The 113,553-nt window shown below is 73.9% G+C and carries 106 protein-coding genes (1 of these 106 only partly in view); 46 read left to right on the top strand and 60 right to left on the bottom strand.

Going from position 1 to position 113,553, the window contains the following annotated elements:
* The 5 genes in view from hpnE to hpnH are tightly spaced (at most 2 nt apart) and all read left to right on the top strand, a layout consistent with a single transcriptional unit that may run on beyond the window.
* Positions 1–698 carry the 3' portion of a hydroxysqualene dehydroxylase HpnE gene (hpnE, locus tag ACIBTV_RS25130; RefSeq protein ID WP_396708670.1) on the top strand. 679 nt of this gene lie to the left of the window's left edge, so the window shows 698 of its 1,377 coding nt (coding positions 680–1,377); the start codon falls outside the window, past its left edge; its stop codon occupies positions 696–698.
* The gene (locus ACIBTV_RS25125) at positions 695–1,702 is read left to right on the top strand and encodes a polyprenyl synthetase family protein (protein WP_396708668.1); all 1,008 of its coding nucleotides are present in this window, start codon (positions 695–697) and stop codon (positions 1,700–1,702) included. Before hpnE ends, ACIBTV_RS25125 begins: the two co-directional genes overlap by 4 nt.
* The gene (gene shc / locus ACIBTV_RS25120; protein WP_396708666.1) at positions 1,702–3,675 is read left to right on the top strand and encodes a squalene--hopene cyclase; all 1,974 of its coding nucleotides are present in this window, start codon (positions 1,702–1,704) and stop codon (positions 3,673–3,675) included. The genes ACIBTV_RS25125 and shc overlap by 1 nt, the downstream gene beginning before the upstream one ends.
* Positions 3,672–5,234 (top strand): 4-hydroxy-3-methylbut-2-enyl diphosphate reductase, encoded by a 1,563-nt coding sequence (gene ispH, locus ACIBTV_RS25115; RefSeq protein WP_396708664.1) that lies wholly within the window; start codon positions 3,672–3,674, stop codon positions 5,232–5,234. The genes shc and ispH overlap by 4 nt, the downstream gene beginning before the upstream one ends.
* Positions 5,235–5,236: 2 nt before the next feature.
* On the top strand, positions 5,237–6,235 hold the full coding sequence (gene hpnH / locus ACIBTV_RS25110; protein WP_396708776.1) for an adenosyl-hopene transferase HpnH: 999 nt from the start codon (positions 5,237–5,239) through the stop codon (positions 6,233–6,235).
* Positions 6,236–6,407: 172 nt separating this feature from the next.
* Here the strand turns inward: hpnH and ACIBTV_RS25105 are convergent, their stop codons facing one another.
* The 3 genes from ACIBTV_RS25105 to ACIBTV_RS25095 form a co-directional block, all read right to left on the bottom strand.
* Entirely contained in the window at positions 6,408–9,491 is a 3,084-nt protein-coding gene (locus tag ACIBTV_RS25105; protein WP_396708662.1) for a S8 family serine peptidase, read from the bottom strand.
* Between the two features lie 274 nt (positions 9,492–9,765).
* Positions 9,766–10,515, bottom strand: coding sequence for an SDR family NAD(P)-dependent oxidoreductase (locus ACIBTV_RS25100; protein ID WP_396708660.1), 750 nt, complete (start codon positions 10,513–10,515; stop codon positions 9,766–9,768).
* Entirely contained in the window at positions 10,506–13,262 is a 2,757-nt protein-coding gene (locus tag ACIBTV_RS25095; protein WP_396708659.1) for a wax ester/triacylglycerol synthase domain-containing protein, read from the bottom strand. The genes ACIBTV_RS25100 and ACIBTV_RS25095 overlap by 10 nt, the downstream gene beginning before the upstream one ends.
* 107 nt (positions 13,263–13,369) lie before the next feature.
* On the opposite strand from ACIBTV_RS25095, the gene ACIBTV_RS25090 reads away from it, so the two are divergent.
* Both ACIBTV_RS25090 and ACIBTV_RS25085 read left to right on the top strand, forming a co-directional pair.
* Positions 13,370–14,236: a hypothetical protein gene (locus tag ACIBTV_RS25090; protein ID WP_396708657.1), complete on the top strand. Its 867-nt coding sequence runs from the start codon at positions 13,370–13,372 to the stop codon at positions 14,234–14,236.
* 288 nt (positions 14,237–14,524) lie between these two features.
* Positions 14,525–15,403 carry a DMT family transporter gene (locus tag ACIBTV_RS25085; protein ID WP_396708656.1) on the top strand — a complete coding sequence of 293 codons (879 nt, stop codon included), beginning with the start codon at positions 14,525–14,527 and terminating at the stop codon, positions 15,401–15,403.
* A gap of 53 nt (positions 15,404–15,456) precedes the next feature.
* Here the strand turns inward: ACIBTV_RS25085 and ACIBTV_RS25080 are convergent, their stop codons facing one another.
* The gene (locus tag ACIBTV_RS25080; RefSeq protein WP_396708654.1) at positions 15,457–16,164 is read right to left on the bottom strand and encodes a carbonic anhydrase; all 708 of its coding nucleotides are present in this window, start codon (positions 16,162–16,164) and stop codon (positions 15,457–15,459) included.
* A 137-nt stretch (positions 16,165–16,301) separates the two neighbouring features.
* Here ACIBTV_RS25080 and ACIBTV_RS25075 point away from each other — a divergent pair, with 137 nt between their 5' ends.
* Entirely contained in the window at positions 16,302–16,826 is a 525-nt protein-coding gene (locus ACIBTV_RS25075; RefSeq protein WP_396708652.1) for a molybdenum cofactor biosysynthesis protein, read from the top strand.
* Here ACIBTV_RS25075 and ACIBTV_RS25070 read toward each other — a convergent pair.
* A complete protein-coding gene (locus ACIBTV_RS25070) occupies positions 16,814–18,148 on the bottom strand; it encodes a carbohydrate-binding protein (RefSeq protein ID WP_396708650.1) in 1,335 nt (444 codons plus the stop codon). The genes ACIBTV_RS25075 and ACIBTV_RS25070 overlap by 13 nt on opposite strands.
* A gap of 128 nt (positions 18,149–18,276) precedes the next feature.
* On the opposite strand from ACIBTV_RS25070, the gene ACIBTV_RS25065 reads away from it, so the two are divergent.
* Positions 18,277–18,579 (top strand): GNAT family N-acetyltransferase, encoded by a 303-nt coding sequence (locus ACIBTV_RS25065; RefSeq protein WP_396708649.1) that lies wholly within the window; start codon positions 18,277–18,279, stop codon positions 18,577–18,579.
* A 45-nt stretch (positions 18,580–18,624) separates the two neighbouring features.
* Entirely contained in the window at positions 18,625–19,401 is a 777-nt protein-coding gene (locus tag ACIBTV_RS25060) for a nucleotidyltransferase domain-containing protein (RefSeq protein ID WP_396708647.1), read from the top strand.
* Between the two features lie 53 nt (positions 19,402–19,454).
* On the opposite strand, the gene dinB is transcribed toward ACIBTV_RS25060, so the two are convergent.
* The 7 genes from dinB to ACIBTV_RS25025 all read right to left on the bottom strand — a co-directional run bounded on the left by dinB (position 19,455) and on the right by ACIBTV_RS25025 (position 24,464).
* Positions 19,455–20,642 (bottom strand): DNA polymerase IV, encoded by a 1,188-nt coding sequence (gene dinB / locus ACIBTV_RS25055; RefSeq protein ID WP_396708645.1) that lies wholly within the window; start codon positions 20,640–20,642, stop codon positions 19,455–19,457.
* A gap of 117 nt (positions 20,643–20,759) precedes the next feature.
* A complete protein-coding gene (locus ACIBTV_RS25050) occupies positions 20,760–21,137 on the bottom strand; it encodes a hypothetical protein (RefSeq protein ID WP_396708643.1) in 378 nt (125 codons plus the stop codon).
* A 39-nt stretch (positions 21,138–21,176) separates the two neighbouring features.
* Positions 21,177–21,704, bottom strand: a complete 528-nt coding sequence (locus tag ACIBTV_RS25045; RefSeq protein WP_396708641.1) for a GNAT family N-acetyltransferase — start codon at positions 21,702–21,704, stop codon at positions 21,177–21,179.
* A gap of 60 nt (positions 21,705–21,764) precedes the next feature.
* The gene (locus ACIBTV_RS25040) at positions 21,765–21,935 is read right to left on the bottom strand and encodes a hypothetical protein (RefSeq protein WP_396708639.1); all 171 of its coding nucleotides are present in this window, start codon (positions 21,933–21,935) and stop codon (positions 21,765–21,767) included.
* 32 nt (positions 21,936–21,967) lie between these two features.
* A complete protein-coding gene (locus ACIBTV_RS25035; protein ID WP_396708637.1) occupies positions 21,968–22,381 on the bottom strand; it encodes a VOC family protein in 414 nt (137 codons plus the stop codon).
* A 123-nt stretch (positions 22,382–22,504) separates the two neighbouring features.
* Positions 22,505–23,638, bottom strand: coding sequence for a peptidoglycan-binding protein (locus ACIBTV_RS25030; RefSeq protein WP_396708635.1), 1,134 nt, complete (start codon positions 23,636–23,638; stop codon positions 22,505–22,507).
* Between the two features lie 133 nt (positions 23,639–23,771).
* The gene (locus ACIBTV_RS25025) at positions 23,772–24,464 is read right to left on the bottom strand and encodes an RraA family protein (protein ID WP_396708633.1); all 693 of its coding nucleotides are present in this window, start codon (positions 24,462–24,464) and stop codon (positions 23,772–23,774) included.
* 168 nt (positions 24,465–24,632) lie between these two features.
* Here ACIBTV_RS25025 and ACIBTV_RS25020 point away from each other — a divergent pair, with 168 nt between their 5' ends.
* Entirely contained in the window at positions 24,633–25,628 is a 996-nt protein-coding gene (locus tag ACIBTV_RS25020; RefSeq protein WP_396708631.1) for a hypothetical protein, read from the top strand.
* 208 nt (positions 25,629–25,836) lie between these two features.
* Positions 25,837–27,084: an MFS transporter gene (locus ACIBTV_RS25015; RefSeq protein ID WP_396708630.1), complete on the top strand. Its 1,248-nt coding sequence runs from the start codon at positions 25,837–25,839 to the stop codon at positions 27,082–27,084.
* Here the strand turns inward: ACIBTV_RS25015 and ACIBTV_RS25010 are convergent.
* Positions 27,051–27,440 (bottom strand): VOC family protein, encoded by a 390-nt coding sequence (locus ACIBTV_RS25010; RefSeq protein ID WP_396708628.1) that lies wholly within the window; start codon positions 27,438–27,440, stop codon positions 27,051–27,053. The two genes, ACIBTV_RS25015 and ACIBTV_RS25010, sit on opposite strands and share 34 nt — an antisense overlap.
* Before the next feature lie 121 nt (positions 27,441–27,561).
* Entirely contained in the window at positions 27,562–27,975 is a 414-nt protein-coding gene (locus ACIBTV_RS25005) for a YchJ family protein (protein WP_396708626.1), read from the bottom strand.
* A 127-nt stretch (positions 27,976–28,102) separates the two neighbouring features.
* On the opposite strand from ACIBTV_RS25005, the gene ACIBTV_RS25000 reads away from it, so the two are divergent.
* Entirely contained in the window at positions 28,103–28,813 is a 711-nt protein-coding gene (locus ACIBTV_RS25000; RefSeq protein ID WP_396708624.1) for an MBL fold metallo-hydrolase, read from the top strand.
* A gap of 14 nt (positions 28,814–28,827) precedes the next feature.
* Here the strand turns inward: ACIBTV_RS25000 and ACIBTV_RS24995 are convergent, their stop codons facing one another.
* The 3 genes from ACIBTV_RS24995 to ACIBTV_RS24985 form a co-directional block, all read right to left on the bottom strand.
* Positions 28,828–29,931, bottom strand: coding sequence for a magnesium and cobalt transport protein CorA (locus ACIBTV_RS24995; RefSeq protein ID WP_396708622.1), 1,104 nt, complete (start codon positions 29,929–29,931; stop codon positions 28,828–28,830).
* An 87-nt stretch (positions 29,932–30,018) separates the two neighbouring features.
* The gene (locus ACIBTV_RS24990) at positions 30,019–30,651 is read right to left on the bottom strand and encodes a class F sortase (RefSeq protein WP_396708774.1); all 633 of its coding nucleotides are present in this window, start codon (positions 30,649–30,651) and stop codon (positions 30,019–30,021) included.
* A gap of 89 nt (positions 30,652–30,740) precedes the next feature.
* Positions 30,741–31,238, bottom strand: coding sequence for a hypothetical protein (locus ACIBTV_RS24985; protein WP_396708621.1), 498 nt, complete (start codon positions 31,236–31,238; stop codon positions 30,741–30,743).
* A gap of 400 nt (positions 31,239–31,638) precedes the next feature.
* On the opposite strand from ACIBTV_RS24985, the gene ACIBTV_RS24980 reads away from it, so the two are divergent.
* Positions 31,639–32,871, top strand: a complete 1,233-nt coding sequence (locus ACIBTV_RS24980) for a lycopene cyclase family protein (RefSeq protein WP_396708619.1) — start codon at positions 31,639–31,641, stop codon at positions 32,869–32,871.
* Positions 32,872–32,949: 78 nt separating this feature from the next.
* On the top strand, positions 32,950–33,420 hold the full coding sequence (gene rnhA / locus ACIBTV_RS24975; RefSeq protein ID WP_396708618.1) for a ribonuclease HI: 471 nt from the start codon (positions 32,950–32,952) through the stop codon (positions 33,418–33,420).
* Between the two features lie 18 nt (positions 33,421–33,438).
* Here the strand turns inward: rnhA and ACIBTV_RS24970 are convergent, their stop codons facing one another.
* The 4 genes from ACIBTV_RS24970 to ACIBTV_RS24955 all read right to left on the bottom strand — a co-directional run bounded on the left by ACIBTV_RS24970 (position 33,439) and on the right by ACIBTV_RS24955 (position 35,855).
* Positions 33,439–33,675: a preprotein translocase YidC gene (locus ACIBTV_RS24970; protein WP_396708616.1), complete on the bottom strand. Its 237-nt coding sequence runs from the start codon at positions 33,673–33,675 to the stop codon at positions 33,439–33,441.
* A gap of 95 nt (positions 33,676–33,770) precedes the next feature.
* Positions 33,771–34,700: a pentapeptide repeat-containing protein gene (locus ACIBTV_RS24965; RefSeq protein ID WP_396708614.1), complete on the bottom strand. Its 930-nt coding sequence runs from the start codon at positions 34,698–34,700 to the stop codon at positions 33,771–33,773.
* 116 nt (positions 34,701–34,816) lie between these two features.
* Positions 34,817–35,014, bottom strand: a complete 198-nt coding sequence (locus ACIBTV_RS24960; protein WP_396708613.1) for a hypothetical protein — start codon at positions 35,012–35,014, stop codon at positions 34,817–34,819.
* A 25-nt stretch (positions 35,015–35,039) separates the two neighbouring features.
* Positions 35,040–35,855 carry an SDR family oxidoreductase gene (locus tag ACIBTV_RS24955; protein WP_396708611.1) on the bottom strand — a complete coding sequence of 272 codons (816 nt, stop codon included), beginning with the start codon at positions 35,853–35,855 and terminating at the stop codon, positions 35,040–35,042.
* A 79-nt stretch (positions 35,856–35,934) separates the two neighbouring features.
* On the opposite strand from ACIBTV_RS24955, the gene ACIBTV_RS24950 reads away from it, so the two are divergent.
* Entirely contained in the window at positions 35,935–37,353 is a 1,419-nt protein-coding gene (locus ACIBTV_RS24950; protein ID WP_396708610.1) for an RtcB family protein, read from the top strand.
* A gap of 43 nt (positions 37,354–37,396) precedes the next feature.
* Here ACIBTV_RS24950 and ACIBTV_RS24945 read toward each other — a convergent pair whose 3' ends face one another.
* Entirely contained in the window at positions 37,397–37,825 is a 429-nt protein-coding gene (locus tag ACIBTV_RS24945; RefSeq protein ID WP_396708608.1) for an archease, read from the bottom strand.
* A 59-nt stretch (positions 37,826–37,884) separates the two neighbouring features.
* Here ACIBTV_RS24945 and ACIBTV_RS24940 point away from each other — a divergent pair, with 59 nt between their 5' ends.
* Positions 37,885–38,484, top strand: coding sequence for an MBL fold metallo-hydrolase (locus tag ACIBTV_RS24940; protein WP_396708606.1), 600 nt, complete (start codon positions 37,885–37,887; stop codon positions 38,482–38,484).
* 159 nt (positions 38,485–38,643) lie between these two features.
* Here the strand turns inward: ACIBTV_RS24940 and ACIBTV_RS24935 are convergent, their stop codons facing one another.
* From ACIBTV_RS24935 to ACIBTV_RS24920, 4 genes are read right to left on the bottom strand one after another with little or no spacing between them, the layout of a single operon-like run.
* Positions 38,644–40,731: an alpha-galactosidase gene (locus ACIBTV_RS24935; RefSeq protein WP_396708604.1), complete on the bottom strand. Its 2,088-nt coding sequence runs from the start codon at positions 40,729–40,731 to the stop codon at positions 38,644–38,646.
* Positions 40,728–41,552, bottom strand: coding sequence for a carbohydrate ABC transporter permease (locus ACIBTV_RS24930; RefSeq protein WP_396708602.1), 825 nt, complete (start codon positions 41,550–41,552; stop codon positions 40,728–40,730). The genes ACIBTV_RS24935 and ACIBTV_RS24930 overlap by 4 nt, the downstream gene beginning before the upstream one ends.
* The gene (locus ACIBTV_RS24925; RefSeq protein ID WP_396708600.1) at positions 41,549–42,484 is read right to left on the bottom strand and encodes a carbohydrate ABC transporter permease; all 936 of its coding nucleotides are present in this window, start codon (positions 42,482–42,484) and stop codon (positions 41,549–41,551) included. The genes ACIBTV_RS24930 and ACIBTV_RS24925 overlap by 4 nt, the downstream gene beginning before the upstream one ends.
* A gap of 10 nt (positions 42,485–42,494) precedes the next feature.
* On the bottom strand, positions 42,495–43,790 hold the full coding sequence (locus tag ACIBTV_RS24920) for an ABC transporter substrate-binding protein (RefSeq protein ID WP_396708598.1): 1,296 nt from the start codon (positions 43,788–43,790) through the stop codon (positions 42,495–42,497).
* 146 nt (positions 43,791–43,936) lie between these two features.
* Between ACIBTV_RS24920 and ACIBTV_RS24915 the strand changes: the two genes are divergently transcribed.
* From ACIBTV_RS24915 to ACIBTV_RS24870, 10 genes are all read left to right on the top strand, one after another.
* Positions 43,937–44,695, top strand: a complete 759-nt coding sequence (locus tag ACIBTV_RS24915) for an SDR family NAD(P)-dependent oxidoreductase (RefSeq protein WP_396708596.1) — start codon at positions 43,937–43,939, stop codon at positions 44,693–44,695.
* 37 nt (positions 44,696–44,732) lie between these two features.
* Positions 44,733–45,470 carry a FadR/GntR family transcriptional regulator gene (locus tag ACIBTV_RS24910; protein WP_396708594.1) on the top strand — a complete coding sequence of 246 codons (738 nt, stop codon included), beginning with the start codon at positions 44,733–44,735 and terminating at the stop codon, positions 45,468–45,470.
* Positions 45,467–46,612, top strand: a complete 1,146-nt coding sequence (gene dgoD, locus ACIBTV_RS24905; protein ID WP_396708592.1) for a galactonate dehydratase — start codon at positions 45,467–45,469, stop codon at positions 46,610–46,612. The genes ACIBTV_RS24910 and dgoD overlap by 4 nt, the downstream gene beginning before the upstream one ends.
* Positions 46,613–46,644: 32 nt before the next feature.
* Positions 46,645–47,526, top strand: a complete 882-nt coding sequence (locus ACIBTV_RS24900; protein ID WP_396708590.1) for a hypothetical protein — start codon at positions 46,645–46,647, stop codon at positions 47,524–47,526.
* A complete protein-coding gene (locus ACIBTV_RS24895) occupies positions 47,523–48,143 on the top strand; it encodes a bifunctional 4-hydroxy-2-oxoglutarate aldolase/2-dehydro-3-deoxy-phosphogluconate aldolase (protein ID WP_396708588.1) in 621 nt (206 codons plus the stop codon). Before ACIBTV_RS24900 ends, ACIBTV_RS24895 begins: the two co-directional genes overlap by 4 nt.
* Positions 48,140–49,219 (top strand): sugar kinase, encoded by a 1,080-nt coding sequence (locus ACIBTV_RS24890; protein WP_396708586.1) that lies wholly within the window; start codon positions 48,140–48,142, stop codon positions 49,217–49,219. Before ACIBTV_RS24895 ends, ACIBTV_RS24890 begins: the two co-directional genes overlap by 4 nt.
* 14 nt (positions 49,220–49,233) lie before the next feature.
* On the top strand, positions 49,234–50,112 hold the full coding sequence (locus tag ACIBTV_RS24885) for an SMP-30/gluconolactonase/LRE family protein (RefSeq protein WP_396708584.1): 879 nt from the start codon (positions 49,234–49,236) through the stop codon (positions 50,110–50,112).
* Positions 50,113–50,219: 107 nt separating this feature from the next.
* The gene (locus ACIBTV_RS24880; protein ID WP_396708582.1) at positions 50,220–50,792 is read left to right on the top strand and encodes a nucleosidase; all 573 of its coding nucleotides are present in this window, start codon (positions 50,220–50,222) and stop codon (positions 50,790–50,792) included.
* A 3-nt stretch (positions 50,793–50,795) separates the two neighbouring features.
* Positions 50,796–51,638 (top strand): metallophosphoesterase family protein, encoded by an 843-nt coding sequence (locus ACIBTV_RS24875; RefSeq protein ID WP_396708580.1) that lies wholly within the window; start codon positions 50,796–50,798, stop codon positions 51,636–51,638.
* Positions 51,639–51,776: 138 nt separating this feature from the next.
* A complete protein-coding gene (locus ACIBTV_RS24870) occupies positions 51,777–52,667 on the top strand; it encodes a S1 family peptidase (RefSeq protein WP_396708578.1) in 891 nt (296 codons plus the stop codon).
* A 27-nt stretch (positions 52,668–52,694) separates the two neighbouring features.
* On the opposite strand, the gene ACIBTV_RS24865 is transcribed toward ACIBTV_RS24870, so the two are convergent.
* The 5 genes from ACIBTV_RS24865 to ACIBTV_RS24845 form a co-directional block, all read right to left on the bottom strand.
* Positions 52,695–53,270, bottom strand: coding sequence for a GNAT family N-acetyltransferase (locus tag ACIBTV_RS24865; protein ID WP_396708576.1), 576 nt, complete (start codon positions 53,268–53,270; stop codon positions 52,695–52,697).
* Positions 53,260–55,323: a penicillin acylase family protein gene (locus tag ACIBTV_RS24860; RefSeq protein WP_396708575.1), complete on the bottom strand. Its 2,064-nt coding sequence runs from the start codon at positions 55,321–55,323 to the stop codon at positions 53,260–53,262. Before ACIBTV_RS24860 ends, ACIBTV_RS24865 begins: the two co-directional genes overlap by 11 nt.
* Positions 55,320–56,108, bottom strand: a complete 789-nt coding sequence (locus ACIBTV_RS24855; protein WP_396708772.1) for an ABC transporter ATP-binding protein — start codon at positions 56,106–56,108, stop codon at positions 55,320–55,322. The genes ACIBTV_RS24860 and ACIBTV_RS24855 overlap by 4 nt, the downstream gene beginning before the upstream one ends.
* A 62-nt stretch (positions 56,109–56,170) precedes the next feature.
* Entirely contained in the window at positions 56,171–57,199 is a 1,029-nt protein-coding gene (locus tag ACIBTV_RS24850; RefSeq protein ID WP_396708573.1) for a FecCD family ABC transporter permease, read from the bottom strand.
* Positions 57,196–58,254 carry a FecCD family ABC transporter permease gene (locus ACIBTV_RS24845; protein WP_396708770.1) on the bottom strand — a complete coding sequence of 353 codons (1,059 nt, stop codon included), beginning with the start codon at positions 58,252–58,254 and terminating at the stop codon, positions 57,196–57,198. The genes ACIBTV_RS24850 and ACIBTV_RS24845 overlap by 4 nt, the downstream gene beginning before the upstream one ends.
* 112 nt (positions 58,255–58,366) lie before the next feature.
* Here ACIBTV_RS24845 and ACIBTV_RS24840 point away from each other — a divergent pair, with 112 nt between their 5' ends.
* The 5 genes from ACIBTV_RS24840 (at position 58,367) to ACIBTV_RS24820 (ending at position 64,798) form a co-directional block, all read left to right on the top strand.
* Complete coding sequence (locus ACIBTV_RS24840) at positions 58,367–59,398, top strand: ABC transporter substrate-binding protein (RefSeq protein ID WP_396708571.1); 1,032 nt, start codon at positions 58,367–58,369, stop codon at positions 59,396–59,398.
* A 109-nt stretch (positions 59,399–59,507) separates the two neighbouring features.
* The gene (locus ACIBTV_RS24835) at positions 59,508–61,043 is read left to right on the top strand and encodes a pyridoxal phosphate-dependent decarboxylase family protein (RefSeq protein ID WP_396708570.1); all 1,536 of its coding nucleotides are present in this window, start codon (positions 59,508–59,510) and stop codon (positions 61,041–61,043) included.
* A 34-nt stretch (positions 61,044–61,077) separates the two neighbouring features.
* Complete coding sequence (locus ACIBTV_RS24830) at positions 61,078–62,370, top strand: lysine N(6)-hydroxylase/L-ornithine N(5)-oxygenase family protein (RefSeq protein WP_396708568.1); 1,293 nt, start codon at positions 61,078–61,080, stop codon at positions 62,368–62,370.
* On the top strand, positions 62,367–62,987 hold the full coding sequence (locus tag ACIBTV_RS24825; protein WP_396708567.1) for a GNAT family N-acetyltransferase: 621 nt from the start codon (positions 62,367–62,369) through the stop codon (positions 62,985–62,987). The genes ACIBTV_RS24830 and ACIBTV_RS24825 overlap by 4 nt, the downstream gene beginning before the upstream one ends.
* On the top strand, positions 62,984–64,798 hold the full coding sequence (locus tag ACIBTV_RS24820) for an IucA/IucC family protein (protein WP_396708566.1): 1,815 nt from the start codon (positions 62,984–62,986) through the stop codon (positions 64,796–64,798). The genes ACIBTV_RS24825 and ACIBTV_RS24820 overlap by 4 nt, the downstream gene beginning before the upstream one ends.
* Positions 64,799–64,807: 9 nt before the next feature.
* Here ACIBTV_RS24820 and ACIBTV_RS24815 read toward each other — a convergent pair whose 3' ends face one another.
* Complete coding sequence (locus ACIBTV_RS24815; RefSeq protein ID WP_396708564.1) at positions 64,808–65,293, bottom strand: GNAT family N-acetyltransferase; 486 nt, start codon at positions 65,291–65,293, stop codon at positions 64,808–64,810.
* Positions 65,294–65,342: 49 nt separating this feature from the next.
* On the bottom strand, positions 65,343–66,347 hold the full coding sequence (locus ACIBTV_RS24810) for a phosphotransferase (RefSeq protein WP_396708562.1): 1,005 nt from the start codon (positions 66,345–66,347) through the stop codon (positions 65,343–65,345).
* A 132-nt stretch (positions 66,348–66,479) separates the two neighbouring features.
* On the opposite strand from ACIBTV_RS24810, the gene ACIBTV_RS24805 reads away from it, so the two are divergent.
* Both ACIBTV_RS24805 and ACIBTV_RS24800 read left to right on the top strand, forming a co-directional pair.
* A complete protein-coding gene (locus ACIBTV_RS24805) occupies positions 66,480–66,872 on the top strand; it encodes a hypothetical protein (RefSeq protein WP_396708560.1) in 393 nt (130 codons plus the stop codon).
* Positions 66,872–69,376 carry a DUF4132 domain-containing protein gene (locus ACIBTV_RS24800; RefSeq protein WP_396708558.1) on the top strand — a complete coding sequence of 835 codons (2,505 nt, stop codon included), beginning with the start codon at positions 66,872–66,874 and terminating at the stop codon, positions 69,374–69,376. The genes ACIBTV_RS24805 and ACIBTV_RS24800 overlap by 1 nt, the downstream gene beginning before the upstream one ends.
* A gap of 71 nt (positions 69,377–69,447) precedes the next feature.
* Here ACIBTV_RS24800 and ACIBTV_RS24795 read toward each other — a convergent pair whose 3' ends face one another.
* Positions 69,448–70,233, bottom strand: coding sequence for an RNA ligase family protein (locus ACIBTV_RS24795; RefSeq protein WP_396708556.1), 786 nt, complete (start codon positions 70,231–70,233; stop codon positions 69,448–69,450).
* Between the two features lie 203 nt (positions 70,234–70,436).
* Between ACIBTV_RS24795 and ACIBTV_RS24790 the strand changes: the two genes are divergently transcribed.
* Complete coding sequence (locus tag ACIBTV_RS24790) at positions 70,437–70,850, top strand: type II toxin-antitoxin system Phd/YefM family antitoxin (protein ID WP_396708554.1); 414 nt, start codon at positions 70,437–70,439, stop codon at positions 70,848–70,850.
* A 43-nt stretch (positions 70,851–70,893) separates the two neighbouring features.
* On the opposite strand, the gene ACIBTV_RS24785 is transcribed toward ACIBTV_RS24790, so the two are convergent.
* The 7 genes from ACIBTV_RS24785 to ACIBTV_RS24755 all read right to left on the bottom strand — a co-directional run bounded on the left by ACIBTV_RS24785 (position 70,894) and on the right by ACIBTV_RS24755 (position 77,511).
* Positions 70,894–71,961 carry an ABC transporter ATP-binding protein gene (locus tag ACIBTV_RS24785; RefSeq protein WP_396708552.1) on the bottom strand — a complete coding sequence of 356 codons (1,068 nt, stop codon included), beginning with the start codon at positions 71,959–71,961 and terminating at the stop codon, positions 70,894–70,896.
* A complete protein-coding gene (locus ACIBTV_RS24780; RefSeq protein ID WP_396708550.1) occupies positions 71,958–72,797 on the bottom strand; it encodes an ABC transporter permease in 840 nt (279 codons plus the stop codon). The genes ACIBTV_RS24785 and ACIBTV_RS24780 overlap by 4 nt, the downstream gene beginning before the upstream one ends.
* Positions 72,794–73,579, bottom strand: a complete 786-nt coding sequence (gene modA / locus ACIBTV_RS24775) for a molybdate ABC transporter substrate-binding protein (protein ID WP_396708548.1) — start codon at positions 73,577–73,579, stop codon at positions 72,794–72,796. Before modA ends, ACIBTV_RS24780 begins: the two co-directional genes overlap by 4 nt.
* A complete protein-coding gene (locus ACIBTV_RS24770; protein ID WP_396708546.1) occupies positions 73,576–73,989 on the bottom strand; it encodes a molybdopterin-binding protein in 414 nt (137 codons plus the stop codon). The genes modA and ACIBTV_RS24770 overlap by 4 nt, the downstream gene beginning before the upstream one ends.
* Positions 73,990–74,127: 138 nt before the next feature.
* Complete coding sequence (locus ACIBTV_RS24765) at positions 74,128–74,520, bottom strand: SCO5389 family protein (RefSeq protein ID WP_396708544.1); 393 nt, start codon at positions 74,518–74,520, stop codon at positions 74,128–74,130.
* A gap of 254 nt (positions 74,521–74,774) precedes the next feature.
* On the bottom strand, positions 74,775–75,266 hold the full coding sequence (smpB, locus tag ACIBTV_RS24760; protein ID WP_396708542.1) for an SsrA-binding protein SmpB: 492 nt from the start codon (positions 75,264–75,266) through the stop codon (positions 74,775–74,777).
* 22 nt (positions 75,267–75,288) lie between these two features.
* Entirely contained in the window at positions 75,289–77,511 is a 2,223-nt protein-coding gene (locus ACIBTV_RS24755) for a hypothetical protein (protein ID WP_396708540.1), read from the bottom strand.
* Positions 77,512–77,714: 203 nt separating this feature from the next.
* Between ACIBTV_RS24755 and ACIBTV_RS24750 the strand changes: the two genes are divergently transcribed.
* From ACIBTV_RS24750 to ACIBTV_RS24735, 4 genes are all read left to right on the top strand, one after another.
* Complete coding sequence (locus ACIBTV_RS24750) at positions 77,715–79,373, top strand: FAD-dependent oxidoreductase (RefSeq protein WP_396708768.1); 1,659 nt, start codon at positions 77,715–77,717, stop codon at positions 79,371–79,373.
* Entirely contained in the window at positions 79,370–80,812 is a 1,443-nt protein-coding gene (locus tag ACIBTV_RS24745; RefSeq protein WP_396708538.1) for an ATP-binding protein, read from the top strand. Before ACIBTV_RS24750 ends, ACIBTV_RS24745 begins: the two co-directional genes overlap by 4 nt.
* A 120-nt stretch (positions 80,813–80,932) precedes the next feature.
* Entirely contained in the window at positions 80,933–82,915 is a 1,983-nt protein-coding gene (locus tag ACIBTV_RS24740) for an ABC transporter ATP-binding protein (protein ID WP_396708766.1), read from the top strand.
* Between the two features lie 99 nt (positions 82,916–83,014).
* Positions 83,015–84,064, top strand: a complete 1,050-nt coding sequence (locus tag ACIBTV_RS24735; protein WP_396708536.1) for an aldo/keto reductase — start codon at positions 83,015–83,017, stop codon at positions 84,062–84,064.
* Between the two features lie 167 nt (positions 84,065–84,231).
* Here ACIBTV_RS24735 and ACIBTV_RS24730 read toward each other — a convergent pair whose 3' ends face one another.
* From ACIBTV_RS24730 to ACIBTV_RS24700, 7 genes are all read right to left on the bottom strand, one after another.
* A complete protein-coding gene (locus tag ACIBTV_RS24730; RefSeq protein ID WP_396708534.1) occupies positions 84,232–84,741 on the bottom strand; it encodes an NUDIX domain-containing protein in 510 nt (169 codons plus the stop codon).
* Positions 84,742–84,769: 28 nt separating this feature from the next.
* A complete protein-coding gene (locus ACIBTV_RS24725; RefSeq protein WP_396708532.1) occupies positions 84,770–85,327 on the bottom strand; it encodes an NADAR family protein in 558 nt (185 codons plus the stop codon).
* A gap of 112 nt (positions 85,328–85,439) precedes the next feature.
* A complete protein-coding gene (locus ACIBTV_RS24720) occupies positions 85,440–86,072 on the bottom strand; it encodes an SRPBCC family protein (RefSeq protein WP_396708530.1) in 633 nt (210 codons plus the stop codon).
* A complete protein-coding gene (locus ACIBTV_RS24715) occupies positions 86,069–86,440 on the bottom strand; it encodes an ArsR/SmtB family transcription factor (protein WP_396708528.1) in 372 nt (123 codons plus the stop codon). The genes ACIBTV_RS24720 and ACIBTV_RS24715 overlap by 4 nt, the downstream gene beginning before the upstream one ends.
* A gap of 27 nt (positions 86,441–86,467) precedes the next feature.
* Positions 86,468–88,564, bottom strand: coding sequence for a xanthine dehydrogenase family protein molybdopterin-binding subunit (locus tag ACIBTV_RS24710; protein WP_396708526.1), 2,097 nt, complete (start codon positions 88,562–88,564; stop codon positions 86,468–86,470).
* Positions 88,561–89,550: an FAD binding domain-containing protein gene (locus tag ACIBTV_RS24705; RefSeq protein WP_396708524.1), complete on the bottom strand. Its 990-nt coding sequence runs from the start codon at positions 89,548–89,550 to the stop codon at positions 88,561–88,563. The genes ACIBTV_RS24710 and ACIBTV_RS24705 overlap by 4 nt, the downstream gene beginning before the upstream one ends.
* Positions 89,547–90,044 (bottom strand): 2Fe-2S iron-sulfur cluster-binding protein, encoded by a 498-nt coding sequence (locus ACIBTV_RS24700; RefSeq protein WP_396708764.1) that lies wholly within the window; start codon positions 90,042–90,044, stop codon positions 89,547–89,549. The genes ACIBTV_RS24705 and ACIBTV_RS24700 overlap by 4 nt, the downstream gene beginning before the upstream one ends.
* 126 nt (positions 90,045–90,170) lie before the next feature.
* On the opposite strand from ACIBTV_RS24700, the gene ACIBTV_RS24695 reads away from it, so the two are divergent.
* Positions 90,171–90,803 (top strand): NTP transferase domain-containing protein, encoded by a 633-nt coding sequence (locus ACIBTV_RS24695; protein WP_396708522.1) that lies wholly within the window; start codon positions 90,171–90,173, stop codon positions 90,801–90,803.
* Positions 90,804–90,842: 39 nt separating this feature from the next.
* Here the strand turns inward: ACIBTV_RS24695 and ACIBTV_RS24690 are convergent, their stop codons facing one another.
* The 6 genes from ACIBTV_RS24690 to ACIBTV_RS24665 form a co-directional block, all read right to left on the bottom strand.
* Positions 90,843–92,075, bottom strand: coding sequence for a family 16 glycosylhydrolase (locus ACIBTV_RS24690; protein WP_396708520.1), 1,233 nt, complete (start codon positions 92,073–92,075; stop codon positions 90,843–90,845).
* 125 nt (positions 92,076–92,200) lie between these two features.
* Positions 92,201–92,857 (bottom strand): TMEM175 family protein, encoded by a 657-nt coding sequence (locus ACIBTV_RS24685; protein ID WP_396708518.1) that lies wholly within the window; start codon positions 92,855–92,857, stop codon positions 92,201–92,203.
* Positions 92,858–92,984: 127 nt separating this feature from the next.
* Complete coding sequence (locus ACIBTV_RS24680) at positions 92,985–94,361, bottom strand: GH1 family beta-glucosidase (protein WP_396708517.1); 1,377 nt, start codon at positions 94,359–94,361, stop codon at positions 92,985–92,987.
* 29 nt (positions 94,362–94,390) lie between these two features.
* Positions 94,391–95,230, bottom strand: coding sequence for a carbohydrate ABC transporter permease (locus ACIBTV_RS24675; RefSeq protein ID WP_396708515.1), 840 nt, complete (start codon positions 95,228–95,230; stop codon positions 94,391–94,393).
* Positions 95,223–96,215 carry a carbohydrate ABC transporter permease gene (locus ACIBTV_RS24670; protein ID WP_396708513.1) on the bottom strand — a complete coding sequence of 331 codons (993 nt, stop codon included), beginning with the start codon at positions 96,213–96,215 and terminating at the stop codon, positions 95,223–95,225. The genes ACIBTV_RS24675 and ACIBTV_RS24670 overlap by 8 nt, the downstream gene beginning before the upstream one ends.
* 73 nt (positions 96,216–96,288) lie before the next feature.
* On the bottom strand, positions 96,289–97,590 hold the full coding sequence (locus ACIBTV_RS24665) for an ABC transporter substrate-binding protein (protein WP_396708511.1): 1,302 nt from the start codon (positions 97,588–97,590) through the stop codon (positions 96,289–96,291).
* A 238-nt stretch (positions 97,591–97,828) separates the two neighbouring features.
* Between ACIBTV_RS24665 and ACIBTV_RS24660 the strand changes: the two genes are divergently transcribed.
* Both ACIBTV_RS24660 and ACIBTV_RS24655 read left to right on the top strand, forming a co-directional pair.
* Positions 97,829–99,028, top strand: a complete 1,200-nt coding sequence (locus ACIBTV_RS24660) for an ROK family protein (protein WP_396708509.1) — start codon at positions 97,829–97,831, stop codon at positions 99,026–99,028.
* Between the two features lie 259 nt (positions 99,029–99,287).
* Entirely contained in the window at positions 99,288–101,918 is a 2,631-nt protein-coding gene (locus ACIBTV_RS24655) for a discoidin domain-containing protein (protein WP_396708507.1), read from the top strand.
* Between the two features lie 46 nt (positions 101,919–101,964).
* On the opposite strand, the gene ACIBTV_RS24650 is transcribed toward ACIBTV_RS24655, so the two are convergent.
* The 4 genes from ACIBTV_RS24650 to ACIBTV_RS24635 all read right to left on the bottom strand — a co-directional run bounded on the left by ACIBTV_RS24650 (position 101,965) and on the right by ACIBTV_RS24635 (position 106,752).
* Complete coding sequence (locus ACIBTV_RS24650) at positions 101,965–104,013, bottom strand: glycogen debranching N-terminal domain-containing protein (protein WP_396708506.1); 2,049 nt, start codon at positions 104,011–104,013, stop codon at positions 101,965–101,967.
* On the bottom strand, positions 104,010–104,384 hold the full coding sequence (locus ACIBTV_RS24645) for an SCP2 sterol-binding domain-containing protein (protein WP_396708505.1): 375 nt from the start codon (positions 104,382–104,384) through the stop codon (positions 104,010–104,012). The genes ACIBTV_RS24650 and ACIBTV_RS24645 overlap by 4 nt, the downstream gene beginning before the upstream one ends.
* An 18-nt stretch (positions 104,385–104,402) precedes the next feature.
* A complete protein-coding gene (locus tag ACIBTV_RS24640) occupies positions 104,403–106,187 on the bottom strand; it encodes an N-acetylglutaminylglutamine amidotransferase (protein WP_396708503.1) in 1,785 nt (594 codons plus the stop codon).
* Between the two features lie 142 nt (positions 106,188–106,329).
* Entirely contained in the window at positions 106,330–106,752 is a 423-nt protein-coding gene (locus tag ACIBTV_RS24635) for a MarR family winged helix-turn-helix transcriptional regulator (RefSeq protein ID WP_396708501.1), read from the bottom strand.
* A gap of 124 nt (positions 106,753–106,876) precedes the next feature.
* On the opposite strand from ACIBTV_RS24635, the gene ACIBTV_RS24630 reads away from it, so the two are divergent.
* The gene (locus tag ACIBTV_RS24630; RefSeq protein ID WP_396708499.1) at positions 106,877–108,628 is read left to right on the top strand and encodes an ABC transporter ATP-binding protein; all 1,752 of its coding nucleotides are present in this window, start codon (positions 106,877–106,879) and stop codon (positions 108,626–108,628) included.
* Positions 108,629–108,734: 106 nt separating this feature from the next.
* Here ACIBTV_RS24630 and ACIBTV_RS24625 read toward each other — a convergent pair whose 3' ends face one another.
* Positions 108,735–109,295: an NADPH-dependent FMN reductase gene (locus ACIBTV_RS24625; protein WP_396708498.1), complete on the bottom strand. Its 561-nt coding sequence runs from the start codon at positions 109,293–109,295 to the stop codon at positions 108,735–108,737.
* Positions 109,296–109,435: 140 nt separating this feature from the next.
* Between ACIBTV_RS24625 and ACIBTV_RS24620 the strand changes: the two genes are divergently transcribed.
* A complete protein-coding gene (locus ACIBTV_RS24620) occupies positions 109,436–109,900 on the top strand; it encodes a MarR family winged helix-turn-helix transcriptional regulator (RefSeq protein ID WP_396708496.1) in 465 nt (154 codons plus the stop codon).
* Between the two features lie 37 nt (positions 109,901–109,937).
* Here the strand turns inward: ACIBTV_RS24620 and ACIBTV_RS24615 are convergent, their stop codons facing one another.
* Positions 109,938–110,690: a TetR family transcriptional regulator gene (locus ACIBTV_RS24615; RefSeq protein WP_396708494.1), complete on the bottom strand. Its 753-nt coding sequence runs from the start codon at positions 110,688–110,690 to the stop codon at positions 109,938–109,940.
* Between the two features lie 109 nt (positions 110,691–110,799).
* Here ACIBTV_RS24615 and ACIBTV_RS24610 point away from each other — a divergent pair, with 109 nt between their 5' ends.
* Together ACIBTV_RS24610 and ACIBTV_RS24605 are read left to right on the top strand one after the other, a co-directional pair.
* On the top strand, positions 110,800–111,735 hold the full coding sequence (locus tag ACIBTV_RS24610; RefSeq protein ID WP_396708492.1) for an ATP-binding cassette domain-containing protein: 936 nt from the start codon (positions 110,800–110,802) through the stop codon (positions 111,733–111,735).
* Positions 111,732–113,357, top strand: coding sequence for an ABC transporter permease (locus ACIBTV_RS24605; RefSeq protein ID WP_396708490.1), 1,626 nt, complete (start codon positions 111,732–111,734; stop codon positions 113,355–113,357). Before ACIBTV_RS24610 ends, ACIBTV_RS24605 begins: the two co-directional genes overlap by 4 nt.
* Positions 113,358–113,553 lie beyond the last annotated feature (196 nt).

Here is a 113,553-nt window from a genome sequence, read left to right as displayed (position 1 = left end):
CCGCCCGGCGGGTCCTGGACCGGCTCGGCGCCCGCGTCCACCTGCGCACCCGGGTGCGCGGGATCCAGCCCGAGCCCACCGGGTACCGCGTCGCCGTGGACGGCGGCGAGATCGCCGCCGACGCGGTCGTGCTGGCGGTGCCGCACCACGTCGCGGCCACGCTGGTCCCACCGGCCGCCGCGCCCGGCGCGGGCGAGTGGCACCGCCTCGGGGCCGCGCCGATCGTCAACGTGCACCTGCGCTACGCCCGCCGGGTCACCCGCCTCACCATGGCCGCCGCCGTGGAGTCCCCGGCACAGTGGATCTTCGACCGGTCGGCGCCGGACGCCGGCGACGAGCAGCACCTCGTGGTGTCGCTGTCGGCCGCCGACGCCGAGATCGACCGCCCGGCCGCCGAACTGGTGGACACCCAGCGCCGGGCGCTCGCCGAGCTGTTCCCGGCCGCCCGACACACCCCGGTACGCGACGCGTTCGTGAGCCGGGAACCACGGGCGACCTTCCGGCAGGCTCCCGGCACCCGGGCGTACCGGCCGGCTCCGACCACTCGCCTGCCCGGGCTGGTACTGGCCGGCGCTTGGACCGACACCGGATGGCCGGACACGATGGAGGGCGCGGTGCGCAGCGGCCGGCAGGCCGCCGACATCCTCGCCCGGCAACTCGTGTCCCGGCCCCGACACCACACGGAGGCCGCACGATGACCGTTGTACGCAGCCGCAGCAGCGACCAGATCCAGACGCACGTCGAGCCGGCCATCCGGGCGCTGCTGGACCGTCTGGACGCGGGAAACCGGCTGGTCGCGGGCTACCAGCTCGGCTACTGGGACGCCGACGGGACGCCCGCCGCCAGCCAGGGCAAGGGTCTGCGTCCCGCCCTGGCGCTGCTGTCGGCCCGGGCGGCGGGTGCCGCGCCCGCGCAGGGGGTGCCCGCCGCCGCGGCGGTCGAGCTGGCGCACAACTTCTCGCTGCTGCACGACGATGTGATGGACGGCGACACCGAGCGTCGGCACCGCCCCACCGCGTGGACGGTGTTCGGCGTCGGACCGGCCATCCTCGCCGGCGACGCCCTGATCGGGCTCGCGTACGAGGCGCTCATCGAGGCGCCCGGCGGCGGCGCGGCAACCCAGCGGCTCGCCCGGGACGTACGGGCGTTGATGGCCGGGCAGATGGCCGACCTGAGCTTCGAACGGCGCGACGACGTCACCCTCGACGAGTGCCTCACCATGGTCGGCGACAAGACCGCCGCCCTGCTGGCCGGGTCGTGCGCGCTGGGGGCGCTGCTATGCGGCGCGCCCACCGCCCTGGTCGACGGGCTGTCCCGGTTCGGCTTCCACCTGGGGCTGGCCTTCCAACTCGTCGACGACGTGCTCGGCATCTGGGGCGACCCGCGGCGCACCGGCAAGCCGGTCGGGTCGGACCTGCGGGCCCGCAAGCGCAGCATCCCCGTCGTCCGGGCCCTCGCCGAGGGCGACGCCGCCGCCGCGGCCCTGGCCGAGCTCTACCGCTCACCGGCGCCGCTCAGCGACGAGGACGTGGTGCGCGCGAGCGGACTGGTCGAGGCGACCGGGGCCCGCGAGTGGACGTCCCAGCGGGCCTGGCAGGAGACCGAGCGGGCGCGCGCCGAGCTGGACGCGCTGGACCTGCCGGACGACGTGCGCGGCGAACTCTCCGACGTGGCCGACTTCATCACCGGGCGGGACCACTGATGACCGAGCTGCTGTCCTCGCAGACCACCACGTCCGCCGCCGCGGACCGCGCCGCCGGAGCGCACGCGGCCGACGCCTCCTGGGCCGCCCTGCGGCGTGCCCGGGACCACCTGCTCGACCTGCAGGACGAGGCCGGTTGGTGGAAGGGCGAGCTGGCCACCAACGTGACCATGGACGCCGAGGACCTGATGCTGCGGCAGTTCCTCGGCATCCGCACCGCCGAGCAGACCGAGGAGACCGCCCGCTGGATCCGCTCCCAGCAGCGCCCGGACGGCTCGTGGGCCACCTTCCACGGCGGTCCGGGCGACCTCTCCACCACCATCGAGGCGTACCTGGCCCTGCGGCTGGCCGGTGACGAGCTCGACGCGCCGCACATGGCGGGCGCCGCCGCGTTCGTACGCGCCCACGGCGGGATCGCCCGGAGCCGGGTGTTCACCCGGTTCTGGCTGGCCATGTTCGGCGAGTGGCCGTGGTCGCGGCTGCCCGCCGTGCCGCCCGAGCTGGTGCTCTTCCCGTCGTGGATGCCGTTCAACGTCTACGACTTCGCCTGCTGGGCGCGGCAGACGATCGTCCCGCTGTCGATCGTCCGTGCGCTGCGTCCGGTGCGTCCGCTCGGTTTCCCGATCGACGAGCTGCGGACGCCCACGCCGCGGACCCGGCCGCCGCGACTGGGCAGCCGTCCCGGTCTGCTGTACCGGCTGGACCGGATGGCCAGCGGCTACGAGCGGATCGCCCGCGGCCCGGTCCGTCGGCACGCCCTGCGCCGCGCCGCCGAGTGGATCGTGGCCCGGCAGGAGGCCGACGGGTCCTGGGGCGGGATCCAGCCGCCCTGGGTCTACTCGATCATGGCCCTGCGCCTGCTCGGCTACCCCCTGGACCATCCGGTGCTGCGCGCCGGCCTGGCCGGCCTCGAACGGTTCACCGTGCGGGAGGAGACGCCGCAGGGCACGGTCCGGCGGCTGGAGGCGTGCCAGTCCCCGGTGTGGGACACCGCCCTCGCCGTCATCGCGCTCTCCGACGCCGGGCTGCCCGCCGGCCACCCCGCCCTGGAACGGGCCGGCAGGTGGCTGCGGGACGAGGAGATCCGGGTCCGGGGCGACTGGGCCGTGCGCCGGCCGAGGACCCCGGCGGGCGGCTGGGCCTTCGAGTTCGACAACGACGGGTACGCCGACACCGACGACACCGCCGAGGTCATCATGGCCCTGCGGCGCACCGGCGTACCGGTGGAGGCGCCGGTGCTGCGGGCCACCCGCTGGCTGCTCGGCATGCAGTGCCGCGACGGCGGCTGGGCGGCGTTCGACGCCGACAACACCCGCGCCGTCCTCGGCGACCTGCCGTTCTGCGACTTCGGCGAGGTCATCGACCCGCCCAGCGCCGACGTGACCGCCCACGTCGTCGAGGCGCTGGTCGCGGAGAACTTCGGCGGGACCGTGCCGGTGCGCCGGGGTGTGCACTGGCTGCTGCGCGCCCAGGAGCCGGACGGTTCCTGGTTCGGCCGGTGGGGCGCCAACCACGTGTACGGGACCGGGGCGGTGGTGCCGGCGCTGGTGGCCGCGGGCGTACGACCGGACCACCCATCGATCCGGCGGGCCGTGGAGTGGCTGCTGACGCACCAGAACGCCGACGGAGGCTGGGGCGAGGACATGCGCTCCTACCGGGACCCGGCCTGGATCGGCCGGGGCGAGTCCACCGCCTCGCAGACCGCCTGGGCGCTGCTGGCGCTGCACGCCGCCGGGCACGGCGACGGCGAGGCGGCCGGCCGGGCCGTACGCTGGCTCGTCGACACCCAGCGGCCGGACGGCGGCTGGGACGAGCCGCAGTTCACCGGCACCGGCTTCCCCGGCGACTTCTACATCAACTACGGGCTGTACCGGCTGGTCTTCCCGGTCAGCGCGCTCGGCCGGATCCTCGGCGCGCGCGACAGCGCCGTCGAGGCCACGGTGCCCGAGGTGTCGGCCACGGTGACCCGGTGATCCGGCCCGCCGTGCCGGACGCCGTCGAGGCGTGGACGCTCTACGCGCCGATGCGGCCGGAGATGTCGGCGCTGCGGCGCGGGTTGGACGGGACCGACCCGCACGAGCGGCTGACGCTGTGCCGGACGGGCATCGGGCCGCGCCACGCCCGTTCGGCCGCCGCCCGCCGCCCGGCCGGGACCGGTCCGGTCGCGGTGGCCGGCATCGGCGGTGGTCTCGCGCCCGGGCTGGCCACCGGGGACGTCGTGGTGGCGAGCGTGGTCCGCGCCGACCCGTCGGCGCCGGACGCCCCCGCCGGTGAGATCCGCATGCCGGACGCCGCCCTGCTCGCGGCCGCGCTGCGCCGGCGCGGCCTGCGGGTCCACATCGGCCCGGTGGTGAGCACCGACCGGCTGGCCGACGGAGTGGCCCGGGACCGGCTGGCCGCCGACGGCGCGCTCGTCGCCGACCAGGAGTCGGCGTGGCTGCTCGCCGACTGCGCGGACCGGCCGACCGCGTGCGTCCGGGTGGTCGCCGACACGGCCGCCGGTTCGCTGTACCGGCCGGCGACCCTGGCCCGGGTGCGCGCCGCGTTGCGGGTGCTGCCGGTGGTGGCGGCGGCCCTCACCGAGTGGGCCGAGGCGGCCTCCGCCGTCCGTCAGGTGCTGCTCGCCTCGCCGCGCTCCTTCTGCGCGGGCGTGGAGCGGGCCATCGCGGTGGTGGAGCAGGCGCTGGACCGGCACGGGGCGCCCGTCTACGTCCGTAAGCAGATCGTGCACAACGCCCGGGTCGTGGCGGACCTGCAGGCCCGCGGCGCCGTCTTCGTGGACGAACTCGACGAGGTGCCCGACGGCGCGCTGACCATCTTCTCCGCCCACGGCGTGTCGCCCGCCGTACGCCAGGAGGCCACCGAGCGGCGGCTGCCGGTCATCGACGCCACCTGCCCGCTGGTGACGAAGGTGCACGCGGAGGCCCGCCGGTTCAGCGGCCGGGGAGACACGGTGCTGCTGATCGGGCACGAGGGCCACGAGGAGACCGAGGGCACGCTGGGCGAGGCGCCGGGGCGGATCCGGCTGGTGCCCGACCCGGCGGCCGCCGAGACGGTGCAGGTCGACGACCCGGAGCGGGTGTCCTACCTGGTGCAGACCACCCTCGCGATGGACGAGGCGGCGGGGATCCTGGACGCCCTGCGCCGGCGCTTCCCGGCGCTGGCCGGGCCGGGCTCGGACGACATCTGCTACGCCACCACCAACCGGCAGCGGGCCATCACCGCCGTGGCCGGGCGCGCCGACCTGGTCCTGGTGGTCGGCTCCACGAACTCCTCGAACTCGCGCCGGCTGGTGGAGGTGGCCGAGCGCGCCGGAGCGCGCGCGCACCTGGTGGACGACGTGAGCGGCATCGACCTGCGCTGGCTCGCCGGCGCCGCGACGGTGGGCGTCACCGCCGGCGCGTCCGCGCCGCCCGGGCTGGTCGACGAGGTCGTCGCCGCCCTCACCGCGCTCGGGGCGAGGGAGGTGAGCGAGCACACCGCTGCCGTGGAGGACGTGGTTTTCACCCTGCCGAAGGAGGTACGGCCGTGAGTATGCCGTTGCGTCAGAGCCTACGGGTCGCCAGTTACCTGGCCGGCCAGAAGATACGTCGGCGCAAGCGGTTCCCGCTGCTGTTGGAGCTGGAACCGCTGTTCGCCTGCAACCTGAAGTGCGCCGGCTGCGGCAAGATCCAGCAGCCGGCGAACCTGCTGAAGCGCCGGATGCCGGTGGAGGAGGCGATCGCCGCCGTGGAGGAGTGCGGCGCGCCGATGGTCTCCATCGCGGGTGGTGAACCGCTGATGCACCCCGAGATCGACAAGATGGTCGCGGAGCTGGTGCGGCGTAAGAAGTTCGTCTTCCTCTGCACCAACGCGGTCCTGCTGCCCAAGAAGATCGACAAGTTCCGGCCGTCGCCGTACTTCGCGTTCACCGTCCACATCGACGGGCTGCGCGAACGGCACGACGCGTCGGTGTGCAAGGACGGCGTCTTCGACGCCGCGGTGGAGGCGGTCCGTGACGCGAAGCGGCGGGGGTTCCGCGTCACCACCAACACCACCTTCTTCAACACCGACACCCCGCAGACCGTCATCGAGGTGCTCGACTATCTCAACGACGACCTCGGGGTGGACGAGATGATGCTCTCCCCGGCGTACGCCTATGAGAAAGCGCCGGACCAGGAGCACTTCCTCGGGATCACCGAGACCCGGGAGCTGTTCCGCAAGGCGTTCTCCGGTGGGCGCCGGGCCCGGTGGCGGCTCAACCACTCGCCGCTGTTCCTGGACTTCCTGGAGGGGAAGGTCGACTTTCCCTGCACGGCCTGGGCCATCCCGTCGTACTCGCTGCTGGGCTGGCAGAAGCCCTGCTACCTGATGTCCGACGGGTACGCGTCCAGCTACCGGGAGCTGGTGGAGCAGACCGACTGGGACAGCTACGGGCGAGGCCGGGACGCGCGCTGCGCGAACTGCATGGCCCACTGCGGGTACGAGCCGACCGCCGTGCTGGCGACCATGGCGTCACTGCGCGAGACGATGCGGGCGGCCCGGCTCAACTAGACCGCCGACGCGCGGGTGTCGAGGTGTGGCCGTCGCACACCTGTCCTCGACACCCGTCGTCCCCGGTCCACCCCCTCCGCCGTCCGGCTCACCCGACCCGGGGCGGCGACGTCCGACCGGTGGTGGCGAGCGCGGAGCGGTGCGCCCGGCACCGCCCCACACCCGACCGCGGTTACTGCCAGGAACTCTGTCGCGTGTAGACGAGGTTGCCGGGGACGACCGCCCCGTCGGTGTTGTACTCGGTGTACGCCCAGAACTCACCCTCGGGCAGCGGCTTGTTCGGTTTCAGCGTGAAGTTGAGCGTCTCACCGCGCTGCACGGTGGCGGGCAGCGTCAGGGTGGCATCCGAGTAGCTGGCGTTCCGACCGATGATGGCGTGGCGCAGTTCGAAGTCCACGACCGGACCACCGGGCACCTTCGCGAACACGTAGGCGGTGTAGCGCCCCGGCTCGGGCAGGAACTTGTACGCCTGCTCCAGACTGGTCCAGAACCTGTCGCTGCTGTAGATCAGGGTGTCGCCCTTGTACAGGTAGAGATCGAGGTTCGTGGACGGGTCGTCGGTGTCGGCCTCGACGATGATGCCGGCGGTGTCGGCGGGCACCGTGAAGTCGATCTTCTTCACGCCGGTGGCGCTCGGGTCGAACACACCGCCGTTGACGCCGGCCGGCATCGAGTACGACGTACGCCGCATGGGCGTGTAGCCGGTGCTGCGACCGGCGAGCGGACCCGTGAAGCCCGGCTGGAGGCTGCCGAAGGCGCCGTTGGTCATCCGGCCGAACTCCTCCCCGTCGTCGGCGTACGGTCGGGGCGTGATTCCCCAGGGGCGGGCGGCGACCGGGATCCGGGCGCTGTGAGCCTTGCCCTTCCAGGTGATCGACCCGGTCACGTACCGGTCCCACGGGGCGCTGCCCCGACGCAGCGTGATGGTCACCGTCGCGGACTTGCCGGGGGCGAGCGTCACCGATGCCGGCGTCACGGTGACCTTCATCCCGGCCAGGCCGGACACCGACGAACGGTAGGTCTCCCGTGCCGTGCCCACGTTGGTCAGGGTGCGGGTGAGGGTCACCGGGCGGGTGCCGTCGTACTCGCGCAGCGAGATGGCCGGCAGGTTGAGTTCCTTGCCGTCGGGCTGGGCCGTCTCGCTGAACGCGGTCAGCTCCGCCGCCGTCGGCTCGATGACCAGGCCCGGGTCCTTGGCTCCGGCCAGGTTGATGAAGCCGCTGCCCTGCTCCAGGGGGCTGCTGGTGCCGACGGTGTCGGTGGCGGTGGTGCGCAGCGCCGAGGCGATCGCGCCCGGTGACCAGTCCGGGTGCGTGGCGCGCAGGATCGCTGCCGCGCCGGCCACGTACGGCGAGGCCATCGAGGTGCCCGAGTACGCGTCGTACTGCCGTCCGAAGTTGCCGGCCGGGGAAACCGCGGCGATGATGTTCGACCCCGGTGCCACCAGGTCGGGCTTGAAGACGCCGGTCGTCACCTTGTCCGGTCCGGTGGAGGAGAAGTCCGCGACGCTGGGTATGCCCGGGACGCTGGAGCCGTCGCCGCCGGCACGCAACGACACGGTCGCGTCGGTGGGGTGGCGCATCAGGTAGGTGAACAACGTGCCGGCCTGCTTCTCGGTCGGCAGGTAGACCACCGGGAAGGTGAAGATGGAGTTGATCCGGTAGTTGCCGACCGGGTCGAACACCACCATCGCGACCCCGCCTTTGGCCTTGATCTCGGCGACGGAGCCGAACATGTCGGACAGCGCGCAGGCGACCACCTTGCCCTTGATCTTGGCTGGGTCGAGGCTGCCCGGCTCGCAGTACGCGGAGCCCCGCTCCAGTGAGCCGGCCTGTTCGCCGAAGACCATCGGTCGCGTCCGGCCGCCGTCAGGCAGCGCGTCCAGCGAGCCGCCGACCAGCTTCGTGCCGTCGCCCAGCTTGGCGGTGGCCTCGTCGAGCTTGGTCACTGCCGCGCCGACCGTGGTCACCCAGGGCGCCGCGTTGCTGATGGCCCCGCTCACGATGCCGGTGTTGCCCGCCGACGCCGCCACGAACACCCCGGCCAGCCTGGCGTTGAGGAACGCGATCCCGATGGGGGTGTTGGCCTCCCAGTCACCGAGTTCGGTGCCGATCGAGAAGTTGATCACCTGTACGCCGTCGGCGACGGCGGCGTCGATGCCGGCGATGATGTCGGCGTCGTAGCCCCGGCCGCCCCAGAGCACCTTGTAGACGGCGATCTGGGCGTCGGGGGCCACCCCGGAGACGGGACCGAAGCGCCGACCGTCGATCGTGACGTCCGGCATGGGCAGCCCGGCGGCTGTGGACGCGGTGTGCGTGCCGTGCCCGGACATGTCGCGGGGGGAGAGCACCTCGCCGGAGGGCACCGAGCCGCCGAAGGCGAGCCAGCTGTCGGCGAAGTAACGGGCGCCGACGATCTTGCCGTTGCAGTGCTCGGCCACGAAGGCCACGCCGGTCTGGCAGGTGCCGCGCCAGGTCGCCGGGGCGGGCATCCGCTTGGCGAACGACGCACTCTCCGGCCAGATGCCGGTGTCCAGCACGCCGATCACCATGCCCGCACCGGTACCGGGGCCGGGCTTGGTCGGCTCGACCGGCTTGGTCGGCGGACCGGCGGGACCGGTCGCCTGCGGGTCCGCCCCGGCCGGGGCGGCAGGCGTCGGGGTGGCGGCGGGCGTCGTGCTCGCGGGGGTCGGCGTGGCGGGGGTGCCGAGCAGGCGCGACGCGGTGACGGCGCGGACCCGCTTGTCGGCCCGCAGCGTGGACACCTGCTGGCTGGTCAGTTCCGCCGAGAAACCATTGAAGGCGGTGGTGTAGACCGCGCCGACCTGAACCCCGGCCGCGGCGGCCACGGCGTGCCGCTGCGCGTCGAGGTGTCTGCGGTACGCCTGCGAGGCCGTCGATGTCACGTCCAGCCGGCTGCCCGCCGCCGGGCGGGTCCGGGCCAGACCGGACACGCCGCCGGCGTACGTGGTCAGGGGCTCGTCGGCCAGTTCGACGATGTACCCGCCGGGGGCGGTCCGGTCCGCGGCCGCCGTCGGCGTGGACCCACGGATCCCACCGGGTCGGCGGTCGGCCCCGTCGGTCAGGGTGACTCTCCCGTCGGACCCGGCAGTGAAGTAACCGGCGCCGTTGCCGTCACCCCGCGGCGGTGCCGCCGACGCCGTTCCCGCGACACCGGTGCCACCGGTGATCAGGGCGAAGACCAGCGTCGGTATCGCTAGTCGTCGCAGCCTGTTGCTGCTCGTGCTGGTAGCCACGAGGCTCCTCCCATGTGCTCCCTTGCGGAGCTCATCGATCGAACGCGACTCCCTGTGGGAGCGCTTCTCCGCGCAAGCCGTCGACGATCGATCGACGGTCTTGCGCGGTGTTAGGGATCATGGCGCGGATAAGATCACGACGCGTCCGCCGTATCACCGGAGGAGGAGATCCGGACGGTGGATGTATATGGGTTGGTTCATGGTGTATGTCCCCACGCGACTGCCGGGTCCAAGGCGGACGACGTGATGCGGCAGGGACGACGGCGACGACGACTCAGCCGAAGCGGGTGGCCAGCCGGCGGTACGCCCCGGGCAGCGCTCCCCGCACCGCCACCGGAAGTCGCAGCCAGCCCGGCACGTAGATCTCGGCGCGGTCCCGGGTGATCGCCGCGGCCACCGCGTCCGCCACCCGGTCGGGTGGCAGCGGGCGGGGCCGGCGCCGCCGGTACGGCTGCCCACGGCGGACGAAGAAGTCGGTGTCCACCACCCCGGGCACCAGCGTGGTCACCCCCACCGGACGGGTGGCCAGCTCCAGCCGCAGGCTCTGCGCGAACGCGTCCAGGCCGGCCTTCGTGGCCGCGTAGACGGCCTCGCCGCCCACCCCCAACCGGCCCGCGATCGAGCCGACGAAGACCAGGTGACCGCCCCGGTGACACATGCCGGGCAGCAGCGCCCGGGTCAGCTCGATCGGGGCCCGCAGGTTCACCGCGACCAGGTGGTCGGCGAGCGAGTCGGCCATCCCGGCGAACGGCCCGGCCCAGCCGACGCCGGCGTTGTTGATCAGCACGTCCACCCGGGTGTGCCGGGCCAGGGCCCGCTCGGCGAGGTCCCGGCCGGCGTGCGGCCGGCTCAGGTCGGACAGCAGCGGGTCGGCGCCGGTCTCCGCGGCGAGCCGGCCGAGCCGGTCGGCGTCCCGGCCGGCCGCGACGACGTGGCATCCGGCCCGGGACAGCCGGCGCACCAACGCCGCCCCGATCCCGGACGACGCGCCGGTCACCAGCACCACCGCGCCGGTCAGGCGCACCGGGGCACCCCGGGTGGGACAGCCGCGCCGGGCACCCGCCGGTAGCCGACGCCGCCCTCGGGACCGAGCACCGCCGTGCCGCCGTCGCCGCCGGTGCGGCGGCCACCGTGGCGCACGCCCACCGCGCCGACCGTGGGGGGCGCGCCCGCGGCGCCGTCGACCTCGGCGAGCAGGTCGTCCAGGCCGTCGCGCAGCGCGACGGCGAAGGCCTCGCCGACGTCCGCGAGGGCCTCGTTGAGGATCACGCCGATCTCGAAGCCGTTGCCGCGTCGCAGCACCCCGATGCCGAGGTGCACCCCGTCGGCGAGGGCGACCACCGGGGTGGCCGACCGGATCGGCGCGCCACCGACCAGCCGCGCCTGGAACAGCGCGGGGACGTAGGAGACGACCACGTTCAGCCGGCGGCTCGTGTAGACCCGTCGGGCCAGCGCGGCGTGCACCGGCGCGGGCAGGGCGCCCATGGCCCGCATCACCAGCCCGGCGGCCTCGGCCTCACCGCTGCCCAGCGCGCCGCGCAGCGCCCGCCGGACCGCGTTGATGCGCGCGGTCGCCGGCATCGTCACCAGCGGCAGGTCGAGGGTGACCGCTCCCGTCCAGTTGCCCTGGGTGGGTGCCCGCCGTCGGGGGTCGTGGGAGACCGCGAACATCGCCCGCAGCCGGTCCGGCGTCGGCGCCGGGTGCGCCGTGGCCAGCGCGCCGGCGGTGAGCGCGAGCATCAGCTCACTCGCGTGGGCGTGGCACGCGCGGGCCGCCCGCAGCACGTCCGGCGCGGACAGCGTGGCGGTCACCAACCGGCGACGCGGCGAGGAGAGCGGGCGGTTGAGCGGCGTACGCGGCGCCGAGCCCTGCGCGGCCAGCCGGGCCAGCCCGCGGATCGTGCGCCCGACCCGGCGGGCGGCCTCCCGGGTCCGGCCCCGGCCGGCCGGTTCGGGGGCGGTGCCCAACCGGGCGGCGGGCGGCCGGCCCGCCGCGGCGCGAGGCGGACCGGCCTCCCGCGCCGAGCCGGCGGGCTCGTCCATGTCGATCAGCCGTTGCAGCACGGCGATGACGCTCAGGCCGTCGCCCAGGCTGTGGTGCATCTTGACGGCCAGCCGGGTGTGCCCGTCGGGCAGGCCGCGGACCAGCACCATCCGCCAGGGCGGGCGGTTCAGGGGCAGCGGGTCGGACCAGAACGCGTCGATCACCGCGCTCCCGTCGTCCCCGGGGCGGACGTGCACCTCGTCGATGTGGGCGCCCGCGTCGACGAAGCGGTCGACCACCCAACCGGGCCGACGCCAGCGGCCCCGGTCGACGAGGCGGCGGCGCAGGGTGGTGATCGCCGGCAGCCGCCCGGCCAGCAGGCGGGTCAGCTCGGCCCCGGTCAACGGCCCGCCGTCGGGGCGTGGGCCGAGCTCCAGGACCGTACCGATCTGCTGGGCCTCCGACGACGTCTGGACGTGCCGGAAGAACGCGTCCTGCGCGCGCAGCGGCCAGCTCGCCGGTCCGCGGGTGCCCCGCCGCCGGAGGCGGCGCACGGCGGACCGCGCCCGCCCACCGTCGGGCCCGTGGCCGTCGGGTCCGCCGCGCGCGCCGCCACCCCCGCCGTACGGCCCGGTCGGGCCTCCGTCGGGCTGCCGGGACCGGGCGACCGCCGGCAGGCCGAGGTCCGGCAGCGACGCCTCGGACGGCGCCAGCACCGACCGGGCCGGCTGGCGCAGCCGCGTACGGACCCCGGACACCAGCGTCTGCGGGGTGTGTGCCGTCTCGGCCAGCCCCGCGGCGGCCATCAACGCCGCGTTGGCCGCCCCGTGCGCGGCGATCGGCCGGTACATCATGATCGGCGTGCCGGTGGCCAGGGCCTCCAGGGCGGTCGCACCGCCGGCGTTGGTCACCAGCAGCCGGGCGGCCCGCAGCAGGGTGGGCATGTCGTCGACCCAGCCCCGCACCAGCAGGCGCCCCGGCGGCACCTCCAGCGCCGCCAATCGCTCGGCCAACCGCTCGTTGCGACCGCACACCGCGACCACCTGCACCTCGTCGCCGATGTCGACCAGCGCCCGGATCGCCTCCTCGACCGAGCCGAAGCCGTAGGAGCCGCAGGCCACCACGACCGCCGACCGTTCCGGGTCGAGATCGCAGCGCCGGGCCGCCTCCACCCGGTCGCCCGGGTGGAACGTCTCGAGCACCGGCGGGGCGCAGACCCCCAGCGGCGCACCGGCGGCGGCGACCGCGGCCACGGGCAGCGCCGCCGGGTGGACCACCACGTTGAGGTCCAGGTCGGAGTACACCCAGAACGGGTGCGGCGCGAAGTCGGACACCCAGGCGCCGACCGGCACGCCGAGCCCGCGGCGGCGGCGCAGCCAGGCCAGGCCCGCGCTGCCCAGGGGGTACGTCGAGACGATGAGATCCGGGTCGAACGCCTCGATCACGGGCGCGAGCCGGCGACCCGCCCAGGCGCCGGTGAACCACTTCGCGGCAACGGCGAACCAGTGGTGGCGCCAGAGCGAGGCCCAGAAGAACTCGTACAGCCAGGGCGTCATTCCGACGTTCGTGACGTACGTGCGCCGGAACCCCCGACCGACTCCCGGCCCCATCACCTCAAGTGTGTCCACCCAGCCGACTCGGCTGCCCGGCCACAGGGCGTGGACCCGCTCCTCCAGCGCGCGGCCGGTCGCGTCGTGCCCGCCGCCGATGTCGGCGGAGACCACCAGGACCCGGCGGGCGACCGGTTCGCCGTAGTCCGGAAGGGCCGGCTGACCCGGCGCGCTCACGGGTCACCCACCCGGTTCGACCCACCGGGGGCATACCCGCCCACAGGTGGGTATGCCCAGGTGCCCTCGCCGGCCCTGTCCGGCGCCGACGACACCGGGATCCTGACATGGCTGTGGGCTTCTTTCTGGCGATCGGCGCCGCGTTGTGCAGCGCCAGTGCCGCCATCCTGCAGTCGATCGGGGTGCGCCGGTTGTCCGCGACCGCGCACCTGGACCCGCGGCTCCTGCTGAGGCTGGTGCGCAACGGCCCGTACGCGACCGGCCTGGCGCTCGACGGGGCGTCGTCGCTGCTGACGTTCACTGCGCTGCGGATGCTGCCGATCTTCGCGGTGCAGGCCGTCGGAGCGGCCAACCTCGGCATGGTGGCGCTCATCGCCATGATCGTGCTGCGGGTCCGCCTCACGGTGCTGGACTGGACGGCGATCGCGGGCGTGATCGCGGGCCTGGTGCTGCTGGTGCTCTCCGCGGAGGCCGGGCCACCGGGCGAGGTGCCGGTCAGCGCCGGCTGGTGGCTGCTCGGCGTGGTCGTCGCGGTGGCCGTCGGCGCGTACCTGAGCAGTCCCCGGATGTGCGGCCCGGCCATTCCCGGGGTGCTGGCCGGCCTGTCGTTCGGTTCCGCGGCGCTCGGTGCCCGGCTGCTCGCCCGCGCCGACAGCGCCGGCGCGCTGTTCGGCAACCCCGCCACGTACGCTGTGCTGCTCGCGGGCCTGACCGGTGTGCTGCTCTACGCGGCCGCGCTGCAACGCGGCTCGGTGACGGTCGCCTCCGCGTCGTCCATCGTCGGGCAGACCGTGGCGCCGGCGATCACCGGTTGGCTGCTGCTCGGCGACCGCGTCCGGCCCGGGTTCACGCCGATCGCGGTCCTCGGCTTCGCGCTCGCCGTCGCCGGCGCGGTCGCCCTCGCCCGGCACGCCCAGCCGCAGACGCAGGAGTGCCGCCCGGAGATACCCGGGCCGTGCGGGGGCGATCGCTGACATGTCGGCTGCTCCCAGGCGGTGCGCGGCGGTGGGCGATGAACGCCCTTCGGACCAATCGTCAGCTTAATGACCAATATGCGGGTTCCTGAGGCGATTGCCGGCAGTGCCGGACAGGAGGGCCCGTTCCGGGTGGTCGTCCGGCCGGGCTGGCCCGTTTAAGCCGGGCCCGCCGGGGAAGCCGCGACCGGACGATCCGCTCGTCCCGGCCCGGCGCATCCGCCGGACGGCAGCAGGCGCGAACGACACGGTGAGGGGGAGTCAGGTGACCCGTCCGGTTGACGCGCGGTGAGCGATACCGGAGATCTGGTAGCGGGCGTACCCATCGCCCTGGCTGCCGCTGCCGCGTTCGCCGTATCGGGAGTGCTGCAGTTCCGTGCCGGAAAGCAGGTGCCCGAGGAGCAGCCCGGGCGGCCGTCGCTGCTGGTGCGGCTGGTCCGCATTCGCGGTTGGCGCTGGTCGGTGGTGTTCGCCGCGTTGGCGTTCGCGCTCCAGGTCGCGGCGCTGAGCCTCATTCCGCTGATCCTGGTGCAACCCCTGCTGGTGACCGGGCTCGTCTGGTACGTGCTGCTGTTCGCGGCGTTCGCCCACGACCGGCCCGACCGCACCATCCTGGCCGAGTCCACCCTGTGTCTGTTCGGGCTCGCCGCGTTCCTGGTGATCGCTGAGCCGGGTCGTGGCCAGGGGCGAGGGCTGGAGTCCTTCTGGTCGGCCTTCCTGCTCGGGGCGGCCGTGGTCCTGTCGGTCGGGGCCTGCGTGCTGTCGGCGGTGAAGCTCAAACGGAAGTGGCGGCCGATGCCGCTGGCCATCGCCGCCGGCATCTGTTACGGCGTCACCGCTGGTCTGATCAGCAGCTTGGCGTTCCACCTGCACGGCAGCCCGCTCGGCGTCTTCACCCAGTGGCAGACGTACGCCATCGCCGTGCTCGGTCCGTTCGGTGTGCTGCTGAGCCAGAACGCCTACCAGGCCGGGCCGATGGGCGCGCCCGCCCTGGCGGCCATCACCGTCACCGACCCGCTGGTCGCCATCGCGGTCGGGTTGATCTGGCTGGACGAGGCGATCCGGGTCGGACCGATGGCGGTGACCGGTGAGGTGTTCGCCATCGTCGTCGTGGTGCTGGCGGTCTTCCTGCTCGCCAGACGGGCGCCCCACGTCAAGGGCGGGTGACGGGGCCGGCCGGAGGCCCGCCGGGATGGGGCCGCCGACCGTCGCGTCCGGTCTCAGTCGAGCTGGGTGACCCGGCCGGTGTCGAGGTCGTAGCGGGCGCCGACCACGCGCAGCGCCCCCTCGTGCACCTTCTCGGCGATGATCGGGCTGCGGGCGAGCAGCGAGCGCACCTGGGCCCGGACGTTCGCCCGCACGGCGTTCTCCACCGGATCGCCGGGCAGGTGGAGCACCGGCTCCACCACCGGGCGGAGGCTGGCGACGATGGTGCCGATGTGGCCCGGGGCGGTGCCGCCGCCGCGGATCGCGTCGATCGTGGCGGAGATCGCGCCGCACCGCTCGTGGCCGAGGACGACGATCAGCGGGCTGCCGAACTCCTCCACCGCGAACTCGACGCTGCCGAGCAGCAGGTCGTCGACGATGTTGCCGGCGACCCGGTTGTCGAACAGGTCGCCCAGCCCCTGGTCGAGGAGCAACTCCGGGGCGACCCGGGAGTCGGCGCAGCCGATGGTCACCGCGAAGGGGTGCTGGCCGGCGGCCAACTCGTGCAGGTCGGCGAGGCTCTGGTGCGGGTGGCGGCTGTGCCCGGTGACGAACCGGTGGTTGCCCCGCAGCAGGCGGCGCAGCGCCTCGGCGGGGGTGACGGGCGCGGGCTCCGCCGGTGCGGCGACGGCGGGCCGCGCGGCGGCGGTCGCCCCGACGGCGACGACGGCGGCGCCGCCGGTGGCGAGCAGGGTGCGGCGGGACAGGGGCGGACGCGTCACGATGGTCTCCTGTGGTGAGGCGGTCGGCCTATTTCCTACCATCGATGACCGACCGTCCAGTGTGGTCCGGAACACCCTCGCCCCGCTGGGTCGGGTTTTCGACCCACGACCCGGGGCGACGGGCTACCGTCGGCCTGGTGAGCGTCGACGTGCCCGGAGACCGCCCGGCGCCGGCCGTCGTGCAGCTGCTCGCCTCGCCCGTCCACCGCTACGTGGGCCGCCCGGCCGACGGTCCGGCGCCGGCTCCGCCCGGTGAGCTGGTCGAGGAGATCCGGCTCCGGGCCGGCCTCGGCATCGTCGGCGACCGGTACTTCGGCCGGCCGGCGCACCGGGAGGCGAGCGTGACGGTGATCGCCCAGGAGTCCCTGCCGCCGGGCGCCGACCTGCGGCAGGTGCGGCGCAACGTGCTGACCGTCGGCATCCCGGTGGACGAGCTGGTCGGGTCGGTGCTGGTCCTGGACACCGGCGCCGGGCCGGTCCGGCTGCGGGTCAACCGCCCGGCCAACCCCTGTGCCTGGATGGACGTGGCGATCGGTCCGGGCGCGTGGAGGGCCTTGCGCCGCCGGGGCGGGGTGCGCTGCACCCCGCTCACCGACGGCGTTCTGCGGGTCGGCCCCGTCCGGGTGGAGGTCGAGGAGCCGGGGCCGGGTCAGCGGCCTTGAAGCGCCCGGACGGTGTCGCCGAACGTCCAGCCCTTGCTGCCGTCCCAGTTCAGCGACCAGGTCATCAACCCCTTGAGGCCGCCGTTGTAGGTGTTCCACGCCTGCGCCACCGAGGCGGGCGGCAGGTGGCCGCCGCCGGCCCCCGGCTGCGCCGGCAGGCCCGGGACCTGCTTGTCGTACGGGACGCGGATGGTGGTGCCCTGCACGACGAGCCCGGCGTTGAGGCAGTCGGTCTGCTTCGTGAAGCCCTGCACGGTGCCGGCGGGGTAGGAGTCACCGGCGCAGCCGTACATGCTGCCGTTGTAGTACTGCATGTTGAGCCACCAGAGCCGCCCGTTGTCGGCGTACCGCTTGATGATCGGCAGGTAGGCGCCCCAGATCGACCCGTAGGTCACGCTGCCCCCGGTCACGTACGCGGTCTCCGGCGCCATGGTCAGGCCGAATCCGGCCGGCATCTGCGCGAGCACCCCGTCGATGATGCGGACGAGGTTGGCCTGCGAGGTGGAGAGCTGGGTGATGGTGCCGCTGCCGGTCAGGCCGGTCTCGATGTCGATGTCGATGCCGTCGAAGTTGTACCGCTTGAGGATCGGCACGACGGTGGCGACGAACCGGTCCGCGACCGCGGCCGAGCTGAGGTCGATGCCGGCGGTCGCGCCGCCGATCGACAGCAGGAGGGTCAGGCCGGCGGCCTTGGCCTGGCACATCTCGGCGGGCGTCGGCACCTTCACGGTGGCGTCCATCCCGTCCTCCCAGAGCACCGTCCCGTCGGCGCGGATCACCGGGAACGCCGCGTTGATCACGTTGTAGCCGTGCGCGCGGATCCGGGAGTCGGTGATCGGGATCCAGCCCAGCGGCGGGTGGACCCCGTTCGTGGCGCCGTCCCAGTTCTCCCAGTAGCCCTGCAGCACCTTGCCGGCCGGCTTCGGCTTCAGCGGGCAGGTGGAGCCCGGCGGCGTGGACGTCGGCGGCGGGGTCGTCGGGGGTGGGGTCGTCGGCGTCGGCGTCGGCGTGGGCGTGGGCGTGGGGGTGCCACCCGTACACGCCCCGAGGTCGGTCCAGAGGGCGGGGGTCGCCGCCGGGTTCCAGCCGGCCCCGGCCGGCGGCGTGTGCGTCACCAACGCCTGGTAGGTGCGCCCGGCGTAGGTGACCCGAGTGCCGGCCGGGTAGGTGACACCCTCCGCCCAGGCCGGCGCCGTGCAGGCCGCGAGGGCGGTGACACCCCCGGTGGTGGTGGCGAACCCGGCGGTGGTCGGCAGGGCCGCGCCCGCGAGGGCCACCGCCACGCCGGCGAGCAGGGCGTACGTCCGACGTTGAAGTCGCATGGCATGCCTCCTCATCGATGGACCGGAGGCTATCAATTAACTTTGTTAAATGTAAGAGTGGGAGCCGACGGCGGGGTGCGGTGCCGGTCACTGGGCGACGCGGTCGGCGGCCTGCCACACTTTCCGGCATGCAGTTCACCGTGACAGACGTGCCCGAGCGGGAGCGCTTCGAGGCCCGGGACGAGGCGGGCACGCTCGCCGGCATCGTCACCTACCAGCTGACCGGCACGATCATCGCCTACACCCACACCGAGGTCGACCCCGAGTTCGAGGGCAAGGGCGTCGGGTCGACCCTGGCCCGGGCGGTGCTCGACGACGCGCGGGCCAAGGGCCGGACCGTCGTGCCGATCTGCCCGTTCATCGCCGGCTGGCTCGACAAGCACCCCGGGTACGAGGACATCGTGGTGCGCAGCACGCGCAAGGTGAAGTAACACCCGCTGTCGGTCGACGACGGTCGATCAGGTCGGATGGCGGGCATGGATTCGGACGTACAGCGGTATCTGGCGGATCTGGTGGGTGCCGCGCGGTCGGTGCTGGGTGACAACCTGGTCGGCGCGTACGCCGCCGGCTCGGTCGGTCTCGGCGCCTACCAGCCCGGCCGCAGCGACATCGACGTGGCGCTGCTCTGCGCCGAACCGCTGCCCACCGCGGCCAAGCGCGACCTGGTCGCCGGCCTGCGGCACGAGGCGCTGCCGTGCCCGGCCCGAGGGCTGGAACTCGTCGCCTACCGCCGGTCGGTCGCCGCCTCGGGCACACCGGAACCCGGCTTCGAGGTCGAGCTCAACACCGGCGCGCGCATGCCGTTCCGGGCCACCTACGCGCCGGCCGACCGGCCGGCCGCCGACGGCCACTTCTGGTACGCCCTGGACCGCAGCATCCTGCACCAGCACGGGTACGCGCTGCTCGGCCCGCCCGCCGCCGAGGTGTTCACCGACCTCGCCCCGGCCGACCTGCGCCGCCTCCTGATCGACGCCCTGAGCTGGTGGCTCGCCCTGCCCACCCCGCCCGGCGACGAGCCGGCGCCCGGCGCCGAGGACGCGGTCCTCGGCGCCTGCCGGTCACTGGTCCGCGTCCGGCACGGCCGGTGGCTGGCCAAGACCGACGCCGGCCGGCAACTGCTCGCCGACGGGCACCCCGGAGCGTCCGTGATCGAACGGGCCGTCGCCGCCCGGCTCGGCGGCCCGCCCCCGAGCGGCCCACAGGCGCGGGCCTTCCAGCGGCAGGTCCTCGACGCCATCAGCCACGACACCTGAGCAATCCGGCAACTGCCCACCGCCGTCCGACCAGCCCGCGTCTCTCGGCCCGTTCAGTCGGGCAGGAGCGGCATCTCCGGCCCGGCCTCGCGGCCGAGCAGCACCGCGCGGGTGAGTGCGTCCGAGCCGAACCGGTCCCGTACCGCGTCGACCGCAGCGTCGAGATCGGCGCCCGGGTCCCGGTCGAACGGCAGCGGCGGCTGCACCGGGTTGTCGTCCAGGTTGCCCAGCGCGACGCCGACCAGCGTGACCCCCCGCCGCTCGATCTCCGGCAGCGCGGCCCGCAGCAGGGCCCGGACGCCGTCGAGCACGATCCGGGTGTCGTCGGTCGCCTTCGGCAGGGTGCGCGACCGGGTCGCCCGGCTGTAGTCGGCGAAGCGCAGCCGCAGCACGATGGTCCGTCCACCGCGGCCGGCTCGACGCATCCGTCGGGTGACCCGGTCGACCAGGCCGGCGAGGACGGCGTCGAGTTCGTCCGGCGGATGCGGCCCGCCGCCCAGGGCGTGCTGCGCGCCCATCGACCCGCGGCGGCGCCCCACCTGCACCGGCCGGGGGTCGCGGTTGTGCGCCAGGGCGTGCAGGTGCCGGCCGGCGCCCGCGCCGAGCAGCGAGACGAGGGCCGCCTCACCCAACCGGGCCACCTCGCCGACCGTGCGGATCCGCCGCTCGCGCAGCTTGGCCGCGGTCACCGGGCCGACGCCCCAGAGCCGTTCCACCGGCAGCGGGTGCAGGAACGCCTGCTCCCCGCCGGGCGGCACGACCAGCAGACCGTCGGGCTTCGCCACCCCGCTGGCCACCTTGGCGAGGAACTTGGTCCGGGCGACGCCGACCGTGATGGGCAGGCCCACCTCGTCACGGACGTCCCGTCGCAGCGTGGCCGCGATGTCGGCCGGCGGACCGACCAGGCGGCGCAGGCCGCCCACGTCGAGGAACGCCTCGTCGACGGAGAGACCCTCCACCAGCGGGGTGGTGCGCCGGAAGATCTCGAACACGGCCCGGCTGGCCGCCGTGTACGCGGACATGCGGGGCGGCACCACGATCGCGTCGGGGCACAGGCGGCGGGCCTGTCGGCCGCCCATCGCGCTGCGGACCCCCCGCGCCTTCGCCTCGTAGCTCGCCGCCAGCACCACCCCGCCGCCGACGATCACGGGCCGGCCGCGCAGGCGCGGGTCGTCCCGCTGCTCGACCGACGCGTAGAACGCGTCCAGGTCGGCGTGCAGGATGCTGGCCCCGGTCGACACGAACACATGTTCGCACGACGCGCCGGCTTCGCGCCGCTGACCTGCCCGGACGTGCCGGCGATCCGGCCGGTCAGGCGAACTGGCCCGCGTACCGCTGCACCCGCTGGCCGGGGCGACTCAGGCGATGCGCGGCGGCGGCACGTTCGGCAGCGGCCGGCGGTCGGCGGACCCCTGCCGCGCGTCGCCCGGACCGGCCGGCCGGGGCACGGCGGCCCGCCGGACCACCGGCGACCGCGGGTCGGTCCGGTCCGGGACGGTGGCGGTGGGCGGCGTGCCCGCCGTCGGGGCCGCTCCGGTGATCTCGGTGAGCAGAGCCAGCAGCCGTGGCGCGTCCCCGGTGGACAGACGGAACGATCCGCGGCACACCGGGCCGCTCCACAGCGACAGCACCACGGCGCCCCGGTCGGGGTGGTAGCTGACCCGCATCATTCGGTCCTCACCCCGCACGTCGGCGAACAGGTCACCGAAGCTGGGTATCGGCAGCACCTCTCCCATGGCAACCAGAATGCAACAGTCCGGTCACGGTGGGAATGGTCAGAGCGCGCGAAAAGGCTTCGCGTACGCGAACTCGCCCCGGATCGCCGGGTCCCACGCGGCGAGCGGACGGGCCATGAAGTAGCGCGGTCCCCACGCGGCGACGGGCGGGGTGACGCCGAGGTCGACGGCGGGCCCGAACCCGAAGCGCGGGTAGTACCCGGGGTGCCCGAGCAGCACCACCAGCGGCTCGTCGCGGGCGTCGGCGGCGGCGAGCACCGCGTGCATCAGCGCCGAGCCGACGCCACGCCGCTGCCACTGCGGGTGTACGCCGAGCGGCCCGAGCCCCAGCGCGACCGGCTCGTCGGCGACCCACCCCCGGGTGCACACCACGTGCCCGACCACCTGCCCGTCGGCATCGGTGGCCACCAGCGACAGGGCGGCCAGCCAGGCATCGTCGGCGCGCAGCGCGTCGACCAGGGTGGCCTCGACGGGCACGGTGTCCGGCGCGTCGGGCTTGGCGAAGGCGGCGCTGTGCACGGCCCGGACGGCGTCCACGTCGGCGGGTGTCTCGCGTCGGATCAGCATCGGCCCACGATAGGGAGCGCCGGCCGCGGGCGCCGCTCAATATTCCGGTGCCGTCCGGGCTCACGCCGTCGCGGTCGGTGACGGCGGCGCGCTGCCGCCCTGGGGCGCCTCGCCGGTCATCAGACGGACGATCTCCGCGCGGTCCGCCGCCGACGGGAGGCCCCAGCCGGGGCGGTAGCCGTACACCTCGTGCAGGGGAGTGGAGCCGGTGCGGCCGTCGAGGATCTCCACGGCGTCGGTGTGGACCCGCCCGGTCGCCGAGGTCAGTCCTGCGGCGGAGCGATGTCCACCATCCACGGGACGCCGAACCGGTCGGTGCACATGCCGAACTCGTCACCCCACATCTGCTTCTCCAACGGCGTGGTCACCACGCCGCCCTCGCTGAGCTGCTCCCAGTAGCGGCGCAGCTCGTCGGCGTCGTCGCCGCTGAGGCTGATGGTCATGGTGCTGCCCGGGCTGTGTTCCATGCCGGGTGGGGTGTCCGACGCCATCAGCGTGAAGCCGCTGTCGGTGTCCAGCTGGGCGTGCATGATCTGGTCGGCGAGCCCGGGCTCGGCGCTGCCGAACTCGCCGAACGTGTTCATCCGCAGCGTGCCACCGAAGACCCGGTGGTAGAACTCGATCGCCTCCCGGGCGTTGCCGGTGAAGCTGAGGTACGGGTTGAGTCGCGAAGCCACAGCACCCTCCTTGGTCGTGACCTGCGCATCGTCGCAGACCAGGGGTGGGTGGACAACGAACCACACGCGCGTTTCGGCGGGGGCGGCCGGGCGTCGACCGCTCCCCGCCGGGTACGCGCCGGGTCAGTGGTGGCGGAACGACTGCCGGACGACGCCGCCGACGATCGCGCACCAGGTACTGACGCTGACCTTGCCGTTGCGGGGCAGCCCGTGCAGCGCCTGGATGTCCTTGACGGCCTTCGTGGTGGCGTGGTCGTACTCGCCGGTGACCGTCACGTCGGCGTAGCCCTTGAGGTTGAGGATGAACTGCACCGCGCTCACCGGCAGGCCGCCGGCGTCCTTGTCCAGCTCCGGCACCAGCGTCTCCCACGTCTGCGGGGTGAGCGTGGCGTCGACGTCCACCGGGATGCCGTTGCGGTACTGCCAGTCCTGCACGGCCGCCACCGTGGCCGCGTCGAACACGCTGTTGACGGGAACGGTGTAGCCCCGGTGGGCGAGCAGGTACTGCACGACCTGCACGGACGGGGAGCCGACGAACCGCCACAGGTCCGGCCAGCGGCGGGCCGGCACGTCGGCCAGGTCGGTGTCGAGCGCCTCGAACACCCGGCGGCGCAGGGTGGGGAACTGCCGGTAGAACGCGGCACCCGGGCACTGCGTGTTGCGGAAGTCCCAGTGGCCGAAGATGTCGTGGGCGTGCAGCCCGTACTGCCGGCAGACCGCGACGCAGAGCTTGACCAGCGAGTCCAGCAGCGCCTCCGGCGGCGTCTCGGTGACGTACGTGCCCTCGTTCTCGATTCCGATGGCCCGCCCGTTCTCGCCCGGGCAGTGGGCCGAGATCATCTGCCGGTCACCGGCCTGGAGTCGTTCCAGGCTGCCCCGCCGGCCCTCGAGGACGTAGCCGCCGCGGCTGACGGTGAAGTGCTGCCCGGTGTCGGACCACCCGTTGCCGTCCACGTGCAGGTCCTGGCAGTCGCGGGCCAGCTTGACGGCCTGGGCCTCGGAGTAGTCGGTGACGTTCGGGAACGCCATGTGGTGCACGATGATCTTGTTGGTTGCGATGGCGCTGACCGACAGGGGGTCGGCCGGCGGGCGGGCGCCCCACTCGTCGCAGCTGATGATCCAGTCCAGGTCGGCGCCCGGGGCCGCCTGCGCGGCGGCCGGGAAGGCGAGCTCGCTGCCGACGACCGCGACCGTGGCGGCGCCGAGGCCGGCGCGCAGCAGGGTGCGCCGGTCCAGTTCGGAATGGTCCACGTGCATGACATCTCCTCTGCGGCCAGGACGGCGGGGATGAAAAGTAGCTCCATAGGCCGCGCGTGATGTGGAGGATATTGCCAGTGCTCGGCGTCGCGCTAGAGGTCGACCGTGGCCGACCTGATCCGGTGGGCCCCGATCACTCCTCGATCGCCCCGCCGACCCGGCGCAGGTGCCGACGGAACGTGTACGACGGGTCGTCCGCCCGCCGCGTCAGATAGTCGGCGAAGGCGGTCTGCCGGCGCAGCGTCTCGCCGGAGCGGATGCGCGCGGCCTGGTCGCGTTCGACCCCGCGAATCTCCGCGGCGGTCGCGAGCACCGCGTCGGCGCGGTCGGCGGCCACGAAGAGCACCCCGTCGTCGTCGCCGAACACGAGATCGTCGCGGCTCACCTCGTGCCCGCCGACCCGGGCCGTGGTCAACGCCTGCGGTCCCCGCTCGTCCACCCGTACCGGCCCGGCCGGGTGGCTGCCGTAGCTGAACACCGGAAGTCCGATCTCGACCAGGTCGGTGGTGTCGCGGTGCAGGCCCCACACCACCAGCCCACTCACCCCGGTCGCTGCGGCCTCCAGCACCACCAGGTCACCGACGCACGCCTCGTCCGTCCGCCCGCCGTTGTCGACCACCAGCACGTCACCCGGCGCCGCGTGACCGAACGCCTCCAGGAACACGTCCACGCTGCCGTGATGCCGCGCCGGCAGCACCCGCCCGGCGATCCGTTGCCCGGCCACCACCGCCCGCACGCCGGGTGGCGCGGCCCGCACCGGCACCCCGAGACGTACGCAGGCGTCCGCGACGAGCGGTGTGGTCAGGTCGGCGAAGCGCTCCAGCACAGGTCCTCCTCGGGTGGTGGGACGCCATCGTAGGAGCGCCGACCGGCCCGTCCGCGAGATCCAATCCCGCTCGCCTGGCCCACCCCGCCGCCGACACGGCGGGTTTGGGCAACCGGGCGGGTGGGGTAGGGCGCGGGGAGATTTCTGCCGCCCCTGTGGAGGACCGTGATGAGAGACAACTTCAGCGACGCGGTGGGCGACGCCCTCCGCGCGGTGATGCTCTTCCTACCCAAGGCCGTGGCCTTCGTGGCCATCCTCGTGGTCGGTTGGCTGGTCGCCAAGGCCGCACTGAAGATCGTGGACCGGGTGCTGGAGCGGGTGGGCTTCGACCGGGCCGTCGAACGCGGCGGCATCCGTCGGGCGCTGAGCCGTTCCCGCTACGACGCCAGCGACATCGTCGCGAAGCTCGTCTACTACGGCCTGCTCCTCGTCACCCTTCAGCTGGCGTTCGGCATCTGGGGTCCGAACCCCATCTCGGACCTGATCGCCGGCGTGATCGCCTGGCTGCCACGGGCCTTCGTCGCGATCGTCATCGTGGTGGTCGCCGCGGCGATCGCGAACGCCGTCCGGGACATCATCGGTGGCGCGCTGGGCGGCCTGTCGTACGGCCGGGTGCTGGCCACCGTCGCGTACGTCTTCCTGCTGGGCCTGGGGGTCATCGCCGCGCTCAACCAGATCGGCGTGGCCACCGCGGTGACCACTCCGGTGCTCATCGCGGTGCTGGCGACCCTCGGCGGGATCCTGGTCGTCGGTGTCGGCGGCGGCCTGGTGCGGCCGATGCAGAGCCGCTGGGAGTCGTGGCTCAGCCGCGCCGAGCAGGAGTCCCGGTTGATCGCCACGCACGCCCGGGCCTACCAGGCCGCTCGGCGCGACACCGAGGCGGAGCTGTCCCGCCCGGCCGCCGCCGACCCGGACCTCACCCGCCCGGCCGCGGCCGACCCGGAGAGCACCCAGGTCGTCAACCGACCCGCCGACCCGGAGAGCACGCAGGTCGTCACCCGACCGACCGATTCGGACGCCACGCAGGTGGTGCCCCGCTCGGACGACCCGGACGCCACCCAGGTCACGTCGACCGGCACGTCCGTGCCGACGCCGCGCGCGGCGGACGACAGCGAGGCCACGATGGTGATCCCGCCGATGGAGCCGCGTACCGACCGCCGCTGACGGTCACGGGTGGACGGGGTGGGGCCGGCCGGTCCCACCCCGTCGCGGGTGCCCGGGGGCGGCGCGAATCCCCCTGTCCCGCGCCCCCGGTGCCGATTACCATCGCCGGCATGACGTGGCGATGGTGACGCACCGCTGACGGCCGGTCCCGTGGGCCGCCGCGGACACCGCACCTCCGGTGTCCGCTTCGTCTCCACGGGAAGGCCCCATGACCCTCACCTCCGCGCGGGAGCGCGACCGCGGCGTCCGCCGCCTGTCCGTGACCCTCTACGGGTACGCGTTCCTCAGCCAACTCGTCCTGCTCTACCCGGTGTACGCGTTGCTCTTCGCCGACACCGGGCTGTCCGTCTGGCAGATCTCCTCGCTGTTCGTCATCTGGTCGGCCAGCTCCATCCTGCTGGAGGTCCCCTCCGGCGCCTGGGCGGACGCGGTCTCCCGGCGGCTGCTGCTCTGCCTCGCGCCCCTGGTGACCGCCGCCGGTTACGGCCTCTGGGTGTTGTCGCCGTCCTACCCGGCGTTCGCCGTCGGGTTCGTGCTCTGGGGCTTCGGCGGGGCGCTCGCGTCCGGTGCCCTGGAGGCGCTGGTCTACACCGAGCTGGACCGGCGGGGCGCCGCCGGCCGGTTCCCCCGCGTCCTCGGCCGGACGCGCAGCGCCGAGATGCTCGGCGCGCTGGCGTCGAGCGTGCTGGCCGGTCCGGTGCTCGCGGTCGGCGGCTACCCGGCGGTCGGCGGGGCCAGCGTCCTCGCGTGCGGGCTCGCGGCGGCGCTGGCGACCCGGCTTCCGGAGCATCCGGTCACGCCCCCGGCCGCCGGGGAGGCGGGCGACGACCTCGGCTGGTGGGCGAGCCTGCGCGCCGGCGTGGTCGAGGCCCGGGCCGTTCCGGCGGTACGCGCGGCGGTGCTGCTGGTCGCCGGGGTCGCCGCCGTCTGGGGCGCCCTGGACGAGTTCACGCCGCTGCTGGCGCGGGACACCGGCGTCGACACGGCCGTGGTGCCGCTGCTGCTCCTGCCGATCTGGGCGGGGGTGACCGTCGGCGGGCTGCTCGCCCCGGCCGGCGAGCGGTTGGGCGCGCGCGGGTACGCGGCGCTCCTCACGCTCGCCGCGCTGGCTCTGGCCGCCGGGGCGCTGACCGACCACCCGGCCGGCTTCGGGCTGCTCGCCGTCGCGTTCGGCGCCGGCCAGCTCGCCGGCGTGCTGGCCGAGGCCCGCCTCCAGGCCCGGATCACGGGGCCGAGCCGCGCCACCGTCACGTCGCTGTGCGGGATGGCCACCGACGTCATGATCATCGGTGGTTACCTGGCCTACGGTCTGGTCGCCACCGCCGCCGGAAACGCCCTGGCCTTCGCGGCGGCGGCGGTGCCGTACCTACTGGTGGCGGTGCTGCTGGTCGCCGCGCGTCGACGCCGGCGGGTGGTGGCCGGTCAGTCGCCCAGGTGCAGGAACGACCACTGGTGACCGTCGAGGTCGCGGAATCCGCGCATGTAGAGGCCACCGGCGTCCTGCCCGTCGCCGAGGGCCTCACCACCGGCCGCGACCGCCCGGTCGACCAGCTCGTCCACCCGATCCCGGCTCTCGGTGGCGAGGCCGACGATCACCTCCCGGCTGGTCGACGTGTCGGTGACCGCGACCCCGGTGTACGCGGTGAACGACGACGCGACGTGCAGCATCAGCCGCGTCGTGGGGTTGAGGGACAGCATCACCGCCATGCCGTCCGGTGCGGGCTGCTCACCGTCGAAGCCGATCGAGCGGAAGAACTCGGCCGCCGTGTTGAGGTCGCGTACGGGCAGGCTGATGTAGGTCGTGATGGTCACCGGAGATCTCCGTCCGCCTGGTCCGTCAGCGTCTCGGCATCCCCACCGTACGACCTGCCGCGCGCCCTGCGGTCGTCGCCGCGCCGCTGTCCCCGGACCGGCGTACCGGCGGGGCGTCTGGTCAGGCGTCCTCGGCGTCCAGGTAGACCCACCGGCCGTCCGCCCGGACGAACCGGCTGCGCTCGGTCACCGTGCCGGGTCGACCGGCGAGCCGGTAGTGGGCGTGGAACTCCACCGTGCCGCCGCTGTCCAGCAGGCCGCCGCGGACGACGTCGACGATCTCCAGCCGGGTCCAGCGCTGCGCGGGGTCGAGGTCGAGGCTGCCCGGCCGGGTGCGCTCGTGCCAGCTGCGCAGCAGGTATCCGGCGTCGCCGACGGCGAACGCGCTGAACCGGGAGCGCATCAGCGCCTCGGCGGTCGGGGCGTCGGCATCACCGGCGTGCAGCGGGCCGCAGCACGCCGCGTACGGCCGGCCCGACCCGCACGGGCAGGCCGCCCCGGCGGACCCGTCCCGTCCTCGTCCCCGCTTCGCCACGGGCCCATCCTGCCGCACCCGCTCGCCGCGCCGTGCCGGGGGCGGTCCGGGGCGACGGACCGGACGCGGTGACGCGCCGGACCCGCGTTACGGCCCGACCGTGACACCGTCTCGTACGCTCGGCCGCATGTCGCGACCCCTCGCAGTCCCGCTCGCCCCCGGCGTCTGGCGCATCCCGACCATGGGCCGAGCGATGATCAACTCGTACGCCCTCGTCGACGACGACGGCAGCGTCACCCTGGTCGACTGCGGGGTGAAGCAGGCGCCGGCCCGGATCGTGCGCGGGCTCGCGGCGATCGGCAAGACCCCCGCCGACGTGATCCGGATCGTGCTCACGCACGCGCACCCGGACCACGCCGGCGGCGCCGCCGAGATGGCCCGCCGCACCGAGGCGCCGGTCGTGGTGCACGGCGCCGACGTGGAGTACGCGCAGGCGGGCACGGCGCCACCCCGGGACCGGGAGGTCACCGGCGGGCGGCTGTTCTTCCGGATGCCCGGCAACCGGTTCCCCGCCGTCGAGGTGGCCCAGCCGCTCGCCGACGGCGACCTGCTCCCGGTCGCGGGTGGCCTGCGCGTCGTGCACACCCCCGGCCACTCGCCGGGGCACGTCTCGCTGCTGCACGAGCCGACCCGCCTGCTCATCACCGGCGACGCGCTGTTCAACGTGGCCGGCATCCGCTGGCCGGTCAAGCTCTTCTGCTCCGACTTCCGGATGACGCAGGAGACCGCGCACGTGCTCGGCGAGCTCGACTACGACCTCGCCGCGTTCACGCACGGCCCGGAGTTGGCCGACAACCCCCGCGAACGCATCCGCGCCTTCCTCCTGCGCCACGGCTGACCCGCGGCGGCGGGTCAGAGCCAACCGGAGCGGCGGAAGAGCCGGTAGAGGGTGAACGCGGCGAGCACCATCAGCCCGAGCGCGACGGCGTATCCGTAGCGCCACTGCAGCCCGGGCAGCGTCGGGAAGTTCATGCCGTAGACACCGGCGATCCCGGTCTGTGCGGCCGCGATGGCCGCCCACGCGGCGATCTTGCGCATGTCGTTGTTCTGCTCCACGGCGAGCTGAGCCAGCCGGGACTGCACGATCGAGGTGAGCAGATCGTCGTACGCGGCCACCCGGTCGACGGCCCGGGCCAGCCGCGCGTCCACGTCCACGAAGCGGCGGTGCAGGTCCCGTGGCGGGTTCGCCGGGTCCTGCTGCTCCAGCAGCGTCCGTAGTGGAGACTGCAGCGGCAGCACCGCCCGCTTGAACTCCACCACCTCGCGCTTGAGCTGGTAGACGTGCTGGATGTCCGCGCGCCGGTCCCGGGCGAAGACGTTCTCCTCGACCCTCTCCAGGTCCCGTTCGACGTGCCCCGCGACCTCCAGGTAGAGGTCGACCATGCGGTCGCAGACCGCGTACGCCACCGCCCACGGCCCCTCGGCGAGCAGTGCCGGGCGCTGTTCGATCTCCGTCCGGACCGTGGTCAGCGCGCCGGACGCGCCGTGCCGGACGGTGAGCACGAACCGGTCGCCGAGGAACACCATCACGTCGCCGGTGTCGATCACCTCGGAAGTCTCAGTCAGCTCGTCGTGCTCCACGTAGCCGGCGGTGCGCAGCACCAGCAGCGTCACGTCGCCGTGCCGTTGCACCGTGGGACGGTGCCCGTCGGCGAGCGCCTGCTCGACGGTGAGGTCGTCGAGCCCGAAGACGCGGCCGACCGCCGCCATGACCGCGGGCCCCGGCTCGTGCAGGCCCAGCCACACGAACGCGTCGCGTCCGCGCCGGCTGCGGGCGTACGCGTCGGCGTAGTGCGGGCGTCCGGGCTCCCGTCGGCCGCCGACGTACACCGCACAGTCGACCACCGCGTCCGGATTGGACCGTCGGGGCGCCGGAACGGTCGCGCTCGACCGGCCGAGCAGCCGGTCGACGAGCGCGTGCAGCCGTCGACCCGGTCGCGCCGTTCGCTGATCCACCGCTCACCTCCGAGTCGCCGCAACCGCCGGCATACCGTACGCGGATCCGGGCCGCGGGCGCGGCGTCGACGCCCGTGTCGGCGGCGATCAACCGGTGCGGGTGGCGAGCACGATGATGTTGTCGACGTAGTCGCCGGTGCCGGCGTCGAACCGCCCGCCGCAGGTGATCAGGCGTAACCCGGCGGCGTCGCTGGGTCCGTAGACCAGGTCGGAGGGGAAGCGGTCCTTCGGGTACGAGGTGACGCCGTCCACGGTGAACGTCGCCACGGTGCCGTCCGCCCGGGTGATCCGGACCGGGTCGCCGGGCCGCAGTCGGCCCAGGTCGAAGAAGACGGCGGGACCGGTTTTCGAGTCGACGTGTCCGACGATGACGGCGTTGCCGATCTCGCCGGGGCTGGCGCCGTGCCGGTACCAGCCGGCGAGGCCGGGCCGGTCGAGGGAGGGCACCTCCAGCACACCGGCGGAGTCCGCGCCGACGGGGACGACCTCGGCCCGTACGCCGATGCCGGGGATCTGGACCAGGGTCGGCGCGGCGTGGGGGAGGGGCGGCAGGTCCGGGGCGGATCGGGTGGGGCCGACCGCGGCCGGTCCGGGGCGCGGCGGGCGCGGTGGGTCGGCGGTCACGCCCGCGGTGATCAGGCCCAGGCCGCCGGCCGCGAGCAGGGCGACGACCGTGACGGCGGGTGCCGTCGGGCGGCCGGTCGCGTCGTGTCGTGTCAACACGCCCACCTCCGTGCCGGTTCGTGGGGGTGCCCGCGCCGGGTGTCGCCGGTGCGGGCACCCTTCCCAGGGATGGTGCGGGTCGCCGGTCAGGCGACGGCGGACGTGGGACGCCGGCGGCGTAGCAGCAGGGCGGTGCCGGCGGCGGCCGCGCCGAGCAGGGTGCCGCCCGCGGCGAGGGCGCCGGTGGCGGCACTGTCGCCTCCGGCGCCGGCCGGGGCACCGCCGATCGGGGTGACGGTGAACGTGGCGCTGCCGGCGGCGCTGCCGGCGGCGCTGCCGTCGCCGCAGGTGGCGGTCACGGTGTAGGTGCCGAGGGTGAACCCGGCGGTGAAGAGTTCGGCGCTCAGGCCACCACCGGCGGCGGCGGTCGTGGAGCGCACGTTCTGGTCGCGGTTCGGACCGGTGACGCGGAAGATCGCGTCACCCGACTTCGGGTTGCAGGTCGTGGCCGTCAGCACCACCGTCCCGCCGACCGGCGTGCTGGCCGGCGACACGATCGTCTCGGCCAGCGCGGCGCCCGGCAGCAGGAGCGTGCCGAGACCCAGGCCGACCGCCGCTGACACGAGGACTGTCTTCGCCTTCATACGCGTCTTCCCTCACTTTTCGTCCGCTGAGAACGTGGGACGTCGTTCGGGTGGCCAACTCCGCGACTAGCACCGGTGTGCCCAACACTAGGGCGGTTGGGCCCTCGATCCGGTGAAAATGAGAAATCCTCGTTGCCGTCACGTGTCCGACGACCGATGGTGGAAGCAGCCCCGACCGACCGCGCGCGCACGGTCGCGTCCGGCGCGAGGAAAGCCCCCGCCCGGACGCTTCACGAGGTACGCCCGATCCCGGGGCTCAGTGGTCGTCCTTCTCCAGCAGCGTCTTCAGGTCGGCCAGCAGCTCGGGCCACCCACCGCTCTCGGGCAGTTGCCCCGCACCCGCGGCCCGGTACGGGGTCCCCACCCGTACCGGGCCGCCCGGGTGTGACAGCGTGGACGGATGCCCGACCCCGTCGACGTCGACCTCGCACTGCTGGGTGGCGGCGGCGCCGCCTCGCTGGTGCTGGCGGCGCTGGACCGCCACGGCGTACGGAATCTGCGGGTGGCGGTGGTCGACCCGGTGCACCGGCGCGGCCAGGACCGGACCTGGGCGTTCTGGGGGCTGCCCGGCGACGACCTCGAACCGCTGCTGAGCGCGCGGTGGCCGCGCGTCGAGGTGGTCACGCTGGCCGCCCGCCGGACGCTCGACCTCGCTCCGCTGCGCTACGCGATGCTCCGGTCCGGCCCGGTCTACCGGCGTGCCGCCGAGGCCGAGGGGCGCCTCGGGGCGATCCGGGTCCACGCGGCCGTCGACGACGTGCGCGACGACGGCCACCGGGTGCTGGTGCGCGCCGCCGACGGGTCGACCGTACGGGCCGACTGGGTCCTGGACTCGCGCCCCCGACCGCCCGCGCGCGCCGGCCGGACGACCTGGCTGCAACACTTCCGCGGCTGGTGGCTCACCGCCGACACCGCGACGTTCGACCCCGCACGGGCGGTGCTGATGGACTTCCGCACCCCGCAGCCGGCCCGGGGCGTCTCCTTCGGCTACCTGCTGCCGGTCACCGACCGCTACGCGCTGGTCGAGTACACCGAGTTCTCACCCGACCTGCTCACCGGCGGCGGCTACGACGCCGCGCTGGCCGGCTACCGGGACCTGCTCGGCCTCGACCCGTCGCGGCTCACCGTCCGGGAGGTGGAGAACGGGGTGATCCCGATGACCGACGCCCCGTTCCCCACGCGCCCGTCACCCCGGGTCGTCCGTCTCGGCACCGCCGGCGGGGCGACCCGCCCGTCGACCGGCTTCACCTTCTCCGCCATGTACCGGCAGGCAGACCAGGTCGCCCGCGCCCTCGCCGCCGGCCGTCCGCCGCTACCCGAACCCGCCTATCCGCGCCGGCACCGCTGGATGGACGCGGTCGCGCTGCGCGCCCTGGACCGCGGGTCGGTCGACGGGCCCGGCTTCTTCGACGGGCTCTTCGCCCGCAACCCGGCCCAGCGGGTGCTGCGGTTCCTCGACGGGGCGACCACGCCGGCCGAGGAGCTGGCGGTGATGCGCTCCACCCCGCTGCTGCCGATGGTCGCCGCCACGGCGGGCGACGCGGCGCACCGACTACGCGACCGGCTCCGCCCGGCCCGACCGGCGCCGCCGGTGCCCCCGGCGGTCCGCGCCGGCACGCCACCCCGACCGTGACCCCGGCCCGACGACACCCGACGGCTCGCCGGGCCCCGACGGCCGCCGGTGGCCACCGCGCCCGGTAGGTTGCCGGGCATGGTGGATGCCGGCAGAGTGGTGCGAATCTGGACCGACGGCGCGTGCAGCGGCAACCCGGGGCCGGGTGGCTGGGGCGTGCTGCTGCGCTACGGCGACCACGAGCGGGAGCTGTGCGGGGGAGAGGCCACCCCGACGACGAACAACCGGATGGAGCTGATGGCGGCCATCCAGGCCCTGGAGAGCCTCACCCGGCCGGTGGCGGTGGAGCTGCACACCGACAGCACGTACGTGCGCAACGGCATCACCAGCTGGCTCGCCTCGTGGAAGCGCAACGGCTGGCGTACGGCCGCGAAGCAGCCGGTGAAGAACGCCGACCTGTGGCAGCGGCTGGAGGCGGCCTGCGCCCGGCACGACGTGACCTGGCTGTGGGTCAAGGGGCACAACGGTCATCCGGAGAACGAGCGCGCCGACGCGCTGGCCAACCGGGGCATGACGCAGGCCCGGGCGGAAGCGGTCCCCGCCCGTTGATCACGGGCGGCGTCGTGGTCAGCGGGTCGCGTCCGGGTGTCCGGGCATGGTGGAACCCCCGCCGCTGCTCCCGGAGGAGCCGCCCGCGACGCCCGACCCGTCGTCCTCCGTGACGATGTCCGGCGCGACGTCGGTGTCGTCCGGCGGGGGCACCTCGGTGTCCGCCGCCACCTGCACCAGCGGCCGCTCGCCGGCCTCGTCCTCGGCGTGTGCCGGATCGACCGGCTGGTCACCCTGCCGCGTTCGGTATCCCACGGTGGTCTCCCGTCGCTGTCCGTCCGCTCCCGGCGCTGGCTACCCGGCGACAAAGCGGGCGAAACGTCGAACGGGAGCGCGTGCGGCGCTTGCGATCACCGTCGGCGGCCCCGCCGCGCCGGGTCACCGCCGGCTCCGGACCGACCCGCGGGGCGTGGCGGGCGGCGTACCGGGGTGAGGGGCAGCGCCGTCCAGTGACCGGGCCGGGCGAGCCGGGCCGGCAGCCCGGTGCGCGCGTCACCGCGGGCGGCGTCGAGCTGCGACTGGTGCAGGAAGAGCGCGCCGGCCAGGTCGGCCCCGCGCAGGTCCGCGCCGCGCAGGTCGGCCCCGGTCAGGTCGGCCAGGTGCAGGTCGACGCCGCGTAGGTCCGCGCCGATCAGCAGGGCGCCGCGCAGGTTCGCCCGGCGCAGGTCGGCGCCGCGCAGGTCCGCCCCGAACAGGTGGGCGCCCCGATGGTCGGGGCCGGGCCGCCCGCCGGCGGCCCGGGCGGCGTCGCCGGCCCGCGCCAGTAGGACGTTGACCCGGTCGCGGTGGGCGGGCACGTCGAGGGCGAGCAGCTCCTCGGGGCGGCCGGCGGTCAGCCGGGCGGTCTCCGCACGCGCCGCGGCCAGCGCGTCGCCCAGGGCGGCGGGCGTACGCAGCGCCAGCGCCTCGGTCAGATACCAGAGCAGCTCGTGCAGCGGCCGCATCACCGCGAAGGTGTCGAACATGACGGCGGCGGTGTCCGGCGCGCCCTGCCAGTCCCGCCCGCCGAACGTCACCTGCGTCACCTGCTGCCCCGCGCCGAAGCAGTCGAAGACCGTGCAGCCGGGGAAGCCGCGCTCCCGCAGCTCGGAGTGGATCCCGCAGCGGTGGTCGGCCCCCAGGTTGGGGCAGGGTCGGCCGGCGGGCTTGTCGATGGCGAAGTCGGCGGAGGCGGCGAAGGCCGGCGCGACGCAGCAGAGACCGACGCAGCGGGCGCAGTCGGCGCGCAGATGGTCCCGGTCGGGCGTCGCCGACGTCGCCGATCGGGTGCTCTCCGGCACGGTGAAACCCTCTCCTGCCGATCGTCCGGGGGACGGTGCCCGACCTGGGCGTACACCATTGTCCCGCGCTCGGCGTCGACCACCCGCAGCGGTCCCGGTCCCGGCGGTCACGCCGACTACGGGACCAGGCGCAGGATGAGGCGCTTCGCGTCGCCGTCACCGTACTTCTGGTCGAAATGCCGGACCACCGCGGCGCGGTCGCCGTCGGCCGGCTCCACCAACCGGAACGCGGCCGGTGCCGGGCCGCCGGCGCGCGGCGGCAGCTCGGCCCGGGCGGTCAGCGGCCGGCTCAGCCGGTCAGCCTGAGTGGACACTGTGAACGCCCAGCGTCACCGACTGTCACGACGATTCCACGCGCCGCCAGCCGTGCGAGGGCAGGGCGCTCGCCTGCGGGCCCATCATCAACATCCCGCCGTCGACCGGCCACGAGGCGCCCGTGACGTACGCGGCCTGCGGCGAGGCCAGCAGCGCGACCACCGCCGCGACCTCCCGGGCGTCACCCGGCCGCCCCACCGGCACGCCGGGCCGCTCCTGGGTGAACGGGTCGACGTCCTCCTGTCCGGTCATCGGGGTGGAGATCTCGCCCGGGGCGACCGCGTTGACCGTGATCCCGTCGGCGGCCAACTCCTGCGCCATCACCTTGGTGAGCAGCCCGAGGCCGCCCTTCGCGGCGCAGTACGCGGCGGAGCCGACCCGCGGCGCGTGCTCGTGCACGCTGGTGATGTTGATGATCCGCCCGCCGGCACCGGCGGCCCGCATCCGGCGGGCGGCGCGCTGACCGCAGAGGAACGGGCCGTCGAGGTCCACCGACAGCACCTCGCGCCACCGCTCCCAACCGGTGTCGACGAACGGTACGGACGCGCCGGTTCCGGCGTTGTTGACCAGGACGCCGACGCCGCCGAGCCGGTCGGCCAGCTCGTCGATCACGTCGGCGGCGCCGGGCAGCCGGGTCAGGTCCATCTCGGCGACCTCGCACCGTCGACCGGCGGCGCGGACCTCGTCCGCGGTGCGCTGCGCGCCGTCCGGGTCGCCGTACCAGGTGAGGCCGATGTCGAAGCCGGCGGCGGCCAGGGCCACCGCGCAGGCCTTGCCGATGCCGGAGTCGGCGCCGGTGACGACGGCGACACGGGGATAGTGCTCAAAACGCTCGGGCATGACCAGGCAATACCCGCCGACCCCACCCACAACCACAGCGACCGGGTGTACGGGGCGTGGTCCTGGGTAGGCGCACGGGATGGAGCTGGTCGAGGAGTCGCCGTACCGGTTCCGGATCGACCAGCACGACCCGATGCGGGTCCCGGGCGTGGTCTTCGCGACCCGGTCGCTGCTGCCCGACGCCGGAGCGGACAAGTCCCTGGAACAGGTCGCCAACGTGGCCACGCTGCCGGGCATCGTCGACGCCTCGTACGCCATGCCCGACGTGCACTGGGGCTACGGCTTCCCGATCGGCGGCGTCGCGGCCACCGATGTGGAGCGCGACGGGGTCGTGTCGCCCGGCGGGGTGGGCTTCGACATCTCCTGCGGCGTACGGCTGCTCGCCGCCGACCTCGACCGCGCGGAGCTGGGCCCCCGGTTGGACGCCCTGATGGACGGGCTGGCCGAGGCGACCCCGCGTGGCATGGGCAAGGGTGCCGTGTGGCACCTGAGCGACCGGGCCGAGCTGGACGGGGTGCTGCGCGGCGGTTCCCGGTACGCGGTGGAGCGCGGGTTCGGGGTCGAGCGTGACCTCGACCGGTGCGAGGACTACGGGGCGGTCGACGACGCGGACCCGGCGCAGGTGAGCGACCGGGCGGTGGAGCGCGGCGCCCGCCAGGTCGGCAGCCTCGGCTCGGGCAACCACTTCCTGGAGGTGCAGGTCGTCGAGGAGGTGTACGACGACCAGGTGGCGGGAGTGTTCGGACTCCGGCCGGGACAGGTCTGCGTGATGATCCACTGCGGCTCGCGAGGGCTCGGCCACCAGATCTGCACCGACCACCTGCGGGGCATGGAGAAGGTGATGTCCCGCTACGGCATCGAGGTGCCGGACCGCCAGCTCGCCTGCGCGCCGGTCTCCTCCGACGAGGGACGGGCGTACCTCGGCGCGATGGCGGCCGCCGCGAACTACGCGCGGGCGAACCGGCAGCTGCTGACCGACGCGGCCCGCCGGATCTTCACCCGACAGACCGGGCGCGGCCTCGACCTCGTCTACGACATCTCACACAACCTCGCCAAGGTGGAGACCCACGCCGTCGACGGCGCCCCGCGTCGCGTCTGCGTCCACCGCAAGGGCGCCACCCGGGCCTTGCCGCCGGGCCACGAGGACCTCCCGGCGGACCTGCGCGAGGTGGGCCAGCCGGTGCTGATCCCCGGCTCGATGGGCACCGGCTCGTACGTGCTCACCGGCGTGCCCGGCTCACCCGCCTTCGCGTCCACCTGCCACGGGGCGGGTCGGGTGCGCAGCCGCAAGCAGGCGGTGAAGGCCGAGCGGGGGGCCGACCCGCGCCGGCAGTTGGAGGCGCAGGACATCGCCGTGCGCGGGGTGTCCCGCCGGGGTCTGGCCGAGGAGATGCCGGCGGCGTACAAGGACGTCACGGCGGTGGTGGAGTCGGCCGAGGGCGCCGGACTGTGTCGGAAGGTGGCGCGGCTGGCACCGGTCGGCGTGGTCAAGGGCTGAGCCCGCCGAGACGGCCGGGGCATGACGGCCGCGGGCGGGCTGTTCACACGTCCAGCGTCACCGCGCAGGACCAGCGGTCGCCGTCGGGGCCGAACCGCAGCTCGTGCAGGGAGACCGCCTTCGGCACCGCGCCCACCAGCTCCACCGCGTCCGTGCCGGTCACCCGCCAGCGCACCAGCAGGCCGCCGTCGCCGTCGTCGGACACCTCGCTGGTCAGCGGCAACTCGTCCGCGGTGTCCATCCGGAAGATCACCTCGTCGAGGACGCCCACCAGCAGGTCCTCGTCGTCGGCGGGCGGCGCGCGGAACTCCCGCTCCGGCCCGGGCCGTGCCCCGGCGCTGTCGATGAAGCTCTCTACCAGCGCGGCGACCGCCTCGGCCACGCACGCCTCCCGGGTCGGCGCCCACGCCTCGATCCGGACGTCGGCGGTGTGCGGCACGCACCGGTGCCCCTGCTCCGCAGGCTGTTCCATGCCCCCGATCATCCGCCACCCGCCGGGGCCGGGGCGGCCGTCCGCGTTAGCGTGCCCGGATGCGGATCACCAAGTTCACCCACTCCTGCGTACGCCTGGAGCGTGACGGCGCGGTCCTGGTCGTCGACCCGGGCACGTGGAGCGAACCGCGCGCCCTGGCCGGGGCGGACGCCGTGCTCGTCACCCACGAGCACACCGACCACGTCGACGTGCTCCGCCTGGCGGGAATCGGCGTGCCGGTGTACGCGCCGGAGGGCGCGCGCCTGCCCGACCTCGCCCGGGTGCCGGTGACCCCGGTGCGGGCCGGGCAGCGGTTCACCGCCGCCGGGTTTCCGGTGACCGCCGTGGGTGGCCGGCACGCCACCATCCACGATGGCCAGCCGGACTGTGTGAACCTCGGCTACCTGGTGGACGGGCTCTATCACCCCGGTGACGCGCTGCACGTGCCGGACGAGCCGGTGCGGACCCTGCTGCTTCCCGGGCAGGGATCGTGGATGCGGCTCGGTGAGGCGATCGACTTCGCCCGGTCGGTCGGGGCCGAGCGGGCGCACACGATCCACGACGGTCAGGTCAACGACCGTGGCCTGGCGAGCGTCACCGGCTGGTTCAGCGAGACGGTCGCGGGCTACCGGCACCTCGCGCCCGGCGAGAGCGCCTGACCGCCCACACCCGCCCGGGCCGCCGGGAGCGCCGTCGTAACCGGGTCGCCGGGAGAGGGTCGGGCCCTGTCGACCTGCCCCAGATCTGGGGCACGTCGACAGGGCCCGCACGTGTTCCCGGGACCGGCGCGACGCCTGAGGACCCGCCGCCGGTGACGATCACTCGCGGCGCAGCACCACCAGATCGGCGTCGTGCGTCGGCGTCCACTCCACCGGCAGGCCGACCGCACTCAGGTGGGCGCCGGAGTAGCGCCGGTCGTCGTGCCGGTACGTCCCGTCCGCGTCGAGGCCGCGCAGCGGCAGCCGCACCGGACGCGACGGCAACAGCCCGGGACCGTCGGACCGGCCGGTGTGCCAGGCCAGGACGACCACCGTACGCCGGTCCGGTGAGGTGTACTGCACGGCGCAGCGTGCCTGGTCGGGGCCGCCGACGAGGTGGACCTCGCCGTGCGTGACGACCTCCCGGATCTCCTTGTACCGGGCGATCCAGCCGGCCGCCTCGGCCCGCTGCTCCGGCGTCCAGCGGCGGATGTCCGCGCCGATGCCGAGCACGCCGGCCATGGCGAGCACGAACCGGAACGCGAGCGAGCGGGGACGCGGGTCGAAGATGCCGGGCGCGTCGGTCACCCAGGAGCTGAGCAGGTGCGGCGCGTTGGCGTGCAGGAAGCCGTGCTGGATGGCCAGCCGGTCGAGCGGGGCCGTGTTGTCGCTGGGCCAGAAGATGTCGGCTCGCGCGGCCATCGCCAAGTCGGTCCGGCCACCGCCGCCAGCGCAGGACTCGATCAACACGTCCGGGTGGTCCCGGCGCAACCGCTCGTAGATCCGGTGCAGGTTGGTGACGTGCGCGCCGTCCAGGTCGACCGGCTTCTCGCCACCGGCCCGGCCCGGCTCGGTGCGCGGCCGGTTGAAGTCCCACTTCAGGTATCCGATGTCGTACCGGCGCAGCAGCCCGTCGATCGTGCCGTGGACGAACTCGGCGACCTCCGGGCGGCCCAGGTCCAACAGGTACTGGTTGCGGATCGGGGTGAGCGGGCGACCATCGACGGCGTACACCCAGTCGGGGTGTTCGGCGTAGAGCCGGGAGCGGGGGCTCACGCACTCCGGCTCCACCCAGAGACCGAACCGCAGCCCGAGCCCGCGTACCTCGGCGATGAAGGCGTCGAAGCCGTCGGGGAAGCCGGCCGGGTCGGGCGTCCAGTCACCGAGCCCGGTGGTGTCGTCGACGCGGCCCAGGAACCAGCCGTCGTCCACCACGAACGTCTCGACGCCGAGGTCGGCGGCAATCCGGGCGAGCGCGAGCTGGCTGTCGGCGTCGACGTCGAAGTAGGTGGCCTCCCAGGAGTTGTAGAGCACCGGGCGCGCCGTCAGTCGCTCGCCGGCGAGCACCCGCTGGTAACGGTGCCACACCCGGGCCAGCCCGCCCAGCCCGTCCGTGCTGTAGGCGCCGGCGACCTCGGGCAGGGTCAGCTCCGCGCCCGCCGGCAGGTCCAGCGGGCCGTCGGCCAGGCGACGGCCGGCGCGTACGCGGGTGAGACCGCCGGTGTCCCGCTCGGCGGTGATCTCCCAGGAACCGGTCCAGGCCACCGCGACGCCCCAGGTCGGCCCGTCGGGCTGGGCCCGGTCCCGGATCGCCAGCCAGGGTAGGTGCAGGTGGCCGGGCACCCCCTGGCTGCTGCCGATGGTGAAGGCGCCGTGGCCGAGGTCGACGTGGTCGAGCTGGAACTCCTGCGCCCACTGCCCCCACTGGTGGCTGAGCAGCGCGCCGTGCGGCGTCGGTACGCAGAACCCGGCCGAGCCGGCGCGGGCCAGCCGCAGCGGACCGGTGCCGGTGTTGGTGAGCTCGACCCAGCGGCGTACGACGTCGGTGCCGGCCGGGACGGCGTAGCGCAGCAGGGCCCGCAACCCTGTCACCGGGTCGGCGAAGGTGACCGCGAGCGTGCCGCCGTCCGGGTCGTGGGCCGCCTCGACGAAGTCGAACCTGACGCGCCGGTCCCCGCCCTCCGTCTCCACCACCAGGTCGGCGCCGGTGAACGGGCGGTCGGCGTCGGTGGCGTACTCCACCGGGGCGGCGTCGCCCGCGGTGAGGAAGGGCACCGGCCCGTCGTACGCGACGGGGGAGGGGCCCTCGCCGACCCCGTGCGGGCCCCACGCGTGCAGCTCCAACCAGCGCCCGTGCGCGGGCAGCGTCACCGTGTACTCGGTGTGCGTCCCCCGCAGCGTCCAGCGCCCGTTCTCCGCGCCACTCACTTGACCGCTCCGATCGCCAGGCCCGAGACGAAGTGCCGCTGGAACCGCAGGAAGACCGCCACGGTCGGGACCGCGGCGATCACCGTACCGGCGGCGATCACGTTCCACGACGACACGAACTGGCCCTGCAGGGCGAGCAGCGCCGGCGTGACCGGCATCTTGTCGTCGGTGCGCAGCACGGTGATGGCCCACAGCAGGTCGTTGAAGATCCAGGTGAAGGAGAGCGCGCCGAGCGCGGCCAACGCCGGTCGGGTCAGCGGCAGCATCACCCGGCCGAAGATCTGCGCCGGGCCGGCCCCGTCGATGGTCGCCGCCTCCTGGATCTCGCCGGGCAGGTCCCGCATGAAGCCGTGCAGGACGAAGGTGTAGAAGCCCAGCCCGAAGCCGACCTGCACCGCGATCAGCGCCCAGAGCGTGTCGTACAGGCCGGTCAGCTCGCTGAACTTCTGCACCGGGATCAGCAGGATCTGCGGCGGCAGCAGGTTGCCGGCGAGCATGAGCAGCAGGATGGTGCGGCGACCCGGGATCCGGTAGCGGCTGAGTGCGAACGCCGCGACGGCCGCCAGCACCAGGCTCAGCGCGACCGACGGGATCGTCACCAGCAGGCTGTTGATCAGGGCCCGCAGCTCCCCGCCGTCGGTCCAGGCCTGTCGGTAGGTGTCGAGTGTGAACGAGTGCGGGAGGCTGCCCACGCCGTTGGCGGCCACGTCGTCGAAGGTGCGGGTGGACATGATGACCACCCACAGCACCGGGCCGAGCCAGAGCAGCGAGAGCAGGACCATCCCGGTGTGGAACGCCCCGGTCCGGAGCTTGCGGATCATGCTTCCTCCCGGAACGCGCGGACGAGGTAGCCCAGGATGACCGCCAGCGCGAGCACGAAGATGACCACCGCGATCGCGGAGGCGTACCCGAGCCGCAGGCTCTGGAAGGCCGCCGAGTACATGTAGGTGCTGAGCAGCTCCGACGAGTGGTACGGCCCGCCTCGGGTCAGTGACCAGACGATGTCGAACGAGCGCAGCGAGTCGATCACGATGACCGACAGCACGACCGCGTTGACCCCCTTGAGCTGGGGTACCGTGACGTGCCAGAGCCGCTGCCAGCCGTTCGCGCCGTCCATCTTGGCGGCCTCGTGCAGCGCCGGGTCGATCGCCTTGAGGCCGGCGAGGAAGAGCACCATCACGTACCCGATCTGCCGCCACAGCGCCGGCAGGATCACCGCGTAGAGCGCGGTCTGCGGGTCGGCCAGCCAGGGCCGGATGAGGTGTTCGAGCCCGACGGCGCGCAGGAACGAGTCGGCCAGCCCGTCGGGCTGGTAGAAGACCCGCCAGACCAGGGCGGTCACCACCAGGGAGAAGACCACCGGGGTGAAGAGGGCGGCCCGGTAGAAGCCGACGCCCCGGCGGTCCCGTTGCAGCAGCAGCGCCATCCCGAAGCCGCCGACGACGGAGAGCCCGCCGAAGAGCACCAGCCAGATGACCGTGTTGACGAGGGCGCCGCGGAACGTGGCGTCGCCGGCCAGCTCCACGTAGTTGTCGACGCCGATGAACTGCGGCGGCGTCTGCCCGTCCCAGCGGGTCAGCGAGAACCAGAAGCCCTGCAGCGCCGGCCAGAACACCCAGATGCTCTCGACGACGAAGGGCACCAGCACGAAGACCGCCAGCAGCGGCGACAGTCGAGCCGACCGTCGCCGCCGCCGGGGTGTGCCGGCCACGCTGGACCCGCCCTCGCGGGAGGTGTCGGCAGTGGTGGACACGATTGTCACGTCAGCCCTTGAATACCTTCTCTGCCCCGGCCTGCCATTCGCGAAGGATGGCGTCGATCTGGTCGGGCTTGTCCATGAACTTGGTCAGCGCCGTGTCGGCGGTGGGCTGGAGGGCGTCGCTGGAGTCGCGGTTGAAGAACTGGGTCAGCTCCGCGGCGCTCTCCAGCATGGCCTTGCCCTTGGCGACCAGCGGCGAGTCGGAGGCCTTGGCCTTCGGGTGGGCCGGCAGCACGATCCCGGAGCTGGACTTCACGTACTCCTCCTGCGCCGGCGCCGAGGCGAGGTAGGTCAGCAGGGCCTTGGTGCCGGTCGGGTTGGCGGTCTTGGCGCTGGCGAAGAAGCCGTCGGTCGGCGCCTCCTCGGCGACGGGGACCGCCGGGTCGATGATCGGGAACCGGAAGAAGTCCAGGTCGCCGAGGGCGTCCTTCGGAGCGGCGTCGGCGAAGAAGGTGCCGATCAGGAACATGCCGGTCTTGCCGGCGAGCAGCGCGGTCGTGGCCTCCTGGAACGGGTACGCCTTGCCCTTCGGGTCGAAGTAGGGCAACGCCTCCCGCCACTTGCCGAAGACGGCCTTGACCTTCGGGTCGTCGAAGCGCTGCTTGCCGGCGAGCAGCTCGCGGTGGAAGGGCGCGCCGTTGACCCGGATGTTGAGGTAGTCGAACCAGGCCGAGGCGACCCAGGGGGTGTCGCCGAGGCCGATGCCGATCGGCGGGATGCCCTTGCCCTTGATCGTCTCGCAGACGGTGAGGAACTCGGCCCAGGTCTTCGGCTCCTGCACGCCCCACTTGGCGAAGTTGCTCTTGCGGTAGAAGAAGCCCCACCAGTAGTTGTTCATCGGCACGAAGACCTGCTTGCCGCTGGCGTCGGTGGAGAGCGTCCGCAGCGACTGGGGGTACTCGCCCAGCCCCTGCCAGACGTCGGAGACGTCGAGCAGCAGGTTCTTGCTGGCGTAGTCGTTGGCGACCGAGCCCGCGTACCAGGTGTAGAGGTCCGGCGGGTTGGCCGAGGTCAGGTAGGTCGGCAGCTGGGTGCGGAAGGTCTCCGAGGCGATCGTGTTGACCGTCGCGGTGCCCTTGCCCTGCTTGTTGAAGCCGTCGATCAGCTTCTCGATCGCCGTCTTGGCCTGTGGCGACGAGAGGTTGGACTGGAGGGTCACGGAGCCGGAGGCGCCGCCGCTCGCCGGCCCGCTGGCGGAGCTGGCGCAGGCGGACAGCAACGGGCCGGCGCCGAGCACGCCCAGGCCGGCGAGCCCGAGGTGGCCGAGGAGCCGGCGGCGGCCGGGGTCGAAGTCGGTCACGGGAGGTCCCTTCCTATCGACACGCTGCGTCACGTGAGGGTGTGTCGGTGGTGTGAACGATGTGACCAGAAGGTTGCATCCGGCCCGGCTGACTGTCAAGATGTATTCGTAATTAATGGTTAAACCGCTCGGTGGTTGGGGTGTGGATGAGTCCGGACGCGCGTCGCTTGGACGGTAGGACAGCGCTGGTCACAGGCGCGTACGGGGGTATCGGTGCGGCGACCGCTCGCCGGTTGGCCGCCGAGGGTGCCCGAGTGGCGCTGCTCGACATCCACGACTGCGCCTCGCTGGCCGAGGAACTGACCGCCGCCGGCAGCTCGGCACTGTCCGTAGTGGCCGATGTCGCCGATGAGGCGGCCTGGGCGTCCGCGGTGGGGCAGGTGCGCGACACGCTCGGCCCGGTCGACATCCTGGTCAGCAACGCGTACGCGGTCGAGGTCGCGCCCGCGCACCGCACCACCCGGGCGTCCTGGGACCATCAGCTCGGGGTCAGCCTCACCGGCGCGTTCCTCGGTGTCCGGGCCTGCCTCGACGACCTGCTCGCCCGCTCCGGGGCGGTGGTGCTGGTGTCGTCGGTGCACGCGCTGGTCGGGCTGCCCGGCCGACCCGCGTACGCCGCCGCGAAGGGCGCGCTCGTCGCGCTCGGCCGGCAACTGGCGGTCGAGTACGGGCCCCGGGTGCGGGTCAACAGTGTCCTGCCCGGCCCGATCCTGACCGGCGCCTGGGACGGCATCGGTGAGGAGGACCGCCGCCGCAGCGTCGCGGAGACGGTCGCCAAGCGGTTCGGCACCCCGGAGGAGGTCGCCGCCGTGGTGGCGTTCCTCGCCTCACCGGACGCCGCGTACGTCACCGGCACCAGTCTGGTGGTGGACGGCGGTTGGACCGCGGTGAAAGCCTCGGCCTGAGAGATCGAGACCCACGAGCGAGAAGGCACGAAGAGACTTGGCACAGTACGCAGGCCGCGGCGTCCACGGACAGACCGTCGAGGTGATCGCCCGCCGCATCCTCAGTGGGGAGATCGCCGAGGGCGCCACCCTGAACCTGGCCGCCCTGCAGGAGGAGCTGGACGTCAGCCTGACCGCCCTGCGGGAGGCGCTGAAGGTCCTCACCGCCAAGGGCATCGTCGACGCGCGGCAGAAGCGCGGCACGTTCGTCCGCCCCCGATCCGACTGGAACCTGCTCGACGGTGACGTGATCCGGTGGCAGTTCGCCGACGGCGCCGATCCGCGGCTGCTGGACAAACTCCAGGAGGTGCGGGCCATCATCGAGCCCGCCGCCGCGCGACTGGCCGCCGCCCGCGCCACCGCGGACGACCTCGCCGTGCTCGACGCCGCGCTGAACGAGATGGCCGGCGCCCACGCCGACCCCGTCGCCGCGGTCGCGGCCGACCTCGCGTTCCACCGGGCCCTGCTCGCCGCCACCCACAACGAGCTGCTGGTGCGGATGGAAGTGGTGATGGAGACCGGCCTCGCCGAGCGCGACCGGCTGGTGCACGGACACGGCGACGGCCACGACGACCCGGTGCCGAGCCACCGGGCGGTGGTCGACGCGATCCGCGGCGGCGACGACGCCGCGGCGGAGACGGCGATGCGCGAACTGCTGGCGAAGGCGGTACGGGACGTGGAGAAGGTACGCGAACAGCGGAGTCCCACGGCCGCGAACGAGAGGGCCCAACGGTGAGGATCGAACGGATCGAGACCTTCCTGGTCCCGCCGCGGTGGTTGTTCTGCCGGGTGGAGACCGACGCGGGGCTGGTCGGCTGGGGCGAGCCGGTGGTGGAGGGTCGGGCCGAGGTGGTCCGGGCCGCCGTCGAGGTGCTCGCCGAGTACCTCGTCGGCGAAGATCCGCTGCGCATCGAGCAGCACTGGCAGGTGCTGACGAAGGGTGGTTTCTACCGGGGCGGCCCGGTGCTCTCCAGCGCGGTGGCGGGCCTGGACCAGGCGCTGTGGGACATCGCCGGCCAGGCGTACGGGGTGCCGGTGCACGCGTTGCTCGGCGGTCCGGTGCGCGACCGGGTGCGGATCTACTCGTGGATCGGCGGTGACGAGCCCGGCGAGATCGCCGACGCGGCGGCCGCCCAGGTGGCCGCCGGGCTGACCGGCCTGAAGATGAACGCCTCCGGCCGGCTCTCCCCGATCCCCACCCCCGCCGAGATCGACGCGGTGGTCGACCGGGTCGCCGCCGCCCGGGCGGTGCTCGGCGACGACCGGGACATCGCGCTGGACTTCCACGGTCGCGCCGGGTTCGCCGCGGTGCGGCGCATCCTGCCCGAGCTGGCACCGCTGCGACCGTTCTTCGTGGAGGAGCCGGTGCTGCCGGACCAGGCGCACCACCTGCGCGACCTCGTCGCCGCCTCCCCGGTGCCGGTGGCGACCGGCGAACGGCTCTACGGGCGGTCGGAGTTCCTGGCCCCGTTGCAGGCCGGCGTCTCGGTGGTCCAGCCGGACCTGTCGCACGCCGGGGGGATCTCCGAGGTGCGGCGGATCGCCGCGCTCGCCGAGACGTACGGGGCGCTGCTCGCCCCGCACTGCCCGCTCGGCCCGATCGCGCTCTCCGCCAGCCTCCAGGTCGCGTTCGCGACACCGAACTTCCTGATCCAGGAACAGAGCATCGGCATCCACTACAACGTGGACTCCGAGCTGCTCGACTACGTCGTCGACCCGGAGCCGTTCCGATTCGTGGACGGTCACATCGTCCGCTTCGACGGTCCGGGCCTGGGCATCACGGTCGACGAGGCCGCCGTCCGCAAGGCCGCGGAGAACCCGCACGCCTGGCGCAACCCGGTCTGGCGGCACCCCGACGGCTCCTTCGCCGAATGGTGACCGCCCCCGATCCGGACCGGACGGTCGGACCGGTGGCCGCCACCCGCTCGGCGTCGGTGGACGAGCCCGGCGGCCCGCAGCGGCCGGTGCCGCTGCGGATCGTCGCCGACGCGGCGCTCGGCGGGCGGTGGACCAGCCTCCGCGGCGGTGGCCGGGAGTGGCTGTGGCGCGGTCCGCAGCCGGGCCGGGGCGCCGTCCGCCCGGACGCCGCGTTCGTCGACGCGGGTGGCCTGGAGGAGTGCCTGCCCACCGTCCGGGGCGTGCCGGACCACGGCGAGGTCTGGTCCCGGCCGTGGCGGGAGACCGCGCCGGGGGAGACCGTCGTCGTACGACCCGACTTCACCCTCACCCGACGGCTGCGCGAGCGGGACGGTGCGGTCGTCGCCGACTACCGGCTCACCGCCGACCCGGGCTACCGCTTCGTGTGGGCGGCGCACGCCCTGCTCGACCTGTCCCCGGCGGCCCGCCTCGTGGCACCCGCCGGCACCCCGACCCGGCTGCACCCGGAGGCCGCCGCCCTGCTCCCGCCCGACGCCTGGCCCGCCGGCCGACCTTGGCTGACCGGTGACTGGCCCGCCCCGGCCGGCCTGGCCCTGGACGCGCTCGGCCCGGACGACGGCACCGCCGTCGGGGCGGTGCTGGTGGACTGCCCCCGGGTCCGGGTGGTGGACGGGCCGGACGCGCTCACCCTGGAGCTGGAGTGCGCCGACCAGCCCCGGGCCACCGCCCTCTGGCGCAACCTGCGCGGCTGGCCCGAGACCGACCCGTACCGCAGCATCGGGGTGGAGCCGATGCTCGGCCGCGCCTTCGACCTGGCCGACGCCGGCCCCGGTGACACGGCCGTGGTCCCCGCCAGCGGGGAGGTCGCCTGGCGGCTGACCGTCTCCGCCCACCGATCCGAAGGACACCGATGAACCTGACCGACGCCCTGCGTACCCATCGTCTGCTCGCCATCGTGCGCGGCCCGGACCCGGCGGCGGCGCTGGCCTCGGTGCTCACCCTGGCCGACAGCGGGGTCGCGCTGATCGAGGTGTCGCTGACCGGCGCGGACGCCCTCGGCGTGGTGCGCCGGGCCCGGGCCGCGCTCGGCCCGGAGTTCGCTCTCGGCGCGGGCACCGTGCTCACCGCCGAGGACGCCCGGGCGGCGGCCGAGGCGGGCGCGGCGTTCCTGGTCACCCCGGCCCTCGCCGAGAGCCTGGACGAGGCCCCCCGGCTCGGGTTGCCGGTGCTGGCGGGTGCGCTGACGCCGACCGAGGTGGTCCGCGCCCGGGCCGCCGGTGCCGCCGCCGTCAAGCTCTTCCCCGCCTCGATCGGCGGCCCGGACTACCTCGGCGCGCTGCGCGACCCGTTCCCGGACACCCCGCTGGTGCCGGTGGGCGGGGTGGACGCCGACAGCGCCCGGCGCTACCTGGACCGGGGGGCGATCGCGGTGGGCGTCGGGTCGCCCCTGCTCGGCGACGCCGTGCGGGGTGGTGACCCGGCCGCCCTGCGGGAGCGGGCGGCGGCGTTCCTCGCGGCGGTCCGCCCGTGACCGGCGCCGACGACGCGACCCGGCCGGACGCGCCCGGCGACGACGCGACCCACCACGGCGCACCCGGCGAGGACGCGACCCGACCGGCCGCCTCCGGCGACGACCCCACCCGGCGCGCCGCGCCCGGCGGCGACGCCGGCGGGATCGACGTGCTCACGCTCGGCGAGACGATGGCCGCCTTCCGGTCCGCGGGTCCGCTGCGGCTCGGCGGCACCGCCGGGGTCTCGATCGCGGGCGCGGAGTCCACGGTGGCCATCGGTCTGGCGCGGCTCGGCCACCGGGCGGGCTGGGTCGGGGTCACCGGCGCCGACGAACCGGGCGCGCTGGTCCGCCGCACGCTGCGCGCCGAGGCCGTCGACCTGCGCTGGGCGCGGGTGTCGGCGGACGCGCCGACCGGGCTGATCCTGTTCGAGCCGCGGGTGGCCGACCTCAACCGGGTCACCTACTACCGGGCCGGCTCGGCCGGGTCCCGGCTCGCCCCGGCCGACGTGGCCCGGGCGTTCGACGCGGTGACGCCCCGGGTGCTGCACGTCACCGGCATCACCTGCGCCCTGGGCCCGGGCCCGTACGCCGCCGTACGCGCCGCCGTCGAACGGGCCCACGCCGCGGGCGCGACGGTGTGCCTGGACGTCAACCACCGCAGCCGGCTCTGGTCGGTCGCCGAGGCCGCCGAGGCGCTGCGCCCGCTGCTGCCGGCGGTCGACGTGGTGGTCGCCTCCGCCGACGAACTGCCCGTCCTCACCGACGCCGACGACCCGGCCGCCGCGCTGCGCGCGGGCGGTGTGCGGGAGGTGGTGGTCAAGCTCGGCGGCGACGGGGCGACCAGCCACCATGAGGGCGGCACCCTGCACCGCCCCGCCCGCCGGGTGCCCGTCGTGGAGACCATCGGCGCCGGTGACGCCTTCGTCGCCGGGTGGCTCTCGGCCCTGCTCGACGGGGCGGACGTCGCCGGGCGGCTGGACCGTGGGGTGACCACCGCCGCCTTCGCCGTCGCCACCCGGGGCGACTGGGAGGGCCTGCCGGACCGGACCGAGCTGACCCTGCTCGACCACGAGCCGGGCACCGCGCTGCGCTGACGCCAGGAGGAGACATGGAGCTGACCGAGCCGACCCCGTGGAGCGCGGACCGGCTGGAGTTGGGTGAGGGCGCCCGCTGGGTGGACGACCGCCTCGTCCTGGTGGACCTGCTCGCCGGGCGGCTGCTCGCCACCGGTGGTGACGCCCCCGGCCCGCTGGACGAGCTGTGCCGGCTGGACGTTCCGCTGGGCGCGGTCGCGCCGGTGGCCGGGCGGCCGGGGGAGTGGCTCGCCGCCGCCGGCACCGGGGTGGCCCGGCTGGGCGGCGACGGCGCGTACCGGCCGATCGTCGACCTGGAGGGCGACCGCGCCGAACCGGCCCGGATGAATGACGCGGTGGCCGACCCGCACGGCCGCTTCTGGGCCGGCAGCATGACGTACGCCGGGTTGCCCGGCGGCGGCTCGCTCTACCGGATCGACCCGGGCGCCGCCCCCGTCACGGCGGTGACGGGGTTGACGATCACCAACGGTCCGGCGTTCGACGGCGCCGGCACCAGCATGTACCTGGCCGACACCCCGCGCGGGCACGTCGACCGGTTCACGGTGGACGCCGGCACCGGCGAGCTGAGCGCCCGGGAGCCGTTCCTGCGGCTGGACCCGGCGGTGGACGGCGCGCCGGACGGAATGACGGTGGACGCCGCCGACCACCTCTGGGTGGCGCTCTGGGGCGGCTCGGCGGTGCGCCGCTACCGGCCGGACGGGACGCTCGACCGGGAGGTCCGGCTGCCGGCCCGCCAGCCGACGAGCGTCTGCCTCGGCGGGCCGGGCCTGCGACGGCTCTTCGTCACGACCGCCGACCACGGCCTCACCACCCCCCACCCCCTCGACGGCGCCCTTCTCGCCCTCGACGTCCCCGTCCCCGGCCGCCCCGCCGCCCCCGCCCTGCCGCGGTGATCAGGAGGTTCGCGCCAGATTTCAGGCCGCGCGTGTCGCACATCTCGTGATCACCGGCGTACGGGGCGGGGGAGGGACCGCGCGGCCCGGGGCCGTACGATTCCGGCGTGATTCTTCGGGGAGAGATCCGGCCCGACGCGCCGCTGGCCGTGCTGGCCGTCGAGGAGGAGGCCGCCCACCTCGGCGACGGTCTCCCGGTGCTGTTGACCGGCATGGGCAAGGTGAACGCCGCGACGGCGCTGGCCCAGGTGCTGGCGTCCGGCCCGAAGCCCAGTCTGGTGCTCAACCTCGGCACCGCGGGGGCGCTGCGCCCGGGCTGGGCCGGCATCCACGAGATCGGCACCGTGCTCCAGCACGACCTCGACACCGACCTGCTGCGCACCCTCACCGGGCAGACGTACGGCGCCCCGCTGACCCTCGGCGCGCGGACCGCGGTGCTGGCCACCGGCGACGCGTTCATCGCCGACGAGGACGCCCGGGCCCGGCTGGCCCGGCGGGCGGACCTGGTCGACATGGAGGGGTACGCGGTGGCCTGGGCCGCCTCCCGGGCCGGGGTGCCGTGCCGGCTGGTGAAGCGGGTCAGCGACGAGGCGGGGGAGGGCGCGGACCGGGCCTGGCGGGACGCGGTGGACGACTCCGCGCGGGACCTCGCCGACTGGGTCCGCGCCGAGTTCGGCTGACCCGTGGCGGGCCGGCTGCTCGCGGTCAGCGACCTGCACGTCGGGTACGCCGAGAACCGCGCGGTCGTCGACGGGCTGCGCCCCGGCTCCGACGAGGACTGGCTGATCGTCGCCGGCGACGTGGCGGAGCGGTTCGCGGACGTCCGCGCCACCCTGGCCCTGCTGCGGGACCGGTTCGCCACCGTGGTGTGGGCGCCGGGCAACCACGAGCTGTGGACGCTGCCGAACGATCCGGTCGCGCTGCGCGGCGAGGCGCGCTATCGGGAGCTGGTCGCGATGTGCCGGGAGTTGGGCGTGCTCACGCCCGAGGACGACTATCCGGTCTGGACCGGGTCGGGCGGACCGGTCACCGTCGCCCCGCTCTTCGTGCTCTACGACTACTCGTTCCACGCCCCCGGCACCACCACGAAGGCGGAGTCGCTGCGCCGCGCGTACGACGTCGGGGTGGTCTGCACCGACGAGATGCTGCTGCACCCGGACCCGTACCCGAGCCGGGACGCCTGGTGCGCGGCACGGCTGCGCAGCACCGAGCGGCGGCTCGCCGCCGTCGACCCCGCGTACCCGACGGTGCTGGTCAACCACTTTTCGCTGGTCCGCGAGCCGACCCTGGTGCTGCGCCATCCGGAGTTCGCGCAGTGGTGCGGCACGGTGGGCACCGCCGACTGGCACCGGCGCTTCCGGGCCACGGCGGTCGTCTACGGGCACCTGCACATTCCGCGTACGACGTGGCACGACGGGGTGCGGTTCGAGGAGGTGTCGCTGGGCTACCCGCGCGAGTGGCGGCGACGCGGCGCTCCAGCGGTGCCCCGGGTGGTGCTGCCCGCGCCGGTACCCGACCCGCGTTGACCACCGCGCGCACCGACCGGCGTTGACCACCGCGCGCACCGGCCCGTTGAGCAGCGCGTCCACCGGCGGGGGTTGAACGGCGCGGCGGCGCGGCGGATGCTGAGGCATCGACCTTCACCGATTGAACCGGAGGACCGGATGCGCCGTCTCCCGCTCGTCGCCCTCGTGCTGGGCGCACTGCTGGTGGCCACTCCCGCCGCCGCACAGGCCCGCACCGACACCGCCGCCCGCACCGACACGACCGCCCGCGCCGACGCCGGACCCGATTCGGTCGCCGCGGCCGCGGCGCTGGCCGGGGTGCGTACCGTCGGCACCGCCTGGGGCCTCGACCCGGCCACCGGCCGGATGACCCTCACCGTCGACGACACCGTGAGCGCCCGCGACCTGGCCGCGCTGCGGGAGACCGCCGCCCGGGCCGGTGCCGTGCTGCGTCGCGAGTCGGGCCGACTGCGGACGCTCATCGCCGGCGGGCAGGCGATCTACGGCGGCGGCGGGCGCTGCTCGCTCGGCGCGAACGTCCGCAGCGGCACCACGTCCTACTTCGTCACCGCCGGCCACTGCACCACGCTCGGCGCCACCTGGTACGCCGACGGTGGACAGACGACCGTGCTCGGCAGCCGCACCGGCAGCAGCTTCCCCGGCAACGACTACGGCCTGGTGCGCTACACCGGCACGATCCCGCGCCCCAGCGCCGTCCACACCTACCCCGGTCAGCTGACCGTCACCGGCACCACCAACGCGACCATCGGCCTGGCGGTCTGCCGCAGCGGGTCCACCACGGGCGTGCGCTGCGGCACGGTGACGGCGCTGAACCAGACCGTCAACTACGCCCAGGGCTCGGTGTCCGGTCTGATCCGGACCAACATCTGCGCCGAGCCGGGCGACAGCGGGGGCCCGCTCTACGTCGCCTCGACCGGCCGGATCGTCGGCATCCTCTCCGGGGGCAGCGGCAACTGCACCAGCGGCGGCACCACCTACTACCAACCCATCCAGGAGATCCTCGCCGCGTACGGCGTGACCATCCCCTGACGGCAGGTGCCGGGCGCCCGGCCGGGGTCAGCGGTCCAGGAAGAGCAGTTGGGCGCGCTTCTCCGGCAGGTCGACCAGCGGCCCGGGCCGGAATCCGGTGCGGACGAACCGGGCGATGGCCCGCTCGTTTCGGGCGTCCGGGTCCACCACCAGCCGCCGCCGCCCCGGCTCGGCCCACACGAAGTCGAGCAGCGCGCCGAACAGCGTCCCGGTGAAGCCGGGCTCGACCGTCGTCGGCGGGCCGATCAGCAGGTGCAGGCCGAAGTCGCCGGGCCGGACCGGGTAGCGCTCGCCGACCGGGTCGGCCTCCGGCTCGTACGTCTGCAGCAGCGCCACCGGTCGCCCGTCGCGGTGCGCCAGGTAGGCGTGGTGGGTGTCCAGCGAGTCCAGGTACGCGTAGATCTCCCGGACCCGCTCCCGGCCGGCCTCCCGCATGCCCCAGAAACGGGCCCGCTCCTGGGTCACCCAGCCGTGCAGCAGGTCGGCGTCCCGGTCGGGGTCGACCGGTCGGACGGTGACCCGGCCGAACCCGGGCACGTCCCGGTCGTGGTGGTGCGGGCCGGTCGCGCCGCGCCCGACGGCGGTGCCGCGGTCAGTGGTCATCTCGCTCCTCGGTGAGCTGGTCCCAGTCGGTGGTCACCGGCAGCAGGTCGCCGGCCAGCCAGAACGGTGTCTGGTCCGCGTGGTGGGGATCGCCGGGCACCCCGGACGCGCCGAACGGCACCACCCAGCGGCTGCCCGCCCGGTCGGCGAGGTCCCAGACGAAGCGCGCCGCGGGGCCGCGCAGGCAGCCGTGGGTGACGCCGGGAACGCTGGACGTGGCGAGGACGCAGTCGTGGTCGCCCGCGAGCCGCGGTGCCGGGCCGGCGTGCGGGTGCGGCCACGCCTGCCACGGGGTGAGCCGGTGCAGCTCACCCCAGGGCGGCGGCCCGCCCCGGGTGGCCTCGTCGGCCGCCACCTCGCCCAGGGCGGCGCGCAGCAGCGCGTCCACGTCGGCGGCGGGGAGCAGCGGGGTGGCCAGCAGCGCGGGCACGGCGTACGCGACCCGGGGCACCAGGGCGAGCCAGGGCTGGAAGACCTCGGGGTGCGGCGGCGGGTCGGTGAGCGGCGCCAGCACCGGGTGCGCGGCGAACCGGCGTACGACGGCCGCGCGGACCAGCGCGAACGCGGCGGCGTCGGTGCTGTCGGCCGCCATCCGCCGGTCCCAGCGCAGCAGCCGGTCGCGCAGCGCCCCGGCGGTCGGGTCGAGCCCGGTGAGCCCGGCCAGGCGGGCGAGCAGCGGCGCGGCCGAGCCGAGGTGGGTGTCGGTGTGCACGGCGGGCATCCGGTCGGCCGTCCACGTCGGCTCGGCGTCGAGCAGGTGCCCGATGCGGTCCGCCCGGTACGGCGGCGCGAACTCGACGCCCAGCGGCGCGGCCGGCCCACGCTCGTTCGCCATCACCGCCCGGCCGTCGACCTCCGCGCGGGGCATCGGCGCGTGCCAGCCCCGCCAGGCGTGCTCCGGCGCCCACGCCGGCACCACCCGCAGCCGGTTCGTCGGGTGCCGCACGGGCACCGCCCCGGTGACCCGGTGCAGCAGGCCGCCGGCGGTGTCGGCGGCCAGGAGCACGTTGACCGGTTCGACCCAGCGGTCGACGGCCGCCTCCACGTCGGCGACCGTACGGGCGCGCAGCAGCGCGGGTAGCGTGGCGAAGCCGAGTTCCCCCAGCACCCGCGGCGGGTAGCGCAGACTGAACGCCGTCCCCTCGTCGGGGCCGCCCGCGACGAGCGGACCGCGCGCCGTCTCGACGATTTCCACCTCGACCGGGTTCGCCCCGGCGACCTCGACGGTCTCCGTGTGGGTGTGGGCGGGACGCCAGCCGTCCGGGCCGTACGCCTCGACCCCGCCGTCGCGGCGACGCAGCCGCTCGGCGTACAGGTCCTGGTAGTCGGCCATCGCGTTGGTGATGGCCCAGGCCACCGGACCGGTGTGTCCGAAGTGGGCGACGCCCGGCACACCGGGGACCGCCAGGCCGACCACGTCGTACTCCGGGCAGGCCAACCGGATCTGCTGGTAGACGCCGGGGTCCTCGATGAAGCGGTGCGGGTCGCCGGCGAGCAGCGCGGCTCCGGTGGCGGTGCGCTCGCCGGTCAGCAACCAACCGTTGCTGCCGGCTGTGGTCGGCGGGTCGGCGGCGAAGAGGTCGGCGTGGGCCTCGCCGAGCCGCTGTGCGACGTGCTCCCGCCACAGCTTCGTCGGGAAGCCGGCGAAGAGGATGTGGTGGCCCAGCCACACCGCCAGCGGCGTCCACGGCTCCCACCGCCCCGGCTTCAGCCCCGCGGCGGCGAACTCGGGCGCCCGGGCCGCCCCGGCGGGCAGGCCCGCGTTGACGCCCGCCACGTAGGCGCGTACCCAGTCGGCCGTCTCCGCGTCCAGGGCGGCGTAGCAGCGTCGGGCGGTGTCCGCCAGCCGGGCCTGCCGGGCGAACCGGTCCCAGCCGACCTCACCGGCGCCGAGGAAGGACGCGCTGCTGCCGACGGCCCGGTGCCGTTCGACCTCCAGCTGCCACGCCCGGTCGTACGCGGTCACCCGACCCTGCGCGACCGCGAGCGCCCGGTGGTCGGTGGCGCGCAGGTGCGGGATGCCCCAGCGGTCCCGGAACAGGCGGGCGCTCACACCGGATTCGGCGCGAGGGCGCCGGCGCGGCGGCGGGCGGCCGGGACGACCAGCGGCGTGCCGGTCTCCGGGTCGTCGATGACCCGGCACGGCAGCCCGAAGACCTCCGCCACCAGGTCGGCGGTGACCACCTCGCCCGGGGGGCCGGCGGCGACCACCCGGCCGTCGCGCATCGCGATCAGGTGGGTGGCGTACCGGGCGGCGTGGTTCAGGTCGTGCAGCACGGCGACCAGCGTGCGGCCCTGCTCCTCGTGCAGGCGCGCGCAGAGGTCGAGGATCTCGATCTGGTGCGCGATGTCCAGGTAGGTGGTCGGCTCGTCGAGCAGCAGCAGCGGGGTCTGCTGGGCGAGGGCCATCGCGATCCACACCCGCTGCCGCTGGCCGCCGGAGAGCTCGTCCACCGGGCGGTCCGCGAGGTCCGCCACCCCGGTCGCCGCCATCGACTCGTCGACCACCCGTTCGTCCTCGCGTGACCACTGCCGCAGCAGCCCCTGGTGCGGATACCGTCCGCGCGCCACCAGTTCGGCGACGGTGATGCCGTCCGGCGCGATGGAGGACTGCGGCAGCAGGCCCAGGGTGCGGGCCACCTGACGGGCCGGGCGGCGGTGGATGTCCTGCCCGTCCAACAGGACCGCGCCGGCGCTCGGCCGCAGCATCCGGGCCAGCGCGCGCAGCAGCGTCGACTTGCCGCACGCGTTCGGGCCGATGACCACGGTGAACGACCGGTCCGGGACGGCGACGGTCAGGTCCTCGGCGATGGTGCGCCGGTCGTAGGCCAGGGTCATGCCGGTGCCGCTCAACCGCGCCGGGCCGGTCTCCATGGGTGCTCCGTTCTCCTCGCGGGCGGTCATATGCGCCCGGCCCGACGTTCCATCGCCAGCAGCCACACCAGGTACGCCCCACCGATCGCGCCGGTGACCGCGCCGACCGGCAGTTGCTGCCCGGGGAAGCCGCGCTGCGCCAGCAGGTCGGCGCCGACCAGCAGGGCGGCGCCCACGCACATCGCGGGCAGCAGGTTCGGGCCGGGCGCCCGGGTGAGCCGCCGCGCCACGTGCGGCGCGGTCAGCGCCACGAACGACACCGGACCGGCGGTCGCCGCGGCCACGGCGACCAGCAGCACGGCGGCGCTCAGCAGCACCAGGCGCAGCCGCTGGACCGGGACGCCGAGGGCGCTCGCGGTGTCGTCGCCCAGCTCCATCATGCGCAGCGCCGGACCGCAGCCGAGCAGCACCACCGGCGTCGCGACCGCCAGCACGACCAGCAGCGGCACCGCCTCGGACCAGCCGCGCCCGTCGAGGCTGCCGGTGAGCCAGAGCATGGCGCGGGCCGCGTCCATCAGGGGTGCCCGGGTGAGCAGGTATCCGTTGACGCCGGTGAGGATCGCGGAGACGCCGATGCCGACCAGGACGAGGCGGTAGCCGTGCACGCCGTTGCGCCAGGCGATGCCGTAGATGAGCAGGCCGGTGGCGAGCCCACTGGCCACCGCCGCGCCGGAGAGGGCGAGGCTGCTGCCGCCGAGCACCACCACGACGAGCGCGCCGGTCGCCGCGCCCTGCGTGAAGCCGAGCACGTCGGGGCTGCCCAGCGGGTTGCGGACCAGGGACTGGAAGACCGCGCCGGCCAGCGCCAGCGCGGCGCCGACCAGCAGGGCGGTGACCAGCCGCGGCAGCCGCAGCTCCTGGACGATGAACTCCTCGGCCGGGGTGCCGCCGCCGGTGAGGGTGCGCAGCACGTCGGCCGGGGACATCGGGTAGTCGCCGCCGGCCACGGCCAGGACGCCCAGCCCGGCGGCGAGCAGGGCGGCGCCGACGCCGACGGCCAGCGCGCGGGGACGGAACCGCAGGGAGACGCCGCCCGGCGTCCGCAGCACGGTCACGGTCGGGCCACCCTGCGCCGGGCCACCAGCCAGAGGAAGAGCGGCCCGCCGAGCACGGCGGTGACCATCCCCACCTGAAGCTCGCCGGGTCGGCCGAGCACCCGGCCGAGCACGTCGGCGCCGAGCAGCAGCACCGGCGCGAGCACCGCGCAGTAGGGCAGCAGCCAGCGCAGGTCCGGGCCGGTCAGGGCGCGCACCAGGTGCGGCACGAGCAGCCCGACGAAGACGATCGGCCCGCACGCGGCGGTGCTGGCCCCGCAGAGCAGGGTGACGGCCAGGATGACGGCCGCGCGAATCAGCGCCGGGCGGGCCCCGAGCGCCCGGGCCGCGTCGTCGCCGAGGGCGAGGGCGTTCAGCGGGCGCGCGGTGGCCAACGCGACCAGCAGGCCGGCGGCCAGGAACGGCAGCACCCGGACGACCGTCGCGGCGTCGGCGGTGGCGAGCGAGCCCACCGTCCAGAAGCGCAGCCGGTCCAGCGAGGCCGCGTCGAGCAGCATCACCGCGCTGACGTACGAGTAGAGCGTGGCGTTCAGGGCCGCGCCGGCGAGAGCCAGTCGGGCCGGGGTGGCGCCGCGCCCGCCGCCGACGGCGTAGACGAGCGCGGTGACCGCCGCCGCGCCGAGCAGGGCGAACCACACGTAGCCCGACAGGGCGGTCACGCCGAGGATCGCGGCGCTGGCCACGGCGGCGGAGGCACCCGCGTTGATGCCGAGCAGCCCCGGATCCGCGAGGGGGTTGCGGGTCAGGGCCTGCATCACCGAGCCGGCCACGCCGAGGGCCGCCCCGGCGAGGAGCCCGAGCAGGGTCCGGGGCAGCCGCATCTGGTGCACCACCGCGTACTCGGCGGAGCCGGGGTCGAGCAGGCCCGACCGGACGTCGGCGAGCGGAAGCTGTTTCGCGCCCACCGCGATGCTGAGCACGGCGACGACGACGAGCAGGAGCAGGGCGGCGACCAGCCCGACGGCTCGCACGGTGGTGCGGCCCCGCCGGGGCGGTGCGGGCGCGGATGGCGCCTCGACACGGTCACCGAGAGGCGGCGACTGGGTGACGGACAGTGTGGGCTCCGAGGTGGGGAAACGCCGTACGGGCTTGACAGCTAATTAGGTTAGGTTAACCTAACCGCGCTGTCCAATGGTCGCACCGACCCTGACCGAAAAGACGTTCATCATGCGTGATCCCGTGACCGCCCGTCGCCTCTCCCGCCGCAGTCTCCTGGCCGGTGGGGCCGCCACCCTGGCCGCCCTGATGGCCGGTTGTGGAGGCGGTGACGACGCTGCCACGCCGACCGGTACCGGCAGCGGCGGACCCTGGTCGTTCGCCGACGACCGCAACGAGAAGGTCTCCGCCGGCGCCCGGCCCACCCGGATCGTGGCCTTCACCGGCACCGCCGCCGCCCTGGTCGACTTCGGACTCGACAAGCAGATCGTCGGCGTTTTCGGCGAGACGAAGCGGGCCGACGGCACGGTCGACCCGCAGGCCGGCGACCTCGACGTGGAGAACGTGGAGATCCTCGGCAACGTCTGGGGCGAGTTCAGCATCGAGAAGTACGCGGCGCTGCGCCCCGAACTGCTGGTCACCCACATGTACGACCCGGGCGCCCTCTGGTACGTGCCGGACGAGAGCAAGAACAAGATCCTCCCGCTCGCGCCGAGCGTCGCGATCACCACGGCCCGGGTGCCGATGACCAAGCCGATCGAGCGGTACGCGCAGCTCGCCGAGTCGCTCGGCGCCGACCTCTCGGCCAAGAAGGTCACCGACGCGAAGGCCCGCTTCGAGGCGGCCGCCCAGCAGGTCCGCGACGCGGTGAAGGCGAACCCCGGCATCAAGGTGATGGCCTCCTCCGGCAGCCCCGACCTGTTCTACGTCTCCAACCCGAAGGTCAGCACCGACCTCATGTACTTCGCCGAGCTCGGCGTCGACATCGTGGTGCCCACCAAGCTGGAGAACGGCGACTACTTCGAGGCGCTGAGCTGGGAGAACGCCGGCAAGTTCCCGGCCGACCTGATCCTGCTCGACAACCGCAGCACCGCCCTGCAGCCCAAGGACCTCGCCGCCCGGCCCACCTGGGCGCAGCTGCCCGCGGTGAAGGCCAACCAGGTCACGCCGTGGGACGCGGTGCCGCGCTTCTCGTACGCCGGCGCCGCCCCGCTGCTGGAGAACCTCGCCGCCGCCATCCGCGCCGCGAAGAAGGTCAGCTGACCGCCTGACGGCACCCCGTTCCGCCCCGCCGGTCCTGCCGCCGTGAGACACCGGCGGCGGGTTCCGGCTGCCCGACATCCGTCCGCAACCGCGCGTGGAGGACCTGCCCATGACCCTGCCGGGACACACCGCCGAGACCGTTCCCGCCCCGACCGGATCGCCCGCCCGGGCCCACCTGCTGCACCCGGGCACCCTCGCCCGCTATCGCGCGGCGCTCGCCGACGGCGTCGACCGGATCGCCCGCCGCGTCGCCACCGCCGACCGTCCGTTCACCGGCATCTCCCCGGACGCGCTCGCCCCGCGGGTCGCCGGCATCGACCTGGACCGGCCGCTCGGTGACGCCGGCGCCGCCCTCGACGAACTGGAGGACGTCTACCTCCGCGACGCGGTGTGGTTCCACCACCCCCGCTACCTGGCCCACCTGAACTGCCCGGTGGTGATCCCGGCGCTGCTCGGCGAGGCCGTGCTCACCGCCGTCAACTCCTCGATGGACACCTGGGACCAGAGCGCCGGGGCGACGCTGGTGGAGCGGCACCTGATCGACTGGACGGCGGCGCGGATCGGCTTCGGCGCGGACGCCGACGGGATCTTCACCAGCGGCGGCAGCCAGTCCAACCTCCAGGCGCTGCTGTTGGCCCGGGAGGAGGCGTGCCAGGTGGCGCCGACCGTCGACGCGCGACGCGACCTGCTGCCCCGGCTGCGCGTCCTCACCTCGGCGGCCGGACACTTCAGCGTGCAGAAGTCGGCCAAGCTCCTCGGTCTCGCACCCGACGCGGTCGTGACCGTCGAGACCGACGCGCAGCGGCGGATGGTGCCGGCCGCCGTCCGGCGGGAGATCACCCGGCTGCGCGACGAGGGCTTGACGGTGATGGCCGTGGTCGCCACCGCCGGCACCACCGACTTCGGCTCCATCGACCCGCTTCCCGAGCTGGCGGCCGTGACCGGGGCGGCCGGGGTGTGGCTGCACGTCGACGCGGCGTACGGCTGCGGTCTGCTCGTCTCACCGACCCGCCGGCACCTGCTCGACGGCGTCGAGCGGGCCGACTCGGTGACCGTCGACTACCACAAGTCCTTCTTCCAGCCGGTCAGCTCCAGCGCCCTGGTGGTGCGCGACCGGCGGGTGCTGCGCCACGCCACCTACCACGCCGACTACCTGAACCCGGCCCGGATGGTCGAGCGGCGCATCCCCAACCAGGTCGACAAGAGCCTCCAGACCACCCGCCGATTCGACGCCCTCAAGCTCTGGCTGACCCTGCGGGTCATGGGCCCCGACGGGATCGGCGCGCTCTTCGACGAGGTGGTCGACCGGGCGGCCGGCGCGTGGGAGCTGATCAGCGAGGACCCCCGGTTCGAGGTGGTGACCCGCTCGCCGCTCAGCACCGTCGTGTTCCGCTACCTGCCCACCGGCCCCGGGCGGGACCTCGCCGACGCCGCGAACCTGTACGCCCGGGAGGCACTGGCCGCGTCCGGCGCCGCGCTGGTCGCCGGCACCACCGTGGACGGCCGGCACTTCCTCAAGTTCACCCTGCTCAACCCGGAGACCACTCTGGACGACGTCGGGCACGTGCTTGACCTGCTCGCCGAGCACGCCGGCCGGCACGTGCGCGAGCGGACCGCTACCGACCTCGCCTGCCAGGTCGGCTGACCCGGTGAACCCGACGCCGCACCCGGAGGGTCCGATGTCCACCCACGACTTCGTCGCCATCGGTCTCGGCCCGTACAACCTGGGCCTGGCCTGCCTCACCGCACCGATCAGCGAGCTGGACGGGGTGTTCCTGGAGTCCCGCCCGGGCGTCGACTGGCACCCCGGCATGCTCCTGGAATCGGCCCGGCTGCAGACCCCGTTCCTGGCCGACCTGGTCACCCTCGCCGACCCCACCTCGCCCTTCTCCTTCCTCAACTTCCTGAAGGAGACCGGGCGGCTCTACCCGTTCTACATCCGGGAGAGCTTCTACCCGCTGCGCAACGAGTACAGCGCCTACTGCCGCTGGGCCGCCGCGAAGCTGCCCAACCTGCGGTTCGGCCACGAGGTCACCCGGGTGGAGTACGACGACACCGACCAGCGCTACGTCGTGCGCGCCCGGGTCGGCGACGAGACGGTGACCTACCGGGCCCGGCACCTGGTGCTCGGCACCGGCACCCCGCCGCACGTGCCGCCGGCCTGCGCGGGGCTGGCCGGCGACGCGGTGCACAACTCCGTCTACCTGGAGCACCGGGCGGCCCTGCGGACCAAGCGGAGCATCACCGTGGTCGGCAGCGGGCAGAGCGCGGCCGAGATCTACCACGACCTGCTCGCCGACATCGACACGTACGGCTACCAGCTCACCTGGGTCACCCGCTCGCCGCGCTTCTTCCCCCTCGAATACACCAAGCTCACCCTGGAGATGACCTCACCGGACTACGTGGACTACTTCCACGCCCTGCCGGAGGAGACCCGCTACCGGCTGGAGGCCGAGCAGAAGGGGCTGTTCAAGGGGATCAGCGCCGACCTCGTCGACGGCATCTTCGACCTGCTGTACGAGCGCAGCGTCGACGGGCCGGTGAACACCCGGCTGCTCACCAACACCGAGCTGACCAGCGCGGCACACGACCCGGCCACCGGCACGTACGCGCTGGGCCTGCGCCACGTGGAGCAGGACCGGGAGTTCGGCCTGCGGACCGAGGGGCTGGTCCTCGCGACCGGCTACCGCTACCGGGTCCCCGGGTTCCTCGAACCGGTGCGGGACCGGATCCGCTGGGACGCCCACGGCCGCTTCGACGTGGCCCGCAACTACAGCATCGACCACACCGGCCGGGGGATCTTCCTCCAGAACGCCGGCACCCACACCCACAGCATCACCTCGCCCGACCTCGGCATGGGCCCGTACCGCAACTCCTGGATCATCCGGGAGCTGCTCGGCCGGGAGCACTACCCGATCGAGAAGAGCATCGCGTTCCAGGAGTTCGGGGCGCCGGCGGGGATGGCGTCATGACCGTGTTCACCCGCGTCGACGACCGGCTCGGCGCGTTCGCCCTACGCCCGCTCGACCCGGAGGCCGACGCCCCGCTGCTGCACCGCTGGGTCACCCATCCGAAGGCGGCGTTCTGGCTGATGCAGGACGCCGACGTGGCCGAGGTGACGCGGGAGTACCGACGCATCGCCGAGCACCCGCACCACGACGCGTTCCTCGGGCTGCACCGGGGCCGCCCGGCCTTCCTGGCCGAGCGCTACGACCCCGCGCACGTCGAGCTCGTCGGCCTCCACGACGCCCGCCCCGGCGACGTGGGCATGCACTTCCTCTGCGCGCCCGCCGACGCACCCGAGCACGGCTTCACCCGCGCGGTGATCACCACCGTCATGGCGTGGCTGTTCGTGGACCCGGCGACGCGGCGGGTGGTGGTCGAGCCGGACGTCCGCAACACGGCCGTCCACGCGCTCAACGCCGCGGTCGGCTTCGAGGTCGTCGGCACCGTCGCCAAGCCGGAGAAGGACGCCCTGCTGAGCATCTGCACCCGAGCCCGGTTCCTGGCCGCCACGGGCGCCGCCCTCGTGCCGGACACCGCTGCCACCCCGGAGACCGCACCCACCCCCGAAGGAGCTTCCGCGTGACCGCCGACCTCGCCGCCCACCTCACCCCGGCGCGCTGGGACCGGGCCAACCGGCTGCTGGTCCGCAAGGCGCTCGCCGAGTTCACCCACGAGCGGCTGATCACGCCGCAGCCGGCCGACCCGCCCGCCGACGCCATCACCGGCGGCGACCGCCGGTGGTACACGGTGCGCGGCGACGACGGCACGGTCACCTACCGGTTCGCCGCCCGGGTGTACGCCCTGGAGCACTGGTGGATCGACGCCGACAGCATCGAGCGTCGACGCGTCGACGCCGACCTGCCGCTCGACGCGGTCGACCTCATCCTCGACCTGCGCGAGACGCTCGGGCTGACCGCCGCCGTGCTCCCGGTCTACCTGGAGGAGATCACCTCCACCCTCGCCGGTATCGCGTACAAGCTGGACCGACCGCCGGTGTCCGCGGCGGAGCTGGCCGCGGCCGACTTCCAGACCATCGAGACGTCGATGACCGAGGGACACCCATGTTTCGTGGCCAACAACGGCCGCCTCGGCTTCGGCCTGGACGAGTACCACCGGTACGCCCCCGAGGCGGCCCGCCCGGTCCGCCTCGTCTGGCTGGCCGCCCACCGCGACCATGCGGCGTTCAGCGGCGCCGCCGACCTCGACTACGACACCCTGGTCCGCGGGGAGCTCGGTGCGCAGACCCTGGCCCGGTTCGCCGACACCATGTCCGGGCTCGGCCTCGACCTGGCCGACTACCTGCTGATCCCGGTCCACCCGTGGCAGTGGTGGAACAAGCTGTCGGTCACCTTCGCCGGTGAGGTCGCCCGGCGCCGGCTGGTGCACCTCGGCCCCGGCCCCGACGAGCACCTCGCCCAGCAGTCCGTCCGCACCTTCTTCAACGTCACCGAGCCGGGCCGGCACTACGTCAAGACCGCGCTGTCGGTGCTCAACATGGGCTTCCTGCGTGGCCTGTCCGCCGCGTACATGGCGGCCACCCCGGCCATCAACGACTGGCTCGCCGGGCTGATCGCCGCCGACGAGACCTTCAAGGCCACCGGACTCACCGTCATCCGGGAGCGGGCCGCCGTCGGCTACCGCCACCGGCAGTACGAGGACGCCACCGACCGGTACTCCCCGTACCGCAAGATGCTGGCCGCGCTGTGGCGGGAGAGCCCCGTCCCCGGCCTGGAGCCCGGCCGACGCCTGGCCACCATGGCGGCGTTGCTGCACACCGACGTCGACGGCGGCTCGTTCGCCGCCGCCCTCATCGCGCGCTCCGGGCTGACGCCGGTGCGGTGGCTGCGCCGCTACCTGGACGCCTACCTGACGCCGCTGCTGCACGCGTTCTACGCGTACGACCTGGCGTTCATGCCGCACGGCGAGAACGTCATCCTGGTCCTCGACGAACGCGACACCGTCGAACGGGTGATCTTCAAGGACATCGCCGAGGAGATCGTGGTGATGAGCGCCGACCGGCCGCTGCCACCGCAGGTCGAGAGGGTCCGGGCCGACGTCCCGGAGGAGATGAAGCTGCTCGCCGTCTTCACCGACGTCGTGGACTGCTTCCTGCGCCACCTGGCGGCGATCCTGGTCGAGGCCGGGGTGCTCACCGAGGATGACTTCTGGGGCACCGCCGCCGCCTGCGCGGCGGACTACCTGGACGGGGTGCCGGAGCTCGCCGAGCGGACCCGACGCTACGACCTGTTCGCCCCGGAGTTCGCGCTCTCCTGCCTCAACCGGTTGCAGCTGCGCAACAACCAGCAGATGGTCGACCTCGCGGACCCGTCGGCGGCGCTGCAACTGGTCGGCACCCTCGACAACCCCCTCGCCCGGTACGCGCCGAGGCGGTGAGGGGTCGGCTCAGAACTCCTGGTACATGACGTGCAGGCCGACCCGGCCGAGGGTCGGGTGGCGGAACGCGCCGGGGACCGTGCCGACGACGGTGAAGCCCGCCCGCCGGTACAGGTCCACCGCCGCCCGGTTCGTCTCGACCACCGCGTTGAACTGCATCCCCGCGTAACCCTGCCGCCGCGCCCAGGACAGCGCGTCCCGGCACAGCGCGGTGCCGACGCCGCGGCCGCGCGCGTCCGGAGCCACCATGAAGCTGGCCGTGGAGACGTGTGAGCCGGGACCGGGACGGTTCGTGCCCATCTTGGCGGTGCCGACCACCCGTCCGTCGTCGACCGCCACCACCGTCCGCCCCGGTGGCGCCTCCACCCACAGGTCGTAGCCGGCCTCGGCGGTCAGCGCCGGGTCGTAGGTGAAGGTCTCCCGCGCGCGGACCACCGGCTCGACGATCGACCACACCTGGTCCCAGTCCCGCGCCACGAACTCCCGAATCCGCACCCGGCGATGCTAGGAACGCCGGGTGCGGACGGCAACCGGGTTCCGCCGGTCACCCGGCGAGCGCGGTGAGCTCCGCGTCGAGCACCGTCGCCAGCCAGGCGTGCCGCTGCGGATGGGTCTGCGGGGTCATGCCCCGGCTGGGCATCTCCACGGTCATCAGCAGGTAGAGGTGCAGCCGGTAGAGGCTCAGCCGTCGGCGGGCGGCCGCGTCCAGGTGCAACGGCGCCGCGTCCCGGTAGCCGCGCAGCGTCGGATGGTCGGCCTCGTCCTCGGCGCGGCGCCCCAGCACCGGGGAGACCAGGTCCATCAGCGGATCGCCGTACAGGTAGCGCTCCCCGTCGACCAGGCCCGTCAACCGCAGTCGGCCGTCCGCGGCGGGAGCGGCGAGGACGTTGCCGTCCCAGAGGTCGAAGTGCAGCAACGCCGGACGGCGTACGACGTCCAGCGCCGCCTCGTGTCGCCGGACCAGCGCCCGGAGCCGGTGCGGCGGGACCGGCGGCCGCACCGCCCAGTCGGCCGCGTCGGCGAGCAGCTCCTCCACCATCGCCGCGAACGCCTCCGACCACGTCGACCCGGACGCGCGGTCACCCTCGTAGCCGAAGCGGTCGCCGGTCACCTCGTGCAGCGCGGCGAGGGCCACCCCGAGATCGTGTCGCGCCGCGCCGTCGTCGGCGCCGTCGGCGGCGAGGTCCGCCAGGGAGCGGCCGGGCAGCAGGCCGGTGACCAGCCATTCGCCGTACGCCGGGTCGACGCCGTGGTGCAGCACCGGCGGGACCGGCACCCGTGGCGCGCGTGCGGCCACCAGCCGGAAGTAGTGGTCCTCGGCCGCGCAGAGGCCGCGCTCGTAACGCAGCAGCCTGGCCTCCCGCGTCGGGGCGACCTTCAGCACCACCCGGCGGCCGTCGTCGAGGCGGGCCCACCACACCGTCGCGAAACCGCCACCGCCGAGGGGCCCGCAGTCGGCCAACCCCGGCGTCGGCCCGAACGAGGCGCGGATCAGCCGGGCGACGTCATCCGGGGCGACGGTGCGCTGGGTCGGGCTGGGCGCGGTCACCGGTCACCGCCCGGTGTCGGCCGGCGCAGCATCAGGTCCACGGCGGCAAGGCTAGTACGTCGCGGCCCCGCGCGTGGCCCTCCATCATGGACGATGCGATCCTGTCGGTGGCCGTCCCTAGACTCCCGCGCCATGGTGATGGTGAGTTTCGTCGACGAGACCACCGCCGGCTCCCGGGCCGACGCGTGGCATCTGGAGATCTTCGAGGAGCGGCTGCCGCTGCGGGAGCTGATCCGCCGCCGGGTCTTCCAGGAGGTGGCCGAGTACAACGCCCGGCAGCCCGAGGTGTTCCGCGGTCTCGTGCAGCCCGGCGACGCCGAGCGGACGCTCAACGGCTACCGCCTGCGCACACCCCGGCGGGTCGACGCCGAGGAGCAGTTCCGCCGCGCGGTCGAGGCGTTCGGCCGCAACGGGTTCGTGGTGCTCGTCGACGACCGGCAGGTCGACCAGCTCGACGCCGAGGTGCAGTTGCGGTCCGGCACCGAGGTCTGCTTCCTCAAGCTCGTCCCGCTGGTGGGTGGCTGATGCCCGCCACGTCGCTCTACCCGGAGCGGGTCGCCGCCGTGCGCCGGTACGCCGCGGACGACGACCTCACCGGCCTCGTCACGGAGCTGGCCGAGATCGCCCGACTCAACGGCGGCCACTGGGGCCACGACGGCCGCAGGGTCACCGACGTGCTCGACGCGCTGCCCGAGCAGCGACGCGCCCGGCTGGCCACCGCCCTGGTCGAGCGGCTGGAGGCGGACGACCCGGCCGACGACGCGGGGGCGTTGACCGCGCTGGTGACGATCATCGTCCGGCACCTGGGCGCGGACGTCCCCCTCGCCGAGACGCGGCGCCTGCTCGACCACGCGGCCCGGCAGTGGACGTGGTGGCCGCCCGAGCAGCTCGCGATGCTCAGCCGGATCGTCCACCAGGCCGACGGCGCTCTGCCCGGCCCGCTCGTCGGGTCGCTGCGCCGCACGGTGCTGACCGGCTACCAGACCAGCGGGCCGCTGCACGACCTCGTCCGGGTGCTGCACGAGCCGCTGCTCAACCCGGGTGAGGCGTGGGCCGACCAGCTGCTGGCGGAGCTGCCGGACCTCGGCGCCGGGTGGGCCGAGCTGGTGGGGCACGCGCTGACCGCGACCGCCGCCCGGCCCACCGCCCGGTGGGAGCGGCGGGCCGGCGCGCTGCTGGACCACGTCGGCGCACCGGCCTACCGCGCCGCCGCCCTGGGCTGGCTGGCGCTGGTCGGCCGCCCTCGCACCGCGCCGGTCGCGGCGACCTACCACCCCTACGATGTCGCCCAGGCGTACGACCCGTTCAACGCGATCGCCCTGCGCGGCCTGATCTGGCTGCTCGCCGTGGCGACCCCCGCCGACGCCGACGCCGACAGCGCACGCGTGCTGGGCCGGATCGTGGAGACCTCCCTGCGCAAGGTCGCCGGCCTGGGCCCCCGCAACCCGAAGGTCGCCAACGCGGCGGTGTACGCGCTGGCCCGACTCGGCGGCGAACACGCCCTCGCGCAGCTCGCCCGGCTGACCGCGCGGGTCACCTACAAGGGCACGCTCAAGGAGCTGAACGCCGCGCTGGACCGGCGGGCGGAGGCCCTCGGCCTGTCCCGCGCCGAGGTCGAGGAGCTGGCCGTGCCCACGTACGGCCTGACCGCCGTGGGGCACCGGACCGAGACGTTCGGGGACGCCACCGCCGAGCTGGTGGTGGACGGCAGTGCGGTGGCCCTGCGCTGGCGCAACGCCGCCGGCCGTCCCGTGCGGACGGTGCCGGCGGCGGTCCGCCGCGAGCACCCGGAGGAGCTTCGGGAGCTCAAGGCCGCCGCCAAGGACGTCGAGAAGATGCTCTCCGCGCAGGCGGAGCGGCTGGACCGGCAGTTCCTCGCCCAGCGCCGCTGGCGCTTCGACGCCTGGCGGGGACGCTACCTGGACCACCCCCTGGTCGGCACGCTCGGGCGGCGGCTGATCTGGCAGGTCGACGGCGTGGCGTGCGGCTGGGCCGACGGTGCCCTGCGCACGGTGGACGACGCGCCGCTCGGCCCGGCGGACGGCGCGACGGTGACCCTGTGGCATCCGATCGGGCACGACGTCGCGGAGGTGCTGGCCTGGCGCGAGTGGCTGGAGCGGCACGCCGTGGTGCAGCCGTTCAAGCAGGCGCACCGCGAGGTCTACGTGCTGACCGCCGCGGAGGAGCGCACCGGCGTCTACTCCAACCGGTTCGCCGCGCACGTGCTGCGCCAGCACCAGTTCCACGCCCTGGCCGCGGTGCGGGGCTGGCGCAACCGGCTGCGGCTGATGGTCGACGACACCTACCCGCCGGCCACCAGGGAGCTGCCCGAGTGGGGCCTGCGGGCCGAATACTGGGTGGAGGGCGCCGGCGACGAGTACGAGGTGGACACCACCGAGTCCGGCGCCTACCTGCGTCTGGTGACCGACCAGGTCCGTTTCTACCCGGTGCGCGCGCCGGAGAACACCGCGCACGCCGGTGGTGGCGGCTACGAGCAGTGGATCGGCCCGGGCGGTGATCCGGTCGCCCCGCTGGCCCTGGACCAGATCCCGCCGCTGGTGTTCAGCGAGGTGATGCGCGACGTCGACCTCTTCGTCGGGGTGGCCAGCGTCGGCAACGACCCGACCTGGCAGGACGGCGGGCCGGCCGGCCGATACCGGGAGTACTGGGAGTCGTACGGTTTCGGCGAGCTGTCCGCCACCGCCGAGACCCGGCGGGAGCTGCTGGGCCGGCTCGTTCCCCGGCTGGCCGTCGCCGACCGGTGCCGGGTGGAGGGGCGGTTCCTCACCGTCCGGGGCGACCTGCGCGGCTACCGCATCCACCTGGGGTCGGGGAACATCCTGATGACCCCGAACGACGAATACCTGTGCATCGTGCCGCAGCAGTCGGTGGCCGCCGGGACCGGTGACGTCTTCCTCCCGTTCGAGGGCGACCGCATGCTCGGCGTCATCCTCAGCAAGGCGCTGATGCTCGCCCGGGACACGGAGATCACCGACCCGACGATCCTGTCCCAGCTGCGCCGGCGTTGACCCGGCCCCGCCCTGGCGGGCGGGGCCGAGCCCGGGTCGGTGGTCCGGTCGGGCCACCGACCCGGCGTGGTTCAGCGGCGGGCGGCCCGGCGTCTCAGGGTGCGCTCGTAGTCCTGGAACCGGGCCTTCGCGATCACCGACCGGTCCGCCGACCGGAGCACGATCCCCTCGGACGGGCCGGCGGGGCCGTCGAGCGCGACCAGGGTGCGCGGTGCGCGGTCGGCGAGGTAGGCGGACATCTTCTCGACCTCGCGGGGCAGGTCGGCGGCGGCGACGGTGTCCAGCCGGGGCGCCGGCGCCAGGCCGAGGGCCGTGGCCCGGCTCAGCAGGTCGTCCTCGGGGAGGAAGCGCTGGCCGCCGCCGTCGCGCCAGGCCGCGATCCGCTCGGCGGGCCAGCCGAGCAGCGTCGCCGGGTCGTCGAGCTCCGCCACGTCGAAGAGCCGGTGACCCACCTGCCGGCTGCCGGTGTAGTTCCGCGACGCGCCGGTCACCTTCCCGCCGTACACCTCCAGGTAGTAGACGGTGATGCGCTCGTCCTCCGCGACGCGCGTCAGGGTCTCGGCCACCGGACGCAGCGCGTCGACGATGCCGAGCGCCGGGTTGCCGATGAGGTCACCCCGCGCGTACAGGAGCTCCTCCCGACTTCCGATGAGGTACGACCCGTCGGGCAGCACGACGATCCGGCCGTTCGTCCCGTCGACCTTCTCGGTGAGGGTGACCGGCCCGGTGAACTCGACGCACTCCTCCCGCAGTCCGCCGTTGCGTGGATCGAGGCTGTGGTAGGTCGGGATGGACGGGTACTTGGTCATCGAGTTGATCGCCTTGAGGTCGACCGTCCGGAGGTCGATGCGGGACACGGCACTCCTCGTCGCCGAAGGGTCGTCGGTGCCCGTCCGGGCACCGACATCGGGCGGGCAGCGTAACCCGGCGGAGCGGGAACGCCCGCCCGAATTCCGATCGTCCCCTGTGGGGCTTCGGCGCCCGGATCGCCGGCACCGGGCGGGGCCCCGCCCGGTGCCGGCCGGCGGATTCTGTCGTACCCGGCGGGCAGCATCCATCCATGGCTGTCCCCGCGTTGCCCCCTCGATCCGACCAGCCACGCGCCCTGCCCCTGCGTGAGGTGCGCTCCCGGCTGACCCAGCTCGTCGCGCTGGCCGAGGCCACCGACACCGTCACCGTCGTCACCCGCGACGGTGACCCGCGACCGGTGGCGGCGATCGTGCCGGCCGCCGCCGCCCGCACCCTGGCCCAGAGCCGGGCCGACGCCGACCGGCTCGCCACCGTCACCGCCGGCTGGGCCCGCCGACTCGACGAGCTGCACCGGCAGCGCGGCCGCCGGCACGCCGCCGAGCTGCGGGCGGTCCGCGCCGCGCTCGCCGAGGCGTGGGCCGAGCTCGACCGGCGGGCCCTGCCGGGCGGCGACGCACCGCTGGCCCGGCTTCGGGCCGCTCACGCCGACCTGCTCGCCGACTGATCGTCCGGCCCGTCGCCCGCCGCCCGCCGTGTGCCGCGGCGGGTCAGCCGGTGGCCGGGTAGGCGTGCGTCTCGGCCGCCTTCACCGCCGCCCACACGCGTCGACCGGGCGCGAGGCGCAGCTGGGCCGCCGCGGCCGGAGTGACGTCCGCGGCGACCACGATCGGCCCGTCGAGCCGCACCCGCAGATAGTCGCCGTGCCGTTGGATGCCCCCGACGGTCGCCGGCCAGGTGTTGCGCGGGCTGCCGTCCGGTCGACCGGGATACACCGCCACCGCGGCCGGGCGGAACGCCACGAAGGCGTCCCCGTCGACCCGGTCGGCGACGGTGAGGGTCAGCTCGTCGGCGACGCGCACCTGGTCCCCGCTGGCCCGGCCGCGGTGCAGGTTCAGCCCGACGAGCCGGGCCACGTAGTCGGTGCGCGGACGGGCCGTCACGCTCGCGCCGTCGCCCTCCTGCACCACCCGGCCGCCCTCCACGATGATCAGCCGGTCGGCGAGCGCGACCGCGTCGAGCGGGTCGTGCGTGACCAGCAACGTCGCGCCCGGGTGGGCGGCGAGGTGACCGTGCAGCTCCGCGCGGGTCTCGGCTCTGGTGCGGGCGTCCAGCGCGGCGAGCGGCTCGTCCAGCAGCAGCAGGGACGGGGTCACCGCGAGCGCGCGGGCCAGCGCGACCCGCTGCGCCTGGCCGCCGGAGAGTTGGCGCGGCCGGCGGTGCGCCTGGCCGCCCAGCCCGACCCGGTCCAGCCAGCGCCGGGCGGTGTCCCGCGCGGCGCGCCGGTCGGCGCCGTGCCGCCGGGGCCCGAAGGCCACGTTGTCCAGCGCGGTGAGGTGCGGAAAGAGCAGGTAGTCCTGGAAGACGACGCCGACCCGGCGCCGCTCGGTCGGCACCCACGCGCCGTGCGCCGGTCGGTCCAGGTCCGTCCCGTCGAGGGTGACGTGCCCGTCGGTGAGCGGTTGCAGGCCGGCGAGGGCCCGCAGCGCGGTGGTCTTGCCGGCGCCGTTGGGCCCGAGCAGCGCGACCACCTCTCCGGCGGCGACCCGCAGCGGCACGTCCAACCGGAACGAGCCGCGGTCGACCACGAGCCGGGCGTCGAGCAGCGGGCCGGTCACGGGGCGGTGATCCAGCGGTCGCGCAGCGCGGCGAGGATGGTGACCGAGACGGTGAGCAGCACGAGGCTGAGCACGATGGCGGCCTCGACGTCGGTCTCCAGCGCCAGGTAGACGGCGAGCGGCATCGTCTGGGTCCGGCCCGGGTAGTTCCCGGCGAAGGTGATGGTGGCACCGAACTCGCCCAGCGCCCGCGCCCAGCAGAGCACCGCGCCGGCGGCCAGGCCCGGCCCGACCAGCGGCAGCGTCACGTGTGTGAACGTGGTCCAGCGGCTCGCGCCGAGGGTCGCGGCCGCCTCCTCGTAGCGGGGGTCGGCGGCGCGCAGCGCCCCCTCGACCGCGATGACGAGGAACGGCATCGCCACGAACGCCTCCGCGAGCACCACCCCGGCGGTGGTGAACGGCAGGGTGATCCCGAACGTCGCGTCCAGCCAGCCGCCGAGCAGCCCGCGGCGGCCGAAGACCAGCAGCAGGGCCACTCCGCCGACGACCGGTGGCAGCACCAGCGGCACGGTCACCAGGGCGCGGACGAGGCGCCGGCCGCGGAACTCGACGCGGGCCAGCAGCCAGGCCAGCGGCACCCCGAGCAGCAGGCAGAGCAGGGTGGCGAGGGTCGCCGTCTGCAGGGACAGTCGCAGCGCGGTCAGCATGCCCGGTTCGGTGAGCCGTTGCGGCAGGGTGGACCAGGGCGCCCGGACGAGCAGGCCGGCGAGTGGCAGGACCAGGAAGAGCAGGCCCAGCCCGGCCGGGAGCAGCAGCGCCAGCGGCGGAGCCGGGCGCCGCGACGGCGTACGCCGACGGGACGGCGCGGTGGGCGGTGCGTCGGTGGTCGCGGTCACGGGGACTGGAAGCCGGCCTGGGTGAGCACGGCCCGCCCGGCGTCGGAGCGGACGTGGTCGACGAACGCGCGACCGCCGGCCGGGTTCGAGGCGTCCTTGAGCACCGCGATCGGGTAGTCGTTGACGGCCCGGGCCGACTCGGGGAACTCGATCCCCGTGACGTCCGCGGCCGCGGCCCGCGCGTCGGTGCGGTAGACCAGCGCGGCGTCGACCTCGCCCAGGCGCACCTTGGCGAGGGCGCCCCTGACGTCCTGTTCGAGGGTGACCGGCGTCAGCGTCACCCCGGCCGCGTCGAGCGCGGTGCGGGCGGCGCCGCCGCAGGGCACCTGGGGGGCGCAGAGCGCCACCGTGACGCCGGGGCGGGTGAGGTCGGCCAGCCCGCCGACGCCCTTCGGGTTCTCCTTCGCGACGGCGATGACGAGCTGGTTGCGGACGAAGGTGGTCGGTGCGCCGTCGGCGTTGCCGGCCCCGGTGACCGTCGCCATGGTGGCCGGGGCGGCCGAGGCGAAGACGTCCGCCGGTGCGCCCTGGTTGATCTGGGTGGCCAGGGCGGAGCTGCCGGCGAAGTTGAACACGACGATGGTGCCCGGGTGGGCGGCCTCGAAGTCGTGGCCGATCCGGGTGAACGACTCGGTCAGCGACGCGGCGGCGAAGACGGTCACCGTGCCGGTGCCGGCGGACCCGCCGGCCCCGCCGCCGTCCCCGCCGTCGCCGCAGCCGGCGAGCGACAGGGCCAGGGTGAGGGCCGCCGCGAGGGCCCCTCGGGCCCGGGCCGTCCTCATGCGTCCACCCGCTCGCGGGCGCCGGGTCGCTCCACCACCACCGTCGTCGATTTGATCACCGCGACGGCGATCGACCCGACCCGCAGGTCCAGGTCGTCGACGGCCTCCCGGCTCATCAGCGAGACGATCCGGAACGGCCCGGCCTGGATGTCGACCTGGGCCATCACGGTGTCCTTCACGACGTTGACCACGATGCCCCGCAGCCGGTTGCGGGCCGAGGACGAGTCGGCGCCCGCCTCGGGGTCGGCGCCCTGACTGCGGGCGAACGCGGCCAGGTCGACCCCGTCGACGATGCGGTGCCCGTGCGCGTCGCGACCGGCCGGCAACCGGCCGGCGTCGATCCAGCGGCGCACCGTGTCCGTGCTGACGCCGAGCAGGTCGGCGGCCTCTCCGATCCGGAACGCTCCCACGCGGTCACGATAGCGCCCGCAGGTGCGAGGCAGAAGAGGCTAGTCGGCGCGCGTTCACGATGGCTTAGCCGTCGGCGAGCCCGCAACTGCGGCCGGCCGGCCGCCGGAGTGCGGGCGCTCCGGCGGCCGGCCGTGCCGTCAGCAGTTGCGCAGCTCGGGGGACTGGTTGAGCAGTTGGCCGCGGGGCGAGACGAACGCGCGGTACGCGGGGGAGTCGACCGCGGTCGTCCGGAACGCGGCCACCCGGTGACAGTTCTGGAAGGCCAGGCGTACGCCGAAGTGCCGCTCCAAGCCGCCGCGGATGGCGTCGCTGGCCATTGCGCGCAGCAGTTGGCCGCGCTCGGCGTCGGTCGTCGGCGGCTCCACGTTGTCAGCGTGGTGGCCGCCGGTGGCCTCCAGTTCGGCGACCACCCGGCTCACGGTCTGCCAGGCGTACGGCAGGGAGTCGCGGACGCAGGCGACGAAGTCGGCGTCGTCGACGGGTCCGCGTTCGGCGGCGTCGAGCAGCGAGGGCGGGACGGTGAGGGACATGCGATCCTCCAGTCAGTAACGAAAACCGTTGTCATTACGGTCTGCAGGTGAGCACACCACGTGGCCCGGGCCGGGTCAACAGGGTGCCGGCGTGCCGGCCGCGGACACGCCGACGGCCGCCCCCACCGTCCTGACGGTGCGGGGCGTGACGGTGCGGGGCGGGAGCCGTTAACGGCAGGGGGGTGGCGGCGCTGGTGCGGGCGCCGGATCAGCCGCGGCGCGGGCGGCGGCTCAGCCGCGGCGCGGGTGGCGGCTCAGCCCCGGCGCGGGTGGCCCTTGAGGTGACGCCCCATCTCCCGGGCGATCTCCCGGTTCGCGTCCCGCTCGGCGAGAACCTGCCGCTTGTCGTACGAGCGGCGCCCCCGGGCCAGCGCGAGCTCCACCTTCGCCCAGCCGTTCTCGAAGTACATCGACAGCGGCACGAGCGTGACACCACCCTCACGCGTCTTCGCGAGGATCCGATCGATCTCCGCCCGGTGCAGCAGCAGCTTGCGGGTCCGCCGCGGCTGGTGGTTGGTCCAGGTGCCGTAGGCGTACTCGGCGATGTGCAGGCCGTACAGCAGGATCTCGCCGTCGCGCTCCTGGGCGAACGCGTCGACCAGCGACGCTCGGCCCTCCCGCAGCGACTTGACCTCGGTGCCCATCAGCGCGATCCCGGCCTCGTACGTCTTGAGCACCGTGTAGTCGTGCCGCGCCCGCTTGTTCGAGGCGATCAGCCGGCGCTCGGGCTGCCTGGAGGCGTTCACCTGGCCGAGGATATCGCTCGGGTCAGCCGCGCCCGGCGCGCAGTCGCCCGGCCAACTCGCGGACCGCGGCCACGAACCGCTCGTCCGACTCGCACGGCCAGTGGCCGTGGATCGGCGGCGGCACACTGTCGCTCGGCGGCGTCGTCACCGCGACGGGGTCAACCAGCCGCCGGTCCACCGCCCAGGCCGGATCGTCCGGCCGGTCCGGGTCCCCGGGACGGTGTGGCGAGAACACCCAGCTGCCGATGTGGTCGGTGTCCCGCCAGAGGTTGATCCACCGCCAGCCGACCCGCTTGCCCACCTCCCGCAGCACGTCGTCGTCGACGTACGCGGGGAAGAGCCGGGAGTAGAGGCGGTGCAGCGGCGAGCCGTAGGTGAGCAACGCGACCCGGTCGCCGACCCCCTCCGGCAGTTGCAGCACGGTGGCCGCGAGCAGCACCGACCCGTGACTGTGCCCGGAGAGCAGGACGGCGTCGCCCCGGCTCACCAGGTAGGTGATCCGCTTGGTCAACTCCGGCACCGCCCGCTCGGCGTAGCACGCCGGGGCGAAGGGGTGGGCCGCTCGCGGCCAGAACGTGCCCAGGTCCCAGATCACACCCACGTACCGTCGGAACTCGACCGTCCGGTAGGCGAAGATGCCGCCGATCAGCAGGGCGAGGAGGATGCCGCCGATCACGTAGCTGCCCATGCCGATGAAGAACGTCACCAGCTCGCCGGGTATCCCGACGACCCCGTTGATGAGCTCGGCCGGGTGTTGTCCCATCAGCCCCAGAATGGTGGTCGCGAGACCCACCGCGATGAGGACGGCGTACACCATGGCGAGCGATTCGAGCCGGTCGGTGAACCGGGCCCGGGCGATGGTCCGCTGCACCTGGCGCAGCCGCGGCGCGGCCTCGGGTGGGGCCTCGGGAAAGTCCCGGGCGACGATCGTGGCCCCGGCGCGCAGCCGGCCCGGCCGGGAGGCGAGGGTGACCACTCCGGCGGCCGCGATGCTGCCGACCACCGCGACGACGAAACCGAAGATCGCCCACTTGTACGCCAGCGGCGGGCTCGTCTCCACCTGCTCCGCGGTCGGCGCCTGCCGGTCGAGCACATCCGCGAAGCGGTAGACCAGCTCGGAGGAGAAGGCCACGGCGAGCCCGGTGGCGACGGCCGCGACGGTCGCCATGCCTCGGCCGCTGGACGGCCGCCGGGGTCGCGACCGCAGCAGCGTGGCGATCGCGATGGCGGCCAGCAGCGCCGTCTGGGTGACGAAGATGCCCGCCACGGTCGCGCCGTACCGGGGCAGGCCGTCGTGCTGCGGCCAGGGAGCCGGGTCGAAGAGGACCACGGCGAGGACGAGCGGGGTCAACACGCAGGCGGCCGTCCGCAGGCCCCGGGTGAGCCGGTCCGCCTGCGGTGCGTGCGGACGGTCGATCATCGGGTGCGCGCAGGCCGCCGCCACGCAGGCCACCAGCAGGGTCCCGACCAGCGCCGCCAGCACCACGAGGGGCGCCGACGAATCGGTGGTCAGGCGGGCGGCGAGCAGGCTGGCGTCCAGGGTGCCGAACCCGACGGCGACGTGGATCGACCGCAGCCGGCCGACGAACGGGCCCGCGTCCCACTGGCCGATCGTGCCGAGCCGGTGTGCGTCGTCCCCGGGCGGGGGCGGGCGGAACGCGGCGAACGGCTTGCCCGGCCGTGCCCCGAGCCACCAGATCGCGCCGATGGCCACCACCGGCACCAGGGAGAGCACCGCCAGCCGCAGCCCGACCGGCCGCCCGCCCAGCCAGGACAGCCAGTCCCGGTCGGCCAGGCAGACCGGGCTGGCCATGCAGCGCCAGGCGACCAGGTCGAGCGCCACGCCGACGATGGAGAGCACGTACAGGGCGGTCAGGGTGAGCCCGAGCGCCCGACCGAGGGCCTTGACGCCCAGCTCACGGGATGTGCTCGCCGGGCGCATCCAGATCGCCACGTTGCAGAGCATGAACGGCAGCATGAACACCAGCGTCAACGTGCGTACCGCCGTCCCCGAGGGCAGGTCGCTCCAGCGGTAGGCCTCGGGGATGACACCGGCCGGCCCGGTGCTGTCCGGGTAGCCGGGGCGCGGCCGATAGAAGCCGCCGCTGGCGTCCCCCGCCACCTGGTAGGCGTGCGGTCGGCCCAGCACCGATTCGGCGGCGGCCCCGGAGACGCCGTGCACGCGCAGCTCCACGACCTCGCCGGGTGGCGTCGGCCAGGACGACAATCCTGACGTCTCCGACATCGGCCCTCCGAGGTGTCCGCGCAGCCCGACCCGGCGCCCGGGCGGGCCGGCGCCCGGGCCGCTTACCCACCCCAGCGCCGACCAACCGTCGCGGCGACCGAGCCGCCGCCGGCCGCGTGCTGCGGGTCCCGTCCGGCGTTACCCTGCGCACCCGCGGTCGAGGCGGGTGCGGTCGCCGCGGTGGAGGTGATTTCATGGGCGCCATGGCGAACCCGGTGATCCTGACCATCGACGACGACCCGGTGGTCTCCCGGGCGGTGGCCCGCGACCTCCGTCGCCGCTACGGCGACCGCTACCGCGTCGTGCGGGCCGTCTCCGGGCCGGAGGCGCTCGACGCCCTGCGGGAGATCAAGTTGCGCGGTGAGCGGGTGGCCCTGCTGCTCGCCGACTACCGGATGCCCGAGATGACCGGAATCGAGTTCCTCGAGGCGGCGATGGACCTGTTCCCCGCCGCCCGCCGGGTGCTGCTCACCGCGTACGCCGACACGGACGCGGCGATCGAGGCGATCAACGTGGTGGACCTCGACCACTATCTGCTCAAGCCCTGGCACCCGCCGGAGGAGAAGCTCTATCCGGTGGTGGACGGCCTGCTGGAGGCGTGGGCCGCCACACCCGACGCCGAGCTCACCGAGATCCGCGTGGTGGGGCACCGGTGGTCGGCCCCCTCGTTCAAGGTCCGTGACTTCCTCGCCCGCAACCTGATCCCGTACCGGTGGCTGCTGACCGACGACCCCGAGGGCGCCCGGCTGCTCGCCGCGGCCGGCGCCACCGAGTCCGACGTGCCGCTGGTGGTGACCGCCGACGGCAAGACCCTGATCAGCCCCACGCCCGCCGAACTGGCCGAGGTGGTCGGCCTCACTGTGGAGCCGGCCACCGACTTCTACGACCTCGTGGTGGTCGGTGGTGGCCCGGCCGGTCTCGGGTCGGCCGTGTACGGCGCGTCGGAGGGTCTGCGGACGGTGCTCGTGGAGCGCCGGGCCACCGGTGGCCAGGCCGGCCAGAGCAGCCGCATCGAGAACTACCTGGGCTTCCCCGACGGCGTCTCCGGGGCGCAGCTCACCGACCGGGCCCGCCGCCAGGCGTTGAAGTTCGGCGCCGAGCTGCTGAGCACCCGGGAGGTGACCAGCCTGGCCGAGGCCGGCGGCGCCCGCCTGCTGCACTTCGACGACGGCAGCACCATCGCCGCGCACACCGTCGTGCTGGCCACCGGCGTCTCCTACCGGGCGCTCGACGCGCCGGGCCTGTCCGACTTCACCGGCCGGGGCGTCTTCTACGGCTCCGCGGCGACCGAGGCGCCCAGCTGCGTCGACCAGGACGTCTACATCGTCGGCGGGGCGAACTCCGCCGGCCAGGCCGCCGTGTACTTCTCCCGGTTCGCCGCCCGGGTGCACCTGCTGATCCGGGGCGGGGACCTGACCGCCTCGATGTCGCGGTACCTGATCGACCAGCTGGACCGGATCGACCAGATCACCGTGCACCCGTACACCCAGGTGGTCGCGGCCGACGGCGGCGACCACCTGGAGCGGCTCACCCTGTGCGACGCGCGCACCGGCGAGCGGCGTACGGTCGACACGTCCTGGCTGTTCGTCTTCATCGGTGCCGAACCCCGCACCGACTGGCTGGACGGCGTGCTGGTCCGCGACGCCCGCGGCTTCATCGTCACAGGCCCCGACCTGGTCGCCGGTGGCCAGCGACCCTCGGGCTGGTCGCTCTCCCGCGACCCGTACCACCTGGAGACGAGCCTGCCGGGGGTCTTCGCCGCGGGCGACGTGCGGGCCCAGTCGGTGAAGCGGGTCGCCTCCGCCGTCGGCGAGGGCGCCATGGCCGTCTCGTTGGTGCACCGCTACCTGGAGGCACAGTGACCACCCCGACCGACCGGATCACCCCGGACCAGCTGCGCACCCTGTTCCTCTTCGAGGCCCTCGACGCCGGGCAGCTGGCCTGGCTGGCCGAGCACGGCCGGGTCGAACAGCGCGCCGGGGGCACCGTCGTGTACGCCGAGGGCGAGGCGGCCACCTGCTTCTTCGTGCTCCTCCGCGGCGCGGTGTCGTTGTCCCGCCGGGTACACGGCGACGAGCTGGAGATCAGCCGCACCGACCAGCGCGGCGTGTACGGCGGCGCCACCCAGGCGTACCTCGACGACCAGAGCGAGAAGCTCTACCGCAACACGCTGCGCGCGGTCGTCGACTCGGAGTTTTTCGTGCTTCCGGCCGAGACGTTCGCCGAGGCCGTCCGCTCGTGGTTCCCGATGGCGATGCACCTGTTGGAGGGGCTCTTCATCGGCATGCGGGACAGCCAGACGATCATCGGCGAGCGGGAGCGGCTGCTGGCGCTCGGCTCGCTCTCCGCGGGCCTGACCCACGAGCTCAACAACCCCGCCGCGGCCGCCGTCCGGGCCACCTCGGTGCTGCGGGACCGGGTGGCCGGAATGCGGCACAAGCTCGCGATGATCGCCGACGGCCGGCTGGACGGCAGCCGCCTGCACGGCCTCGTGGAGCTGCAGGAGGAGGCGGTCGCCCGGGTCGCCACGGCGCCGAAGCTGACCCCGATGGCGGCGTCCGACGCGGAGGACGTCGTCACCGACTGGCTCGACGAGCACGACGTCAGCGGCGGGTGGGACCTCGCGCCGACGCTGGTCGGCGGCGGGGCGGACGTCGACTGGCTGGAGCGGGTCACGGCCTGCGTGGGGCCGGCGGACCTGGAGGCCGCCGTCCGGTGGCTCACCTACACCGTCGAGACCGAGCTGCTGATGCGGGAGATCGGCGACGCGGTCACCCGGATCTCCGGGCTGGTCGGCGCGGCCAAGCAGTACTCGCAACTCGACCGGGCGCCGTTCCAGGTGGTCGACGTGCACGACCTGCTCGACGCCACGCTGGTGATGTTCAAGGCCAAGATGCCCGCCGGGGTCAAGCTGGTCAAGGAGTACGACCGGGACCTCCCGCCGGTGCCGGCGTACGCGGCCGAGCTGAACCAGGTCTGGACCAACCTGATCGACAACGCGCTCGGCGCGATGGGGGAGAAGGGCACCCTGACCGTCCGCACCGGCCGTGACGGTGATTTGCTGACCGTGGACGTCACCGACACCGGGCCCGGCATCCCGCCCGAGGTGCGCCCGCGCATCTTCGAGCCGTTCTTCACCACCAAGCCGGTCGGCGCCGGCACCGGCCTCGGCCTGGACATCTCGTACCGGATCGTGGTCCACAAGCACCACGGCGACATCCGGGTGGAGAGCACGCCCGGCAGCACCACCTTCCGGGTGCTGCTGCCGCTGACCGCCGAGCAGCCGGGCGCGCCGGCATGAGCCGCACCCGGACACGCCGTTGGCACGGCTGTTCGACACGCCGGTGACAGGCAGACACGCTCCCGTCGCGCACCGTACGCTCCGGGCGTTGTCGCCGTCGAAGGAGGCGCCGTGGAGTCCATGGCCCGCCAACGCCCACCAGCTGACGAGCCGTCGTCCGACCGGCCTCCCGGCGAGGAGTCCACCGTCCTCCCGGAGCTGGACGATCCCGACTGGATGCACCACGCCAACGAGTTCGCGCACACCAGCTTCTGGGCGGTGGCCCGGCGGCTGCCCCGGCTGGTCCGGGAGGCGGTGGCGCTGGCCTGGGCCACCAGCCGGCGGGACACGCTCGCCTCGATCGGGCTGAACGTCCTCGCCGGTGTGCTCACCACGTTCGGCCTGCTCGCCACCACCAGCGTGCTGCGTGAGTTGTTCGCGGCCGGCCCGACCCCCGACCGCGTCCGGGGCGCGCTGCCCGCGCTGGTGGTCGCCGCGCTCGCCGTGACCGCCCGGGGCGGCCTGAGGATCGCGGCCGGCTGGGCCCAGGCCCGGCTCACCCCGCAGATCAACTACGCGGTCGAGCTGCGGCTCTTCGAGGCCACCACCGCGGTCGACCTGGCCGCCTTCGACGACGCCGGCTTCGCCGAGGAGATGGACCGGGCCCGCGAGCGGGGGATGGCCGAGGCGGCGTACATCGTGGACCACACCGTCAACCTGGTGACGGGCGTGGTGGGTCTGCTCGCCACCGCCGTGGCGGTGGGCATCATCCAGCCTCTCCTGCTGCCCTGCCTGCTGCTCGCCGCGGTGCCGGAGGCGGTCACCGCGGTACGGATGGCCCGTCGCCAATATCTGGCCATGCTCGCCCGCATCACCCGGCGCCGTCGGATGTGGATGCTCGCCCGTCTGATGGCCAACCGGAACACCGCCGTCGAGGTGCGCGCCTACCAGATGCGCGACTTCCTGCTCGCCGAGTACCGCACGATGATGGCCGTCGAGACCCAGGCCGACCTGCGGCTGGTCCGGGCGCAGACCGGCACCCGGGTCATCGGCGCGAGCATCGCCGGCCTGGCCACCTTCGGCGTCTACGCGGCGCTCGGCGCGCTGCTGCTCGGCGGTCTGGTGGCGCTGGCCGCCGCGGCCACCGCGCTGCTCGCCCTCCAGTCGGCCCGCACCAGCCTCGGCGTCGCCGTCATCGCCACCAACTCCCTCTACGAGGACGCCCTCTACTACCAGGACTACCGGGACTTCGTCGAGCGGGCCCACACCCGCGTCAGCATCGGCGCGGGCGGCGCCGTCGACGGGTTCGACGCGATCACGCTGGACCGGGTGAGCCTGCGCTACCCGGACACCGACCGGGCAGCCGTCGACGAGGTGAGCCTGACCGTCCGCCGGGGCGAGGTGATCGCCCTCGTCGGTGAGAACGGCTCGGGCAAGACCACCCTCGCCAAGCTCATCGCCGGGCTCTACCGGCCCACCGACGGCACGGTGCGCTGGGACGGTGTGGACACCGCCGAGCTGGACGCCCGGGCCCTCGCCGGGCACGTGGCGGTGATGACCCAGGACTGGTGGAAGTTCCCGTTCACCGCGCGGCAGAACATCCGCATCGGGCGGCACGACCGGGCGCCCGAGCGGCCCGGCCCCAGCGTCGAGGACGCGGCCCATTCGGCCGCCGCCCACGAGATGATCGCCGCCCTGCCCTACGGCTACGACACCCTGCTCGACCGTGAGTTCAAGAACGGCCAGGACCTCTCCGGCGGGCAGTGGCAGCGGTTGGTCGCCGCCCGGGGCCTCTATCGCGACGCCGCCCTGCTCATCTGCGACGAGCCGTCCGCGGCGCTGGACGCGCGGGCCGAGCACGCGCTCTTCCAGCACCTGCGTCGGCGGCCGGACCGCGCGGTCGTGCTGATCACCCACCGGCTGGCCAACGTCCGGCACGCCGACCGCATCTTCGTCCTCGACCAGGGGCGACTCGTCCAGCAGGGCACCCACGACGAGTTGATGGCGACGGGCGGCCTCTACCGGGAGCTGTTCGACCTCCAGGCCAGCGGCTACCTCGCCCGTGCCGACGCCCGCCCGGTCGGTGACCCGGAGCCGACCGGAGACCCGGCGGTGAGCCACTGAGGATCAAGGTGTTGACCTCCAGCGCACTCGAACTCCTAGCGTGACGCGTACGTCCGGCCGGCCCGCGCCGGCCTGCCAACGTCAGCAGGGAGCACAGTCATGCGTCACCGCGTCCTCGGCGGCACCGGCATCGAGGTGAGCGTCCACGCGCTCGGCACGATGATGTTCGGCGCGGTCGGCAACCCCGACCACGACGACTGCGTCCGGATCATCCACGCCGCGCTCGACCGGGGCATCAACCTCGTCGACACGGCGGACATGTACTCGGCCGGCGAATCCGAGGTGATCGTCGGGAAGGCACTGCGGGGCCGCCGCGACGACGTGGTCCTCGCCACCAAGGTGCACTTCCCGATGGGGGAGGGCCCCAATCGGGGCGGCAACTCGCGGCGCTGGATCGTCCGGGCCGTCGAGGACAGCCTGCGTCGGCTGGGCACCGACTGGATCGACCTCTACCAGGTGCACCGTCCCGACCACACCACGGACGTGGAGGAGACCCTCGGCGTCCTCACCGACCTGGTTCGCGCCGGAAAGATCCGTGCCTTCGGCTGCTCGACGTTCCCCGCCGAGGAGATCGTCGAGGCACAGCACGCCGCGCAGCGCTGGGCGCTCGGCCGGTTCCGCACCGAGCAACCGCCGTACTCGCTGCTCGCGCGGGGCGTCGAGGCCGACGTTCTGCCGGTCTGCCAGCGGTACGGCATGGGCGTGCTCACCTGGAGCCCGCTCGCCTCCGGTTTTCTCTCCGGCCGGTACCGTGCCGGCGCCCCGGTCGACCTGACCAGCGGACGGCCCGCCCTGACCCCGGCCCGCTTCGATCCGGCGGTGTTGGGCAACGATGCGAAGTACCGGGCGGTCGAGGAGCTCGTCGACCTGGCCGACAAGCTCGGCTGCACGCTGCCGGAGCTGGCGGTGGCGTTCCCCGCCGCACACCCGGCGGTCACCTCCGTCATCATCGGCCCGCGCACGATGGCGCAGCTCGACGGGTTGCTGGCCGGGGCCGCGCTCACCCTCGACGACGAAGCGCTCGACCGGATCGACGAGATCGTGCCGCCCGGCACCGACCTGTACGCCCCCGACGGGGTGTGGCGCCCGCCGGCGCTGACCGACCCCACCCGGCGCCGCCGCCCCACCGGCGACCGCGCCGCCGCCTGACCGGCCGTCCGCGCGCCCACGAATCGCGCTCGATCCTGGATGTAGTGGCCTCCCGCAGCCCTGGAGGCCACTACTTCTGGGTGCGAGCGCGATCCTCACCCCGGAGACCACTACCGCTGGGTTCGAGCGCGATCACCGGCAGGGGCGGGGCTGAGCGGGGGCGGGTGTCACGCCCGGGTGGCGAAGAAATCGGCCAGCACCCGGGTGTGCGTGGAGAAGGCCAGCTCGGTCGGCTCGGTGAGCACCAGCCACTCGGTCGCCTCCTCGGTCGGCGCCGAAGGCGGCAGCTCCTCGGCAGGCACCTCGGGCAGCACGCCGAAGACCATCATGGTGCCGCCGGCCGGTGCCCCGTGCACGGCGAACAGGGTGGCGTCCGCCGCCGACGCCAGCAGGCCGGTCTCCTCGCGCAGTTCCCGGACGAGCGCCGCGTTCCACTCCTCGCCGTACTCGATGAAGCCACCGGGGAGGGCGAGCAGGCCACGGGCCGGTTCGATGTCGCGGCGGACGACCACCACGCCGAGCCCGGCCGGGGAGCGCACCGGCAGCACCGCCACCGCGACCGGCAGCGGGTTGCGCCACACCGTCTGCCCGCAGGTCGGGCAGACGCGCGGCCAGCCGGCCGCCGCCGGGTAGGCGGCCCCGCAGAACGAGCAGTGGGAGTACGGCGCACCGGTCATGTCGCAGCACGTTACCGGGACGCCACCGTCACCGGCCCTCCCGCAGGGAGGCGCGCGCCTCCATGAGGGCGAACCCGAGCAGGTTGTCACCCTGCCAGCCGCGCGGGTCACCGGCGCGGGGGTCGTCGGCGGCGAGGCCGATGCCCCAGATCCGGTCCAGCGGGCTGGCCTCCACGAGCACCCGGTCGCCGGTGGCCAGCAGGAACGCCCGCAGGTCGGGGTGCTGGCCGAACTTGGCCGTGCTGCCGGCCACCACGATCTCGTAGCGTCGCGCCTCCCACCGCTCCTGGTCGAAGTCGCGGACCCGGCGACCGAGGGCCTTGGCGCGGTGCGGGTGCGCGGCGGCGAGGATCTGCTCGGCCACCTCCTCGTCGCCGAAGAGCATCGCCTTGTGCCACATCATCCAGTGCTCGGCGGTGGCGAAGACGCGCTCACCGTCGCGGAACGGGGCGGGCCACCACTGGCTCAGGCATCCCCGTCCCACGCTGCCGTCGCGTTGTGGTCGGTGGCCCCAGAAGAACAGGTATTCCGGCCGGAGGCCGGCCCGGGTGGCGGCGGTCAGCTCGGCGACGGATCGTGGCGACACGGGGAGAGTCTGCCCGACCCCACCGACATTCCGCCGCTCTCTTCTCCGGCGCCCCGGTGAGCGCCGTCCCCTCGACCCGGCCACCGGAGCGGGGCCGGGCCGAGGGTCGTGCTCAGGCGGGCGCGCCGGTGTAGAAGGCGGTGACCCGCTCTTCGGCGGCGCGGGCGGCGTCCGGGTCGGTGCCGGCGGCGATGCTCGCCTCGGTCCAGCGCTGGCTGGCCCCGGTCACGAACTCGCGGCCCTCCGCCGACACCGTCCAGGCCTCGGCGTCCTCCGGCCGGACCCCGCCACCGCCGAGGTACGAGGCCAGCCCGAGCAGGCCCAGGTCCCAGCCGATGCCGACCGCGCCGGGGCCGTACATCGCCCACGTGTCGTCGTCGACGTGGGCGATGTGGTCGAGTTCGAAGCGGGTGCGGTCATCGTCGACGGCGCTCAACCGGACCTCGATCCAGCTGGTCGTGTCGCCGAACTCCCAGGTGGCGGCGAAGCTGTTCGGCGGGTCGCAGCGTTCGACGGTGCCGCCGGCGTTGCCCTCCAACTGGTAGCGGCCGCCCAGCCGCAGGTCCCCGGTGACCGGCAGGAACCAGCGGGGGATGCGTTCGGGGTTGGTGCAGGCGTCCCAGACGTCCTCGACGGACGCGTCGTACGTCTGGCTGATCGTGCTCACCCGGGCCTCGCCGGCCTCCAGGGTGCGGCTGCCGACCTGGCGTCGCACGGCGTTGATCTGCCCGGATACGTCGATCATGGTTCTCTCCTGTCCTCGGGTGGGTCGGCGGGCTGCCCGCGCAGCCGCCGTTCGCGCCGGCCACGGGCCAGTTCGGTGGCGAGCGCCTGCAGGGGTGGTGTCCAGAACCGCCGGAAGTGCTCCAGCCACTGGTCGACGTCGCGCAGCGGTCGGGGGTCGACCGCGTAGAGCCGGCGGGTGCCCTCCGGTCGGACCGTGGTGAAGCCGTTGTCCCGCAGCACCTTGAGGTGCTGGGAGACGGCGGGCTGGGAGATCCCGAACTCGCGGTGGATGACCGCGCCGAGCGCGCCGGCGGTCGTCTCGCCGTCGGCGAGCAGCTCGAGGATCCGGCGGCGCACCGGGTCGCCCAGCACATCGAAGGCGTGCACCCGTCGTTTATATCAGGAGCGACTTAATTAAGCCAGCGGTGATGCACCGATCAGCTTGTCGAGTCGGATGGGCAGGTCACGCACCCGGACGCCGGTGGCGTGACGGACGGCGTTGGCGATCGCGGCCGCGGTGCCGACGATGCCGATCTCGCCGATGCCCTTCACCCCGCACGGATTCAGGTCCGGGTCCTCCTCCGGCAACCAGTACGCCTCGATCCGCTCGACGTCCGCACAGGCGGTGATGTGGTAGGTGGCGAGGTCGTGGTTGACCCAGTCGCCGTACCGCTCGTCGAGCACGCCCTCCTCGTGCAGAGCCATCGACAGGCCCATCGTCATCCCGCCGATGAGCTGGCTGCGCGCGGTGGTCGGGTTCACGATCCGCCCGACCGCGAAGACGCCGAGCAGTCGGCTCACCCGCACCTCGCCGGTGTCCGCGTCGACGCGTACCTCGGCGAACTGGGCGCCGTAGCCGTACCGCGCCAGGGGCCGCTGGGCCCGGACCTCGTCGCGGGTGTCCGCCTCGACGGTCAGCCCGTCGGCCGGCAGCTCGCCGGTGTGGTGCGCGATCCGGTCGCGCAGCCCCTGGCAGGCCCGCACCACCGCCCAGCTCCACGACGAGGTGCCCATCGAGCCGCCGGCGACGCCGGCCGGTGGCAGGTCGGTGTCGCCCACCCGGATGCGTACCCGCTCGGGCGGGACGCCCAGCGCGTCCGCGGCCACCTGCCACAGCGCGGTGCGGGCGCCGGTGCCGATGTCGGCGGCGTTGATCCGCACCAGGAAGTCGCCGCCGGGCAGCGCGGTGGCGGTGGCGGCGGCCGCCCGCGCCCGGGCCGGATAGCTGGACCCGGCGACGCCGGTGCCGATCATCCAATGGCCCTCGCGTCGGGAGCAGGGGCGGGGGTTCCGTTCGGCCCAGCCGAAGCGACGGGCGCCCTCGGTGAGGCAGCCGACCAGGTTGCGGCTGCTGAACGGCTGCCCCTGGTCCGGGTCGACCGTGGGTTCGTTGCGGATCCGCAGCTCGACCGGGTCGATGCCGCAGGCGGCGGCCAGCTCGTCCATCGCCGACTCCAGGGCGTACGCGCCGGGGCACTCCCCGGGCGCGCGCATCCAGAACGGGGTCGGCACGTCGAGCCGGGCGAGCCGGTGGGTGGTGCGGCGGTGCGGCCCGGCGTACATGCTGCGGGTGTAGACGGCGGTCTGCTCGGCGAACTCGGTGATCTGCGAGGTCTGGCTGATCGCGTCGTGGCAGACGGCGGCGATGCGGCCGTCCGCGTCCGCGCCGAGGCGGACCCGCTGGATCGTCGGCGTGCGGTAGCCGATCGGCCCGAAGAGCTGCTGGCGGGTCAGGGCGAGCCGCACCGGCCGCTCGACGTGTCGGGCGGCCAGCGCGGCGAGCACCACGGCCGCCTTCGCGTACCCCTTGCTGCCGAAGCCGCCGCCGACGTGTTCGTTGACGACGCGGATCGACTCGCGCGGAATCCGGAACAGCTCGGAGAGGGTGGCCTGCACCGGCGTCGATCCCTGGTTGGAGTCGTGCACGAGCAGGCGCCCGTCGTGCCACTGCGCCGTCGTGGCGTGCGGCTCCATCGGGTTGTTGTGGTAGGCCGGGGTCCGATAGGTGGAGTCCACCCGCACCTCGGCGGCGGCGAAGGCGGCGTCGAAGTCGCCCTCGGCCGTGTCCGTCGGATAGCCGGGGTTCACCCGTTCCGGCTGGTAGAGGCCGGGATGGTCGGCGGTGAGCACCGTGCTGTGCGGCTCGGTGTCGTAGTCGATCCGGACCAGGCGGGCGCCCTCCCGGGCCGCCTCGATGCTCTCCGCCACCACGACCGCGATGAACTGGCCGCGGTAGTGCACGAGCGGCTCCTGCAACAGGTACAGCTCGGAGTCCACGTCGGGGGCGAGCCGCGGGGCGTTGCCGTGGTGCAGCACCGCGAGGACGCCCGGCGTCGCGAGGGCCGGGTCCGGGTCGACGCGGGTGATCCGCCCGCGCACCGCGGCGGCCGGCACCACCCAGCCGTACGTCACGTCGTCGAGCGGGTACTCGACGGCGTACCGCGCGACGCCGGTCACCTTCTCGGGGCCCTCCAGCCGCGGGTGCGCCTGGCCGACCGCGCCGGCGCTCACGCCGCCACCTCGGCCAGCTCGGTCAGGACCCGCACGGTGATGGCGCGCACCAGCGGCACCTTGAACGCGTTGTGCCGCAGCGGGCGGGCCGACGCCAGCTCGGCGTCCGCCGCCACTGCGGCCAGCTCCGGGGTGAAGGGGCGGCCGCGTAGCTCCGCCTCGGCCCGCAGGGCCCGCCACGGCCGGTGCGCGACCGCGCCGTAGGCCAGGCGGACGTCGCGCACCACGCCGGCGTCCAGGTCGAGCACCGCGGCCACCGAGCCGGCCGCGAAGGCGAACGAGGCCCGGTCCCGCACCTTCAGGTACGACGACCGGCGGGCCGCCGGCAGCGGCGGAACGCGTACGCCCGTGATCAGCGCCCCGGCGGGCAGGACGGTGTCCCGCTCCGGGTGGTCCCCCGGTGACCGGTGCAGCTCGACCATCGGCACCTCGCGCGGGCCGTCGACCCCGGTCACCTCGACGACCGCGTCGAGCGCGACCAGCGCGACCGCCAGGTCGGACGGGTGGGTGGCCACGCACTGCTCCGACCAGTCCAGGATGGCCAGGTCCCGGTTCTGGCCGTGCCGTGCCGCGCAGCCGGTGCCGGGCTCCCGCTTGTTGCACGCCTTGCCGGTGTCCTGGAAGTAGACGCACCGGGTGCGCTGCAACAGGTTGCCGCCGGTGGTGGCCATGTTGCGCAGCTGACCGGAGGCCGCGGCGAGCAGCGCGCGGGCGAGCACCGGATAGTCACGTCGGACGACCGGGTGCGCGGCCAGGTCGCTGTTGCGTACGGTCGCGCCGACCCGCAGCCCGCCGTCGGGCAGGGCCTCGATGCCGCCCAACGGCAGCCGGTTCACGTCGACCAGCACGTCGGGGCGCGCGACGCCGAGCTTCATGAGGTCGACGAGGTTGGTGCCGCCGGCCAGGTACGCCGCCTCGGTGCCCGCGCCGAGCAGCGTGACGGCCTCCGCCACGTCGGCGGGCCGGTGGTAGCGGAACGCTCTCACCGGGCCTGCACCGCCTCACGGACGGCGGCGACGATGTGCGGGTACGCCGCGCACCGGCACAGGTTGCCGCTCATCCGTTCGCGGATCTCCGCGTCGGACGGCTCGACCGTCCCGGTCAGGTCGCCGGTGACCGCGCTCGGCCAGTTCTCGGCGAGCTCGTCGAGCACGCCCCGCGCGGAGCAGATCTGCCCGGGAGTGCAGTAGCCGCACTGGAACGCGTCGTGCGCGATGAACGCCTCCTGCAACGGCGTGAGCCCGTCGGGACCGGCCAGTCCCTCCACGGTGGTCACCACGCAGCCGTCGAGGGTGACCGCGAGGAGCAGACAGCTCTTGACCCGCCGGCCGTCGAGCAGCACCGTGCACGAGCCGCACTGCCCGTGGTCGCAGCCCTTCTTCGCGCCCACCAGACCCAGGTGTTCGCGCAGTGCGTCGAGCAGGGTGGTGCGGTTGTCCAGGGTCAGGTCCCGCGGGGTGCCGTTGACGGTGACGGCCACGCGGGACGACCACTCGTCGTCCGCCGTCGCGGCGTTCCCCGTCCCCTGCTGCACGGCTTCATAGTAGCTTTATCGGGACTAACGCGAAGAAAACCGGCAATCCGCTCCCGGGAGGGGGGAGGCCACGTGCGGGACGGGAGCGTGGCCGGGCTGCTGCTCGCGGCCGGGGCCGGTAGCCGGTTCGGTCGCCCGAAGGCGCTCGTGGAGTTCGCCGGCGAACCGCTGGTGCGGCGCGGGGCCCGGCTGCTGGTCGCGGGCGGCTGCGCGCCGGTCCACGTGGTGGTGGGCGCCGGCGCCGACGACCTGCCCGCGGTGCCGGGGGCGACCGTGGTCCGCAACGCCGACTGGCGGCGGGGGATGGGCCGGTCGCTGCGTCACGGGCTGGCCTCGATGCCCGAGCACGTGGCCGCGGTGGTGGTGGCGCTGGTCGACCAGCCGCTGCTCACCACCGCCGCGGTGGCCCGCCTCCGGGCCGCCCACGCCGCCGGTGCGGCCCTCGCCACGGCCACGTACGACGGGCGCCCCGGCCACCCGGTGCTCCTCGGTCGTGGCAGCTGGCCCCTGCTCGACCGGTACGCCACCGGTGACCGGGGCGCCCGCGACCTGCTGCGGGCCCGGCCGGATCTGGTCGTCCGCGTCCCCTGCGACGACGCCGGCGACCCGTGGGACGTCGACACCCCGTCCGACCTGGCCCGCGCGCGCACCCTCCTCGCCGATCACGCGGTGCTGGTGCCGGGGGAGAGCCCCGGACGCGGCTGATCCGGGAACCGGCACCGCGTGATCACCGATGCGCGGAGGTCAGCGGCGCCACTTCTGGTTCGCGGCGCCGGTGCAGTCCCAGATCTGCAGACGGGTGCCGTCGGCCGAGCTGGGTCCGGTCGCGTCGAGGCACTTGTTGGCCTGCGGGTTGACGATGTCGCCCGCCGCGCTGAACACCCAGCGTTGGGCGCCGCTGCCGTTGCAGTCCCAGAGCTGGACCTTCGTGCCGTTGGCGGTCCCCCCGCTGGTCACGTCGAGGCACTTGCCCAGCGCCCGCACCGAACCGTCACCCATCCAGCTCCAGCGCTGCGCGGCGGTGCCGTTGCAGGTCCAGAGCTGCACGGCGGTGCCGTTGGCGGTGCCCGCGCCGGCCACGTCCACGCACTTGTTGCCGTAGCCGACGACGGGCGCGCCGGTGCCGCCGCCTCCGCCGGTGTCCCAGGCCTGCACCCGTACGTAGTCGACGGTCATGGTCTGCGGGAAGACGGTGCTGGCGTTGGGGGAGCCGGGCCAGTTGCCGCCGACCGCCACGTTCATGATCATGAAGAACGGATGGTCGAAGACCCAGCGGTTGCCGCGCAGGTCGGCCGCGGTCTTACGGGAGTACTGCACCCCGTCGAGGTACCAGGTGATCGAGTCCGGCGCCCAGTCGATCGTGTAGGTGTGGAAGGCGTCGGCGAGCGCCTGGCCGCCGGGCAGCGAGGTCTGGGCGCCGACCGCGTTGCCGCCGGAGTAGCCGGGCCCGTGCAGCGTGCCGTGCACGGTGGACGGCTCATAGCCGACGTTCTCCATGATGTCGATCTCGCCCCGGTCGGGCCAGTTGTTGCTGCTGGTGCCGAGCATCCAGAAGGCCGGCCAGAGCCCCTGCCCGCGAGGGATCTTGATGCGCGCCTCGAACCGCCCGTACGCCTGCGCGAACGTGCCGGCGGTCAGCAGACGGGCCGAGGTGTACTGGCAGCTGCCGTACCAGCAGGAGAAGTTGCCCGGGTTCTCCCGGCGGGCGGTGATGACCAGGTTGCCGTTGCCGTCCAGCGCCGCGTTGCGCGTGCTGTTGGTGTAGTACTGCAGCTCGTTGTTGCCCCAGCCGCCGCCCCCGAGGTCGTACCGCCACTTGGTGGGGTCCGGGGCGGAGCCGGCGGCGCCGTTGAAGTCGTCGGACCAGGTCACCGCACCGGGCGCCGCCGCGGCGGGTGCCGCGGTGGTCGCGGTGAGCGCGACGCTGAGCCCCACGGCGGCGAGGGCGAGCGCGGCGATCGCACGAATGCTGCGCACGGGGAACCTCCCTGTGGTCTCGGATGCCCGGCCCCGCCTTCCGCCCCGGCGGCGCCGGACCGGATAACTGCAAGGAAACCGGTGAAATTGATAGTTAACAATCTATTCACCGGTTCTCGGCAGTGTCAAGAAAGCGCTCTCCGGCGCCGCCGGCCCTCGCTGGTCAGCGCGTGATAGGTGATCATCACGATGATGCCGACCAACCCGACCACCGGGTGGACGAACCAGCCGAGCAGGCCGCTCAGCCCGTACAGGAGCAGACCGGTGACCGGGCGGACCCGCTGGGCCCGGACGTGGGCGGCGTCGACCTCGGGGGCCCGCAGCGCCGGGTGGCGGTGCAGGTAGCCGAAGAACGCCAGCCAGGGCGCGGACATCAGGGCCGCCGCCAGGGCATACAGCGCGACCGCGACCCGCTGGTCGGCGGTGTCGCCCTCGCTGAACGCTGACGCCAGCACGGCCGTCGGGAACGGGATGATCACGGCGCCGAAGAGGATGGCGAGGTTGATCCAGCTCAGTGCGAGCGTCGTGCCGCGGACCAGGCGCAGCAGCGCGTGGTGGTTGAGCCAGATCACGCCGATGTAGGCGAAGGAGACCACGAAGGCCAGGTAGGACGGACCCTCGTGGCGCAGCCCGGCCAGTAGGCCGCCCTCGTGGTATTCCGGAACCCGTAGCTCCAGGACCAGCAGGGTGATGACGATGGCGAAGACACCGTCGCTGAACGCCTTCGTCCGGTCCGTCTCCGCCATCCGGGCCGCATCCGGACGGTCTCCCGCTTCGGTCACTGCCGCAGGCTATCCGTCCGGGGCGTGGCCGGGCGCCCGTTCCGGCGACCGTGCCGAGGTGACGGGGGTGGGCCCTGGGTGCCGCCCGGTGCGGCACCCAGGGATCCCGGGCCCCGTCGGCCCGCTCTCAGGCGACCGGCGCGGCGGCGCCGGCCGCACCGGCCAGCCGCTGGTGGGCGCGGATCAGCTCGGCGTAACGGTGGCCACTCGCCTTGACCGTCCGCCGCTGGGTGGCGTAGTCGACGTGCACCAGACCGAAGCGCTTGTCGTAGCCGTACGCCCACTCGAAGTTGTCCAGCAGGGACCAGACGAAGTAGCCGGCGAGCGGCACGCCCCGGCCCACCGCGGCGGCGCACGCCGCGAGGTGCTGCTCCAGGTGGTCGGTGCGCTCCTTGTCCTCGACCGTGCCCTCCGGCGTCACCTCGTCGGTCCACGCCGAACCGCTCTCGGTCACGATGATCTTCTCCGGCCGGTACTCCTCGCTCACCGCGACCAGTAGCTGCTCCAGCCCGGCCGGGTACATCTCCCAGCCCATCGCCGTCTCCCGCGAGCCGGGCACCGGCACCTGCCGGGCGTACGGGGCCGGGCCGGTGGGGTCGTCGACGACCAGCTGACGGAAGTAGTAGTTCACGCCGAGGAAGTCGGTCGGCGTCGCGATCACGGCCAGGTCGTCACCCTGGACGGGCGGCTCGACGCCGTAGGTGGCGATCATGTCGGCGGGGTACCCGCGCCCGTGCACCGGATCCAACCACCAGCGGTTGACGTGGCCGTCCATCCGCCGGGCCGCCGCGACGTCCTCCGGCCGATCCGTCGTCGGCTCGATCGGGCTGAGGTTGAGCACCAGCCCGACCGACGCGGGCCGGGCCGCGTTGGCCCGTACGGCCTGGGTCGCCAGCCCGTGCCCCAGCAGGGTGTGGTGCGCGGTGCGGACCGCCCGGGTCAGGTCCCGCTCGCCCGGGGCCATCCGGCCCTCCAGGTGCCCGATCCAGGACACGCAGAGCGGCTCGTTGACCGTGTTCCAGTCGCTGACCCGGTCGCCGAGCCGGGCCGCGACGACCGCCGCGTAGTCGGCGAACGCCTCGGCCGTGGACCGCTCCGGCCAGCCACCACGGTCCTGCAGAGCCTGGGGCAGGTCCCAGTGGTACAGCGTCACGAACGGGCGGATCCCGTCGGCGAGCAACTGGTCGACGAGCCGGTCGTAGAAGTCGAGGCCGGCCGGGTTCACCCGGCCCACCCCGTCGGGCAGCACCCGTGGCCAGGCCACCGAGAAGCGGTACGCGTCGACGCCCAGCCGGCGCAGCAGCGCCAGGTCCTCCGGCCACCGGTGGTAGTGGTCGCACGCGATCGCGCCGGTGTCGCCGTTGTCGACGTTGCCGGGGATCGCGCTCCAGGTGTCCCAGATGGACGGGGTTCGCCCGTCGACGGCGACGGCGCCCTCGATCTGGTACGCCGCGGTGGCGACACCCCAGAGGAAGTCGGGCGGCAGGTTGGACAGGTCCGGCACGGGTTGGTCCCTCTCTGCGGTGGAATGACTCACTTGACCGCGCCGGCGGTCAGGCCGGCGACGAAGTAGCGCTGCAGCGCGAGGAAGCCGGCGACGACGGGCACGCTGACCACCAGCGAGGCGGCCATCACCTGGTTCCAGTAGACGTTGAACTGGGTGGAGTAGCCCTGCAGGCCCACGGCCAGGGTGCGGCTGCCCTCGTCGGTCATCACCGAGGCGAAGAGCACCTCGCCCCAGGCGGTCATGAACGCGTACACGGTGACCGCGACGACCCCCGGCACGGCCGCGGGCAGGATCACCCGGAACAGCGTCCGCAGCGGTCCGGCGCCGTCGACCTGGGCCGCCTCGTCCAGCCCTCGGGGGATCGAGTCGAAGTAGCCGACCAGCATCCAGATCGAGAACGGCAGCGAGAAGGTCAGATACGTGATGACCAGGCCGGTGCGGCTGGCGTACAGCTGGATGCCGGTGGCGTTGCCGAGGTTGACGTAGATGAGGAACAGCGGCAGCAGGAAGAGGATGCCGGGGAACATCTGGGTGGAGAGCACGGTCACCGAGAAGAGCCCTCGGCCGCGGAACCGGTACCGGCTGACGGCGAACGCCGCGAAGATCGCGACGGCGACCGAGCAGACCGCGGCGACGCTCGACACGATCAGGCTGTTCACCAGGTACCGGGCCAGCGGCACCGTGCTCCACATGTCGATGAACGGCTGGAGGGTCGGGCGGCTCGGCCACCAGGTGAAGCCGTTCTGCACGTCCTGCAGCGGCTTGGCCGCCGACGTGATCATCACGTAGAGCGGAATGACGACGAAGAGCGAGAGCAGGGTCAGCACGATGCGGCGGCCCCAGCGCTCACCGGCGGTCTCACGCATGGTCCCTCCGGCGGTTGGTGATCAGCAGGTAGCCGGCCGAGACGACCAGCAGGAACAGCAGCAGCGCCACCGACATCGCCGAGCCCGAACCGAAGTCCCAGGTCTTGAAGGAGCTGCGGTAGATGTGGATGGAGATGAGGTCGGCCTGCTCCGGCGCGGAGCCGCCGAAGAGCACGAACGGCGTGTTGAAGTCGTTGAAGGTCCACAGGAAGAGCACCAGCACCAGGACCAGGTTGACCGGGCGCAGCATCGGCAGCGTCACCGAGCGCAGCCGCCGCCAGAACCCGGCGCCGTCGATCGCCGCCGCCTCGTACAGCTCACCGGGGACGTTCTGCAGGCCGGCCATCAGGCAGAGGAACGCGAACGGCCAGTTGCGCCAGACCGACACCACGAGCAGCGACCAGAAGCTGTTGTCGCCGATCAACCAGAACGGCTTCTCCGACAGCAGCCCGAGCTGGTCGACCAGGACGTGGTTGACCAGGCCGGTGTCGCGCTGGAGCAGGAAGCTCCAGGTGATCACGGCGGTGTAGACCGGCAGCGCGTACGGGGTGAGGAACAGCGCCCGCAGGATCGCCCGCCCCCGGAAGGGGCGTTGCAGCACGACCGCGCCGGCCATGCCGAGCAGCCACGCGAAGCCCACCGAGAGCAGGGTGTAGACCAGCGTGACCCAGAACGAGTGCAGCAGCTCGCGGCCGGCGGCGCTGTTGAAGTCCAGCGTCGCCCGATAGTTCTCGAGCCCGACGAAGGGCGCGGTGGACCAGTTGCGGATGTGGAACTGGGTCAGCTCCAGCAGGCTCATCCAGACCCCGACGACCATCGGGATCACGTGGATGGCGAGTTCCAGCACGACGGCCGGGGCGAGCAGCAGGTACGGCAGGAGGTTGCGGCGCGGGCGACGGGGCCGCCGGGAGCGGTCGGACGCCGGCGTTCCGGCCCCCGGTTCGCGCCGGCGGGCCGCGCCCGGCGCGGTGGTGCTGGTTGCCATCAGGGTCCTCTCGAAGGCGGTGGCCGCGGCCGGGTCGGTCGAGCACCCGGCCACGGCCACCGGTGACGCCAGGTCAGCGCATCTTCTGCTGCGCGTCGGTCAGCTTCTTCTTCACGGACTCCTCGGTGACCGGCTTGCCGCTGGCCGCGTCGGCGAACAGCTCCTTCATGGCGGTGCCGACCAGGGTCTCGAAGGTGCTCTCGTCCGGCACCTGCGGCAGCGGGGCCGCGGTGGTGCTCAGGGTCTCCTGGATCACCTTCTGCTCCGGGGCGCTGAACGCCGGGTCGGAGCCGGCCGTCTTCACCGCCGGCAGCGAGCCGTACGTCTTGTTGAGCAGGGTCTGCTCCTCGTCGCTGGTCATGAACTTCACGAAGCTCAGCGCCGCGTCACGGTTCTTGGTGTGCTTGAAGATCGCCATGTTGATGCCGGCGACCATGCTGTTGACCTTCTTGCCGCCGGCGGGCGGGCTGGCCAGGAACGGCACCGGCGCGATCCCGTACGCGTCGGCGGCCATGTTCTGCGACTTCAGGTTGGAGCCGGCGGCCTGCCACAGCAGCATCGCGGCCTTGCCGTTGGCGAAGTCGGAGACCGACTGGTTCTGCGCGTACTCGGCGTTGGCCGGGTTGGTGATCTTGTCGGCGGCCATGAAGTCGATGTACCGCTTGATCGCCGAGACGTTCTGCGGGGTGTCGAAGGTCGGCTTGCCGGACGAGTCGAACCACTCACCGCCGTACTGCTGGCTGAACGTGAAGGCGTGGTGCGCGTTCTCCGACGGGTTGGCCCCCTCGATCGCCAGGCCCCACTTGCCGCCACCGGTGAGCTTCTTGCCGTACTCGACGAGCTGCTCCCACGTGGTCGGCGGCGCGGTGATGCCGGCGTCGGCGAACGCCTTCTTGTTGTAGTACAGGCTGTAGGCCATGCTGTAGAGCGGCACGGCGGCCGGCGGCTTGCCCGGGGCGCCGGCGGCGGCAAGCGCGGCGGGCACGATCCGGTCCTTGCCGCCCACGGCCTGCAGCGTGGCGTCGTCGAACTCGACCAGCGCCCCGGTGGCCTGCAGCGACGCGGACCAGGTGTTGCCGATGTTCACCACGTCCGGCCCCTGGCCGGAGGTGGCGGCGGCGAGCAGCCGGTTGAGCAGGTCCGACCAGGGGACCACCTCGACGTTGACCTTGATGCCGGTCTGCTTCTCGAACTTGTCCAGCTCCGGCTGGAGGATGGTCTTGTCGGCCTCCAGGCTGGCGCCCTGGTTGCTGGCCCAGTACGTGAGGGTCTTGCCGGATCCGCCGGAGTCGTCGCCGGAGCCGCCGCAGGCGGTCAGCGAGGCGGCCGCCAGGACGGCGGCGGCGAATATCCCGAGGTGTCGTCTCGTCGACACGATGAGCCCTTCCGGTGCAGTGGTGGGGGACCGCCGGTACGCCGTCGGAGGGATGGGGGCGACGGGTGGCCGGCCGGGGCGGACGGGTCCCCGGGAGACGTCGGCGGAGGCGCCGTCGACGTTTCCCGGGAGTTACATCACGGCTTAATTAATGTCGCTATTAAAGTGGTTGGCCGGTGGGTCGTCAAGCACGGGACCGTTACAGTGCCCCGGACGACCGACGGGATCGAGGTGACGAGTGGAGCTGGCGCGAGCCACCAACCGGAGCGTCCGGCTGCGCAACCGGTCCGCCCTGCTGACCAGACTCTTCCTCGACGGTCCGTTGACCCGGCAGGACCTGGTCCGCAGCACCGGCCTGAGCCAGCCGGCGGTCAGCAACGTGGTCGGGGACCTGATCGAGGAGGGCCTCGTCGCCGAGGCCGGTGCCGCCGAGTCCGACGGCGGCCGGCCGAGCATGATGCTGCGGGTGGCGCCGCGGTTCGCGTTCGTCATCGGCGTGGACGTGGGCGAGACCCGTGTCCGCGTCGAGCTGTTCGACTTCGCGATGACCCTGCTGGCCAGCGTGGAGTACCCGCTCGACCCGGCCCGCACCGAGCCGGCCGTGGTCGCCGGCCACGTGCTGGCCGGCATCGACGCGGTGACCGGCCGGGCCCGGGTCGCCCCCGGCGACGTGCTGGGGGTCGGCATCGGCGTCTCCGGCATCGTCGAGCAGGGCGCGCACGCGGTGGTGGACGCCCAGGCGCTCGGTTGGGACCGGGTGCCGCTGGAACGCCTCATCAACGCGGGCACCGACCTGCCGCTGCACATCGACAACGGCGCCAAGACCCTCGGGCAGGCCGAGATGTGGTTCGGTGCCGGCCGGGGCGCCCGGCACGCCGTCTTCGCGCTGGTCGGCTCCGGCGTCGGCGCGGCCGTCGTGGCGGGCGGCGTCACCTACCGGGGGGCGTCCAGCAGCGCGGGGGAGTGGGGGCACACCACCCTGGTGTACGGCGGACGGTCCTGCCGCTGCGGGGCCCGCGGCTGCCTGGAGGCGTACGTCGGCGCCGAGGCGATCATCGACCGGTACCGGGAGGCGCGCCGGGGGCGCGCGGTGCCCGGCGACGACGAGGAGTCGCAGCTCACCGCCCTCGTCGACGCCGCGGCGAACTCCGCGACCGCGCGCCGCGTGCTCGACGAGACGGCCGGCTACCTCGGCGCCGGGGTCGCGAACCTGATCAACCTGTTCAACCCGGAGCGGGTGGTGCTGGGCGGCTGGGCCGCGATGGCGCTCGCCGACCTGCTGCCGGCGGTCCGCGAGGCCGCCGGACGGCAGGCGCTGCGCCAGCCGTACGAGCAGGTCTCCATCGAGCTGTGCCGGCTGGGCGTCGACGCGGTGGCGCTCGGCGCGGCGACCCTGCCGATCGCCCGCTTCCTGGCCGACGGCGGCGTCCGCCGCTGACCCGCCGCCTGCCGCCTCGCTGGACTCGCCGGCCGGGGTGTGGGGTGAATCGGCCTTACTGGACTTTCAGGATAAATAACAGTGTTATAGATCGATGTCTTGACGGGGTTGCAACGACGCCGTAACACTCCTACGAGAGCGCTCTCCACTCAGCGCGACGCCGTCCCCGGTGGCTCCAACGACGGCGTACGCGGTCGCACTCGCCCTTCCCCCACCCGTCGCGCCCGGCGTCCGCAGCCCTCTACCGACAGGCACCGTCATGACATCTCACGTTTTATCCGTACGCCGGGCTCCACAGTGGCGTCGCCGCCTGCTCGTGGGACTCGCCGTGGCCCTGGTCGCGGCGCTCACCCCGGCCGGCGCGCTGCCGTCGGCGCACGCCGCCCCCGTCCTGCTCTCCCAGGGCCGCCCGGCCACGGCCTCGTCCACCGAGAACGCCGGCACCCCGGCGAGCGCGGCGGTCGACGGCAACACCGGCACCCGCTGGTCCAGCGCGTTCGCCGACCCGCAGTGGCTGCAGGTCGACCTCGGCGCCCTGGCCACCCTCACTCAGGTGACCCTGGTCTGGGAGGGCGCGTACGCCCGCGCGTTCCAACTCCAGACCTCCGATGACGGGTCGACCTGGACCACGATCCACAGCACCACCACCGGCACGGGCGGCACGCAGACCATCGGTGTCACCGGCGCCGGCCGGTACGTGCGGATGTACGGCACCGCGCGCGGCACCGGCTACGGCTACTCGCTCTGGGAGTTCCAGGTCTACGGCGAGACCGGCGGCGGCACCCCGACCTGCGGCAGCGCCAACACCGCCCAGGGGAAGCCCGCCACCGCCTCGTCCACCGAGTCCGCCGCACTGTCGGCCTCGGCCGCGGTCGACGGCAGCACCGCCACGCGCTGGGCCAGCGCCGCGAGCGACCCGCAGTGGCTGCGCGTCGACCTCGGCAGCACCCAGTCCATCTGCCGGGTGGTGTTGAACTGGGAGGCCGCGTACGCCCGGGCCTTCCAGATCCAGACCTCCGCCGACGGCGCGACCTGGACCACGATCTACAGCACCACCACCGGCGCCGGCGGCACGCAGACCCTCGACGTGACCGGCAGCGGCCGCTACGTCCGCGTCCACGGCACCGCGCGGGGCACCGCGTACGGCTACTCGCTCTGGGAGTTCCAGGTGAACACCACCGGCGGAACCACCGACCCCGGTGTGCCACCGACCGACCCGCGTAACCCGAACTTCGGGCCGAACACCTTCGTCTTCGACCCGAGCACCCCGACCGCCACCATCCAGAGCCGGCTGAACACCCTCTTCACCCAGCAGGAGACCAACCAGTTCGGTCCGCAGCGGTACGCGGTTCTGTTCAAACCCGGCAGCTACACCGCCGACGTCAACCTCGGCTTCTTCACCCAGGTCGCCGGCCTGGGCATGAGCCCGGACGACGTGAACCTCAACGGGCACGTCCGGGTCGAGGCGTTCTGGATGGGCGGCAACGCCACGCAGAACTTCTGGCGCTCGGCGGAGAACCTGTCGGTGACCCTGCCTGCCGGGGTGACCGTGGAGCGGTGGGCGGTGTCGCAGGCCGCGCCGTACCGCCGGATGCACCTGCGCGGCGCGCAGAACCAGATCCAGCTCTGGAACGGCGGCGACGGGTGGTCCAGCGGCGGCCTGCTGGCCGACACCCGCATCGACGGCCTGGTCGTCTCCGGCTCGCAGCAGCAGTGGTACTCGCGCAACAGCGAGTTCGGCAACGGCTGGACCGGTTCGGTGTGGAACATGGTCTTCCAGGGCGTCGTCGGCGCGCCGGCGCCGCACTTCCCCAACCCGTCGCACACGGTCATCCCGCAGACCCCGGTCGTCCGCGAGAAGCCGTTCCTCTACATCGACGGCACCGGCGAGTACCGGGTCTTCGTCCCGGCGCTGCGCGCCAACACCACCGGCACCAGCTGGTACAACAAGACGCCGGCCGGATCGTCGATCTCGCTGTCCCAGTTCTTCGTCGTCCAGCCCGGCACCAGCGCGGCCACCATCAACGCGGCCCTCGCCCAGGGCAGGCACCTCCTGTTCACCCCGGGCGTGCACCACGTCACCGAGCCGATCCAGGTCAACCGCGCCGACACGGTGATCCTCGGCCTCGGCCTGGCCACCATCCAGGCCGACAACGGCGCCGTGGCCATGCGGGTGGCCGACGTGGACGGTGTGAAGGTGGCCGGCATCATGTTCGAGGCCGGCACGACCAACTCGCCGGTGCTCATGGAGGTCGGGCCGTCCGGGTCGTCGGCCAGCCACGCCGCGAACCCGATCTCGCTGCACGACGTGTTCTTCCGCATCGGCGGGCCGCACGTCGGCAGGGCCACCAACACGTTGACCGTCAACAGCGACAACGTCATCGGTGACCACATGTGGCTGTGGCGGGCCGACCACGCCGCGGCGGGAGTGCCCACCGGGTGGACGCTCAACACCGCCGACACCGGGCTGACCGTCAACGGTGACGACGTGACGATGTACGGCCTCTTCGTCGAGCACTACCAGAGGTACCAGACCGTCTGGAACGGCAACGGCGGGCGGACGTACTTCTACCAGAACGAGATGCCGTACGACCCGCCGAACCAGGCGGCCTGGATGAACGGCTCGACCCGGGGGTACGCCGCCTACAAGGTGGGTGACGGGGTGACCAGCCACCAGGCGTGGGGCACCGGCAGCTACTGCTATTTCAACGTCAACCCGGCGGTGGTGGCCGAGCGGGCCTTCGAGGTGCCGAACAACCCGAACGTGCGGTTCACCAACCTGGTGACCGTCTCGCTCGGCGGCGTCGGCACGATCAACCGGGTGATCAACAACTCGGGCGGCACCGCGAACGCCGCCACCCAGCAGGTGTACCTGACGAACTACCCGTAGGAGCCGGGTGCGACGGCGGGCCCGGCCGTGGTGGCCGGGCCCGCCGTCAGCTCCGCAGCGGGTGCCGCGCGTTGCCGATCGCGTCGCGCCGCCCCCACCGCCCCGGGATGTCCAGCAGCTCGATCCGGCCGAACCGGGACGGCAGCGCCGGCGACACCACCAGTTCGTCGCCGAGCGGCTCCAGGCCCATCATCACCCGCAGGAGCAGGAAAGGGGTGCCGGTGGCGATCGCCTGCGGGTTGTTGGCGGTCGGGTAGGCGACCGGATAGCCGGTGCGGTCGCGGTCGTAGCCGGCGAAGGACTCGGGGAGCGCGCCCCCGAAGTAGTTGGCGGCGTCGATGATGCCCTCGGCGATCATGCCGGCCTCCGCCAGGAACCCGTAGCGGCGCAGCCCCCAGGCGATGAGGGAGTTGTCGAACGGCCACACCGTGCCGACGTGGTAGCCGAGCGGGTTGTAGCGGCCCTCGCCCTTCGCGAGGGTGCGTACGCCCCAGCCGGAGAAGAGCTGCGGGCCGAGCAGGTGACCGGCGACCCGCTCGGCGCGGGACTCGTCGACGATGCCGCTCCACAGCAGGTGCCCGATGTTGGAGGAGAGCGCGTCGACCTGGCGGCCGTCGGGCTCCAGGGCCAGCGCGAAGTACTCGCCGTCGGTCACCCAGAAGTCCCGGTTGAACCGCTCCTTGAGGGCCGCGGCCTCGCGTTCGAGGCGGTCCGCGTACGCCGGGTCGTTCCAGAACAGCCGGGCCAGTCGGGCGCCGCGCACCTTCGCGTCGTACGCGTAGCCCTGCAACTCGCAGGTGGCGCGGGGCAGGCCGGGCAGCGTGCCGTCGCGGTAGGAGATGGCGTCCGCGGACTCCTTCCAGCACTGGTTGACCAGGCCGGTGCTCTCGTTGCGGCTGCGGTACCAGAGGTAGCCGTCGCCCATGATGTCGCCGTACTCGTCGATCCACGCCAACGCGGCCCGGGCCGTGTCCTCCAACTGCATCACCAGCCCGACGTCCCCGCTCCAGCGCTCGTACTCGTCGAGCAGGATCACGTAGAGCGGGGTGGCGTCCGCGCTGCCGTAGTAGGGCGACTCGGGCCGCTCCTCGAACGCGGACAGCTCGCCGTAGCGGAACTGGCGCACGATCTTGCCCGGCTCCTCGTCCCGGAAGTCGTCGAGCACGGAGCCCTGGTTGATCGCGAGCATGCGCAGCGTGGCGACCGCGAGTTCCGGGGCGACGGAGAGGGACTGCAGGCTGCACAGGATGCTGTCCCGCCCGGCGATGGTCGCCGCCCAGGGCAGGCCCGCCGCCGGCATCGCCACGTCCGGCACGGCCAGCGGCGTGAACCGCAGGCCGGCCAGGTTGAGCAGGCTGCGTCGGTACGTCCGGTTCAGCGCCTCCCAGTCAGAGCTGAGCTGCGGCGCCCGCGCGACCCACCGGTCAAGGTCGCTCTGGAGCTGCTCGGCGCTGCGGAAGCGGTGCGGCACCGTGTGGGCCCGGGCGTCCTCGCCGTCCGGGCGGAGCACCAGCCCGTCCACCCGCAGCAGCGTCGACCAGCGGCCGTGCGGTCCGACCCGTACGTCGTAGGTCAGCCCGTGCTCGTCGAACCGCACCGGTTCGCTGCTGGTGATCGTCGTCTCCCGGCGGAACTTCTCCCGTTCGTAGCCGAGCCGCAGCCGTCCCTGCTCGACGTGCCGGTAGACCCGCCCGGACCGGTCCATCGGCTGGGCGATGATGGCGTACACCGGGGCGAAGTCGCTGTCGACGGCGAGCCGGACGCTGAAGTCGACCGCCTCGCGGTCGTGGTTGAGGACGGTCACCCGCTCCTCGAAGCCGGAGCCGGCGATGCACCGTTCCCGGATGACCGACACCTTGGCGTCCACGTAGTGGGTGGGGGAGCCGGGCACGAGGAAGAACCGCAGCCGGAAGTAGTTGGGCTCGGTGACCGCCAGCGCGTGCAGCTGCTCACCGTTGACGGTGAGCTGCCAGTGGGACAGGCAGCGGGTGTCGAACTGGAAGAACCCGCCGACCCGGTCGGCCAGGATGTCGCCGCTGCCGTCGCTGAGGACGAAGTTGTTGCCGTCGAGGATCCAGACGGTGTCCGCCTTCATGCCGGGCCCCGCTGCGGGGCCAGGGACCGCGGGTGTCGCGCGCCCGGGGGTGGGGGGAAGAGCCGTTCCAGCAGGACGACGTAGCGGAACTGCCCCTCGCTGGTGATGTCGTTGCGCAGCCACGCGGACAGGGGCTTGGCCTCGCCCCGGGCCAGGCGCTCGAAGAACGCCCGGTCGGTGCCGATGATCGCGTCCGCCTCGGCCCGCTCCCGGGACACCCGGATGTCCCCGTTCTCGATCGTCACCAGCCAGTGGTCGGTCCCGCCCTCGTGCGCGAGGTCGAAGCGGATCGTGCCGCTGGTCCTCGGCAGCAGACGCTGGTGTCCGGTGCGGCCGAGGTCTTCGAAGAACGTGGTCGTCGCGTCGGACATGGCGTTACCTCCTGCGGATCACCGGACGTCGTGCGACTGCAACCACAGCTCCAGCAGGCCGAGCTGCCAGAGCTTGTTGCTGCCGGCGGCCGCCTCGGCCTGCTCCGGCTCGGCGAGCAGCCGTGCCACGTACTCGGGGCGGAACAGGGCGCGCTCGCGGGCTTCGGGCGCGCGCAGCGCGTCGGTGACCAGGTCGCGCACCGGACCGTCGACGTTGCGCAGGGCGGGCACCGGGAAGTAGCCCTTGGGTCGGTCGATCACCTCGGCCGGCAGCACCTCGCGGGCCACCTCCTTGAGCACGCCCTTGCCGCCCTGGGCCACCTTGTGCTCCGGCGGGCAGCGGGCGGCGAGAGCGACCAGGTCCTGGTCCAGGAAGGGGGTGCGGACCTCCAGCCCCCAGGCCATGCTCATGCTGTCCACCCGCTTGACGGGGTCGTCGGGGAGCATCAGGTGGGTGTCCAGCCGCAGCACCGCGTCGAGGGCGGTCTCGGCGCCGGCCTCGGCGAGGTGGGCCTCCAGCACGTCCCGGCTCGCGTCCTGCTCCAGCGCGTACGCGGCGTCGACGACCTGGTTCAACTCGGCGTGGTCGCGGTCGAAGAACGCCGTGCGGAACTCGGCGGCGGCGGCGTCGCGGGGCACCCGGGCCAGCGGCTGGTGGTAGCCGTAGCCGGCGAAGACCTCGTCGGCGCCCTGCCCGGACTGGGCCACCTTGACGTGCTGGGCCACCTGCTCGGACAGCAGGTGGAAGGCGACCACGTCGTGGCTGCCCATCGGCTCGGTCATGGACAGCACGGTGCGACGTACGGCGGGCACGAGATCGTCGTCGGCGAGCCGGATGCGCCGGTGGTCGGTGTCGTAGTGCCGGGCCACCAGGTCCGAGTAGTGGAACTCGTCGCCGGACTCCTCGCCCCGACTGTCGAAGCCGATGCTGAAGGTGCGCAGGTGCTCCTGCCCGGCCTCGGCGAGCAGCGCCACGATGAGGCTGGAGTCCAGCCCGCCGGAGAGCAGGACGCCGACCGGGACGTCGGCGACCAGCCGGCGGCGTACGGCGGTGCGCAGCGCGTCCCCGACGGCGGCCTGCCAGTCGCGGGCGTCCCGGGCGGCGTCGGCCGGGTCCCGCACGTAGTCCGGCCGCCAGTACACCTGGTCGCGGCTGCGCCCGTCGGCCTCGACGATCCGCACGGTGGCCGGGGGCAGCTTGCGCACGCCGCGCAGGATGGTCCGCGGCGCCGGCACGATCGAGTGCCAGGACAGGTAGTGGTGCAGGGCGACGGGGTCGATGCCGGTGTCCAGGTCACCGGCGCGCAGCAGGGCGGGGAGGCTGGAGGCGAACCGTAGGCGCCCGGGTGACTCGGCGAGGTAGAGCGGCTTGATGCCGAGTCGGTCGCGGGCCAGCACGAGCCGTCGCCGGGCCTGGTCGACCAGCCCGATCGCGAACATGCCGACCAGGTGGTCGACGAACCGCTCACCCCACTGGGCGTACGCGACCAGCACGACCTCGGTGTCGCTGGTCGAGTGGAAGGTGTGGCCGGCGGCCCGCAGCTCCTCGCGCAGCTCGGGATAGTTGTAGACGCAGCCGTTGAAGACCAGGGCGAGCCCCAGGTCGGTACGCACCATCGGCTGGGCGCCCGCGTCGGACAGGTCGATGATGGTCAGCCGGCGGTGTCCGAGCGTGATCCAGTCCTCGCTCCACAGCCCTTCGCCGTCGGGGCCCCGGGAGCGCAGCGCCTCGGTCATCCGGGTGACCGCGGCGGCGTCCGGCCGTGACCCGTCGAACCGGGCCTCGCCGGCTATCCCGCACATCAGCGGCGCCCGGACGGCTCAGGGGTCGGCAGAGGCACGGCAGGAACCTCCTGTCACCCCGGCCGCTGGGCCGGGTGGCACCGGTCCCGTCGATCGGACGGGCGCCACGACTACCCGCCGTCGGGGCGACCAAACGCGGCCCTCAGCCGCGCAGGGTCCGCAGGATGCGGGCGAGTTGGTCGCGGTCGACCGAGTCGAGGTCGGCGAAGAACCGGTCGGCCTCGGCCTGCCGGGCGGCGCGGATGGCCGCGCCCGTGCGGGTGCCCTCGGCGGTGAGCGCGACCAGGGTGGCGCGCCGGTCGTTCGGGTCGGGCCGGCGCTCGACGAGCCCGCGGGCCTGAAGGTCGTCGACCACCTCGGTGGCGGAGCGGGGCGCGATGCGCAGGTGCTCGGCGAGCGCGCCGGGGCGCAGCACGCCGTGCCGGGTCAGGGCGGCGAGCGCGCGCGCCTGGCTGGGGGTGACGTCCCACGGCGCCAGGGCGTCGCGGGTGCGGTGCCGCAGCCGGCGGGCCACGGCCCAGAACGCCTCGGCCAGGGTCTCGTCGTCGCCGTCCGGCTCGGTCACGGGAATACGGTAGCAGCAGGTACGGTTGTTCCCTCATGATGAGGCAACCTCAGTAATATCTCCGACGAAAGCGGGTTCCCCCTTGGATTCCACCCCCACCGGCCGCGACCGCGGCCCCCGTACCGTGAGCGCCGCGGAGAAGGCGCAGGCCCGGCAGGTGTCGCTGCGCCGCGTGGCCGGGCTGTTCACCCCGCACCGAGCGGCGCTCGCCGCCGTGACCGCGATCATCGTGGCCTCCTCGGTCATCGCCATGGCGTCGCCGTTCCTGCTGCGTCACGTGATCGACGAGGCCCTGCCGAACCGGAACCTGACCCTGCTGGTCTGGCTGGTCGTCGGCATGGTCGCGGTCGCCGCGCTCACCGCCGTCCTCGGCGTGGTGCAGACCTGGATCTCCACACGCGTCGGCCAGCAGGTGATGCACCGGCTGCGTACCGACGTCTTCAGCCACCTCCAGCGCCAGTCGCTGGGCTTCTTCACCCGGACCCGCACCGGCGAGGTCCAGTCCCGCATCACCAACGACATCGGCGGGATGCAGTCGGTGGTCACCTCCACCGCCACCGGCGTGGCCGCCAACCTCACCACCGTCGTCGCCACCGCCGCCGCCATGGTGGCGCTCTCCTGGCGGCTGTCGCTCGTCTCGCTCCTGGTCCTCCCGCCGGCGATCTGGCTGACCCGCCGGGTCGCCCACCTGCGCCGCGAGATCACCGCCCGTCGCCAGCGCGAACTGGCCGACCTCAACGTCACCGTGGAGGAGGGCCTGTCGGTCAGCGGCGTGCAGCTGGCCAAGACGCTGGGCACCGCGCCCGCCCTGATCGCGCGCTTCACCGCCTCCTCCGCGCGCCTGGTCGACCTGGAGCTGCGCAGCGAGCTCGCCGGGCGCTGGCGGATGGCCTCGATGAGCATCGTCTTCGCCGCCATCCCGGCGATCATCTACCTCAGCGCCGGGCTGCCCGGCACCGCCGGCACACTGAGCATCGGCACCCTGGTCGCCTTCACCGCGCTCCAGAACGGGCTGTTCCGGCCGCTGATGGGCCTGCTCAACGTCGGCGTCTCGCTGACCGCCTCGCTGGCGCTCTTCGCCCGCATCTTCGAATACCTGGACCTGCCGGTCGACGTGGCCGATCCGGTCGAGCCGGTCCGGCTGGACCCCCGGCGCGTCCGCGGCCACGTACGCCTGGAGGAGGTCACCTTCAGCTACCCGGGCAGCGACACCGCGGCGGTCGCCGGGGTGAGCCTGGACGTGCCGGCCGGCACCGGCCTGGCCCTGGTCGGCGAGACCGGCTCCGGCAAGAGCACCCTGGCCGCCCTAGTCAGCCGGCTGCACGACCCGACCAGCGGACGGATCACCATCGACGGCGTCGACCTGCGGGACCTGCGCCTGGCCGACCTGTCCGCGATCGTGGGCGTGGTCGGTCAGGAGACCTACCTGCTGCACACGACGGTGCGGGAGAACCTGCGCTACGCCCGGCCGGACGCAACGGACGCGCAGATCGAGGCGGCGGCGCGGGCGGCCCGGATCCACGACCTGATCGCCGACCTGCCCGACGGATACGACACGGTGGTGGGCTCGCGGGGGCACCGCTTCTCCGGCGGGGAGAAGCAGCGGCTGGCGATCGCCCGTACGCTGCTGCGCGACCCACGCGTCCTGATCCTCGACGAGGCCACCAGTGCGCTGGACACCGAGACCGAGCGGGCGGTGCAGCGGGCCTTCGACGCGCTGGCCGAGGGGCGGACGACGATCACCATCGCCCATCGACTCTCCACGGTCCGCGACGCCGACCAGATCGCCGTGCTCGACCATGGCCGGATCGTCGAGTGCGGCACCCACGAGGGCCTGCTCGATCGCGCCGGCCGCTACGCCGCCCTCGCCGCGTGACGGCCGGCACCGGTCGCCCCGGGTGCTGCGACGACGGTGGCCGTGGGGGAGTCCCCACGGCCACCGTCCGTGCCACCGTTGCGCGGCTCGCTCGGGAGCCGCCCGCTCACTTACCGCGCAGGTGAGCCAGCGCCCGGCTCCAGGAGACGACCTGGTCGAGCGTGGTGTGCAGCGCGTCGAGCTGGAAGTCGTTCGGCTTGAAGACGCTGAAGTTCTCGAAGTCGGTGAAGAGCGAGAGCGCCACCTGGGCCCGGACGTCGGCCATCTGCAGCTCGGCGGAGATCAGCCGCAGGTGCTCTACCGCCCGCGTACCACCGACCGCGCCGTAGCTGACGAAGCCGACGGCCTTGTTGTTCCACTCCCCGTACAGGTAGTCGATCGCGTTCTTCAGGGCGCCCGAGGTGGAGTGGTTGTACTCCGGGGTCACCATGACGAAGCCGTCGTACGAGCTGATCGTCTCGGACCAGCGCTTCGTGTGCGGCTGGCTGTACTGCCCGTACGACGGCGGCATCGGCTCGTCGAGGTGCGGCAGCTGGTAGTCGAGCAGGTCGACGAGCTCGAACTCGGCGTCCGTGCGCTGCTTGGCCACATCGAGGACCCAGCGGGCGACGGCCTCACCGTTGCGCCCCGGACGGGTGCTGCCGAGGATGATCCCGATCCTGGTCATATCTGTCGTTTCCTCCAGAGAAGTCGTGCCTGGTCGTGCCTACGCTAGACCTAACTTGCTCGCTCAAGCAATTATTGCGGGTATGGTCGGCGCCACAGTCGGGAGGCTCGGTTGCTGGGTCAAGCAACTAGAATGGCGGCATGCCCAGTGCCGGTACCGAACCGCTGCGACCCCTGAACGCCGAGGAAGAGGCCTTGGCGCGCGCCCTGCCGCAGGTGATGTCCGTGCTGCCCCGGATGATCGACGCCGACATGGTGGCGGACCAGCAGCTGCCGCTCACCGAGTACACCGCCCTGCGGGTCCTCTCCGAGACGCCGGACCGGCGGATGCGGATGAGCGAGCTGGCGGCCGCATGTCAGCTCTCGCTCAGCGGCATGACCCGCACGGTCGTCCGGCTGGAGACGCTGGGCCTGGTCGAGCGGGTCCGCAGCGAAGAGGACGCGCGCGGGTGGAACGCCGTGCTCACCGACGCCGGGTTCGCCCGACTGGAGGAGTCCTGGCCGAGCCACCTGGCCGCCGTGCGGCGGCGCTTCCTCGACCACTTCGAGGGCATGGACCTCGTGGCACTGGCCCGCGCCTTCGAGCGCGTCGGGACGACCCGCTGAGGCCCGACGGCCGATCACAACCGTCTCGAAACCGTCGCTAAACCGTCTCATTATCGGTTGGTGCCGCGTCCAGGTGGCGGTAGACGGTGGCCCGGGAGACGCCCAGGGCCGCGGCGATGGCGTCGACCGAGTGGGTGCCGGCGGCGTGCATCCGCCGCGCCGCCTCCACCTGCTCGCGCCCCATCGCCCGCGGCCGCCCCGGCCGGCGGCGCGCCACGGTCGCACGGCCGTCCTCGGCCGCCGGCCCGGGCGCGGTCAGCAGCCGGCGCACCCCGTCGAGCATGTCCTCGCGCAGCACCTCGTCGGGCACGTCGTCGAAGAACACCACCGGGTCGCTGCACATGGCGACCGCCTGCACCGCCCGGACCCGCTCCCGGCGCCCGGCGTCCGGCCCGGCGATAATCTCGTTGGCCCGCATCGCGATCCGCATCAGCCGGTGGTACGTGTCGCCACGGGTGATCAGGGCGATGTCGTGGAAGAGCATGCCCAGCGGGCGGCGGTGGGCCAGCATCGTGTCCACCCAGCCCTCCAGCAGCGTCCACCGGGCCTGCCGCCACGGCTTCTCCTCGGCCGCGTCCAGGAGGGCCTCCAGATCGGACAGCAGCGGCTCCACCAGCGCCGAGAGCAGGTGCTCCTTAGCCGGGAAGTGGTAGAGGATCGCCGCCTTCGTCAGCCGCAGCCGCTCCGCGATCTGGCGCAGCGAGGTGCGCTGGTAGCCGTGCTCGGCGAAGAGGTCGAGCGCGGCGCGGAGGATGCGGGTGCGGGTGTCGTCGGCGGGCTCGACCGTCATGCGGCCCAGCCTAACCCCCGTCCTGACCGGTGGCCGGAATCACCGTTGAGCACCCTGACCGTCGGTCAGTACAGTGGGATGGTCGGTGCGTCACATCGCAGGAGGGGCCATGCCCGTCATCTCGGTCGACAACCTGGTCAAGACGTTCGGCGCCATCCGTGCCCTCGACGGGCTCGACCTGCGGGTCGAAGCAGGCGAGGTGCACGGCTTCCTCGGCCCCAACGGCGCCGGCAAGTCCACCACCATCCGCGTCCTGCTCGGCCTGCTGCGGCGCGACTCCGGCGAGGCGCGGGTGCTCGACGCCGACCCGTGGCGCGACGCCGTGCGCCTGCACCGCCGCCTGGCATACGTGCCCGGCGACGTCAGCCTCTGGCCCAACCTCTCCGGCGGCGAGGCGATCGACCTGCTCGGCCACCTGCGCGGCGGCCTCGACCGACGCCGCCGCGACGAGCTGCTGGACCGGTTCGACCTCGACCCCACCCGCAGGTGCCGCACCTATTCCAAGGGCAACCGACAGAAGGTCGCCATCGTCGCCGCGTTCGCCTCCGACGTCGAGCTGTACGTGCTCGACGAACCCACCTCCGGCCTCGACCCCCTCATGGAGGCCGTCTTCCAGGACGAGGTCCGGCGGATCACCCGCGACGGCGCCACCGTGCTGCTCTCCAGCCACGTGCTCGCCGAGGTCGAGGCCCTCTGCGACCGGGTCAGCATCATCCGCGAGGGCCGCACCGTCGAGTCCGGCAGCCTCGCCGAGCTGCGCCACCTCACCCGCACGGCGGTGACCGTCGAGACCACCCGACCCCTCACCGGCCTCGACACGATCCCCGGCGTCCACGGCGTACGCGACATCGACGGGCGCACCCACCTGGAGGTGGAGCCCGCCCACCTCGACGCCCTGCTCGGGCACCTCCTCCCGTTCGGCGTGCGCGCCCTCACCAGCACGCCACCCACGCTGGAGGAGCTGTTCCTGCGCCACTACGGCGACGCGACCACCGCCACCGACGCCCCGCGCGTCGCCGAGCCCCGCCGGGCCGGTGTCCGATGAACGCCCTCACCAACACCGGCCGCCTCGCCCGGCTCGTGCTGCGCCGCGACCGCGTCCGGCTCGCCATCTGGGTGCTCGGCACGCCGCTGCTCGGCTACGCCCTGGCCGGCAGCGTCGCGCGCGTCTACCCCGACGAGGCCGCCCGGCACGGCTACGCGACCACCTCGGCGGCCAGCCTGGTCGCCCGCGCCTTCAACGGCCCCATCGCCGGCACCGAGCTCGGCAACGTGGTGGTCGCCGAGACGTACGTGACGCTGGTCCTGATCGTCGCGCTGCTGAGCACCTTCGCGGTCGTCCGGCACACCCGGCAGAACGAGGAATCCGGCCGGGCGGAACTCGTCGGCGCCTCCATGGTCGGCCGGTACGCGCCGCTGACCGCCGCGCTGCTCGTCGTCGTCAGCACCAACGTGCTCGCCGCCGCCCTGCTCGCGCTCGCCTTCGCCGGCGGGGGCCTGCCGCTCGCCGGCTCCGTCGCGGCGGCCGCCGCCATCGGCGGCGTCGGGATCGCCTTCACCGGCGTCGCCGCCGTCACCGCCCAACTGTCGGTCACCTCCCGAGGCGCCAACGCGCTCGCCGCCGCGTCCGTCGGGCTCGCCTTCGCGCTCCGCGCCGCCGGTGACGTCCTCGGCGACAGCAGCGCCGACGGCACCCGCGTCGACAGCGCCTGGCCGTCCTGGCTCTCCCCACTCGGCTGGGGCACCCAGATCCACGCGTACGCCGGCGAACGGTGGTGGGTCCTCGTCCTGCCCGTCGCGCTGCTGCTCGCCGCCGTCGCCCTCGCGTACGCCCTCGCGGAGCGCCGCGACCTCGGCGCGGGCCTGGTCGCGCCCCGCCGCGGCCCCGCCACCGCCGCCGCCGCGCTGCTCGGCCCCGCCGGCCTGGCCTGGCGGCTGCAACGCGGCACGCTGCTCGGCTGGGCCGTCGGCATCGCCGTGCTCGGCCTCTCCATGGGCGTCGCCGCCGATGAGTTCAACGCGATGATCGAGGAGAACCCCGCCGCCGCCGAGGCGATCAGCGCCATGGGAGGCGGCGCCGACCTCGTCGACGCGTACCTCGCCGCGATGCTCGCGCTGTTCGCGCTGACCATCGGGGCGTACGTCGTGCAGGCCCTGCTGCGGGTGCGGGCCGACGAAGCCGACGGGGTGCTGGAGGCCGTCCTCGCCACCGCCGTCAGCCGCGGCCGCTGGCTCGGCACCCAGATCCTCGCCGCGGTCCTCGGCGCCGTGGCGCTGCTGCTGCTCGCCGGCGTCACCACCGGCCTCGGCCACGGCCTGGTGGCCGGCGACCCGTTCGGCCGCGCGGTCGACCTCGGCGGCGCCGCCCTGCTGCGCCTACCCGCCCTGCTCGTGGTGGCCGGCGTCGTCACGACGCTGTTCGGCCTGCTGCCCCGCTGGTCGGTCGTGCTGTCGTGGACGGTGCTGCTGCTCTTCCTGCTGCTCGGGCAGCTCGGCGCGGTGCTGGACCTGCCACAGGCCGCCCTCGACGTGTCGCCCTACACCCACGTCCCGTCCGCCCCGGCGGTCGACCCGACGGCGGCGCCGCTGGTGGTGCTCAGCGTGGTGGCAGCGGCGCTGCTCGCCACCGGCGTCGCCGCCTTCCGCCACCGCGACGTCCCCCGCTGACCCGTCGTCGCGCGCGTGCGGGGGCCGGGCCGGGCGGGGCTGGCGGCCCGGGTCGCCGCGATGTCAGGGAAGTAGTGCCCTCGTCGCCGTGTCGAGGCCCTACTTCTGGGGGCTAGTTGCATCCTGTTGGTGCTGGTCGGCGAGGGTTGACGGGGCTCGTGGTGGGGTCCGGCCGCTGGCCGCGCCTGTGTTGATC

Source organism: Micromonospora sp. NPDC049366 (assembly GCF_044466625.1).
GTDB lineage: Bacteria > Actinomycetota > Actinomycetes > Mycobacteriales > Micromonosporaceae > Micromonospora.
Note: the sequence above shows the minus strand (reverse complement) of the source record. Positions and strands in the feature narration are given on the sequence as shown.

Bases quoted from the DNA above. Each gene is read 5' to 3' on its own strand.
- ACIBTV_RS24735 (WP_396708536.1), top strand. From the start codon at position 83,015: ATGCGTCACCGCGTCCTCGGCGGCACCGGCATCGAGGTGAGCGTCCAC.
- ACIBTV_RS25045 (WP_396708641.1), bottom strand. From the start codon at position 21,704: ATGCTGATCCGACGCGAGACACCCGCCGACGTGGACGCCGTCCGGGCC.
- ACIBTV_RS24740 (WP_396708766.1), top strand. From the start codon at position 80,933: ATGGCCCGCCAACGCCCACCAGCTGACGAGCCGTCGTCCGACCGGCCT.
- ACIBTV_RS25065 (WP_396708649.1), top strand. From the start codon at position 18,277: ATGCAGTTCACCGTGACAGACGTGCCCGAGCGGGAGCGCTTCGAGGCC.
- ACIBTV_RS24980 (WP_396708619.1), top strand. From the start codon at position 31,639: ATGCCCGACCCCGTCGACGTCGACCTCGCACTGCTGGGTGGCGGCGGC.
- ACIBTV_RS25060 (WP_396708647.1), top strand. From the start codon at position 18,625: ATGGATTCGGACGTACAGCGGTATCTGGCGGATCTGGTGGGTGCCGCG.
- ACIBTV_RS24625 (WP_396708498.1), bottom strand. From the start codon at position 109,295: ATGACCAGGATCGGGATCATCCTCGGCAGCACCCGTCCGGGGCGCAAC.
- ACIBTV_RS24945 (WP_396708608.1), bottom strand. From the start codon at position 37,825: ATGGAACAGCCTGCGGAGCAGGGGCACCGGTGCGTGCCGCACACCGCC.
- ACIBTV_RS24870 (WP_396708578.1), top strand. From the start codon at position 51,777: ATGCGCCGTCTCCCGCTCGTCGCCCTCGTGCTGGGCGCACTGCTGGTG.
- ACIBTV_RS24640 (WP_396708503.1), bottom strand. From the start codon at position 106,187: ATGTGCGGGATAGCCGGCGAGGCCCGGTTCGACGGGTCACGGCCGGAC.
- ACIBTV_RS24885 (WP_396708584.1), top strand. From the start codon at position 49,234: ATGGAGCTGACCGAGCCGACCCCGTGGAGCGCGGACCGGCTGGAGTTG.
- modA (WP_396708548.1), bottom strand. From the start codon at position 73,579: ATGAGGACGGCCCGGGCCCGAGGGGCCCTCGCGGCGGCCCTCACCCTG.
- ACIBTV_RS25020 (WP_396708631.1), top strand. From the start codon at position 24,633: ATGAGAGACAACTTCAGCGACGCGGTGGGCGACGCCCTCCGCGCGGTG.
- ACIBTV_RS24855 (WP_396708772.1), bottom strand. From the start codon at position 56,108: ATGACCCTGGCCTACGACCGGCGCACCATCGCCGAGGACCTGACCGTC.
- ACIBTV_RS25000 (WP_396708624.1), top strand. From the start codon at position 28,103: ATGTCGCGACCCCTCGCAGTCCCGCTCGCCCCCGGCGTCTGGCGCATC.
- ACIBTV_RS25030 (WP_396708635.1), bottom strand. From the start codon at position 23,638: ATGCACGTGGACCATTCCGAACTGGACCGGCGCACCCTGCTGCGCGCC.
- ACIBTV_RS24615 (WP_396708494.1), bottom strand. From the start codon at position 110,690: ATGACGGTCGAGCCCGCCGACGACACCCGCACCCGCATCCTCCGCGCC.
- ACIBTV_RS24865 (WP_396708576.1), bottom strand. From the start codon at position 53,270: ATGACCACTGACCGCGGCACCGCCGTCGGGCGCGGCGCGACCGGCCCG.
- ACIBTV_RS24605 (WP_396708490.1), top strand. From the start codon at position 111,732: ATGAACGCCCTCACCAACACCGGCCGCCTCGCCCGGCTCGTGCTGCGC.
- ACIBTV_RS24610 (WP_396708492.1), top strand. From the start codon at position 110,800: ATGCCCGTCATCTCGGTCGACAACCTGGTCAAGACGTTCGGCGCCATC.
- ACIBTV_RS25090 (WP_396708657.1), top strand. From the start codon at position 13,370: ATGGCTGTGGGCTTCTTTCTGGCGATCGGCGCCGCGTTGTGCAGCGCC.
- ACIBTV_RS24955 (WP_396708611.1), bottom strand. From the start codon at position 35,855: ATGCCCGAGCGTTTTGAGCACTATCCCCGTGTCGCCGTCGTCACCGGC.
- ACIBTV_RS24645 (WP_396708505.1), bottom strand. From the start codon at position 104,384: ATGTCCGACGCGACGACCACGTTCTTCGAAGACCTCGGCCGCACCGGA.
- ACIBTV_RS24720 (WP_396708530.1), bottom strand. From the start codon at position 86,072: ATGATCGACGTATCCGGGCAGATCAACGCCGTGCGACGCCAGGTCGGC.
- ACIBTV_RS24620 (WP_396708496.1), top strand. From the start codon at position 109,436: ATGCCCAGTGCCGGTACCGAACCGCTGCGACCCCTGAACGCCGAGGAA.
- ACIBTV_RS25125 (WP_396708668.1), top strand. From the start codon at position 695: ATGACCGTTGTACGCAGCCGCAGCAGCGACCAGATCCAGACGCACGTC.
- ACIBTV_RS24790 (WP_396708554.1), top strand. From the start codon at position 70,437: ATGGCTGTCCCCGCGTTGCCCCCTCGATCCGACCAGCCACGCGCCCTG.
- ACIBTV_RS24835 (WP_396708570.1), top strand. From the start codon at position 59,508: ATGACCCTGCCGGGACACACCGCCGAGACCGTTCCCGCCCCGACCGGA.
- ACIBTV_RS24825 (WP_396708567.1), top strand. From the start codon at position 62,367: ATGACCGTGTTCACCCGCGTCGACGACCGGCTCGGCGCGTTCGCCCTA.
- ACIBTV_RS24840 (WP_396708571.1), top strand. From the start codon at position 58,367: ATGCGTGATCCCGTGACCGCCCGTCGCCTCTCCCGCCGCAGTCTCCTG.
- ACIBTV_RS24805 (WP_396708560.1), top strand. From the start codon at position 66,480: ATGGTGATGGTGAGTTTCGTCGACGAGACCACCGCCGGCTCCCGGGCC.
- ACIBTV_RS24950 (WP_396708610.1), top strand. From the start codon at position 35,935: ATGGAGCTGGTCGAGGAGTCGCCGTACCGGTTCCGGATCGACCAGCAC.
- rnhA (WP_396708618.1), top strand. From the start codon at position 32,950: ATGGTGGATGCCGGCAGAGTGGTGCGAATCTGGACCGACGGCGCGTGC.
- ACIBTV_RS24730 (WP_396708534.1), bottom strand. From the start codon at position 84,741: ATGACCGGTGCGCCGTACTCCCACTGCTCGTTCTGCGGGGCCGCCTAC.
- ACIBTV_RS24940 (WP_396708606.1), top strand. From the start codon at position 37,885: ATGCGGATCACCAAGTTCACCCACTCCTGCGTACGCCTGGAGCGTGAC.
- ACIBTV_RS24830 (WP_396708568.1), top strand. From the start codon at position 61,078: ATGTCCACCCACGACTTCGTCGCCATCGGTCTCGGCCCGTACAACCTG.
- shc (WP_396708666.1), top strand. From the start codon at position 1,702: ATGACCGAGCTGCTGTCCTCGCAGACCACCACGTCCGCCGCCGCGGAC.
- ACIBTV_RS25050 (WP_396708643.1), bottom strand. From the start codon at position 21,137: ATGGGAGAGGTGCTGCCGATACCCAGCTTCGGTGACCTGTTCGCCGAC.
- ACIBTV_RS24985 (WP_396708621.1), bottom strand. From the start codon at position 31,238: ATGAAGGCGAAGACAGTCCTCGTGTCAGCGGCGGTCGGCCTGGGTCTC.
- ACIBTV_RS25070 (WP_396708650.1), bottom strand. From the start codon at position 18,148: ATGCGACTTCAACGTCGGACGTACGCCCTGCTCGCCGGCGTGGCGGTG.
- ACIBTV_RS24670 (WP_396708513.1), bottom strand. From the start codon at position 96,215: ATGGCAACCAGCACCACCGCGCCGGGCGCGGCCCGCCGGCGCGAACCG.
- ACIBTV_RS24650 (WP_396708506.1), bottom strand. From the start codon at position 104,013: ATGAAGGCGGACACCGTCTGGATCCTCGACGGCAACAACTTCGTCCTC.
- ACIBTV_RS24800 (WP_396708558.1), top strand. From the start codon at position 66,872: ATGCCCGCCACGTCGCTCTACCCGGAGCGGGTCGCCGCCGTGCGCCGG.
- ACIBTV_RS25015 (WP_396708630.1), top strand. From the start codon at position 25,837: ATGACCCTCACCTCCGCGCGGGAGCGCGACCGCGGCGTCCGCCGCCTG.
- hpnH (WP_396708776.1), top strand. From the start codon at position 5,237: ATGCCGTTGCGTCAGAGCCTACGGGTCGCCAGTTACCTGGCCGGCCAG.
- ACIBTV_RS24655 (WP_396708507.1), top strand. From the start codon at position 99,288: ATGACATCTCACGTTTTATCCGTACGCCGGGCTCCACAGTGGCGTCGC.
- ACIBTV_RS24895 (WP_396708588.1), top strand. From the start codon at position 47,523: ATGAACCTGACCGACGCCCTGCGTACCCATCGTCTGCTCGCCATCGTG.
- ACIBTV_RS24930 (WP_396708602.1), bottom strand. From the start codon at position 41,552: ATGATCCGCAAGCTCCGGACCGGGGCGTTCCACACCGGGATGGTCCTG.
- ACIBTV_RS24675 (WP_396708515.1), bottom strand. From the start codon at position 95,230: ATGCGTGAGACCGCCGGTGAGCGCTGGGGCCGCCGCATCGTGCTGACC.
- ACIBTV_RS24755 (WP_396708540.1), bottom strand. From the start codon at position 77,511: ATGTCGGAGACGTCAGGATTGTCGTCCTGGCCGACGCCACCCGGCGAG.
- ACIBTV_RS24750 (WP_396708768.1), top strand. From the start codon at position 77,715: ATGGCGAACCCGGTGATCCTGACCATCGACGACGACCCGGTGGTCTCC.
- ACIBTV_RS24765 (WP_396708544.1), bottom strand. From the start codon at position 74,520: ATGTCCCTCACCGTCCCGCCCTCGCTGCTCGACGCCGCCGAACGCGGA.
- ACIBTV_RS24915 (WP_396708596.1), top strand. From the start codon at position 43,937: ATGAGTCCGGACGCGCGTCGCTTGGACGGTAGGACAGCGCTGGTCACA.